Source organism: Agriterribacter sp. (assembly GCF_035497235.1).
GTDB lineage: Bacteria > Bacteroidota > Bacteroidia > Chitinophagales > Chitinophagaceae > Agriterribacter.
The window spans coordinates 1-83578 of record NZ_DATJEB010000004.1; the positions used below are offsets into that span (position 1 = coordinate 1).

Annotated in this window: 77 protein-coding genes, 1 tRNA gene and 1 pseudogene; 41 read left to right on the forward strand and 38 right to left on the reverse strand. The window is 42.9% G+C overall.

Annotation, left to right across the window (positions count from 1 at the left end; genetic code table 11):
* Together VL121_RS00430 and VL121_RS00435 are read left to right on the forward strand one after the other, a co-directional pair.
* Nucleotides 1-749 (forward strand): 2-phosphosulfolactate phosphatase (locus tag VL121_RS00430; protein ID WP_325401003.1); only part of this gene is annotated, 749 nt, incomplete at its 5' end.
* A gap of 108 nt (nt 750-857) precedes the next feature.
* Nucleotides 858-4625: a DEAD/DEAH box helicase gene (locus tag VL121_RS00435; protein ID WP_325401005.1), complete on the forward strand. Its 3768-nt coding sequence runs from the start codon at nt 858-860 to the stop codon at nt 4623-4625.
* Between the two features lie 117 nt (nt 4626-4742).
* On the opposite strand, the gene VL121_RS00440 is transcribed toward VL121_RS00435, so the two are convergent.
* Nucleotides 4743-4889, reverse strand: a complete 147-nt coding sequence (locus VL121_RS00440; protein WP_325401007.1) for a hypothetical protein — start codon at nt 4887-4889, stop codon at nt 4743-4745.
* Between the two features lie 140 nt (nt 4890-5029).
* Between VL121_RS00440 and VL121_RS00445 the strand changes: the two genes are divergently transcribed.
* Nucleotides 5030-6457, forward strand: coding sequence for a sensor histidine kinase (locus VL121_RS00445; protein ID WP_325401009.1), 1428 nt, complete (start codon nt 5030-5032; stop codon nt 6455-6457).
* A complete protein-coding gene (locus VL121_RS00450) occupies nt 6444-7136 on the forward strand; it encodes a response regulator transcription factor (protein WP_325401011.1) in 693 nt (230 codons plus the stop codon). The genes VL121_RS00445 and VL121_RS00450 overlap by 14 nt, the downstream gene beginning before the upstream one ends.
* A gap of 58 nt (nt 7137-7194) precedes the next feature.
* On the opposite strand, the gene VL121_RS00455 is transcribed toward VL121_RS00450, so the two are convergent.
* The 7 genes from VL121_RS00455 to VL121_RS00485 all read right to left on the reverse strand — a co-directional run bounded on the left by VL121_RS00455 (nt 7195) and on the right by VL121_RS00485 (nt 15527).
* Entirely contained in the window at nt 7195-7950 is a 756-nt protein-coding gene (locus VL121_RS00455) for a murein L,D-transpeptidase catalytic domain family protein (protein WP_325401013.1), read from the reverse strand.
* 296 nt (nt 7951-8246) lie between these two features.
* A complete protein-coding gene (locus VL121_RS00460; protein ID WP_325401015.1) occupies nt 8247-10502 on the reverse strand; it encodes an FUSC family protein in 2256 nt (751 codons plus the stop codon).
* Nucleotides 10503-10621: 119 nt separating this feature from the next.
* Nucleotides 10622-11473: a type IX secretion system protein PorG gene (gene porG, locus VL121_RS00465; protein WP_325401017.1), complete on the reverse strand. Its 852-nt coding sequence runs from the start codon at nt 11471-11473 to the stop codon at nt 10622-10624.
* 166 nt (nt 11474-11639) lie between these two features.
* Nucleotides 11640-12515 carry an NAD kinase gene (locus tag VL121_RS00470; RefSeq protein ID WP_325401019.1) on the reverse strand — a complete coding sequence of 292 codons (876 nt, stop codon included), beginning with the start codon at nt 12513-12515 and terminating at the stop codon, nt 11640-11642.
* A gap of 12 nt (nt 12516-12527) precedes the next feature.
* A complete protein-coding gene (locus VL121_RS00475; RefSeq protein ID WP_325401021.1) occupies nt 12528-13919 on the reverse strand; it encodes a POTRA domain-containing protein in 1392 nt (463 codons plus the stop codon).
* 134 nt (nt 13920-14053) lie between these two features.
* Nucleotides 14054-14713 (reverse strand): CBS domain-containing protein, encoded by a 660-nt coding sequence (locus tag VL121_RS00480; protein WP_325401023.1) that lies wholly within the window; start codon nt 14711-14713, stop codon nt 14054-14056.
* A 34-nt stretch (nt 14714-14747) separates the two neighbouring features.
* A complete protein-coding gene (locus tag VL121_RS00485) occupies nt 14748-15527 on the reverse strand; it encodes an alpha/beta fold hydrolase (RefSeq protein ID WP_325401025.1) in 780 nt (259 codons plus the stop codon).
* A 92-nt stretch (nt 15528-15619) separates the two neighbouring features.
* Between VL121_RS00485 and VL121_RS00490 the strand changes: the two genes are divergently transcribed.
* Nucleotides 15620-16702, forward strand: coding sequence for a potassium channel beta subunit family protein (locus VL121_RS00490; protein ID WP_325401027.1), 1083 nt, complete (start codon nt 15620-15622; stop codon nt 16700-16702).
* A gap of 240 nt (nt 16703-16942) precedes the next feature.
* Here VL121_RS00490 and VL121_RS00495 read toward each other — a convergent pair whose 3' ends face one another.
* A complete protein-coding gene (locus VL121_RS00495) occupies nt 16943-19378 on the reverse strand; it encodes a DEAD/DEAH box helicase (protein ID WP_325401029.1) in 2436 nt (811 codons plus the stop codon).
* 258 nt (nt 19379-19636) lie between these two features.
* On the opposite strand from VL121_RS00495, the gene VL121_RS00500 reads away from it, so the two are divergent.
* The 7 genes from VL121_RS00500 to VL121_RS00530 all read left to right on the forward strand — a co-directional run bounded on the left by VL121_RS00500 (nt 19637) and on the right by VL121_RS00530 (nt 24878).
* Nucleotides 19637-19768 carry a hypothetical protein gene (locus VL121_RS00500; RefSeq protein ID WP_325401031.1) on the forward strand — a complete coding sequence of 44 codons (132 nt, stop codon included), beginning with the start codon at nt 19637-19639 and terminating at the stop codon, nt 19766-19768.
* Nucleotides 19769-20025: 257 nt separating this feature from the next.
* Nucleotides 20026-20187, forward strand: a complete 162-nt coding sequence (locus VL121_RS00505) for a hypothetical protein (protein ID WP_325401033.1) — start codon at nt 20026-20028, stop codon at nt 20185-20187.
* 66 nt (nt 20188-20253) lie between these two features.
* A tRNA-Arg gene (locus VL121_RS00510) sits at nt 20254-20326 on the forward strand.
* A 126-nt stretch (nt 20327-20452) separates the two neighbouring features.
* On the forward strand, nt 20453-20995 hold the full coding sequence (locus tag VL121_RS00515; RefSeq protein WP_325401035.1) for a ribonuclease H-like YkuK family protein: 543 nt from the start codon (nt 20453-20455) through the stop codon (nt 20993-20995).
* A gap of 80 nt (nt 20996-21075) precedes the next feature.
* Nucleotides 21076-22227, forward strand: coding sequence for an AAA family ATPase (locus VL121_RS00520; RefSeq protein WP_325401037.1), 1152 nt, complete (start codon nt 21076-21078; stop codon nt 22225-22227).
* Nucleotides 22228-22552: 325 nt separating this feature from the next.
* Nucleotides 22553-24046: an RtcB family protein gene (locus tag VL121_RS00525; RefSeq protein WP_325401039.1), complete on the forward strand. Its 1494-nt coding sequence runs from the start codon at nt 22553-22555 to the stop codon at nt 24044-24046.
* A gap of 136 nt (nt 24047-24182) precedes the next feature.
* Nucleotides 24183-24878: a hypothetical protein gene (locus VL121_RS00530; RefSeq protein WP_325401041.1), complete on the forward strand. Its 696-nt coding sequence runs from the start codon at nt 24183-24185 to the stop codon at nt 24876-24878.
* Between the two features lie 256 nt (nt 24879-25134).
* Here VL121_RS00530 and VL121_RS00535 read toward each other — a convergent pair whose 3' ends face one another.
* Complete coding sequence (locus VL121_RS00535; RefSeq protein ID WP_325401043.1) at nt 25135-26031, reverse strand: aldo/keto reductase; 897 nt, start codon at nt 26029-26031, stop codon at nt 25135-25137.
* Nucleotides 26032-26142: 111 nt separating this feature from the next.
* Between VL121_RS00535 and VL121_RS00540 the strand changes: the two genes are divergently transcribed.
* From VL121_RS00540 to VL121_RS00550, 3 genes are all read left to right on the forward strand, one after another.
* Nucleotides 26143-27426: a UDP-N-acetylmuramoyl-tripeptide--D-alanyl-D-alanine ligase gene (locus VL121_RS00540; RefSeq protein ID WP_325401045.1), complete on the forward strand. Its 1284-nt coding sequence runs from the start codon at nt 26143-26145 to the stop codon at nt 27424-27426.
* A gap of 90 nt (nt 27427-27516) precedes the next feature.
* Nucleotides 27517-27984, forward strand: a complete 468-nt coding sequence (locus VL121_RS00545) for a DUF983 domain-containing protein (RefSeq protein WP_325401047.1) — start codon at nt 27517-27519, stop codon at nt 27982-27984.
* A gap of 102 nt (nt 27985-28086) precedes the next feature.
* Nucleotides 28087-29400, forward strand: a complete 1314-nt coding sequence (locus VL121_RS00550; protein ID WP_325401049.1) for a gluconate:H+ symporter — start codon at nt 28087-28089, stop codon at nt 29398-29400.
* Nucleotides 29401-29588: 188 nt separating this feature from the next.
* On the opposite strand, the gene VL121_RS00555 is transcribed toward VL121_RS00550, so the two are convergent.
* Complete coding sequence (locus VL121_RS00555; protein WP_325401051.1) at nt 29589-30365, reverse strand: enoyl-CoA hydratase/isomerase family protein; 777 nt, start codon at nt 30363-30365, stop codon at nt 29589-29591.
* A gap of 155 nt (nt 30366-30520) precedes the next feature.
* Between VL121_RS00555 and VL121_RS00560 the strand changes: the two genes are divergently transcribed.
* Nucleotides 30521-30970 (forward strand): hypothetical protein, encoded by a 450-nt coding sequence (locus VL121_RS00560; RefSeq protein ID WP_325401053.1) that lies wholly within the window; start codon nt 30521-30523, stop codon nt 30968-30970.
* A 155-nt stretch (nt 30971-31125) separates the two neighbouring features.
* Here the strand turns inward: VL121_RS00560 and VL121_RS00565 are convergent, their stop codons facing one another.
* Complete coding sequence (locus VL121_RS00565) at nt 31126-31716, reverse strand: adenylate kinase (protein WP_325401055.1); 591 nt, start codon at nt 31714-31716, stop codon at nt 31126-31128.
* 315 nt (nt 31717-32031) lie between these two features.
* On the opposite strand from VL121_RS00565, the gene VL121_RS00570 reads away from it, so the two are divergent.
* The 3 genes from VL121_RS00570 (at nt 32032) to VL121_RS00580 (ending at nt 35269) form a co-directional block, all read left to right on the forward strand.
* The gene (locus VL121_RS00570) at nt 32032-33342 is read left to right on the forward strand and encodes a pyridoxal phosphate-dependent aminotransferase (RefSeq protein WP_325401057.1); all 1311 of its coding nucleotides are present in this window, start codon (nt 32032-32034) and stop codon (nt 33340-33342) included.
* 39 nt (nt 33343-33381) lie between these two features.
* Nucleotides 33382-34089: a DUF4197 domain-containing protein gene (locus VL121_RS00575; protein WP_325401059.1), complete on the forward strand. Its 708-nt coding sequence runs from the start codon at nt 33382-33384 to the stop codon at nt 34087-34089.
* A 142-nt stretch (nt 34090-34231) separates the two neighbouring features.
* Nucleotides 34232-35269, forward strand: a complete 1038-nt coding sequence (locus VL121_RS00580; RefSeq protein ID WP_325401061.1) for a 2-oxoacid:ferredoxin oxidoreductase subunit beta — start codon at nt 34232-34234, stop codon at nt 35267-35269.
* Between the two features lie 556 nt (nt 35270-35825).
* Here VL121_RS00580 and VL121_RS00585 read toward each other — a convergent pair.
* Nucleotides 35826-36716, reverse strand: a complete 891-nt coding sequence (locus VL121_RS00585) for a cupin-like domain-containing protein (RefSeq protein ID WP_325401062.1) — start codon at nt 36714-36716, stop codon at nt 35826-35828.
* A gap of 123 nt (nt 36717-36839) precedes the next feature.
* Here VL121_RS00585 and VL121_RS00590 point away from each other — a divergent pair, with 123 nt between their 5' ends.
* The 4 genes from VL121_RS00590 (at nt 36840) to VL121_RS00605 (ending at nt 39869) form a co-directional block, all read left to right on the forward strand.
* Nucleotides 36840-37436, forward strand: coding sequence for an acyl carrier protein phosphodiesterase (locus VL121_RS00590; RefSeq protein WP_325401064.1), 597 nt, complete (start codon nt 36840-36842; stop codon nt 37434-37436).
* 61 nt (nt 37437-37497) lie between these two features.
* Nucleotides 37498-38067, forward strand: a complete 570-nt coding sequence (locus tag VL121_RS00595) for a DUF2911 domain-containing protein (RefSeq protein ID WP_325401066.1) — start codon at nt 37498-37500, stop codon at nt 38065-38067.
* A gap of 17 nt (nt 38068-38084) precedes the next feature.
* Entirely contained in the window at nt 38085-38744 is a 660-nt protein-coding gene (locus VL121_RS00600) for a DUF2911 domain-containing protein (protein WP_325401068.1), read from the forward strand.
* 75 nt (nt 38745-38819) lie between these two features.
* Nucleotides 38820-39869, forward strand: coding sequence for a 3-oxoacyl-ACP synthase III family protein (locus tag VL121_RS00605; protein WP_325401070.1), 1050 nt, complete (start codon nt 38820-38822; stop codon nt 39867-39869).
* Here VL121_RS00605 and mtgA read toward each other — a convergent pair.
* Together mtgA and VL121_RS00615 are read right to left on the reverse strand one after the other, a co-directional pair.
* Nucleotides 39855-40583: a monofunctional biosynthetic peptidoglycan transglycosylase gene (gene mtgA / locus VL121_RS00610; RefSeq protein ID WP_325401072.1), complete on the reverse strand. Its 729-nt coding sequence runs from the start codon at nt 40581-40583 to the stop codon at nt 39855-39857. The two genes, VL121_RS00605 and mtgA, sit on opposite strands and share 15 nt — an antisense overlap.
* Nucleotides 40584-40635: 52 nt before the next feature.
* Nucleotides 40636-41190: a hypothetical protein gene (locus VL121_RS00615; protein ID WP_325401073.1), complete on the reverse strand. Its 555-nt coding sequence runs from the start codon at nt 41188-41190 to the stop codon at nt 40636-40638.
* 220 nt (nt 41191-41410) lie between these two features.
* On the opposite strand from VL121_RS00615, the gene VL121_RS00620 reads away from it, so the two are divergent.
* Nucleotides 41411-41962, forward strand: coding sequence for a hypothetical protein (locus tag VL121_RS00620; RefSeq protein ID WP_325401075.1), 552 nt, complete (start codon nt 41411-41413; stop codon nt 41960-41962).
* 147 nt (nt 41963-42109) lie between these two features.
* The gene (locus tag VL121_RS00625) at nt 42110-43333 is read left to right on the forward strand and encodes a dipeptidase (protein WP_325401077.1); all 1224 of its coding nucleotides are present in this window, start codon (nt 42110-42112) and stop codon (nt 43331-43333) included.
* 11 nt (nt 43334-43344) lie between these two features.
* Here VL121_RS00625 and VL121_RS00630 read toward each other — a convergent pair whose 3' ends face one another.
* The 4 genes from VL121_RS00630 to VL121_RS00645 form a co-directional block, all read right to left on the reverse strand.
* Nucleotides 43345-43959 (reverse strand): L-threonylcarbamoyladenylate synthase, encoded by a 615-nt coding sequence (locus VL121_RS00630; RefSeq protein WP_325401079.1) that lies wholly within the window; start codon nt 43957-43959, stop codon nt 43345-43347.
* Between the two features lie 98 nt (nt 43960-44057).
* The gene (locus tag VL121_RS00635; protein WP_325401081.1) at nt 44058-45086 is read right to left on the reverse strand and encodes a radical SAM/SPASM domain-containing protein; all 1029 of its coding nucleotides are present in this window, start codon (nt 45084-45086) and stop codon (nt 44058-44060) included.
* 83 nt (nt 45087-45169) lie between these two features.
* A complete protein-coding gene (locus VL121_RS00640; protein ID WP_325401082.1) occupies nt 45170-47758 on the reverse strand; it encodes a bifunctional glycoside hydrolase family 9 protein/polysaccharide deacetylase in 2589 nt (862 codons plus the stop codon).
* Nucleotides 47748-49016: a serine hydrolase gene (locus VL121_RS00645; protein WP_325401084.1), complete on the reverse strand. Its 1269-nt coding sequence runs from the start codon at nt 49014-49016 to the stop codon at nt 47748-47750. The genes VL121_RS00640 and VL121_RS00645 overlap by 11 nt, the downstream gene beginning before the upstream one ends.
* A gap of 75 nt (nt 49017-49091) precedes the next feature.
* On the opposite strand from VL121_RS00645, the gene VL121_RS00650 reads away from it, so the two are divergent.
* The 4 genes from VL121_RS00650 to VL121_RS00665 all read left to right on the forward strand — a co-directional run bounded on the left by VL121_RS00650 (nt 49092) and on the right by VL121_RS00665 (nt 52653).
* Nucleotides 49092-50099 carry a fumarylacetoacetate hydrolase family protein gene (locus VL121_RS00650; protein WP_325401086.1) on the forward strand — a complete coding sequence of 336 codons (1008 nt, stop codon included), beginning with the start codon at nt 49092-49094 and terminating at the stop codon, nt 50097-50099.
* 59 nt (nt 50100-50158) lie between these two features.
* Nucleotides 50159-50953, forward strand: a complete 795-nt coding sequence (locus VL121_RS00655; RefSeq protein ID WP_325401087.1) for a hypothetical protein — start codon at nt 50159-50161, stop codon at nt 50951-50953.
* Between the two features lie 266 nt (nt 50954-51219).
* Nucleotides 51220-51816, forward strand: a complete 597-nt coding sequence (locus VL121_RS00660; RefSeq protein ID WP_325401089.1) for a TetR/AcrR family transcriptional regulator — start codon at nt 51220-51222, stop codon at nt 51814-51816.
* A gap of 258 nt (nt 51817-52074) precedes the next feature.
* Complete coding sequence (locus tag VL121_RS00665; RefSeq protein ID WP_325401091.1) at nt 52075-52653, forward strand: hypothetical protein; 579 nt, start codon at nt 52075-52077, stop codon at nt 52651-52653.
* Nucleotides 52654-52661: 8 nt separating this feature from the next.
* Here VL121_RS00665 and VL121_RS00670 read toward each other — a convergent pair whose 3' ends face one another.
* The 3 genes and pseudogenes from VL121_RS00670 to arfB form a co-directional block, all read right to left on the reverse strand.
* Nucleotides 52662-53705 carry a cytochrome-c peroxidase gene (locus tag VL121_RS00670; RefSeq protein ID WP_325401093.1) on the reverse strand — a complete coding sequence of 348 codons (1044 nt, stop codon included), beginning with the start codon at nt 53703-53705 and terminating at the stop codon, nt 52662-52664.
* Entirely contained in the window at nt 53702-54472 is a 771-nt protein-coding gene (locus VL121_RS00675) for an MbnP family protein (RefSeq protein ID WP_325401095.1), read from the reverse strand. Before VL121_RS00675 ends, VL121_RS00670 begins: the two co-directional genes overlap by 4 nt.
* Nucleotides 54473-54765: 293 nt before the next feature.
* Nucleotides 54766-55149 (reverse strand): annotated as a pseudogene (gene arfB / locus VL121_RS00680) (alternative ribosome rescue aminoacyl-tRNA hydrolase ArfB); the annotation flags it as partial.
* Between the two features lie 259 nt (nt 55150-55408).
* On the opposite strand from arfB, the gene dtd reads away from it, so the two are divergent.
* From dtd to VL121_RS00710, 6 genes are all read left to right on the forward strand, one after another.
* Nucleotides 55409-55861 carry a D-aminoacyl-tRNA deacylase gene (gene dtd / locus VL121_RS00685; protein ID WP_325401099.1) on the forward strand — a complete coding sequence of 151 codons (453 nt, stop codon included), beginning with the start codon at nt 55409-55411 and terminating at the stop codon, nt 55859-55861.
* Nucleotides 55862-55962: 101 nt separating this feature from the next.
* Nucleotides 55963-56967, forward strand: a complete 1005-nt coding sequence (locus VL121_RS00690; protein WP_325401101.1) for a MoxR family ATPase — start codon at nt 55963-55965, stop codon at nt 56965-56967.
* Between the two features lie 107 nt (nt 56968-57074).
* Nucleotides 57075-57998, forward strand: a complete 924-nt coding sequence (locus tag VL121_RS00695; protein ID WP_325401103.1) for a DUF58 domain-containing protein — start codon at nt 57075-57077, stop codon at nt 57996-57998.
* 61 nt (nt 57999-58059) lie between these two features.
* Nucleotides 58060-59010 carry a BatD family protein gene (locus tag VL121_RS00700; RefSeq protein WP_325401105.1) on the forward strand — a complete coding sequence of 317 codons (951 nt, stop codon included), beginning with the start codon at nt 58060-58062 and terminating at the stop codon, nt 59008-59010.
* 2 nt (nt 59011-59012) lie between these two features.
* Nucleotides 59013-60020 carry a vWA domain-containing protein gene (locus VL121_RS00705; protein ID WP_325401107.1) on the forward strand — a complete coding sequence of 336 codons (1008 nt, stop codon included), beginning with the start codon at nt 59013-59015 and terminating at the stop codon, nt 60018-60020.
* 134 nt (nt 60021-60154) lie between these two features.
* The gene (locus VL121_RS00710; RefSeq protein ID WP_325401109.1) at nt 60155-61921 is read left to right on the forward strand and encodes an ABC transporter ATP-binding protein; all 1767 of its coding nucleotides are present in this window, start codon (nt 60155-60157) and stop codon (nt 61919-61921) included.
* Nucleotides 61922-62098: 177 nt separating this feature from the next.
* On the opposite strand, the gene VL121_RS00715 is transcribed toward VL121_RS00710, so the two are convergent.
* The gene (locus tag VL121_RS00715) at nt 62099-62554 is read right to left on the reverse strand and encodes a hypothetical protein (RefSeq protein ID WP_325401111.1); all 456 of its coding nucleotides are present in this window, start codon (nt 62552-62554) and stop codon (nt 62099-62101) included.
* A 312-nt stretch (nt 62555-62866) separates the two neighbouring features.
* On the opposite strand from VL121_RS00715, the gene VL121_RS00720 reads away from it, so the two are divergent.
* Nucleotides 62867-63961 (forward strand): Gfo/Idh/MocA family protein, encoded by a 1095-nt coding sequence (locus VL121_RS00720; protein ID WP_325401113.1) that lies wholly within the window; start codon nt 62867-62869, stop codon nt 63959-63961.
* Between the two features lie 97 nt (nt 63962-64058).
* Here the strand turns inward: VL121_RS00720 and VL121_RS00725 are convergent, their stop codons facing one another.
* The 3 genes from VL121_RS00725 to rny all read right to left on the reverse strand — a co-directional run bounded on the left by VL121_RS00725 (nt 64059) and on the right by rny (nt 66529).
* Nucleotides 64059-64304 carry a Sec-independent protein translocase subunit TatA/TatB gene (locus tag VL121_RS00725; protein ID WP_325401115.1) on the reverse strand — a complete coding sequence of 82 codons (246 nt, stop codon included), beginning with the start codon at nt 64302-64304 and terminating at the stop codon, nt 64059-64061.
* A gap of 152 nt (nt 64305-64456) precedes the next feature.
* Nucleotides 64457-64813 carry a 50S ribosomal protein L19 gene (gene rplS / locus VL121_RS00730; protein ID WP_325401117.1) on the reverse strand — a complete coding sequence of 119 codons (357 nt, stop codon included), beginning with the start codon at nt 64811-64813 and terminating at the stop codon, nt 64457-64459.
* A gap of 150 nt (nt 64814-64963) precedes the next feature.
* The gene (rny, locus tag VL121_RS00735) at nt 64964-66529 is read right to left on the reverse strand and encodes a ribonuclease Y (protein WP_325401119.1); all 1566 of its coding nucleotides are present in this window, start codon (nt 66527-66529) and stop codon (nt 64964-64966) included.
* Between the two features lie 378 nt (nt 66530-66907).
* Between rny and VL121_RS00740 the strand changes: the two genes are divergently transcribed.
* The 5 genes from VL121_RS00740 to rplL all read left to right on the forward strand — a co-directional run bounded on the left by VL121_RS00740 (nt 66908) and on the right by rplL (nt 70449).
* Nucleotides 66908-68062, forward strand: coding sequence for a TlpA disulfide reductase family protein (locus tag VL121_RS00740; RefSeq protein WP_325401121.1), 1155 nt, complete (start codon nt 66908-66910; stop codon nt 68060-68062).
* Between the two features lie 127 nt (nt 68063-68189).
* Nucleotides 68190-68633 carry a 50S ribosomal protein L11 gene (rplK, locus tag VL121_RS00745; protein ID WP_325401123.1) on the forward strand — a complete coding sequence of 148 codons (444 nt, stop codon included), beginning with the start codon at nt 68190-68192 and terminating at the stop codon, nt 68631-68633.
* Nucleotides 68634-68661: 28 nt separating this feature from the next.
* Nucleotides 68662-69354: a 50S ribosomal protein L1 gene (gene rplA / locus VL121_RS00750; RefSeq protein WP_325401126.1), complete on the forward strand. Its 693-nt coding sequence runs from the start codon at nt 68662-68664 to the stop codon at nt 69352-69354.
* Nucleotides 69355-69382: 28 nt separating this feature from the next.
* A complete protein-coding gene (gene rplJ, locus VL121_RS00755; protein ID WP_325401128.1) occupies nt 69383-69910 on the forward strand; it encodes a 50S ribosomal protein L10 in 528 nt (175 codons plus the stop codon).
* Nucleotides 69911-70077: 167 nt separating this feature from the next.
* Nucleotides 70078-70449, forward strand: coding sequence for a 50S ribosomal protein L7/L12 (rplL, locus tag VL121_RS00760; RefSeq protein ID WP_325401130.1), 372 nt, complete (start codon nt 70078-70080; stop codon nt 70447-70449).
* A gap of 239 nt (nt 70450-70688) precedes the next feature.
* Here the strand turns inward: rplL and VL121_RS00765 are convergent, their stop codons facing one another.
* From VL121_RS00765 to VL121_RS00820, 12 genes are all read right to left on the reverse strand, one after another.
* Nucleotides 70689-71429, reverse strand: a complete 741-nt coding sequence (locus tag VL121_RS00765; RefSeq protein ID WP_325401132.1) for a tyrosine-protein phosphatase — start codon at nt 71427-71429, stop codon at nt 70689-70691.
* Between the two features lie 87 nt (nt 71430-71516).
* Complete coding sequence (fcl, locus tag VL121_RS00770; RefSeq protein WP_325401134.1) at nt 71517-72458, reverse strand: GDP-L-fucose synthase; 942 nt, start codon at nt 72456-72458, stop codon at nt 71517-71519.
* A gap of 456 nt (nt 72459-72914) precedes the next feature.
* Nucleotides 72915-74030: a GDP-mannose 4,6-dehydratase gene (gene gmd / locus VL121_RS00775; protein WP_325401136.1), complete on the reverse strand. Its 1116-nt coding sequence runs from the start codon at nt 74028-74030 to the stop codon at nt 72915-72917.
* Between the two features lie 439 nt (nt 74031-74469).
* The gene (locus tag VL121_RS00780; protein ID WP_325401138.1) at nt 74470-75219 is read right to left on the reverse strand and encodes a glycosyltransferase family 2 protein; all 750 of its coding nucleotides are present in this window, start codon (nt 75217-75219) and stop codon (nt 74470-74472) included.
* Between the two features lie 19 nt (nt 75220-75238).
* Nucleotides 75239-75796 carry a WcaF family extracellular polysaccharide biosynthesis acetyltransferase gene (locus tag VL121_RS00785; RefSeq protein WP_325401140.1) on the reverse strand — a complete coding sequence of 186 codons (558 nt, stop codon included), beginning with the start codon at nt 75794-75796 and terminating at the stop codon, nt 75239-75241.
* Between the two features lie 54 nt (nt 75797-75850).
* A complete protein-coding gene (locus VL121_RS00790) occupies nt 75851-76147 on the reverse strand; it encodes a GIY-YIG nuclease family protein (RefSeq protein ID WP_325401141.1) in 297 nt (98 codons plus the stop codon).
* Between the two features lie 363 nt (nt 76148-76510).
* A complete protein-coding gene (locus tag VL121_RS00795; protein WP_325401143.1) occupies nt 76511-77653 on the reverse strand; it encodes a glycosyltransferase family 4 protein in 1143 nt (380 codons plus the stop codon).
* Between the two features lie 3 nt (nt 77654-77656).
* Nucleotides 77657-79072: a hypothetical protein gene (locus VL121_RS00800; protein WP_325401145.1), complete on the reverse strand. Its 1416-nt coding sequence runs from the start codon at nt 79070-79072 to the stop codon at nt 77657-77659.
* Entirely contained in the window at nt 79069-80199 is a 1131-nt protein-coding gene (locus VL121_RS00805; protein ID WP_325401147.1) for a glycosyltransferase family 4 protein, read from the reverse strand. The genes VL121_RS00800 and VL121_RS00805 overlap by 4 nt, the downstream gene beginning before the upstream one ends.
* Nucleotides 80196-81182, reverse strand: a complete 987-nt coding sequence (locus tag VL121_RS00810) for a CgeB family protein (RefSeq protein ID WP_325401149.1) — start codon at nt 81180-81182, stop codon at nt 80196-80198. Before VL121_RS00810 ends, VL121_RS00805 begins: the two co-directional genes overlap by 4 nt.
* The gene (locus VL121_RS00815; RefSeq protein WP_325401151.1) at nt 81179-82294 is read right to left on the reverse strand and encodes a glycosyltransferase family protein; all 1116 of its coding nucleotides are present in this window, start codon (nt 82292-82294) and stop codon (nt 81179-81181) included. The genes VL121_RS00810 and VL121_RS00815 overlap by 4 nt, the downstream gene beginning before the upstream one ends.
* A 26-nt stretch (nt 82295-82320) precedes the next feature.
* On the reverse strand, nt 82321-83439 hold the full coding sequence (locus tag VL121_RS00820) for a glycosyltransferase family 4 protein (protein WP_325401153.1): 1119 nt from the start codon (nt 83437-83439) through the stop codon (nt 82321-82323).
* Nucleotides 83440-83578 lie beyond the last annotated feature (139 nt).

Consider the following 83578-nt stretch of genomic DNA (forward strand, 5'->3'; position numbering starts at 1 on the left):
ACAAACCTGCATTACATACGGCACTTTCGCCGTCTATGCTGCATCTTTACGATGCAGATAATACAATAGTAGTTATCATTGATGTTTTACGGGCCACTTCCACCATTGCAACGGCATTGTATAATGGCGCAAGCTATGTTATACCTGTAGACAGCATTGCCAGGTGTATTGAACTGGGCGTTATGCCGGATACCGTTACCGCGGGTGAACGTGAGGGCAGAATAGCGGAAGGGCTGCAACACGGCAACTCCCCGTTTGAGTATTCGCGCCGGTTTATTGAAAATAAGATACTGGTGCTTAGTACAACCAATGGCACCCGGCTGCTGTATGTAGCGCTTGCCAAAGGCGCAAAGCATATTATTACCGGTTCTTTCCCTAATTTATCTGCCGTAACAGCCCACCTTATCGCTCAAAAGCAAAATGTATTGCTGGCCTGCGCCGCATGGAAAGACAGGGTGAATATAGAAGATACGCTTTTTGCAGGGGCGGTTATTGACGGTGTGAAGGAACATTTTGAAATCAACTGCGATGCTTCTATGATGGCATATACACTGTATACAGAAGCAAAACAGGGTATTTACCAGTTTGTTAAAAATAAAAAAGCATCGCATTACCTCCGTTTAAGCGGTTACGGGCTGGAAAAAGATATCCAATACTGCCTTACACCTGATATAGCGAACATTTTGCCCGTATATAAAGATGGAAGACTTGTAGCAGAAGCGGGCAACGCTTCCGGTGCCGGGGTATAGCCTGCAGCTTCTTAACGTATTCTCCCTTTTTCTCTGCGCTTTTTTTTGTAATTTCGCCAATTAGCCTTTTTTGAACCACAGGCTCGAAATACTGAATTATTTGCAAGCATGGCCTTACCACATTTAATTAAATTTGTATATAATAACGGCACAGATGAAGTAATCCGGCGGGGTAAAAAAATACACGCCATCAGCTATGTTGAGCTAATGGAACACGATGACCTGCTGGGTTCGGTTACGTTTAGGGTAAAGGATGACAGCTATGCCACCTATTATAAAGTGTATGTACAAAAGTATAAAGACCCCAGGGGTTTATCGGTTCGGTGTACCTGCCCCTATAACCTGGGCGATATATGCCGGCACGAAACAGCCGCTTTACTCCAGTTACAGGACCTGTTAGATAAAAACGTGCTGGGTGAAAAAGATGTTTTATATCACCAGCGCCATACGGTAATCAAAATGAAAGATATTGAACTTAAAAGCATCAGGCTCTTAAGTTCACCTGATAGTTACGCGGAAGCCGAAAAAATACTGCATGCAAAAAAAGTGAATATTGTATCTGCAGAAAATGAAAGAGTAGAAGCCAGCTTGGTGTGTAACGGCGAAACCTTTCCGCTGGTGATACAAAAAAATGAAGAGAGAAATTTTGATACCTCCTGTAAATGTGATGAGCAGGGGCATCCGCTTTGTGTACATAAAGTAGCGCTTTTCCTGCAATTACTGAATGCCTATGGTCCCTATTATTTCGATTCTATCCGCAACTGGGATAAGCAAAAGAATAAGCTGCTGGAAATTTATGGTTATTCCCTTGAGGATGATCTGACCGGTAAATTTGAATTTACCTACAAAGACGGAAAGCCTTTTTTACGGGTGCTGGATACATCTATTAAAAGAGCAGAACCTGTATCCGGCAGTATGCTTAACTCCCGCCCTGTTGTTGCAGAAAAGGAAATTGTAGTAGCGGAGGAAGAAGCCCCGCTTGTTTATAATGGCAATACCAGCCGTATTGGCATTGTATTTAATGGAACCAATGGCGTGTATCCCAATTTTGGAGTAGATGCCGTTAGCGGCGAAATCAATGAAACCGGGACGGCCTTTGCCGGCAAAGTGGAAAAGCTGGACCTCTCCAAATTTGTATCTACAGACAACTATCCCGAGCACGATAAACAATTGTTGCAACAGATCCGCAAGCTGAACGAAACGGAAGTAAATAAATATGTAAGCCGTAATTCTCCTTTTTCAGGAATATGGGAAAACATTATACATCACGAAGATGATGACCTGCCTGAAGAAACCAAATCACTGATTGCGGAATACTGGTATCCTAAGCTGCTTAAATTGTTTAACGAGCAAAAAGATAATGCGCTCGTATATTTTTTACCGCAGGGAAAAAATTTTGTTACTTCCAGCCTGCTTCCCGTTCAGTTGTCCGATGAAACCGCTATTCCCGTTATTTATGTAAATACGGTAAAAACCAAGATAGAGATTGCCTGTTATGTGCAGGTAAACGGCGTGGAAGTGCCTTTACAGGAAAACGAATGGAACAGTTATATGCTCTTTAAATATGCCGATACCTTTTATAACTGGAGCAGGCAGGAAGATATACTGGAAATTGAAAGGTTCGCCAATAAGGAAAACCTGCTCATCAGCAAAGAAGATTGGCCCGATTACCTGAAAAAGAATATTATTCCGCTAACCAAAGAATACAAAGTACGGTTTGCCGAAAAACTGGTGCAGGAAGTAAAAGACGGTAATCCGGAAGTAAGGGTGCTGTTGCAGGAAAAAGGAGACTACCTGCTGTTTGTGCCGGTATTTTCCTATAAGGGTTTTGAAACACGGTTTAATGCAAAAGATATTATTACGCTGCCGGTAAATGATAAGGTGCTGGAAATTCACCGCAACCGGCAGGCAGAGTTGCAGTTCATTAAAAAATTAGAAAGCCTTCATTCCAACTTCATTCATCCCGAAGGAGCGGCAACACTGGCTTTAAAGGGAGCAGACGTGTTAAAGAACAACTGGTTCTTTTTGTTTGTTGACAGCATGAAAGAAATGAACGTACCCGTAGCAGGTTTTGATGTGCTGAAGAACTTCCGTTTTAATACTGCCCGTCCTTCTACAGAAATTCATATCAGCAACGGTATAGACTGGTTTGACGCCAAAGTGAAAGTAGTGTTTGGTGAGCAGCAGGTAAGTATAGATGAAATTAAAAGGGCGCTGATAAACAAGCAGCAGTTTGTTCAGCTCAACGATGGCACATTGGGTATATTACCCGAAAACTGGCTAAAAAAATATTCCTTACTCTTTAGGGTAGGCGAAGGAAAAAATAACGCGCTGCGCCTGTCTAAGTACCATCTGAGCGTTATAGATGAACTGTATGAAGAACGGGATGAGGCTGAAGTACTGATAGAGCTGGAAGAAAAATATAACCGGCTGAGAGGATTTAACCGTATTAAAGAAATTGATCCTCCGGCGAGGCTGGCGCATATTTTACGCCCTTACCAGGTAGCAGGCTATCATTGGCTGAATTATTTAAGTGAAGTAGGTTGGGGTGGTATTTTAGCAGACGACATGGGGTTGGGTAAAACAGTGCAGGCGCTGTCTTTCCTTCAGTTCTACCGCGATACCCGTCATTCCCTGAAAGCCATAGTGGTTTGCCCCACTACCCTAATGTTCAACTGGGAAAACGAAATAAAGAAATTTACACCCGACCTTACCTATCATATTCATCATGGAGCCGACCGGGGCCGGGATAAAGAAGGATTTAACGCCTATAACATTCTTATTACTACCTATGGCACCCTCCGCAGCGATATAAAGCTGCTCACTGAGATCCCTTTCGATTATGTTATTCTTGACGAGTCGCAGGCCATTAAAAACCCGCAAAGCAAGGTAACCAAAGCCGCGGGCCTCCTGGTATCAAAAAACCGGCTTTGCCTGAGCGGTACGCCTTTGCAGAACAATACTTTTGATATATACGCCCAGATGAACTTTTTAAACCCGGGCATGCTGGGCAGCGTTGAATATTTCCGTAATGAATTTGCTACGCCTATTGATAAATTCGGGGAGCAGGACAGGAAAGATCACTTAAAAAAACTGCTGTATCCTTTTATTCTGCGCCGTACAAAAGAACAGGTAGCAAAAGACCTGCCCGAAAAAACAGAAACCATACTGTTTTGTGAAATGCAGGCTGAGCAGCGTGAAATTTATGAAGCATTTCGCATGGATTACCGCAATAAAATATTGGGGGTAATTAATGAACAGGGCATACAAAAATCGCAACTCACCATTTTGCAGGGTTTAATGAAGCTAAGGCAGATCTGCGATTCGCCCGCTATTATGAACGAACCCGAAAAATACCCCAATCATTCCATTAAGTTAGAAGAGATAGCGAGAGAGATTACGGAAAATATAAGTAACCATAAGGCGCTTGTATTTTCGCAGTTCCTGGGTATGCTGGCCCTGATAAAGGAAAAACTAAAATCACTGGAAGTGCCCTTTGAATACTTTGACGGAAGCACTCCGGCGCACGAAAGGGAAAGAGCTATTAACCGTTTCCAGGAAGACGATACCTGCAGGGCATTCCTGATTTCGCTGAAAGCGGGTGGCGTGGGGTTAAATCTTACCGCGGCCGATTACGTATATATTGTTGATCCGTGGTGGAACCCTGCCGTAGAGCAGCAGGCTATTGACCGTACACACCGGATAGGCCAAACCAAAAACATTTTTGCTTACCGTATGATCTGTAAGGATACCATTGAAGATAAAATACTGCAATTACAGGAAAAAAAGCGTTCACTGGCGCGGGATCTGATCGCGGATGATAATACGTTTGTTAAGAGCCTTTCTAAGGAAGATGTGGAATATCTTTTTAGTTGATGAGCGGTCAACTTAAACAGTCAGTTATAAGTATCAGGGCAGGCCGGCGTTAATATCTAAAGGCAGATAGCTGATAACCCACTAACTATAAACTTCCAAACCATAAACTCCCTAACGCTATATGCTATCCAGCTCACTTCTTCCCCGCCTTCTTTTATGATAGTATTTAATGGGGTAAAAATCCGGGCGTTGCATAATTTTATTGAGCAGGCTGAACAGCAACCTGTTGATGTCAATAGACTTCTTTGATGTAACTGAGTTCATGATGGCTATTTTATGAAGATTGGATGAGTGAATGAATAAGTAACGAAGCGGGAAACATTTTATTATATTGTGGTGAAACATGTTAATTAAGGTTAACGCAATCGTTCTGTGCAACAGGTAAAATTTACTTTTGAACCCATATGAACCGGAAGTTCAGCATATCAGTTGGTTTAATGGTAGCAGCCATCATTTTGATAGCCGCCTTCCAGGTATACTGGATTGTTATAAAAATTAATGAAGAAAAAAGGATTCTTCGCTTTCGTACCAATGTTATCTTCCGTGAATCGGTTTTCGACCTTCAGTCTTCCAAACTAAAATTAGACAGTACCACCAGGTTGCGCTATGGCCTGCCGCCCGATATAGCACGGTTTACAGACATCGTTAGAAAGCGCCTGAGCGACTCCTCCTATGCTATGCCTCCCCAATCTACCCGTAACTCCATTATTACGGTGGAAAGGCCTGCCGGCCTGCTGCCCGATGATTCGCTATTGCGCAGAAGTTACAAAGCAGGCGGGCGTTTCTTTGAATTTTTAATCGGCATAGATTCTCTCCAGGATTCCCTGCGGGTTTCCGACATCAGGGAAGCCTATACCAATAACCTGCAGAAAGAAAATATTAATCTTCCTTTTTCAATCATAAGAACCGAGGAAGCGGATATAAAAAGAACGGATTCCCAGCGCCCGGAAAGGAATAAAGCAACCATCGGCTTTACACATCCCATTAGTTACCAGGTTCAGTTAGGCAATACCTTTAATTTCATTTTCGGAAAAGTGTTACCGCAAATTGTTTTTTCTATTTTTCTTATAGGGCTCACCATTACCGCTTTTTCTGTGCTGTACAGGAATCTAAGGGCACAGCGCCGGCTTACCGGTATTAAGAATGATTTTATCAGCAATATTACGCATGAGCTTAAAACGCCCATTTCCACGGTGAGTGTGGCCATTGAAGCCATCAAAAACTTTAATGTAATACAGCAACCCGAGCGCACCAAAGAATACCTTGATATAGCAGGAAACGAATTAAACAGGCTGTCTATGCTGGTTGATAAGGTGCTTAAACTTTCGATGTTTGAAAAGCAGCAAACAGAACTGAAATATGAACAGTTTGATATAAAGCAACTGGCAACGGAAGTAATCGCTTCCATGGGACTGCAATTTGAAAAAGCTAAAGCAAAGGTTGAACTGCACACTGCCGGACAAAATTTTATGATAACGGCAGATCATATGCATATTACCAGTGTGCTGTACAATCTTTTGGATAATGCCCTCAAATACAGCGGGGAGAAACCCGCTATGAAAGTAAACATTAGTTCTAAAAACAAAGGCTGGATGGAAATAAGCGTATCCGATAATGGCATTGGCATACCGGTAGCGTATAGAACCAAAATTTTTGAGAAATTTTTCCGGGTTCCCACCGATAACAGGCACAATATTAAAGGATATGGATTAGGTTTAAGCTATGTAGCCCATATTGTTCATCAGCACCACGGCACTATTACCCTGTACAGCGACCCGGGTAAAGGAAGTGAGTTCATTATTAAACTGCCGCTTATCCATGAAGAAAACTAAAATATTGTATGTGGAGGATGAAACATTCCTGGCAAAAATTGTAAAAGAGAGCCTGGAGAGCAGGGGCTACGAAGTGCTGCTGGAGATGGACGGCGGGGATGTGATACCCCGGTTTCAAAACCTTAAACCTGATATCTGCATACTGGATATTATGCTTCCCAATAAAGACGGATTTGCCATTGCGGAAGAAATCAGGCAGTTGAACGCCGCTATACCTATTATTTTTTTAACCGCGAAAACCCAAACCACCGACCTGGTAAAAGGATTTAATAAAGGAGCAAACGATTATATCCGCAAGCCTTTTAGCATGGAAGAGCTTATTGTACGCATTGAAAATGCTTTGCGTTACCAGCATGAAGCAGCACAAAGCGCCGAACAGAAAGACGATATCCGGCTCAGTAATTATACTTTTAACCCGCACAGGCAAACCTTATCCCACAATGCCGAAGAGAAAAAACTATCTTTCCGGGAAAGTGAATTACTGAGATTGCTGTATGAAAACCGCGAACACGTAATTGACAGAAGAGCCATACTGAATGTATTATGGGGAAGCGACTCTTTTTTTAATTCACGAACATTAGACGTATATATTACCAAGCTCAGGGGCTACCTTAAAAGTGATCCCGCGCTGGAAATCATTACGGTAAAGGGCATAGGCTACAGGTTTGTAATAGAATAAAAAATAGCCTGGTCTCCGTAGCAGACCAGGCCTCAACCTTAACCATTCTTATAGTTACCTAACCGTTTAAAACCGTAGAGAGATTTAAATATTTTTTATTGGGCGAATAAATAAACAAACAGGATCCTTCCTTGATAGCGTCAATAATGGCTTTGTGATTTTTCATGGGAATGGCAGGACAGCCGAAGCTTCTTCCCAGCATTCCTTTTTCCTGTAAAAAACTATCATCTGCATAACCTGCACCGTGTATTACGATGCTTCTTCGTAGCGCTTTATCATTAATATTTCTTTCCATGCCCTGCAGGCGCAGCGAATAGCCGTTTTCACCCCGGTAGGTATTTTGTGTTACATAAAAACCCAGGCTGCTTTTATGCGATGCCGCTATGTTAGAGAAATTATGTGCGTACTCCATCCCCGAATTTTTTCCATGCGCTACGCGTATATTAAACAGCAGCTCAGTATTTTTCAGATCAATAACATACATTCTTTTTTCACGCGATGACCGTGAAAAATCAACGATGGTAAGAATGCTATCCCTGTTAAGCTTACCCTTGTTTGCTAACTTACTGAATCCTTTCATTGCCAGTTCAAGCACATCTTTTTGAAGGCCCAGCTCATTTAAATGAATGCTGTCGTATAACCGGTTTACAAATACCTTGCGGACCCCGGCACTAAAATCGCCGGGCATATAATAGATAGCTGTTGGAAGAACGGGGGAAAAGCGGTTTGCTTTAATAATACCTGAAATTAATACAGGCGCAAGAAAAAGGAGTGCAAGCCCCAGCTTTTTAGGTAGTACGGAATGGAATTTCATTGGATTATAATTTCTAAGCCTCATATAAACGGCGTTAGCTTTTGGATATTGTTAATAATAAACTGACGAATGATGCCGCACCTGTGTTGTAGCAACGCACTTAACCTTTTTAAAATCAGTAATATTACATTGGTTTAAAGGATCACGAAGTTACCCATACCTGCTGTATTTTTCATTTTGTTTTGACATACATTAACAGATTTGAAACATCTTATTCATACAGGATAACTGATATTTTTTAAATTTAGTGATTTATTCCGGGGTTTGGCCCTGCAAAAGGCTAAAAAATAATAGGCTTACCGTTTATCTGTGTGTGCTTTCATTTTTCTGAGCACATTATTGATATCTATAGTTATGGTATAGATCAGTTCAAATTGATCTGTTATTGTTTTAAAGCCTGATAATGTTTTTCTTACATTACTGTTTCCTGCTCCTTCCGTTAATTCGGAAACTCTTTGTGTTAATAGCCCCTGTATTATATCGCGAATCCGCGAAAACCCTTTTCCGGTGGTATCTCCTACCCCGCTTCCATTGTTTTGCGACAGGGCAATACCCATCTCCATTTGTGCTGTTATACTGCCGGTTACAGGTTTAAAGGCATCCGAATGGTACCGAGGCGCCAGGGAGTGAGAATAGGTTCCCAGGGTAGCAATATGTGAACTCAGCATATGATTACTAACCACCAGGTGGTGGAGTAATTCCGGCTGGCTGATTTTATTCCTGGGCTCCGACAACAAGCGCTGAAAAGCGTCTGAAAGGTTGGCCAAAGCAACATACGTGTCTTTTCTTGCCATCTTATATACCACAATATCCGGCGCCACACCATAAAATGCCTGCGCTACCGCGCTAAAATACCGCAGGTTAGCTTCCATTAGTTTATGAATGTATTCCTGTACCTGCTCCTGCTCCCATTTTGGCAAAAAGAAAAACGCGGCGGTAAAGGAAATAGCCGATCCTATAGCGGTATCTATTACACGGTCTGTTGCCAGGCTTTTAAAATCGGCAGGATGCATGAAATGAAAAGAAAACAATACATATATGGTAATAGCCGCCACACTAACGGAATACTGTATCTGTAAAAAACTATACCCTATGATCATGGAAAGTACCATAAAGCCAAATAGTATGGTATTGTTTTGCACGAAATACAATAATATAAACCCCACCGCGGCGCCTGCTAATGTGCCCGATAACCGTTCAATATTTCGTTTTTTACTGATGCTGTACGCAGGTTTCAATATGGTAATAATAGTTAAAAGTATCCAGTAGCTGTGTCCAAAGGGAAGGAGCTGCCCAATAATATACCCTGTTAGCATACAAATGGCTATCCGTAGGGAATGGCGGAATATATTAGACTGCAGTGAAAAGTTTTCAGCAAGTAGTTTTACATCAAAATCCTGCCGGGAAACAAATTGCTTTACGTCTATCTCCTGTTTTACCGCATTGCCCTCCTCACTGCTGTAAGCCGTGTAGGTATGCAGGCGCTTAATGCGTTCACCAATGTCTTTGATGGAATTAAGGATGTGCCTCAGGCTAATAAAGCCCTCAAGCGTATCCGGGTTCAAATGGCTGTTTCGGTAGGTAATAAACTCCTGCTCTGTTTCATTAATGAACTCGTCTAACCTTCCTTCGTTTCGCGATGGGGAACCACTTTGTATCACCAGCCCTATTTTTTCCAGTTCGTTGGCTACTTCCAAAAGAAGTTGCCGGAACTGTTCCATGATACTGCCATCTTTAAAATAACGGTGGAGGGCCTTATAATTTTGCTGCGATGTCATTACCTGCTCAAACAGGTCAACCGAATCAATGAACATCATCATTAACGTTCGCCCCTTTGCTGTAGATTCCCGGGTGAATCCTCTAGCTTTGAATAATAATTCCCGCAATTGTTCCTGCTGGTGATGTATGCTTATTTGCAGGGGGAGCAGTTCTTTGTACACTTCATCATCATATGCATTGGCTTTATATAGTTTTGATTTTGTTTTAAGATAAGAAGCAGTGAGGAAAATACATTCCCCGAGGGCCTGCTGAATAAGCCGGTAAGGCCGCAACGAATACAATAAAAGGCTCAGGAGCATATACCAGATACCTCCCCCCAGGATAAAAAGCGCATCGCTGATCACCCGCTCCTGCACATGGTGCACGTCAATGTTAAGCACCACTACAATAATGGCAATAAGCCCTATGGAATTAGCGCGGTTTCCGTAGATACCAATAAATGTGAGAAAGAAACTTAAAGCTGTGAGCTCTATGGCCAGCAGCCAGGGATAATTACGTGTGTAGCCTATGATTATAGCTACGGTAAAATTCAGGATATTGCTCACCAGCATACCATTCCGGCGGTGGTGAATGGGCCCGGGAGAATCGGTAAGGCTAACCATTAAGGCACCCAAAGGCAGGGCAATACCAACAGACAACCAGTTAAACTGGTATAAAACCAGGGCGGGTAATATGGCGCCTACCGTAATGCGAAGGCCTTTTGTAAGATATTGCCCGGTTATAAATTTCTTAAACTCGTTAACATAATTAAAATCCGAAATAGTACGCAGCATGTGCAGGTAAAATTAATGGATAATAAAAGGAAGAATAACAGAATGAAGAAATAAGGCACACAGCAAAAGCCAATAAACGGAATAGTACAGGATTAATTGATGGGTATTTAGCGATCCGGTTATTTTGCGGTAGGACACTTATACGAAGTAAGCGTAAAAGCTAAACCCACTTCCGCTATAACATAGGCGTCTGTTTGGTTGCGGAATCCCCGCTGGCGGCCTTTTGTGCCTATTCTTACGCCATCCCCTGTTTCATAAGAGCGGTCCTGCAGTGCATACCAAGGCGTAGATGAACCATCAGGCAGCGAGCTGGCAAACGCATCTGGATAATAATAAGTGCTTACATCATCTATGTAATCGGTAGTGGTAAACCGGTAGGCCACCTCAAAAGAAAAGTTGATATTAGGATTAATATTGTATTTAATACCCATACCCAGCGGAAGACAGAAAGCCACGGCGCTGTAAGGCTTACGCCCGGGATACAGGGACGAACCCTGTCCTTCTGTACCCAGTGGCCGCAGAAAATATTTTTTGCCCCCCAGGTACGCGTAGGGATCATAGTTAAAAACGCCAACGCCTAATGTAACATAAGGCGTAAAACCAAATTCCGGTTCTCCCGGCACAAAACGCATAAAATTAAAATCGCCCTGCAGCGTTGCTTCCCACAGGTTACTGTTGAAGCTCAGGTTCCTTCTTTTTTGAAAATCGTTTTTACTGTAAACGTCTGAATAGCCTAATTGCGCGTAATGTGCGCCAAGGCGAAGCGCGATATATTCTCCAAATTGTTTACGAAAAAAAATGCCGAGTGCGGGCTTAGGACGGTTGATTGCAGCATTGGTATTAATGTCGCCGAAATAATGTGCCGCACCTACTGTTACACCAAATTCACCCTCCTGCACAACACCATCTACCTGTGCCATGGAAGATGAAAAAAAGGCCAGAAATAAAATTAATCCAAATACCTTCTTCATTAAAACATGCATTTGTTTTAAAAAAACCTCCGCTCAAAATAGGGGAATAACTTAAGTATATGCGTTACAGTAGCATTCTACCGCACCATTACCTGATGCAAAATACAAGATTAGTAGCGAATGTCAATGATATAATAACCGATTTTAATGAAATCTTAATATCAGATCAATTCCTTTTATCCAGCCCCCACGAAAGCTTGCCCCTGAGGGTTTGCAGAAAGCTATTTTCACTGAGTCGTACCAGGCTTACCGTAAAGGCTTCTTTTTTAACAGCCAGTTGGGTGTCTTTATTCACAATCTCCCTGCGGGAATCCAGCGCGCATATAAACTGGTCGGTTCTGCCCTCAATTTCAAAAGAAACAATGCTCTCATCCGGAATAACAATAGGCCGCACATTAAGGTTATGAGGCGCAACCGGCGTTATTATAAAACTTCCTGAATCGGGAAATAATATAGGTCCGTTACAACTTAAAGAATAGCCCGTTGACCCCGTGGGTGTGGATACTATTATACCATCCGCCCAATACGTGTTTAAAAACTCTCCATTGAGATAAGTATGAATCTTAATCATGGAGGAAGTATCTCTTTTGTGTATGGCAAATTCATTAAGCGCATAGGGCGTTTTTCCAAAAAGCGGGATACTGGCATCTAAATGAATAAGGCTTCTTTTATCTATTACATATGTGCGGTTAGCCAGGGCGTTAACGGTATAAGCAAGTTCATTTTTGCCAATAGTAGCTAAAAACCCCAGGCGGCCGAAATTAATACCCAGTACCGGTATATTACTGTCTCTGATAAAAGTTAACGTATCTAATAAGGTGCCATCGCCGCCCATACTTATTATGCACTCAAAATCATTGTCCAAATCGCCGGCATCAATAAAAGTAGGGTATTGATTGGGGAGAAAGAGATGCCTGACCTGTTCAAAAAAATGGTACTGAATATAACAGGATATTCTATGCTTTTCCAGTTCATCTAACAGTAATATCAGGTCTTCCTGCCTAACGGTTTCTCCACCACGGCTGTATATAGCGATTTTCATTGTTGTATTTTTCTAAAAGCCAAGACGAGCCTGTAAAAATAGGCCCTTTTCTCCTAATTGGTTAAAGCTGTATTCCAGGAACAGCGTAAGATCATAAATAGACAGCATATCTATTCCCGCGCCACCGGTATACAATAAACGATTATTTAAGGGATTGGCATTCATCACGGTTTTACTGTACACATAACCTAAATCGCCGTATGCTTTTACATAAAACCTGAAGGGAATACTGCCGTAAGAACGCGATTTTAAGCCCGTTCGTAATGTGGGGCGCCATACCTCTTTTCTAAACGTTATTTTAGATATGCCCCCGGCAACGCCATCTACCACATAATATTCAAGCCCCCGCATGAACATATCGCTATAGCCCATCATTTGCCGGTTAAAATAAGGCTGGTTAAAAGGCAGTTTAACGGTTGCCGTACCCTGCAGCGAAAAATAATATTTGGGAAACAGCTCCCAGTATTTCCCCGCCCTTGCGGAAAATTCCCAGAGGTTCATATCGCGGGTAATACCTCTTTTTAAAAAGGAAAAATCCCATTGAAATCCCGTTAAAGGAAAGGGAATATAATTAACATTAAAATACTGGTATTGATAATTTAGCTCGGGATATTTTACTTCTTTCGTATTATTTCCATAGTACCCGGGATTAAGATTAAATACGGAATCATTAATTTTATTGACGTTATAACTCAATTTTACGTTATGCCTCCTGATATAGCCGGTGCGGTAACTATACCCCAGGCCTATACGCAGTTTTTCAGTTACGAACCTGCTTTCGTTTTTATAAAATATTTGTTTATTATTTTCCGTAGCATAATTGATTTCCTTGTTCTGTGAGAACTGGAAGTCAATGCTCATACCGTTTTTTAAAGATTTATCAAAATATGGGGCTGTATAGTTCAGCAGCACCTGCTTCGAATACCCCGTAATAAGCCATATATTTAGTTTATCGTTTCTGCCGCTTACATTATTTCCAATAAGCTTGATGCCGTAATTTACCCGCGCCAAACTGGCGCCATATTCATTTATCCAAACATTAAAATTGCGGTCAACGGGTTTAAAGTAGGGAACAGGAAAATAATACCATCTTTCTTTTACATCTATAACAAGGTCTATGGAATCGTTAAACCAATTGGTAAAATCAACGGTAACATCAATAAAAAGCCCGGTATTAATTAAATTTTGTCTGGAGCGGGGAAGGTTTTTGAGAATATCGGAAATGGAATATTTTCCGTTTTCTTTCATGGGTATTTCCCGGGCTATGATATATGTTTTGGTAATTTTATTACCGGTAATGGCAACATTGCGTATAGTAAGAAAAGACGATTTAAGCACATTATCGTCTTCATGGGGTATTTCTTCGTTTTCCTGGGCCAACAAACATTGAAAAAAGCAAAGCATTATCCCGCATAATAACAGGTATTTATACCATACGCTTATCCGCACTATTAAGGTGTGTTTATTTTTAAATGACCAAAGAACTAAAATAGGATTATTACGCAAAGTTTTATTCACCGGCAACCACAAGCTGTATATTAAATGTTAAGATAATTCATCAGGTTAACAAAATTATTCTGCAACTCGTTTTGGTATAGCTCTTCGCCATAATGGTATTTTACATTGTATTCGTGCCGTTGCAGGGTAGCCAGGATGTCTGATATTTCCGTTTTATTAACGCGGATTGTAATAGTGAGGAGTTGCGTAGGTATATCTAAGTAAGTGTTAAGCTGGGTAATATACGCATCGTTAGATTCAACCAGCCTGTTTATTTCACCGGCCGAAAAGTCACTTTTTTCCATTTCCAGTACAATGATGCCACCCTGTTCCTCAATACCGGCAAAAACAGCCAGGTGCCTGAATAAATCTTCTTCGCCAATTACGCCCAGTAATTCATATTGCTCGGTAATAACCGGAACTACAGATAAATGGAGGTCTTTAGCTCTTTTTACCGCCAGCAGAAAAAAGTCGTTCTGGCGAACAAAGGGTGTAGTAAAACTCCCTTTCAGACTTTCTATAGTGCGGCTTTCATCAGTATCCAGCAAATCATCTTCGCTGATTAATCCCAGGTATTTATCTTCATCTGCAACAGGCAGATGGGATATATGAAAATCACTCATCTCCTGCAATGCCTTGCCTGCATTATCATCCAAATGCAAAAATGGAATATTACGCGATATAAGTTCTCCTGCAAACATAAGAAGTACATTTTCTTATACAGATAGATGCCAATTAACCGGTTACCGCTGCAGGCTCATTCAATTTTGTGAGAAACTGGTGCAAAATTTTGTTAAACTCATCGGGTACTTCCATCATAGGTGCGTGCCCGCATTTATCAATAAAATGCAATTCGCTGTTAGGGATAAGACGGTTAAACTCCCTGCCAACAAAAGGCGGAGTAATGGTATCATTGTTACCCCATACCAGCAAAGTAGGTTGTTTAATTTCATTCAGCTCTTCACCCAGGTTATTGCGGATAGCGCTTTTGGCTAATGCAATAATCTTTATCACTTTTAACCTGTTGGTAGTAATTTCAAATACTTCATCTACCAGTTCTTTTGTAGCTACTTTGGGATCGTAAAAAGTAAGTTCTGTTTTAGCTCTGATGTATTCATAATCGCCCCTTTTGGGATAAGTATCCCCCATTCCGCTTTCAAATAATCCTGAACTTCCGGTAAGGATCAGTGATTTGATATTTTCGGGATGTTTCAAAATATGAAGTAAAGCCACATGCCCTCCTAATGAGTTGCCCAAAAGATGAATGCCCGAATAGGATTTATACTCTATAAATTTATGCACGAATTTTTCTATCCCACCAACGGAAGTGTGCAGTAAATCAAGCTCCAGCAATGGAAGCATGGGCACCACTACTTTATATTGCCGGCGAAAATATTCAATAAGATCCCCAAAATTACTCAGGGCTCCAAAAAGGCCATGAAGTAAAATCAATATTTCACCATTACCTTCCTCTACATATTTGAATTTGCCATCTTGTTTAATTTCGTAACTCATCCTGTTCATACCTCAATTAATTGCTAAAATAATTTTTTTGCTCCATATACAGCACCCTTCCTTACAAAGAAAAGGAAAAAACTTTGAAATAAATGGATATTGCAGTCAACTGCAATATGCTTTCTACCTTAGAAAGGCTTAAATTTGGGCATCCTTTTATATTATTGATTATTAATTTTTTAGCTATGGATTATCGTAACATGGGACATACAGGATTGCAGCTAAGCGTAGTATCTTACGGCAGTTGGGTTACTTTTCATAAACAGGTTGATGACAGTTTGGCGGATGAACTGATGGGTATTGCTTACGACAATGGTATTAATTTTTTTGATAACGCGGAAGTATATGCGTTAGGCGAAAGCGAAAAACTGATGGGAAGAGTGCTGAAACGGAAAAACTGGGAACGCAGCTCCTACATCGTTTCCTCCAAAGCTTATTTTGGCTGGAGGGGAAAAAACAACAAGCCCAATCAAACCGGGCTGAGCCGCAAACACCTGGTTGAGGCTTGCAACGAGGCCCTGCAGCGCCTGCAGGTAGAGTACCTCGATTTATATTTCTGTCACCGCCCGGATACTACGGTGCCCATTGAAGAAGTAGTATGGACGATGAATCATTTAATACAGCAGGGCAAAATCCTGTATTGGGGTACCAGCCAGTGGAGCGGTGCGGAAATTATGGAAGCTCACCGTGCGGCGCAGCAGTATAAACTTATTGGCCCTGCCGTGGAGCAACCCCAGTATAATATGTTTGAGCGCTTTAAAATGGAGCAGGATTATTTGCCTGTTTTTCAAAATGCGGGTATGGGTACTACCATCTGGAGCCCGCTGGCAGCAGGGTTTTTAACGGGCAAATATAATGATGGCATCCCTGCAGGGTCGCGGCTGGCTATTGAAGGGTTTGGCTGGCTGAAGGAAAGATGGGTGCAGGATGATAAAATAGAAAAAGTAAAAAAACTGGGAGAGCTGGCAAAAAAGATGAATGTGCCACTGGCATCTCTTGCCATTGCATGGACTATCCATAACCCTAACGTTACCACTACCATATTGGGGGCAACAAAAAAGCAGCAACTGGAGGAAAATTTAAAAGCGCTTGATGTTGTTTCACTGCTCACCCCTGAGATCATTGAAAAAATTGAAAAGATACTGCAGAACAAACCGGAGTTAGATTTAGCATAAACCGTGCATGGCCAAAGTCACAGGGTCACAAAGCGTTTTTCTTTATGACCTTGTGGCAAAAATCAATAATTTATGAAATGGGAGCTGTAAGCATTTAATTACATTTTGATTAAAAGTTGTACACCTGATTGCAGAAATTTTATTAGATCATAGAGTTGTATTGATTTTTCCGTTTTTTGAGCAAGTCCTGGGTAATGGCATTAGCGAGCTGCAATTTGTACATGAAAGCCGTTTATCCTGTTAACGTTTCAGCCCTCCCAGCAATCCACTGATCAATTGTAGTGCCTTTTCTATTACCTGCTCATTACCCACCGGTATTTTTAAATAGGTTTGCCCTGAAACCTTATCTTTCTCCGTTAGTTTACTAACCAGTTGCTTTGTGCTTTCGGGGTTACTGAGCGATTTTGCCAGTTGTTCAAAAAAGGAAGCGCCAGTTTGGATGATCTGATCTTCGGCAGATATGGTTTTTATCTTTTCCTGTTCGGGCTCCTGCATACTGTCTGTTATTTCGCCGGCAAACAATTCCTGTTGCGCGGGTGCGGTAGTCATTTCTTTCTCCGCATTTCTTTCCGCGTTTTCTGAGGCAGATCGTTCCGTTGCACCGGGTATTCCGCCGGTAACCGATTCCACCGATTGCATAAACCGGTTGAATTTTTGTCCGCCCAGGAAAATATTATTATCGCCGCCATCTAATATGCCTGCGGCCACTCCTTTTTTAAATTTCAGCACTTCCAGCATCCTTTCTTCAATGGTTCCTTTGGCCACAAGATTAATAACGCTTACATTTCTTTTTTGTCCCAAACGATAAATACGCCCAATGCGTTGCTCCAGTATGGCCGGGTTCCAGGGAATATCCAGGTTAATTATACAGGAAGCGGCCTGCAGGTTAAGTCCTACGCCACCGGCATCGGTTGAAAGAAACACCCTGCAGGCAGGATCATTATTGAAATGTGTAAACAAAGCCTGCCTGTTTTTACCGGGTACGCCGCCATGAAGGTATTGATACCCGATTCCTTTGTCGGTAAGCATTTTCGACACCAGTCTTGTCATCCGTTCCCACTGGCTGAACACTACTACTTTTTCTTCCTTCATATCAATGATCTCATCTAATATATTTCCCAGTTCGTCTAACTTGGTTTGATAGTTGGTTTCCTGGTCAATGATGTAGCTGCTGTCGCAAACCATACGCATCATGTTCAGGTTATTCAGCAACCGCTGCCTGTCTTCTTCCTTCAGGAACTTCATTCTTTTCCACTTATGCACTAATTTAGCTACGATCTCCCTAAACTCGTCATGCATTTGCATTTGCTCGTTTGTTATGGGAATAAGCAGGTTTTTATCCATGCGGGAGGGCAGTTCTTTCAGCACTTCTTTTTTGGTGCGCCGCAGCATCACGTCTTTCAGCAGTCCGCCAATTTTATTAAGGTCTTTATATCCTGTAACTTTTCCGGTTTCATCTGTTATCTGGTGCTGCTGTAAAAAATGGTGGAGCGAACCCAGTAAATAGGGATTAACGATTTGCATCAGCGAATACAGCTCCTCAATATTATTTTCTACAGGCGTGCCGGTAAGCACTAATGCGTAAGGTGTTGTAATGCGTTTGATTTTAGCAGACGTTTTCGCCCGCCAGTTCTTTATCCGTTGGGCTTCATCCAATATCAGCATGTCGGCCTGCATTTCATTCAGGTAGCCATAATCGTTAGCCGCTACATTATAACTTACTATAAAATAATCATGCGCTTCGCTGGCGTACAATTTTATCCGCGCCATAAGATTCCCCTCTACCACGCATATTTTCTTATTGTCTGTGAATCTTTCAATTTCACTTTTCCATTGATATTTCAACGATGTGGGACAAACGATAATTGTTTTGGCAATCTTACAGTCGCGCCGCATTACTTCCACAGCCGATATGGCCTGCAGGGTTTTGCCCAGCCCCATATCATCGGCAAGTATGCAACGTCCGGCCGCTATACCAAATAATACACCGGTTTGCTGATAGGGGAACAGCTTCACTTTACTTATACCTTTGAGCAATTGTATACCTTCCTTTTGTACCAGTTGCCTGCGTTGCATAAACCCCCGTTCCTGTAAGATAAATTCCAGCGCGTCATCATAACAGCGGAAGCCGCTGTGCAACTTTGCCGCTTTTTCCAGGAATTGTTCAATATGCATTAAGGCTTCCGGTTTCAACACGCCTTTCTCATTAAAGTAGGTGCCGGCGAGCAGGGTAAATTTTTTCTTTTCCGCTGTACCTATCCGGAGCTTAACGCTTCTTTGACCGAGGTAGTTGAGGTATACCGAAGTATAAGCCGGAGCATACGCCTGCTGCAATGCCCGGCGAAGCACGGGCCTGGCGTTAATTTTTAACAGCACTGCTTCTATATGCTTGCAGGTGCCTAACTGGTTGGTTTTAAAATCGGGACAGGTACAGAAGTTCAAACCGTTGCCGGCACTGCGCAAAGCCACCTTGTACGTGTTTTTAGAATGAGCGCTGTGCACCGTATAATCTCCGTATGCCAGGCCTTCATCTAATTTTTTTATGGTAAATTTTTCTTCTTCCGCTATTTGTTTCCGCAAGGCCGCCTGCCATTCCACATTAGTCAGGCTTTCGGGTTTACGGGTATGGGAGATTCTTGCTTTTTTCGGCTTCTTTTTTGTAGTAGCTTTTAGCATATATATTACAAAGGAGTAATGATAAAATGTAAATATCGCAAATAGTACCATTATTCATAACAGTGGGAACATTGGTATTTTTTTGCTTTCCCAGTGGTGGGGTACGCAATAGGGTTATATCTTTTTGTTGCGGTAAGGGTAACAATATTTTCTTCCTTTTCCTTGTGTATATCCGAATAGTATGCTTCATCCTGTTCATCAGCATCTCCTTAATCCTTTATTCGTTTCTGTCAATGATCATGCAGCGTGTCATAAAATGTGACAAAAGATCCCACAGGCGGATTTTCCATACGCGCTTCGTATACCCGCAGCATTGTTAATGTAAAAGATTCTGCTTACAGCGTTGTTGCTCCTTGTTGCAGCAATGCATCGCCTGAGAATATTTTCTAAAAAATTATTCTCAAAAAACTTGCACTATCAAAAAAATAGCTCAATCTTTGCACCTCAAAATAAAATTATAAACAGCATCACATGCGTCAAACAGGGCAACAAATAAAAAAATCAAATTGGTTTAGTCATCCAGGCTATGATACCAGTTGCGGGGCATGCAGTGCTGATGAATAAGTTGAAATAACGGATTCGATCAAATATACGCCCCGCAAGAGATTGCGGGGTTTTTTGTTTCAGGTGAACAGGTTACAATAAAAATGCTGAAGGCTTTAGAACATAAGCGATTTACGATTCCGATGTGGAATACACAGCTATCATTAGCTGTGCGCTATTGGTATGTGCAGGCCAACAACAGCATTGTACCTGCAGGCAATGAAGAAGATAGCAAACATAAACGACCGTGGTATAACTATACATAGCCTGTATTAAACAGGCATAATGAAAAGGAACCCGGTCGCAGCAAACGACCGGGTTTTTTGTTAAACTGGCTTATAGTTCAACGGATAAGAATACTTCACTACGAATGACGAGATACAAGTTCGAATCTTGTTAAGCCGGCTAAAGGATGAATAGCTTGAGGCACCACAATTACGGGTTTGCTGTAACGGCTAACAACACAGATCTCAAATCTGTACATGAAGATTCTAATCCTTCAACCCGTGCTGATTGATAAAATGTAAAACAATGGAGCAGGAGCAACAACAATGGAGAAAATTTTCAGGTGAATGGATCAACATTCCTATTGCCGATGAAGTAAACAAAGTACTGATACGTGAAAAAGAACTGGGACATGAGTTGAAGGTTTGCATCGGTACCGATAGCCAGGTAAAGGGCCGGGAAACTGAATTTGCAACGGTTATTGTGTTCATCCGGAAAGGGAAAGGTGGATTCATGTATATACACAATGAAATCACCAGGCAAAAAATGAGCATTAAACAGCGGATGTTGCTGGAAGTGGCAAAAAGTATTGAGGTAGCGTATGCACTGTGCGGGATTTTTACTTTGTACCATATAGATATGGAAGTGCACGCCGACATCAATACCAATCCAAATTTTAAAAGCAATGATGCGTTGAAGGAAGCAATGGGTTATATCATGCGAATGGCCCGCCCGCCTGCCCGACTGAGTCATTCAGGCGGGGATGACCCGGCCGGACGGGGATTCGCCTTTAAAGTAAAGCCTGAGGCCTTTGCAAGCTCAAGCTGCGCGAATAAAGTGGTACAGTAACTGCTATGAAGAGTTTAATTTTTCCATTTCCGTTTCAAAAAATAAATAAATAAAGCATAACATAAAGAAATGAAAATGATATGAGCATATTAATAATACTAATAATCATCGCGGTGCTCTCTGCATTACTTAATGCACGGTTGCACATGCGATTACTGCAATTGACAGCGTCTTTTAGCAACAGAAGAAACGCATTAATTTTTGATCACCAGTATATTGAAACCAAAGCCTTCTACCTGTACCGTTTTAAACATATTCCCTGTATTACAAGTGCAGATGACATAGATGTTACCAGGGCGTTTGCATATATCAGCAACAACCTGCAAAGCAGCATTGTTGATATTTACCAGGACTGTTTTTTTAACCGGAAGGACAATATGCAGCAGTTCAGCAAAACCATTTTTGTATTGAATAACAAGGTAATGATAGAACTGGCAGCACAGTATGCTGAAATTTTGTATTCAAATGATCAGCATGCTTTTGCCGGCAGCTTGTTGAAAATACTTGCCGATTACAAACACCCTGAAAAGTTTCAGGAATTTGAGATCAATATTATAACGCTCAGCAATGGCAGCCTTGAATTGAAACCACTTCCGCTAAAACCAACTGTGCTGGATATTGACCTTTACTATAATGAAGATTTCAAAGCAGTAGATAAATTGATATGTGACAGACTGAACCAGCAAAGTGATAAGGGGATTGTGCTGTTGCATGGAATTCCGGGCACAGGTAAAACAACTTACCTGCGTCACCTGGTTGGAGGACTGACCAAGAAGGTTCTTTTTCTTTCTCCTTCTGTGGCCTGCAACCTGATGAACCCGGAGTTTATTGATCTGCTGATTGATAATCCGAATGCTATACTGGTAATAGAAGATGCCGAGAACATAATGATGGACAGAAAAGTGAACAGTGATTCTTCTGTAAGTAATCTGTTGAACCTAAGTGATGGTTTGTTAAGTGATTGTTTGAATGTTCAGATCATTTGTACATTCAACAGCCATCTGAGCACGATTGACAGTGCATTGATGAGAAAGGGGAGGTTGATCGCAAAATATGAGTTTGATAAATTAAGCGTGGAGAAAGCACAAAAGTTATCAACTCATTTTGGATTTGATACCCTGATCAGCAAGCCAATGACCATTGCAGAAATTGCCAATCAGCACGAAAAAGTAAATGAGACAGAACAAATAAGAGCAATTGGTTTCAGAAGGCAGAGCGAACTGGTGAACTGATGGGCGAAGCATGGGCAACTTAAAAGTTGTCAATGTTTTTCATACAAAGTATATATTAGTTTTGCTTTCTGAGTCTCCAAAATAAGCTTAACAGTAGTAATTATGGTTGCCAGCCTTGCAAAGGCTGGCAACCATTTCTAAAACTTGAAATATTAATAAGCAGCTTAAAAGAAAATATGAAATAGCACTTAGTATATCAAAACATGAACAACGAAATGGAATCCCGGAACGAAGCGTTGCAACATCAGCTCAACCGGAGTTATGGAGCTGGAATTCAAAAACCTTCGTGTTCCTACGTGTCTCCGTGGTTCAAAACAAAAAAACAATGAGCAAGTTAAAAATAACAGGAAAAGAATTAAGAGCTATCGGCTACCCGGAAGGACCGGTGATAAGCATAGCGATAAATGTGATGCAGAAAAATTACAGACACCATGGAAAAGAAGAGGTAATGGAAATATTGAAGCGTGTATTGGAAAGCCCGGCAGAATACAAAGGTGACGCCGTATTGGCATTGATAGCGGAGCAATTATTACAAACCCTTCGCAAGGCGAAGGGTGATAATACAGGCAGAGCAGGAATTTCATTAAATAATTCGGGGATACCGTTCAGTATATTTGGACAGGAGCATATTGAAGAAGGCGCCATGCACCAGATGTACACTGCGGCTAAGCTGCCCGTTGCAGTTGCGGGCGCTTTAATGCCTGATGCGCACAGCGGTTATGGCTTACCGATAGGTGGCGTGCTGGCTGCACACAATGCGGTAATACCGTACGGTGTTGGTGTGGATATTGGCTGCCGCATGTGTTTGAGTGTATTTGATATTGATCCGAAAGAGTTGCTGAAAAAGGAAAATTATTTTTCGAAGGAATTAAATGAAGCCACCCTGTTCGGTAGCGGAAAACAATTTGATCATGCCGCTGATCACGAAATAATGGATCGTCCTGAATTTGAAGCGCTACCCTTACTGAAAAACCTGCAGGGCAGGGCATGGAAACAATTGGGATCCTCCGGCTCCGGCAATCATTTTGTAGAGTTTGGCGTGGTGGATATCACGGAAAAAGATGAAGTGCTGGGCATTGACGCAGGAACCTATGTAGGCTTACTTTCGCACTCCGGCTCAAGAGCATTAGGCGCTAATATTGCGAATCACTATACCAAAATTGCCAAACAAAAAAGACGGCTCCCGGGCGAAGCCGCTAACCTGGCATGGCTCAGTTTAGATGAAGAAGCCGGTATGGAATACTGGATATCAATGAACCTTGCGGGTGATTACGCAAGTGCATGCCACCACATTATTCACCGTAAAATTGTAAAGCAATTAGGCCGTAAACCCATCAGGATGGTAGAGAACCATCACAACTTTGCATGGAAGGAGCAATGGGAAGGAAAAGAAGTGATTGTTCACCGCAAAGGCGCTACCCCGGCGGGTAAAAATGTATTGGGCATTATTCCCGGTTCCATGACGGCGGATGGATTTATAGTAAAAGGAAAAGGCGAATCAACGGCTGTTAACTCAGCATCTCACGGTGCAGGAAGGTTGATGAGCCGCTCCGGGGCAATGCAGTCTATCACCGAAAATGCGTTAAAACAGGAGCTAAAAAAATATGGTGTAAAGCTGATGGGTGGCGGATTAGATGAAGCGCCCTTTGCCTATAAGGATATTGAGGCCGTAATGCAATCACAAAAACAATTAGTGGATGTGATTGGAAAATTTACACCAAAGATAGTAAAAATGTCCGCCCGTACCGGTTCGGATGGGGATGGTGCGCCGCATAAGATGTGGGGAAACCAGGTAAGAGAAGATGCAATAGGGGAGTAAACCGCACAATGCTATCAATAGGAAAGGTGAAAGTTTTGGCTTTCCCCCTAAAAAAAACTTTGTGTTCCCCTGTGCCTCCCTGTCTCTGTCGTATACAAACAAAAATAAAAGTAAATTGCAGGCACAATCAGGTATAATGCGGGTACTTTTTATTTTAATAGCATGCTTATACTATAATAATTATTGCGCGGCGCAAGCACAAAAAAATTATATCGTCAAAGCTGGTGAAGCCCCTGATGAAGTGATACCAGGCGAAGTAAAATATATATTCCCTGCTTTTAAAGAAGGAACCGTTTTCTTAAGATCGGGCGCTTTCGTAAAGCAACAGTTCAATTATAATCACCTGCTGGATGAAATGCAGTTTTTAAATACCGCCGGAGATACCCTGGCCATTGCAGACCCCGGGCTGATTAAATACGTCAGCATTGACAGCCTTGTGTTTTATTACAATAAAGGATATTTGCGGCAGATTGTACAGATCCGTTCTTATAAGCTCGCCGTAAAACAGCAAATGATCCAGATTCCCGATAAAGTAAGTACGGCTTATGGCGGTTCTTCGGGATCTTCGGCCATAACCACTTATTCAAGCATATACTCCAGCGACAAAGTACATCGTCTGAAAGTAGACAGGGACGTGCTTTTCCAAACAATAACTAACTGGTATATCGGCGACCAGTACAACCACTTTGAAAAAGCAGATAAGAAGGGATTCTATACTATTTTTTCTTCCAAAAGAGACGCCATAAGAAAGTACATTGCAAAAAACAATACGGATTTTAATAAAGAAGCCGCACTGGAACAACTGCTGCGGTTTTGCACCGAACAGCAATAAGCCTGTGAGCGGCTTTCCCGTTATTTCAGGCATCGTCCAAAATACAGTATCATCGTTCCGTTCGTACGCTTATTTTTATGCCGGCCACATTACGCTCTTCACCGTTCCTTGTGTCACTCCCTTGTACAACGGATACGCTATGCGGCCGGTTATAAAAAATCAATATCATTATACAAGCTATCAGATGTGTTATAACGGCATACCCTATTCATTGCCTCCTGTGCCATTTTTTTCATTTTATTCAGCGGGCAGCCTGCTACCTGTGCTGTTCATAATAATTTACCGGAATGCATGCACGTAAATAAATCATTTCATTATCTGTAAGTAAGGGCGTATGTGTGGCGGCTATAATATCGTTCAGTTGCTCCATTGTTCTAACGCCAACAATGGCAGCGGTAACCGCCTGCTGCTGCAAAGCAAAACGGATGGCGGTTTGGGAATAATTGCGGTTCATACCCGAAATAGCATGCACGGCAGACTGCGCTTTGTACACTTCCTCTTCAGTATAGTTTATATATGTTTTTGCGGGTTTGTTTACCAGCAGCCCCCCTGCCAGGCTGCCCCGCGCCAGCACGGCAATATTATTTGCCTGCAATAACGGAAAACAGGTTTCTTCAGGACGGCGGTCCAGTACGCTGTATTGCATCATTACACTGGCTATATGCGATCGCTTTACATATTCGCGGATTACGTTGGGACGTATAGACGAAATACCATAATACCGTATCTTACCTTCGGCCTGTAAACTTTCAAAGGCTTCAATGGTTTCATCTACAGGATCGCCAATGGTGCCGCCATGCAACTGGTAAAGGTCAATATAATCGGTGTTTAACCGCTTCAAACTTTGTTCCACCGCACTAATAATATAATGCTTATAAGGATTCCATTCCCATCCGCTGCCATCGGGCCGCCACTGGTTACCCACCTTGGTTGCCAGGATCACCTTGTCTCTTTTGCCCTGCAGCGCTTTGCCAACAGTGGTTTCGTTCAACCCTTTCCGGTACATATCGGCCGTATCAAAATAATTCAGTCCGCCCTCAATAGCGCTGTGTATGAGCCGCGCGTTATCCGCATCATTATTGCCTAAAGACATACAGCCAAAGCCGATTTCGCTTACGGTTAATGACGATTTTCCCAGAAGATGATAGTTCATACCCCGCTCTTTTGTTTGTACAAAGTTCAGATTCCTGAACATAAGTCCAAACAGAATTCTGCAGGAAGTCTCCCTTCGTATTTTGGGATGATTATAATTACCTTTGTTCGTATGCAAATTGACGAACTCTATCAATTATTCCTGCAGTATCCTTCGGTACAAACAGATACCCGGAAGCTGCAAAGCGGAGATATTTTTTTCGCATTGAAAGGACCCAATTTTAACGGGAATCTTTTTGCAAAGCAGGCGCTGGAGTCAGGAGCGGCATATGTAGTAGCAGATGAAGCGCCCGGGTTTGAAGATAAAAGGATTATGCTTACAGATGATGCGCTGACTACGCTTCAGCAACTCGCCGGCTATCACCGCCGCCGGTTTAGCATACCCTTTATTGCTATTACCGGCAGCAATGGTAAAACCACTACCAAGGAACTGGTTCATGCGGTACTTTCCTCCACCTACAAAACCTATACCACCAGGGGTAACCTGAACAACCATATAGGCATACCGCTTACCATACTAAGCGTTAAGTCCGATGCAGAAATAGCCATTATTGAAATGGGCGCTAATCATTTAAAAGAAATTGAAGGCTACTGCAAATACACCGAGCCCACCCACGGCATTATTACCAATTGCGGTAAGGCCCACCTCGAAGGTTTTGGAAGTATGGAAGGCGTTAGAAAGGCCAAAGGTGAGCTGTACGATTACCTGAAGCGGCATGACGGTACCGCCTTCGTTATGCAGGACTATGATTATCTGAACACTATGAGCAAAGGCATTCCGCACATTTTTACTTATGGCACTTCCGGCGCCGCGGTAACAGGTAACATATATAAAACGGACCCCTTCCTTGAAGTGGCTTTAACGAACGGAAAAGAAAAAACTATTATTCGTTCGGGCCTGGTGGGAGATTATAACCTTCCCAACATACTGGCCGCAGTGGCAACAGGCAGGTATTTTAATATAAATGACAATATAATAAAAGCGGCTATTGAGGCATACCATCCTTCCAACAGCCGATCCCAGCTTATAGAAAAGGGAAGCAATACCATTATATTAGACGCTTATAATGCCAACCCCAGCAGTATGAAAGCCGCTGTAGAAAACTTTGCGGCAATGCCAAAAAGTAATAAGATCCTTGTGCTGGGCGCCATGATGGAACTGGGTAAAGAAAGCGTGAAAGAGCACGAAGCCCTTATTGAACTGCTGAATCGTTATTTATGGAAAGAAGTTATACTGGTAGGCGGCGATTTTGCCTTTACCACACATCCCTTCCGGTTTTTTAATACCGCCGGGGAAGCAAAAGAATGGCTGCAGCAACACCCGGCAGCCAATAGCGTATACTTAGTAAAAGGCTCCCGCAGTACGCAAATGGAAATTATTGTTGATATATTATAATCATAATATATTATCAAAGCTGTTATGCCATTGTAGCCATCTTAACCATTTTATTTGAACAGGAATGAGGACATTTGCAAAAAATTCAGAATGAGCGCAGAAGAAAAGAAACCCGGCTATTTATTTTCAACATTAGATAACCGTTGTCCGCGTTGCCGCAGGGGTGGAATTTTCAAAAGCAGTAATCCTTACCGGTTGCGCACTACCCTTACCATGCATCCCACATGCCCGGTATGCAGCCAGCCCACCGAAATAGAAGTAGGCTTTTACTATGGAACAGCTTATGTAAGCTATGGACTTACCGTAAGTTTCAGCATTTTTACCTTTATTGCCTGGTGGTTGCTTTTTGGCTTTTCTGTTCAGGAAGGCGATCTTCGTTTATTATGGTGGGGTATAGCCAATACGGTTTTACTGATTGTACTGCAGCCCCTGTTCATGCGCCTCTCGCGCAGCCTCTGGCTTTCGTGGTTTGTAAAATACGACCCCGACTGGAGGATCAATAGCATTGCACCGGAAAGTACGGAGCGTATTGTTCCCGAACAAATGAATAACTGGTAGCAGAATACTTTAATCTCCATTGCTTATATTAGCAGATTATAACGATTGTGCCGCGGCAGGTGATGAGGGAAATCAAATTCAGCATCCAATTAGCTTTTACATATGACACTGCTTATCATTGCCGGCTGCATTCTGCTGCTTGTATTGCTTATTACCTGGGGAAAAACGAATGCTTTCCTTGCTTTTTTGGTGGTATCCCTGATTGCCGGCTGGTTACTGGGCATTCCGCTGAATAAGTTGGCCGTAGCTGTTGAAAAGGGAATGGGCGATACCTTAGGCACCCTGGCCGGTGTAATTATGATGGGCGCCATGCTGGGAAAATTGGTGGCCGAAAGCGGCGCCGCGCAACAAATCGCTTCTTCCTTAATGAAGGTTTTTGGTACAAAGTATATCCAATGGGCGTTAATGATCACCGGTTTTGTAATAGGTATCCCGCTGTTTTATAATGTAGGGTTCGTATTAATGGTGCCCCTTATTTTTTCTGTTGCCTATCAATATAAACTGCCTGCTGTATATATCGGTTTGCCTATGCTGGCTTCCTTATCGGTTACGCACGGCTACCTGCCCCCGCACCCCGCCCCGGCAGCACTGGTAACACAGTTTAATGCCAACATGGGGCTTACCCTGCTGTATGGTTTGGCTGTGGCCATTCCTGCCATCATTATTGCAGGGCCCATTTATTCCAAAACATTAAAGAAAATCGTTTCTGTTCCGCTGCAAACATTTAAACCGGTTATTTTGCCGGAAGAAAAATTGCCGGGGTTGGCCAACAGTCTTTTATCTTCTTTACTGCCCGTTGTATTGCTCATTGTTACAACGGTTATCCCTTTTATTTTTCCTTCCGCCGCGTTTTTGCATGATGTATCCGCGTTTTTCGGCAATGCCATGATTGTGATGCTGATAGCGCTGGCAGTAGCCACATTTTCACTGGGCATATCTACGGGTATGCCTATGAAAAAAATCATGTTGGTATATGAAAGCGCTGTAAAGGATGTTGCCATGATATTGCTGATCATTGCGGGAGCAGGAGCGTTTAAAGAAGTACTTACCGTGAGTGGCGTAAGTAACGATATAGCCCGGGCGTTGCATCACTGGCCCCTGCATCCGCTGCTGTTGGCATGGATCATCGCTGCCATTATACGTATATGCATTGGCTCCGCTACCGTGGCCGGACTTACCACCGCAGGCATTGTTGCTCCTATGGTTTTGCAGGGTGGTGTAGATCCCAACCTCATGGTTTTATCTATCGGTGCGGGCAGTCTTATGTTTTCGCACGTAAACGATGGCGGATTCTGGCTGTTCAAAGAATATTTTAACCTGAGCGTAAAAGATACTATCCGCTCCTGGTCGCTCATGGAAACCATTGTTGCCATTGCAGGACTTGGCGGGGTAATGCTGCTGAGCATGATTGTGTAGAGATAGCCTTCAGGTATCCGGTGAATAACAGCTAATGACAGGATGAGTGCTCCTTCTCCTTGTATTGCTGATTGCCAGTTGCTGACAACCTTCTTCAGATTTTTTAATTTGTGGTTTATGGTTGCATTTGGCCTCAGATTTCAAAATTCAGACTTCGGCCTTCCGGCTATCAGGCGTTGGTAGCTATTCTATTCTTTTTTCTTCCGTTTTTCGAGCGCAGCTTTTGTATAAGAACTGATTACTAATACACCGCTGGTGGCTGCACGGCGCTGTAATAACTCCTCCCAGTTTTCAGTTCCTTCCCATAAAACTTTTTTTATTTCCGCTATGGCTTCCGGATGGGCATGGGCCAGTTCATTGGCTAAGCGTTGCACAGATTCATCCATATCTTCCGCATTGGGGTGCAGCTCGGCAAATAAACCTTTCCGGCGCGCCCAGTCTGCCGGCCGCCACGTGGCAGCATCAATAGCTAACTGGCTGAAAGCGCTTAGCCCCAGTTTTCTTTGTATGGCCGGACCTACCACAAAAGGTCCAAGCCCTATGGATAATTCACTCAGCTTTATATCAGCGCCTTCCAAAGCAATGGCATAATCGGCCGCGGCTGCAAGTCCCACTCCGCCGCCAACACACTTACCCTGTACCCGGGCTATAATTAGTTTAGGACATTTACGCATAGCATTAATAACATGGGCAAAGCCGCTAAAAAACTTTTTACCTTCTTCGGCTGTTGTAATGGCACGAAGCTCCGTGAATGAAGCGCCGGCGCAAAATGCCCCGCTTCCCGCCGATCGTAAAATAATTACTTTGGTTTCATTTTGTAGTCCCGCGCTATGTATTTCCTGGGCAAGCTCATTTAATATAGCAGCGGGCAGTGAATTGCCCTGCGGGTGAAAGAACTCAATAACCGTTATTCCACCGCTTTGTGCTTCCACCTTCACATATCCTTCCTGTATTTCATGTAGCATATACTGTTGATTAGATGATGTTTTATGAGCAGAAGAAATGGTAACACAAATTACTACAGATAAAATCCGCAGCAAAAAATCATGCACAGCAGTTTAAGTTAATTTTCAATTGCTTCCTGCTATCTTTACAGCAACCGCTTTAAAATTTCCACATAATGAAAACAGCGATCTTAATTATTGCAGCAACACTTGCCCTATCCTGTAATAACAATGCCTCCTCCGGCAGTACGGAGCAGCAAAATAACGCCTCCATTCCCAAAACGCTATCCGACACTTTATATAAGGCGGCTATGGAAGGACATGATGTGGGAATGGCAAAAATGGGAGAGATAGCCCGTTATCAGAAATTGATAAAGCAGAAAACAGATTCGCTGGCGGCTTTAAAAAGCAAAGCGGCCCTGCAGCCGGCGCTTGATTCCGCATTACAGGAGCTTACTTATGCGGAAGAACTGATGAACCGCTGGATGCAGGATTTCGATCCTGATAAGGCAGGTAGTACCGAAACTGAGAAAATTAGTTTTTACCGGGGTGAAAAAGAAAAGATAGATACCGTTAATGCACGGATATTTAAAAGCATTGAAAGGGCAAAACAGGTGGTGGAGTGAGCTGGTGGGTGGTCACTGGTAAGTAGTAAGTGTCTCGCCTTTCCTCTCCAACATCGCTCTTCTCCTTCGAATTTCGGATTTACAACTTCGGGCTTCAGCCATTGTCTTTTTTGAATACCCTGCAACTTCTACCCTGCACCCTGTAACTTGTAGCCTTACCCCTTACTACTTATCCCTCTTTTGTCCACTTCTTTACTAAGCGCGCTAAATATTTCGTCAATAGTGCCTTCGCCTTTTACCTGTTTTACTTTATCAAACTTTTTGTAATAGTCTGCAACTGCCGATGTTTTTTTATGATATTCCGCTATCCGGGCACGAATAACCGTTTCATTGGTATCATCGCTGCGGCCCGAAGTTTTACCCCGGTTAAGCAGGCGTGAAAGCAGTTCTTCTTCGCTTACTTCTAATGCCAGCATTAAATGTATACTTGTTTTTTTGAGCTTAAGCAGCTTATCTAAGGCCTCGGCCTGGGCTTCTGTACGTGGAAACCCGTCAAACAAAAAGCCGGCGGCTTCAGGGTTGGCATCTAACGCGGAACTGATCATACCAATTACCACTTCATCCGGCACCAGTTCACCTTTGTCCATAAAGTTCTTCGCTTCCAGTCCCAGGGGTGTTTGTCCGGCAATCTCGCTCCGCAGCAAATCGCCGGTAGAGAGGTGCTTTAACCCATATTTTGTTATTAATTTTTCAGATTGTGTGCCCTTTCCACTTCCGGGAGGACCAAATAAAATTAAATTAAACATGTACGTATTAACCTTTGGGTGAAGGACAAATATAAAGGAACAGCTTTAGAAATCTCTTAACAATTGCGGAAAATGCTGTATAAACCGACCATTTTTCTTAGCCATCGCTGTATTAGGGAATGCCGGAGGCCGGAAGTTTGAGTTGCAAGGCACAAGTTGCAAGGTGCATGTTGAAGGGAAAGCTCCCGGATAGTTATTGATCTTCAGTCTTAAAGACAAGATGCTGACCACTTATCACTTACTATTCATCACTACTAAACATACCCTCAAATTAATCTTTGGCTTCTCCCTTTACAGGAGGTAATTTTGCACTATATGGAAAACAAAGTACAACAGCAGGAAATGGCACCGGAGAACAGTACGCCTGCAGAACATTTTTCGCAGCTTGCAGAAACCTTAATTGGCTCGGAAATCGTTAAGCTGGGCGGTGAAATACGGGAGAAAATAAAGCAGGGAGAAAAAATATACAATTTTACGATTGGCGATTTTGATCCCAACATTTTCCCCATCCCAAAAGAACTGGAGAATGAAATTATAGCCGCCTACCGCAAACATTTTACCAATTACCCGGCGGCGGAAGGCAATTTTGACCTTCGCGAAGCTATAGCGGCCTTCCTGCAGCAAAAAGAAGGACTGGTATACAATACCTCCGAAATATTAGTAGCATCGGGGGGACGACCGCTGATTTACGCTTTTTTTAGAACGATCGCTGATAAAGGGGATAAGATCATTTACGCTGTTCCTTCCTGGAACAATAATCATTATACGCATTTTGTGGAAGGCGTTCATTGCGAAGTAGAAGCCAGCCCCGAAAATAATTTTATGCCAACGGCAGCAGATATAATGCCCCATATAAAGGATGCGGTAATATTAGCCCTTTGCTCGCCTCAAAATCCAACAGGCACCACTTTTACGAAGGAGGCGCTTGAGGCTATTTGTGATATGGTGCTGGAAGAAAACAGGCGCCGGGGCGAAGGCGAAAAGAAATTGTATGTTTTATACGACCAAATGTACTGGCAGCTTACTTATCGCGATATACGGCATTACGACCCGGTATCACTTCGTCCGCAAATGAAAGCCTATACGGTTTATATAGACGCCATTAGCAAATGCTTTGCCGCCACCGGCGTAAGAGTAGGATGGGCAATGGGGCCCGAAGCGATCATGACTAAAATGAAAGCCATCCTTTCGCATGTAGGCGCCTGGGCGCCTATGGCGGAGCAAAAAGCCGTTGCGCAGTTTCTGTTACAACACGATAATATAAATAATTACCTGAAGCATTTTAAAGCCGGAATATCGCTGCGGCTGCAACAAATATATGATGGCTTTATGCGCCTGAAAGCGGAAGGCTTGCCGGTAGATGCTATTGCGCCGCAAGCCGCTATTTACCTTACCATCCGGGTACACGCAAAGGGTATGAAAACTGCTGCGCAGCATCTGCTTGCACAGCAAAAAGATGTTACCGGCTACCTGCTCAATGAAGCAGGAATGGCAATAGTTCCCTTCTATGCATTTGGAGCGTCAAAAGATTCCAGCTGGTACCGGCTGAGTGTAGGCGCATGTAAAAAAGAAGAAATTGATGCCATGATTGATTCCCTGGCGCGGGCATTGCGTAAATTGAAATAACATTCCGGGAAGAGCGTTTATCTGATCTAAAATACCTGTATGAAAACTTTGCTAACAGTAGTTGTGTTTCTTTGTATGACGGGCTGTGAAACCGCACAGCAGGTTTTGAGCGGCATTAATACCGGCTCAGCCGGTTTAACTTCTGCCGAAATAGCGTCTGGTTTAAAAGAGGCCCTACGTATAGGGACCCAAAACGGCGCCGGTAAACTTGCTTCCGCGGATGGCTTTTTTACTAATGCGGCGGTTAAAATACTCATGCCGGAAGAAGCACAGAAAGTAGAAAGCACCTTAAGAAGCATCGGGCTGGGCAGCCTGGTAGATAAAGCCGTGCTTTCGATGAACAGGGCTGCAGAGGATGCGGCCAAATCTGCCACCCCCATTTTTGTTAACGCCATAAAGGAAATGACTATTACCGATGCGCTTGGGATACTCAAAGGCGGAGATTATGCAGCTACCAGCTATTTTAAAGATAAAACCACCCTTCCTTTAACCAACGCTTTTAGCCCGGTTATTGAAAAAGCATTAACCAAAGTAAACGCTACCAAATACTGGAATGATGTATTTACAGCATATAATAAATTTTCGGCCAAACCGGTAAATACCGACCTGGTTGCCTATGTAACAGAAAAATCGCTAACTGGAATTTTTTATGAGGTAGGGCAGGAAGAACTGAAGATCAGGAAGGATCCGGCCGCAAGAGTAACCGACCTGCTGAAAAAAGTTTTTGGCAGCAATGCCCGGCAATAAAATACAGGCAAATCCAATATGCCAAACTTACACCGCGCTTTCGTTTTTCATTTACGATTTTAGGAGAATGTTATCATAAGGGAAGCCGTTGGGGGGTGCATTGTGATTGTATAGTCTTAATTTTGCTGTTATTTCAACGATCATGAGTACAACAACCCTTTCTCCCAAACCCGCATTAACCGCAAAGGATTTTACAACCGACCAGGAAGTAAGATGGTGCCCCGGTTGTGGTGATTATTCTATATTAGCACAGGTACAAAAAGTAATGCCCGGCATAGGCGTTCCCAAAGAAAATATAGTCATTATTTCAGGCATAGGTTGTTCATCGCGTTTCCCCTATTATATGAATACCTATGGAATGCATTCCATTCATGGAAGAGCTACTGCTATTGCATCCGGCTTAAAGGCTTCAAGACCCGAACTGAGTGTGTGGATTGTTGCGGGCGATGGGGATGCCTTAAGTATTGGCGGCAATCATACCATACATTTACTACGGCGTAATTTCGATGTAAATATGCTGCTTTTTAATAACCAGATATACGGGTTAACCAAGGGACAATATTCCCCCACTTCCGAACAGCAAAAAATTACCAAATCTACCCCACTGGGCAGTATAGACCACCCTTTTAACCCGCTGGCGCTGGCCATGGGCGCAGATGCTACTTTTGTTGCCCGCAGTATGGATCGCGATCCAAAGCATTTGCAGGAGATGCTGGTGCGCAGCCACATGCATAAAGGCGCTTCCTTTTTAGAGATATACCAAAACTGCAACATTTTTAATGACGGCGCTTTTGAAATGTTTACAGATAAAGGTTCCAAACCCGAACAATCCATCTTTCTGGAACAGGGAAAGCCGCTGGTATTTGGTGCCGCCAGGAACAAAGGCATCCAATTAGATGGTTTTAAACCGGTTGCCGTTGAACTGGGCAATGGTTTAAATGAAGGTGATCTTTGGATACATGATGAAAAAGATTTTTATAAAGCGCAGATCCTGGTAAGAATGTTTGATGACCCTTCCGCAGAGGGACATTTGCCGCGCCCTTTTGGTGTTTTTTATGAAACGGAAAGAGCCTGTTATGAAGATGTAATGGCTATGCAGATTGAAGAGGCGATAGCCGCTAAGGGCCGGGGCGATTTAGATAAGTTGTTAAGAGGAAGAGAGGTTTGGGAGATAGCGTAGGGGATTTGGGATTGGTTCAGTTAGGTATCAGCTATCAGGTGTCAGGTGGGAACTACTAACGACAGGATGAACGCTCCTTCTTTCACTTCTTTCTTTTCACCGCTCACCTGGCTCTTCTCTTTCTAATTTCAGGCTTCCGGTTCCGGATTGTTTCACGCAAAGGGCACACAGGAGCAAAGAACGCGAAGGAGATGTTGAGTTTTATTTGCTTCTTTCGGTGCTCACCTCTCATTCCTGAAACTTACCAATAAAAATGCCGGCGATAGACATCACCGGCCTGTGCTTACCTCTGAAACCACAAAAAGAAAAAGTTGATATATAGGTTGCATTAATAAATACAAAATACTTTGATTTGTTACCTGCAATGGCTCAGTTGAGCAGGAGTAGGTTGTACCCCGTATTAAATAAGTTTTGAAATTGTCCGTAGAAAATACCGGATTTTAAAAAAAGGAGATTGGACAATAAAGAGTGGAAGATTGGATAATTAATACCTGTGTTAATTAGTGTAACCTCTTATACAAAAGTAAATGATTGCATTAATATTTCAAATAAAATTTCAATATGTTTTTGCTTCCTGCATTGCTTTTTGAGCGGCAGTCATAGCCTTTTCTTTTTTAAGATCATCCCACCATACCGGAACGGTTTTTTTTAAAAGGGTATCTATATTACGCATGCCAATTAAATTCCATGCACCTTTCATTTTACCGCCCATACCCTGCTGGAGCGCTCTAAGGCTCATGGCAAAGCCGCTTTCTATATATTCCATATGATGCCAGTAACCGGCCGGCATAAATAAAGTGTCGCCATGCTCTAACGTTACTTCATAGCCCTTGGCCAGTTTTAAGGCAGGAAACTTTTCATAATCTGGCGTATCCTTGTGCTTATAATAATGAGAAAAATCGGCCAGGCTTAAAACTTCGTAAGGTTTCCGGTATAGTTTATACTGCTCTTCATACGGAAAAAGCAAAACCTTTTTTTTGCCCACGAATTGTGTATGCATAATATGCGAAAGATCCATATCAAAATGCAGGTGTGTAACGGAAGTTGCTCCTCCAACAAAAAGCATGGGAAAGCGTTTTACAAATCCTTTCATTAAATCTTCCGGCCATTCAAAATCATGTATCAACTGCGGGGCATGATCAAAAATATTGAACAAAAAAATACGCCAGCCTGCCGGTCCTTTCCGGATCATGTCTATATAAGCGCCAAAAGTAGTGTAGTCATCGGCCTTGTTTACCGGGGTGTAGGCATCACTCTTGTTGTTATTATAAATGCCTACCCGTTTATCTCCTGCTACCTCTTTAAAATAGTCCCATGTCCATTTATGATATGCAGGCCAATGCCTGGCTATGCTTTTTATTACTACAGGTTTCCCCGGCTCATAGTATTGCTTTTTAAAAATGGCGGGTGTAATGGTGTCTGCAGTTTCAACAGGTTGTAACAGCATATATGAATATTTATTACATGCAAAAATAATTCTTCTCCGGTAATCAGTTGTTAAAGGCTTAATAATATAGGAGATATAAAATGAAGGATAAATGCCCGTATTATCTTACATTCATCAATACATATGAACTATCTCGCCCACGCATGTCTGTCGTTTCATCAGCCGGAAATACTGGCAGGAAACATGATCAGTGATTTTGTGAAAGGCAAAAAAAAAGAAAATTATCCCGATCTTATTCAAAAGGGAATCATGCTGCACCGGGCTATTGATGCCTTTACGGATACCCACGAGGCTACAAGGCAGGCAAAGCGTTTTTTTAGTCCGTACTACCGGTTGTATGCAGGCGCCTTTGTTGATGTGGTATACGATCACTTCCTGGCCAACGACAACAACGAGTTTAACAATTATCAGCTAATGGATTTTTCAGAGGAAACCTACACGCTGCTTAACCGGTTTGCTTTTCAGCTTCCTGCACCTTTTGCTGCCATGCTCCCCTATATGAAAAAGCAAAACTGGCTGTATAACTATCGCTACAGATGGGGTATTCAAAACAGCTTTGGAGGATTGGTGCGCCGTGCCGCTTATTTAACAGAAAGCGCACCGGCCTTTGAGGTTTTTGAAAATCATTATGATGAGCTCCGCGCATGTTACGCCGCTTTTTTCCCCGATGTAAAACAAATGGCCTGGCAGCATTTTCAATCCCTTTTTCCCGCCGGATAACCTTATGATAAAATTATTATTCGCTTTTTCATAAACAGGCAAACCTGTACATTTGTTCAATATGAAAAAAATAAAAAAAACACTGGCTGTTGCCATCGGACTAATGCTGATGTTATTTGCCGGTGCGCAGGAGAACTGGCCGCCTTTAGATAATTCACCTATGGACATGATCTACCTGCCTGTTGATTATCCTATTCTTAAAATCAGGAAATCGGCCCCCGAAACACCGGTGATTAAAATAATTTACAGCCGGCCGCAGAAAAAAAAGAGAACAGTATTTGGGGAGCTGGTTGACTATGGAAGCGTTTGGCGCTTAGGAGCAAATGAAGCTACCGAATTAGACCTTTTTAAAGATGTAAAAATAGCCAATACAAAAATCAGGAAAGGAAGATATACCCTGTATGCTATTCCCTATAAAGAAAAATGGACGATAATTATTAATAAAGAAAATGATGTATGGGGGGCATTTGCATATGATGAAAAAAAAGATATTCTGCGTACAGATGTAAAAACAGAAAAAAATGCAGAGCCGGTTGAATCGTTTACTATGATGTTCGAAAAAACAGGTACGGGCGCCAACCTTTTAATTACCTGGGAAGACGTAAAAGTATCATTACCCGTTACATTATAAAAGATCAGGCTTAGCATATGACTCATCCGCCATGCAACTTATACAGCATCGTTATAATATGGTTGTGTACAGCGCTTTGTGCCTGTCATACTAACCCGCAATCCGGGAACAGCCCAACGGCAGATACCACGATTTTTCCTGTTCCCCGGCAGGAAAGCGGCAATACCCTGTCGTTGTTAGACAAATCGCCGCTGGATATCCTGTACTACCCGCCAGAATATCCCAAGCTAAAAATGATAGGTAAAACAGCATCCCTGCCCGTGTTTAGAGTAATTTACAGCCGGCCGCAGAAAAACGGCAGAAAAATTTTCGGATCAGTAGTAAAATATGGCGAGCATTGGCGGCTTGGAGCAAATGAAGCTACTGAAATAGAATTTTTTGAACCCGTTACCATACAGCAAACAAAAGTTCCCCAGGGGCGGTATGCGTTGTATTGTATACCTCAGCCCACAGAGTGGACGCTCATTTTCAGCAGCGACCTGTACAGTTGGGGACTAGTAATAGATGCCGCTAAAGATATTTTTAAATTCACTGTGCCCACCATCCGGGTAATCAATGCTATAGAAGCTTTTACGATGGAAACCGAAAAAAGCGAAGACGGCGCATTGCTTTGGATAGGATGGGATGATACTAAAGTGGCATTGCCCATTCAGTTACTATCAAATAAAAATCAATAGGCTTCCCTCATTTCTTTCTATATTTCCAATGCAGTATCCGTTATTGCTTCATTTTTAACCGTTAAAACGCTTGCTATGTTGCGCACAAAAATTGCGGGAATAGGAATGTATGTTCCCGAACAGGTTGTTTCCAATAATGATCTTACAAAATATATGGACACCAACGATGCCTGGATTCAGGAACGTACGGGTATCAAAGAAAGAAGGTATGCCAAACGCACTGGTGAAACTACCACCACTATGGGCGTTGAGGCAGCTAAGATAGCAATGGAAAGAGCGGGTACTACGGCACAGGATATAGATTTTATTATTTTTGCCACGTTAAGTCCCGACTACTATTTTCCCGGCTGCGGCGTATTGGTGCAGCGCGCCTTGAAAATGAAAGAGATTGGCGCCTTAGACATTCGTAACCAATGCAGCGGGTTTATATATGCATTAAGCGTGGGCGACCAGTTTATTAAATCGGGCATGTATAAAAACATTCTGGTAATAGGCAGTGAAAAGCATTCATTTGGGCTGGATTTTAGCACCCGCGGACGCCATGTATCGGTTATTTTTGGCGATGGCGCCGGCGCTGTAATATTACAGCCTGCAACAAATGATAACCAGGGAATATTAAGCACACATTTGCACAGCGATGGCGAAAGTGCGGAACTGTTAGCCATGTATAATCCGGGCACGCATGCTAACCACTGGACCGAAAAGCAACTGGCAGATTTTGATGATGCGGAAATCGCAAACATGTTCATGAGCCATGCCATGATTGATCATTCGCAGAACTTTCCCTTTATGGATGGCCCCGCCGTATTTAAAAAGGCCGTTGTAAAAATGCCCGAAGTAGTGATGGAAGCGCTTACCGCCAACCAGCTTACCCCGGCAGATATAAATATGCTGATACCACACCAGGCCAATTTACGCATCAGCCAGTTTGTTCAGCAGCAGTTAGGATTAACCAACGACCAGGTATATAATAATATTCAGCGCTATGGCAATACTACCGCTGCATCTATACCGATAGCCTGGTGCGAAGCCTGGGAAAAAGGAAAAATAAAAGCGGGCGATCTTGTGTGCCTGGCCTCATTCGGAAGCGGCTTTACCTGGGGCAGCGCTTTACTTCGATGGTGAGTTGGTTGCCCTGGCCCTGGGGCCGGGTAATACATCTTTAATATCCGCATCGCCCTGCAGGTTATTCATTTGCAATAACACCCACGGATAACGCACTGCTACAAAACGGGAAAGCGGCTTTACCGTATACCTTACAGGATTGGGAAGCGATGAAGCGATCATTGCGGCTTCCGTGCGGGAAAGTTTCGCGGCAGATTTCTTAAAATAATGCTGTGCTGCGGCTTCAATACCAAACACACCTTTACCCATTTCCGCCACATTAAGATACACTTCCAGGATGCGTTCTTTGCCCCATATCCATTCAATCATAAAGGTAAAATATGTTTCCAGTCCTTTGCGCAACCAGTTGCGGCGCTGCCATAAAAAAACATTTTTTGCTGTTTGCTGGCTGATAGTTGATGCTCCCACGATCCTGTTCTTCTTTTTCTGGTTCTTTTCAATCGCTTTCTGAATGCTTTTCCAGTCGAATCCGTTATGATCGGTAAAAAGCTGATCCTCCGAAGCAATTACAGCCAGGCCCGCGTTGGGAGAAATTTTATCAGCGGCAACATAATCTCTCTTAAGCCCGTTGCCGCCCAGCAAACTGCCCAACTGCGTAAGTGTTACAGGAGGGTTGATCCATTTCAGCATAATGATATATACAAATTGTAAAATGAAAAGGATCAGGAATAGTTTTTTACAGAACCGCCATACGCGGACAAAGAAATTTTTCACAATATGCAAATAATAAAGCTGCAAAATAAAACAAATGCATCAGCCTTATCGGTTATTTCGTTGGTGAAGTCATTTTTACATATACCATGCTGTACTTTTTTCCTATCGGATAATAGTATTTTCGCAGCTTGTGCATGGTAAAGCCCAATGCGGCAACACCGCCGGAGATAAGCAGGGTTGAAGGATATACCGTTTCTTTTTGTATCAGTCCGTTAAACGTATGCAAAAAGGCATATCCGCCGCCGCCTATCATAAACAAGGTACCATTACGTACAAATTCAAACGCTTTTGGCGGGCGGGGTATGGCGGCAATTTCATTGTAATGAAATCGCAGATCATAGTGTCCAACCGTATCCTGTACGCTTGTTCCCCAGGGAGTAGGAAGCATCCGTACATCGAATTGCTTAATATATATGGTATCGTTATACACTCTTTCAATTATTCCATTTACACCCGATCCGTTGATGTGAACAAATGCAATAGGCATCCCTTTAAAATAGCTTTTGATAGTACGGTCTTTTTTTCTGAATGACAAAAAATCATTTTGCTGTGAGAACGAATAAAAGGAAAGAAAAAGACATGCCAGGAGCAGCAGAGGTTTGCACATGATATATGAGTTAAGGTACAAATAACTGTTAATGTAAGATAACGGTTATGATTTGTTTTGTTGAAGTGATGTTAAAATAGAAGTAAAAATGCGCCAAAAATGTTCAAGCAACTTTTTATTTCACCAATTTTTTAATAAGGCGTGGGTGCATACCGGGTTAAAGCATAAAAGTAGCGATATTCGTTTTTATTTGAAGGCTTACTTACATTTATAAAGCATTATGGAACACGAACAACTCACACTTGGCATTGGTACCCGGTTGCAGCATACGCAGTTTGGTCCCGGCGTTATTGCAGGCGTTAAATACGCTACCTATATCATCTCTTTTATTAATCATGGCATAAAAGAAATTGATAAAACCGATCCGCAGCTCGATGAAATCATCCCGGAAAATGTAACAGCAGAGGTAGAAACGGTTTCAGAAACGGAAAAATCGCTGCTTAAAATTTTACGGCTATGGGGAGATGTAACAGAAAAAGTGCCTTTGGGCGACAGGTGGACGGGGGGAACCCTGCTGCTGCAACCGGCAGATAGCTCATTGAAGCCGAAAGAGATACCGGTGGAAATTTTCTTTCACAAAATTGTAATGCTGCGCGACAGGCTGAGGGTGCTGGAGCAGCAAATCAATGCCCACAAAAAGCTCAGTGATGAGGACAAGGTAAACCTTCAGCAATACATTACCCGTATATACGGATCGCTAACTACATTTAATGTGCTTTTTAAAAATAAAGAGCAATGGTTTATTGGCGAAAAAGGAGGCAAAGAGGAGTGAACTGCGGGTTCTATGATACCATGTGCTAAAAGAAATACATTTTAAACACATAGGAACACAATAGAAATAATAAGGAAGAACTATGTGTACCTGTATGTCTATGATCTTATGTGTTAGAAAGTGTATGTTAAACATAATTTTTGCAACATGAGGCAACGCACGCTTCTGTTATTAGCTTTTTTGTTTTATAGTATAGTTGTTCATGCGCAAAACTATAGAACCATACATCAGAAAGCAATTGTGATTGATACGCATAATGATGTACTCTCATCGGCTACAATGCACGGATTGAATATAGAGAATGATCTTACCGGCAAAGCCCATTCGGATATTGCCCGGTTTAAAAGAGGAGGGGTAGATGTACAGGTATTTTCCATTTTTTGCGATGAAACCTTTGGCAGGGATACGGCATTCCAATTTGCCGGTTTGGAGATAGATTCCCTGTATGCTATCGTTAAACGAAACCCCGCTAAAATGATGATGGTTACTTCGCCTGCAGATTTACAGAAAGCAGTACGTCAAAAAAAACTGGGCTGCATGATCGGCGTGGAAGGCGGGCATATGATTGAAGACCGGCTGGATTATTTAGACAGCCTGTATAAGCGCGGTGCCCGTTACCTTACCCTCACCTGGAACAATTCTACCGCGTGGGCCAGTTCGGCAAAAGATGAAACATCCTATGAGGACCCAGATACAGGAGCCGTAGCAGCAGAACTCAAAAAAAAGGGACTCGCTGATTTTGGAAAACAGGTGGTAAAACGGATGAACGAAATGGGGATGATGATTGACCTGTCGCATGCAGGTGAACAAACCTTTTATGATGTAATGCAACTTACCACAAAACCGGTATTGCTGTCGCACAGCAGCGTATATGCCATTTGCCCGGTGTTTCGTAATCTTAAGGATGAACAGATAAAAGCCGTGACGAAGAATGGCGGTGTGATACAGGTAAATTTTTATCCCGGCTTTTTAGACAGCAATTACCAGAAAAAGCGTAAAGAAATATTTGAACGCCACCGTGCCGAAAGAGATTCGCTGAGGCAACTGAACTGGCAGCCTTATGCCATTGCAGAATGGCTGGGAAGAAAATATACCGGGGAAATGGAAACAATTCGCCCGCCATTATCGCTGCTCATAGATCACATTGATTATATTGTAAAGCTGGTGGGAGTGGATTATGTGGGATTAGGAGCCGATATGGATGGTATTGAATCCCTGCCACAGCATTTAAATGGTGTGCAGGATTATCCGAAAGTAACAAAAGCGCTGGTTGACAGGGGGTACAATGAAAAAGATATATTGAAAATTTTAGGGGGCAATTTTATCAGGGTCTTTAAAGCCAATAGTAAAACAACTTTGCAGCTCCAATAAATCCGGGCATGTCAAACCGCTTCGGGCCATTCTCCCAACCCCTGCCTTACCAGCAAGGGTGTACTGCCGGTGCAATCAATTACGGTGGATGGCATTACGCCGCCAATGCCGCCATCTACCACAATATCTACGAGCTTATTAAAATTGTCTTCAATGATTTCCGGATCGGTATACTCTTCTACCCTGTCGCCGGGCAGTGTTGTACTTAATATGGGATGTCCCAGCTCCTGCACGATCATTCTGGCAATCCTATTTTCAGGTACCCTTATACCTACCGTGTTTTTTTTGCTTTTTAGAATTTTGGGAACTTCTTTGCTTGATGGTAATATAAAAGTATAGGGTCCGGGCAAATACATTTTTAATATGCGGTATAAAGGGGTGTCAATGCTTTTGGTGTAAATGCTCAGGTCGCTGAGGTCGTAGCACACAAATGAAAAATTGGCTTTCTCAGGATCTATATGTTTGATACGTGCAATGCGTTCAATGGCTTTATGCTGAAAAATATCGCATCCCAAACCATAAATGGTATCGGTAGGATATATAATGATACCACCATCTTTCAAACATTCAACAATGGTTTTTATTTGACGGGGTTGCGGGTCAACAGGGTGAACGTGTAAAAGCATATATGAAGCGCAGTTTATTGTTATACTATATAATGTTATGCCGCAGCGTCCGAAAGGTGAAAGAATAGGAGGAGAAACTGTTTCTCATTTTTCAGCGGTCAGCCCCACACTTTTGTTCCCTCGCTGCAATTGGCACAAATATCAATATTTTTTCGGCTGGTCATCAGTTCGCTGCGAAACTGTTTGTAATTGTCGTTATGCCATATTTCTTTAAACGACTGCGTTTTTAAATTACCCAAACGGTGCATGGCATCTTTATCAAAGCAGCAGGGAACAACCAGTCCATCCCAGGTAATTACATTGGCATGCCACAGCTTCCAGCAGTGATTATTCAGCTTGTTCTTTACTGTATATGCACCTTCTTTTGTTTTTTTATAGCGGCTGAATTTATCAATAGCAGGAATCAGGTTGTTGGGATCGTTTTCATAGTCATATACCTGTGCGGTTTTATACCACACATCGTCAACGCCCACTTCTTTAGCTAATTGTTTCACATGCTGTATCTGGTGTTCGTTCGGTTTCACTACCAAAAACTGAAATATTACAAAGGGTGTTTTGCTTTTCAGTTTCCGCTTCCACTTCACTATATTTTTAGCGCCTTCTATCACTTTGTCTAATTTGCCGCCGCGGCGGTATTGCTGGTACACTTCCTGCGTAGTGCCGTCAATAGATATAATCAGCCGGTCTAAACCGCTTTCAATAGTTTTTCGGGCATTATCATCATTAAGGTAATGCGCATTGGTGGATGTGGCGGTATAAATTTTTTTGTTTGCCGCATACTGCACCATCTCCAGGAAGCCGGGGTTGAGGTAAGGCTCACCCTGGAAATAAAATACCAGGTACAAAAGGTCTTTATATATTTCATCAATCGTTTCACTGAAAAAATCTTTTTTAAGCATGCCCGTTGGCCGTGTAAAACTTCTTAACCCGCTTGGGCATTCGGGGCAACGCAGGTTGCAGGAAGTGGTAGGCTCAAAAGAAATGGAAATGGGATAACCCCATTGTACCGGCTTTTTTCTCCAGCGGCTGATATAATAGCTGCTTAATACCTTGCCTGCATTCCAGGCGCGCCGTATACTGAGCTTTGATAATAAATTGATGCTATCGTAAATATGAATGCCAGGCATGAACGTAAAGGTAAAGAATATGAGCTATCCGTTTTGTATATAGCAGTCTGGCCCTCCTTTGGAGAGTACCGGCCGCTATATGGCTATTTCAACAGTTCATCCACCCGCACCAGGCGGTATTGTTTTTGTTTTAAATATTGCAGCAGTTCACCCAGGCGGTTATACATTTTATCTGTTCGTTTGGCATCGGTACCAATATGCAGTAACAAAATAAAGCCATTCAGCCCGCGGCTTTGTTCATACGCTATTATAGATTGATATATGGTATTTGACGACCGGTAATTTTTCATATCAGGTGTAGTATAATCCGCATTGCTTAATGTACCGCTTGTAAAATTGATCAGTTGTATTCCGGACTGATGCGTCCACGCGCTAATACTGTCGTTATACCATTCATAGGGAGGAAGAAAAAATGGTGCATCTTTTTTTGTGATGCCGAAGTTATTCATGGTAGTATAGCTATGCTGCAGGTCGGCGCTAAATGCTTTTTTTGTTACTAATAAGCTATCCCTTTTATACCAGTCGCAATACAATAAGTGTTTATCGGAATGGCTTCCTAAGTAATGCCCGTCTTTTTTTAGCCTGCTGATGAGTGTTGTAAATGCGGGATTGCGGTAAAAATTACCGGTGAGAAAAAAAGAGGCTTTTACACTTTGCTGCTTTAAGGTATGGGCAATAACGTTGCCGCCATCTCCAGATTCATCCCCGGTAAATACAATAGCTATAGCTTTGGCGCTGCTGTCGCCGCGTACAATGCCGCCTTGATCGTAGCTTAATTTTTGGTGCTGATCATTACTGTTTACCGTTTTTTTAGAAGAAGCCTTTGCCGGAGATGGATCACCACTTTCCTTAGCCGCCAGCAGGTAGATCAGCGAAGCCGTTCCATCCATGGTGGGTTCATTGGTGCTGTAGTCGCCTGAATCATCATGGTATACGGCCAACTGGCTTTGAAACTGCGCGTATACATCGGGTTTAGTAAGTTGCAATCCGGTAAGATTTCCAAAAATACTTCCATACACCGGCCCGTCCACGATGCCGCCGTTCACCGGAAAATTACCCACTTTTAAAAAAGAGGCATGCGGGTCATCCGGCGTATCACCCCAGGCAGGCAGGCCATATACCATGCCGGTTCCCCAGGGATTACAGCCAAACAACCAGTCAAAATTGGCCTGCTCCAGTTCTTCAAAGCTTTTATCGCCCGTGGCTTGCCGGTACCAGTAACATTGTATGGCAAATGAAGTGGTAAGATTATTGCTGCACCATATAAAAGGAACGCCGCGTAAAAAAGCATTCTGCTTTGCTTTATTCCAAACCCGTTCAATGCCTTGCTTATAATAGGTCGCTACGGTATCTCTCCGTTTATCGCTGAGCTTTTTGATCAGTTCGTAATGCCCTACGTTGATGAAAGGATACCATTGGTAATGGCTCGCGGTATCGGCGCCCAGCCAGGGTGTTAGGGGTTCCTTTTGGGCCAGGCTGTACGCGTAGTCTATACCGTTAGTTCCGCTCAATTGCGGTGCAGCGGCATTGCCCAGCATAGCGCCGGCCAATTCCATGTCGTCCATCCAGTTGTCTTCGGCATAAATATAGGGCGATACTACCGAGACGGTTTGCGTATTGCCCGGCTTCTTTACTCCAAATGCAAAAGCGGTGTAGGATTTTTCCTTTAACGTTTGTGCGTAGCTGTTGTCCAGTTGATTAAAAATTAAAGATCCTAAAGAAAAAGCGCCGCTGAACTTGCCCGCCGTTGAAGAAGTACCTTTTGTGTCGTTCATAAATTTTCCTCTTATCTGTGGCTCTCCGCTTACGAAATATACGGGACGCTGGAAGCCGCGGCCGTATTGACTGTCCATTCCGGGCATACGCATGCCAATATGATCGCGGTCATCGGCCACCTGGTTAAACATCCAGTCGGCCTGCGGATGCATTTTCAGTAACCAGTCTAATCCCCAGCGTGCTTCGTCTAACACATCAGGAATATGGTTTTCTCCTTCCAGTCCGTTAGCCTGGTGAACATCGCCAAAAGCCCCGGGAAAATCGCGGTAAGCAGCCAGCAGGTGAAAGGTAGCATTGGCCGAGGTGGTTGCGTATTGCAGGTAATCGGTAGCATCGTGCCAGCCGCCGCTAACGTCAGTGAATGTACTGTCGGGCATAGGTCCGTACAGGGTATACCCGTCCTGCGTATGGCAACTGTCCTGGGTTATAGGATTGAATTTATTGCGTTGCTGGCGCATATAATACAAACAAAAATCTGCCGCTCCTTTGTACACATCCTTACCAATCTCAAATTCAGGCGATACCACTGTGCCTGCCTGCAAATAATAACGTCCCGGCTTTCTGAAAGCAGAGAAATTTAATCGAATCGTTTCACTAAACGGGCCATAAGCGCCAGAGAGTGTTGTGGCCCTGGCGCTAAATGCCACTTTTTTGGAAGCCGCGTTCACCAGTTGCCAGCTCTTAAAAGATGGGGTTTCTTTGCCGGCCCATACCGCTACTTTAATACCATCCGGCGTATAGCCCAACTGGTTGATGCGTATCCAGGCGGATTGTGTAAAAGCGTTTTGAGAGCCAATGGCTATGCAGCCAAGAATAATGATGCGGCTGATACGATTCATTCCTTTATGTTTTCGTTTGATAATAGGTAATGTTTTGATTTTTGCGTTATTTTTCATTACGCACGGTTTGAAGCTCTTTGATGTCAAAGTTTTTCAGATCCGGAACAAACATTCGCTTTCGCTCTAATTCGTGCTTGTAAATAATATTCCCTACTTCCTTAAAAAAAGGATAGCCCAGTTCTTCGTACTCGTAGGCATCATCGTTCAATATGCCATCGCGGTTTACATAAATGGTGCCGCTCAGCATACATTCCACCTTGTTTTTGAAATCAACGATGTAAGCGATATCCGTTAAAAAGCCATAGCTCCAGCCTGTTTTGTTAAATACTTTTATATTGGAAGGTATTGGGGTTTTACCTGATTTGAACATGAAGAACTTGGTATAGCTGTCAAAAAACTCGGTGGTATCATATTGAGGGCATTTGCTTTCCGCCGGCAGCTTCGACATATATTCGTATAAAAACCGGTAGTCGTTTTCAGTAAGATCAAATCTTTGATGCGCCGGTACTGATGCGGGAAAGAAAACGGATTGTAAAATCTGCTGCAGGTCTTCAAGTGGCGCATTGTTGTGTGTGGTAAAATCCATAGGTGCATGTATCAAACTGTCAGCGCGGTTATAGTGTGCCCGTCCCACTAAAATTCTTTTACTAAAGTCAAATTCCAGGTTGCTGTAGGCCGCAGGCTGAACGTACAGGGTTTCTCCCGCTGCGTTAATAAAGCGGATGGGGTTGGTATGGCGGTTCTCTTCTTCGGTAGCGGGAACAAAGCGGCGGGTAACACGGAAATCTGTATATCCCATTTGCCAGAGTCTTTCATTAATGGTTTTTTGTCCAATAAATTCATACAGGCGGTTATAAGCATCGTTATCGCTTACTAAAAATATTTTTTTGATGTAATGGGCTATAGAAGGTAATCCGTTTTCGGAACTGCTGTCTCCCAAAACGGTTGTTTGTCCGCTATACGCGCTATCCGTTAGCATGGGGGTGCATTTATTTACACCCGGTTTATTCATTTTATTTAACTTTTCCAGCGCCAGGAAAGCCACTGGCATTTTTACGGTGGAAGCCGGGTTGAAATACCGGGTTTTATCAACATGAAGATAGAAATGTTTGAAAGAAGGCGTGTTGTGTTTGTTCCGGTTGATTTGCGTATAAATCAACTGGTATTGGAAGCTGTCGGAATTGTTCAGGATATGGAGCAGGGCCCCGGAAGCGTTCCTGTGTAATAGTTCAGACAGCCATGCATCTGTTTTTTTCCGGGCATTCATATTGGGTGTGGTGAAAAATAATATGGGAAGCAGGAAAAGTATTTTCATGCCAAAAGGTACAAAAAATTGAGCTTAATACGGCTATTGTAAACATTCAGCTATATTGCAATATAAATCTAAAATGTGCAATTAGTTTCATACCTCCGCGATTCGCATGACCAGCTATCCCTCCTGATTAATGGACATCTGTATAATATGGACGAGCTGCATCCGGATTTGCCCGGGAGCATGGGCATGTTCCTGAATTACTGGGAAGACGCTTTTCCCCTGGCCAAAAGGGCCGAGGAAGGCGTAAAGGCAGGACGATTCCTGCAAAACAGGGGTATTCCTTATGATGCGGTAACATTATTATCGCCTGTTCCTTTTCCCACATCTTACAGGGATGCATATGCGTTCCGGCAGCATGTAGCTGCGGTTGGCCGGCGCCATAATACGCCATGGTTGCCGGAGTTTGATCAGTACCCTGTATTTTATTTCGGCAATCATCACAGCATTCAGGGTCCGGGAGAGATACCATGTATGCCCGATCATTTGGAGAATTTAGATTTTGAGCTGGAGGTAGCCATTGTAATATGCAAACACGGCCGTAATATTCCGGCAGCGCTTGCAGATGAATATATTGGGGGGCTGATGATCATGAATGATATTAGCGCAAGAAGATTGCAATCGGAAGAGATGTTACTGAACCTGGGACCCGTTAAAGGAAAAGATTTTGCAACGGCCCTGGGTCCGGTACTCATAACGCAGGATGAGCTGGAATCTTTTGAAATACCCGCCAAAGCCAATCATACCGGCAAATGCTGGAACCTGGTTATGAAATGCAGGGTAAACGGCGTGCAGGTAAGCGAAGGCAACTTAGGCGATATGGACTGGACGTTTGCCGAGCTTATTGAGCGGGCCTCATACGGCGCCAATTTATACCCCGGCGATATTATTGGAAGCGGAACGGTAGGTACAGGATGTTTTCTGGAGCTTAATGGTACGGCTGCATTGAATAACCCCGGGTATACCGAACAGTGGCTTCAGCCCGGCGATGCCGTACAATTAGAAGTAGACCGCCTTGGCATGCTCAACAACCTTATTGTAAAGGATGAGGAAAACTGGAGCATTTTAAAGCAGAAAAAAATATAGCCGGGCGGTATGCGCAATTGTAGCTTGTATTTTTACCTTTACCCTGTCAATTTATAAACATGATCAATAAAATACCGGTTATTGCTTCCTTGCTTTTGGCACTGTTCTTCAGCTCCTGTTTGGATACGGAAGAAAAGATTGTAATTAATAAAAACAGCAGCGGGGTGTATACCGTTACCTTAGACATGAGCAAAATGCTCGCGATCATGGATCAGATGGGGCAGGAAAATAAAGATGACTCCAAAATACCGGAAAAAAAAGATTCAACCGTTTATTTTAAACCTTTTGCAGATACTTCCACCGCGCTTACCGCTAAGGAAAAGGAATTGTTTAAAGAGGGGAGCCTGCGGATGCAGGTAGATGAAGCGGCAAAGAAATTAATAATCACACTTACTTTTCCTTTCAGGCATATTGATGATTTATTCCAACTGAAATCATCTTACTTAGCGGTAATAGATAAACTGGGTATACCGGATAAGCTAAAGCATGAAGGTGATGGCGAACCTGGTGAAGACATTCCTTCCGGCTTAACAAAAGACAAGAATATTTTAAACCCTTCACAGGAGGCATACGCTTTTTCCGCTTCTGCAGGAAAGCTATCCAATAGCCTGATCAATAAAGAATTGTTCAATAATAATATACAGAACGATTCATCTATGCAAATGCTGCAGCAAATGTCGATGATGATGGGCGATATGAATTACAGAATGGTTATTGTAACACCCGCCAAGATAAAAAAATACAAGGGCAATCAAACTATCTTGTCGGACGATAAAAAGACTGTTACTTTCTTAACCACGCTAAGCGATATGCTTAACCGGCCGGAAGCTGCCGAGTATAGTGTGGAATACTAATGGATGTACAGGATGTCCGGGGATAAATATTTGAAGGCGGAAAATCCGAAATGCGGGGAAAGAATACAGAAGCGGGCTATTAGCCCTGAGCAGTGAGCTTTGAGCCGGGAAGCATTAAATGACAAATGGCAGGAACCCAATAAATATAAATGGTTCGTGCCTCACCATGACAGGAAAATTCAGATTCGAAGCCGGATGCAACACCTGCACCACAAACAATAAATACAGCGGATGCAGCTATTAAACTTCTTCAAGATACATTTACCATGCCCGTTATAAAAACCCAGCGCAACAACACAAAGAAAGAAGTAATTATCGGTAAAGCCGCAAAACTTTTCAGGGAAAAAAGCTTTGCCGGAACCTCTATGAGAGACCTGGCGGAGGAGGTAGGCGTAGAAGCAGCCAGCCTCTATAATCATATTCAATCCAAGGCGGAGATACTGCAGGTTATTTGTTTCAGGGTTGCTAACATCTTTATGGAACACCTTGAAAAAATTGAAGTTAATAAGCAACCTGCTATTGATAAGATCAAAGCCATCCTGCGGTTTCATATTCAGCATATGGTTAACAACTACGAAGATGTGCATGTAGCCGACAGGGAATGGCGGCATCTGTCTGAACCTTATTTGTCTAATTATAAAGTACAACGAAAAAATTACCGCCAGCGGTTAGCTGCTATTATAGAAAGCGGGATACAAAAAAAAGAGATTAAAGCCATTGACGCCCCCACTGCAGTGCTGATTATGCTGCATGCCATAAGCGGTATAGAATCCTGGCATCGTTCCAAACAAAAGATCCCGGCTGAACAATTGGAAAAGAATATGGTCATTATACTGATTGAAGGATTGGAAGCAGGAGTATAGTAAGCTTACGTTGTTACCCTTTCGTGGGCTTATTGTAAAAGTGGGGCAGGGTTGTATTTTAACCTGCCGGTTGCACCCCAAAACAAATACAGAAATAATTGATTTTGATATTGGCTGATGTTGTAACTTCGGTAGTACATAAAGTATTACCTTATTCCTGCAGTATAACCTCTTTCTATGAATTTGCACACCTGCCTGTGTTAAAGCACGTTTTAATTATTATAACCGGTACCTATTCATCAGACAAAAATAAAAAAAATGGCTATCAGAGAATCTGTAAAGATGCTTCCCAACGAAATCTGGAAGGACCTTCCTGAGCATGAAACCAAAGGCGCCGTTTGGTACAAGTATGCCATCTCCAATCATGGCAGGTTAATCAAGTACAATAAGCGGATGTCGGATGGTTTTGTATTGCGGCTGAGCAGGCAGGCTAATTACCCGATATGGAGAAAAAAGCTAAACGGGGAATACTATACCGCTTTGGTTCACCGGCTGGTAGCTAAACATTTTTTACCCAAACCCAGGGCAAACCAAAATTTTATTATCCATCTTGATCACGATTATGAGAATAATAAATACAACAACCTGAAATGGGCTACGCAGGAGGAAGTATCGGAGCACAACAAAAAGAACCCAAGAGTAAAAGCCGCTTTAAAGCGGCGAAAAGAGAATCCCACCAAAAAAGGGCCAAAACTGGATATCAGGAAAGTAAAGGGAATTAAGAAACTACTGAAAGAAAAAAAGACGCTCCGGGAAATTGCGGAAAAATACAACGTATCGGATATGCAGATACACCGTATTAAAACCAAAGAGAACTGGGCGCATGTGAAACTATAACCGGCACTTTATTCTGTTTGTGCAAAGTTTTTATTATTAATAAATGCAGAGTCGGTAAGTGTTCTCAAAAATTCCAGCAGGTCCAGCTTTTCATAATCGCTGATCGTTATTTTATTTTTTACCAGCAGATCGGTGGTAGGTCCGCTCACTACGCCAAAGCGGTAATGATCTATTACGGCACCTATGGAATAAAAACGGCCATCGTGTCCGTAAGGAAAAGTGGCGTATACATTTCTGAGGCTGGGTACTTTAAACTTCAGTGAATCGGCAGGATTGCCGGTAATATGCATGCGGCCGATGTCTTTTAATATATCGTTTACCGGCAAGCCGGTGTTCCTGAACGAATTATCGGTGAATAGTGGCTCCGCGTGACACGCAGCGCATTTTGCCTGGAAAACCTGGTAGCCGGCCTCCTCGGTTTCCGTAAAAGAAGCCGTTCCCCTTTTTACTTTATCGTATTTTGAATCGGCCGAAACCAGCATAGCAACAAACTGGGTTAAAGCTTTAAGCATTTTTTGCGGGCTGATCTCTTCATCGCCAAAAACCGTTTTGAACATTTGCCGGTAAGCGGCGTCATCCTGTAGTTTGGCAATTACATGATCCATGGTTTCCGCCATTTCATTTTCCGCAATAAGAGGCGCCAGCGGCTGCACTTCAATATGATTAATGCCTCCGTCCCAATGCAGTTCTTTCATCCATGCCACATTAAATAAGCCCGGCGCGTTGCGGGTAGTAAACTGGTTATTGAAACCATGACTGAGCGGATGATCAAAAGTGGCGAATGCGGCAAACTGCTGGTGACAGGAAGCACAGGGGAAATTACCATCCTGCGAAAGGCGCCCATCGTAAAATAACTTTTTTCCCAATTCAAAACCCTGCCGGCTAGGCGTATTGTTTTCAAACTTATATACCGGGTCGGGGAACTCCGGTGGTACTATAAACTGCAACGGTACTAACGGAGCCGCAGCAGTACCCTGCTTTTTGCAGGCTTCCAAAAATAATAAGCAACCAAGCAGCAAACCCACAAGCGATATGACGGTACGCTGCATCATTCTTCCGTTATTGATGCCACGCTGAACATGGCGGCATAATTGTCTGCATATAACCGGGCCAATGAACCGGGGCTATGCACAAACGCATTATCAGCTATGGACAAAGCATGCGTGGCATGGAACCATTTGTCAATATCGGCGTTAATAACAACAGTAGTTGTGCGGTTATTCCTTAGCGCTATCTGCCGGCCTTCGGGTACGGCAAGCACAATGGAACGTATGGCTTTATTTTCTCCGCTGAAGCCACCAATATGGTAGGTGAAGCTTCCGTTGGGAACGGTAGAAAAAGAAGAGGCCCCTTCGAGTTTGGCCATAATATAGCCACTGTTCCAGGTCCAGAACATGCCTTTGGCCGGATCCAGGTCGCCGGATTGGGCGCCACTTACATTAGCAATACTATCTACCCCTAACTGAAAAGAAAGACTGTTGAAGATGCTTTGATTAGCGGAAAGGGTGAAGGAAAGGGTATTGCCAATGGCTGCATCTGCCAGCCGGTATTTAGCTTCACCGGCTACCGGCACATCAGCATTATTATTTTGCAGCGACAAAGCGCTTACATAAAACCGGAAGGCGGTTACCGTATAGTCTTCGCCGAAAGCATTGGTATAGGGTTGATTGAAGATTAAAGGTTGACCCTGTACAACAGGGCGCAATACGATGTGGACAGTATAGGATTTTCCTGTACTACTTTCGTTTTTTAATTCTTTCTGGCAACTGCACAGCAGGAATAAAAAGGCGCATAAAATATAACCGGAACCTGTTTTCATAATGGTATCTTAAAGATAGTGCTAAAAAAGGGAGAAAGAGAATGACCATCCAAAAGTCCTGCCTGAAAATAGAGCATGTGTTATATTGATTTCTCCTTTTGCCGAAATGACAAAGAGCAGTAATGTGGTTGAACTGTTACGGTAATGCACAGCAAAGAAACCGCTGCCTGTCACCTTGCCACAATCATGTATACAGCATTCGCATCTTGAAAAAACGATATTTTTCAGAATACTGTAATTTGGCTTTTTTGTAGTTATACTACGTAGCTAATTTGAAATGCACCCGCATTATCTCACTCCTCCGGCTTCACCTTTCGCCTTCCTTCCTTTATCTGTCCTTTTATTTTCTTTTCATCCATCCGTTTTTGTTTAGCGGCTTTGGTAGGTTTGCTGGCTATTCTTTTCCGGGGCTTTATTAAGGATTGATTAATGAGATCGTTCATCTTTTTTACCACCAATTGTTTATTGCCCAACTGGGTACGCGCCGCCTGTGATTTCACCAGCAGTGACCCTTCAGCGTTGATCTTATTGCGGAGCTTTTGTTTTACTAATTGTTTTTGCTCCTCATCCAATAAGGCCGACCGGTCAATATCAAAATAGCCTTCCACCATGGTCTCCACCTTGTTAACGTTTTGACCGCCTTTACCGCCGCTCCTGGCAGTTTTAAATACAATCTCCTTCTGGATGTTTACTTTGCTCATACTACTGTTATGTTAATTATATTACGCCATATCCCATCGTTAGAAGTGAAAGGTAAAGCGTGAGCATTTTACGTCTAACGTATGTCATCTTACGATTAACATAGCACTACGTTATGTATATCTTTCCGGTTGCTTATCATTGTTTACACACCTGAATGGGATTGTGCTGGGAAATTAGTTTTTTTCTACCAATTTATTTTCACATTAACTTGCAGCGCAGTAAAAACGGGTATCCATGCGTGCAGTAATACAACGTGTTTCGGAAGCTTCCGTTACGGCAGAGGGTAAAATAAGCGGCAGTATTAAAAACGGCTTGATGGTACTGGTGGGCATAACGGATGTTGATGGCCCTGAAGACATAGCATGGTTAAGCGCCAAAATTGCACATATGCGTATTTTTAATGATGAACAGGGTGTAATGAATGTAAGTATAAAGGAAACAGGTGGCGATATTTTATTAGTGAGCCAGTTTACCTTACACGCTTCCACCAAAAAGGGTAACCGGCCTTCATACAGCCGGGCCGGCAAAGGCGACATGGCTATACCCCTGTATGAAAGAATGATCGCTCAATTAGAAAATGACCTGGGAAAAAAAATTCAAACCGGTATTTTTGGCGCCGATATGAAAGTGGCATTGATTAATGACGGACCGGTAACGATTATAATAGATTCTAAAAACAAGGAATGAGCTTTCCTGTAATTTTTGGCAAAGGCTTTGCAAGTTCAGGCGTATCATTGCGTTAGTAATCAGGCAGTGTACACCTTTTATCGTATAAATCCGCAATATAAATGATATTACAAACCGCAGAAGATATTCAACGGTTAAATGAAAGGATACAGGAGGCTGGCTCTTTTGTTGACCGTTTGGAAAGCGAGATCGCCACAATAATTGTTGGTCAGCAATACATGATTAACCGCCTGCTCATTGGTTTACTCAGCAACGGGCATGTGCTGCTGGAAGGCGTACCCGGACTGGCTAAAACGCTTTCTATTAAATCACTGGCGCAATCTGTTAACGCCAAATTCAGCCGCATACAGTTTACACCCGACCTGCTGCCGGCAGACGTGATTGGAACCATGATCTATCACCAGCAAAAGCATGAATTTGTAGTACGCAAGGGTCCCATCTTCGCCAACTTTATTCTGGCCGATGAAATTAACCGCGCCCCGGCTAAAGTGCAGAGCGCCCTGTTAGAAGCCATGCAGGAAAGGCAGGTAACCATTGGCGAAACCACCTATAAATTAGATGAGCCTTTTTTGGTGCTGGCCACACAAAATCCTATTGACCAGGAAGGTACTTACCCGTTGCCCGAAGCCCAGGTTGACCGCTTTATGCTGAAAGTGCTGATAGATTATCCCAGCCGGGAGGAAGAACTGCTTATTGTTCGCCAAAATTTAAACCGGGTTAAAATACCCGATATAAAACAGGTAGTGAGTACGGCGGAAGTGCTGCAGGCCAGAGCGCTGGTACGGGAAGTGTATATGGATGAGAAGATAGAGAACTATATACTGGATATTGTTTTTGCAACCCGTAATCCATCGCAATACCGGTTAGATAAACTTAAGCCGCTTATTGCCTATGGCGGATCGCCCCGGGCTTCCATTAACCTGGCACTGGCGGCTAAGGCGCATGCGTTTTTGAGCAAGCGGGGTTATGTTATACCTGAAGATGTAAGAAGTATTGCTAAAGATGTAATACGTCATCGTATAGGATTAACCTATGAGGCGGAAGCTGAAAATATTAATGCGGAGATTGTGGTGGAAGAAATATTGAGCGCGGTGAATGTGCCGTGAGGAATGTGGAAGCGTGGAGATGTGGAAATGTGACGAATTTGAAAATGAAAACTCACAGATACTACGCAGGTGAATTCCACAAACCACAAACTATAAACTACAAATGTTTGAAAGCAAAAAAACGCGTTAGCGCTAAAAGCACTGATAATACTTTAAGCGTAGCCGACATATTAAAAAAGGTGAAAGAGCTGGAGATCAGGAGCAAAAAGCTCACGGCCAATCTCTTTACCGGTGAATACCACACGGCGTTCAAAGGCCGGGGCATGGTGTTTAAAGAAGTAAGGGAATACGTTGCAGGAGATGATGTGCGGTTTATTGACTGGAATGTATCTGCACGTATGGGCGCTCCGTTCAGCAAGTTGTTTGAAGAGGAAAGAGAGCTTACCATGATGCTGCTGGTAGACATCAGCGCCAGCTCCCTGTTTGGAACCGTGCAGCAGCGTAAAAAAGACCTCATCACCGAGGTATGCGCTGTACTGGCTTTTTCCGCCGTAAATAATAATGATAAGGTAGGCGTTATTTTTTTTAGCGATAAAGTTGAATTTTACATTCCGCCTAAAAAGGGTAAGGAGCATGTGCTGTATGTGGTGAGGGAATTATTAACGGTACAGCCTAAAAGCAAAGGCACTAACCTGAATGAAGCGGTACGGTTTTTTAATACTGCCGTTAAGCAAAAAAGCATTGCCTTTATTTTAAGCGATTTCATGGTAGAACAGTACGATGATCCCCTGAGGGTTGCCGGCAACCGGCACGATGTAATTGGCATTAAAGTGTACGATAAAATGGATATGGATTTGCCAGAAATAGGGATGACGCAGGTGCAGGACGCGGAAACGGGCCGCACACAATGGATTGATACCAACGATAAAATGGTACAGTATAACTATCACGAACAATTTATGCGGAATGAAGAAGCCTGCAGGCTTTCTTTTTTAAAATCGGGTGCCGACCTGCTTTACCTGCGAACAGATGAAAATTACGTAAAAGTATTACAGCAGTTTTTTTCAAAGAGAAAAAAAACGGCAAAATAAAATTACTGCCCGGTAGCCTGCAATGAAGAAATGTACATATATAAAAAGGAATATTCGTTTAATGGCCCCCGTTAGGTGCATTTTTGACTCCGGATTGCCAAAGCAGTTATCGGTATGCTTGCTTGCGCTGCTGGCCCATTGCCTTTTTTTTACTGCTGTTGTTTGCGCCCAGCCTTCTTCTGCAACCATAAAAGCTTCCCTGAACCGCGATCATGTACTGATCGGCGAGCCCATTGAATTGCATATTGAGGTAAAGACGGGTGCTGACCGCCCCGTAACAAAATGGTTTAACCTGCCGGATAGCTTCAATCATCTTGAAGTACTGAGCAGGTCGCCGATAGATTCTGTTAGGGGAGCTTCCCTAACAACCTATCGCCAGGCTTTTACCATTACAGGTTTTGATTCCGGTATTTGGGTGATACCCGCTGTAAAGGTTATCATCAATAAAAAAACAATACAGGCAGATTCACTTCCGGTAACCATTGTGCCCGTACAATTAAAAGACAGTACTTATCACGATATCAGGGAAATTATAGATGTGCCGGATGAAAAAGCGCCGTGGTGGTATTGGGTGGCCGGCGTATTATCATTAATAGCGCTGGGCGTTTTAGTATGGTTATGGTTAAAATCAAGGCCTGGTAAACCGGTCGCAGGCACAACTGTAAACGCGTTTTCGCCATTACAGGAAGCAATGAACGGGCTCCGGCAGTTAGCGGCTGAACAGCTAACAGATAAGGGAGAATGGAAAAAATATTACAGCGTATTAACGGGCATATTTAAACGGTATATGGAAAGGAAATTTCAAACACACGCGATGCAGAAAACAACCGGTGAACTGCTGCTGCAATTAAAGAGCAGGCTGGATAAAGAGCAGGTAAGTGAAACTGCGGAAGCATTGCGTATAGCCGATGCCGTTAAGTTCGCCAAATATAGGCCGGATGGTGAACAGGCTGCCGGTTCGCTGTATACCATTGAAAAAACGATACAGGCGCTGGATCATTTAAAATCATAAAATTGCTCAAAGCCTATTTTGAACATATTGAGTTTGCGAACCCCGGGGTATTGTTCCTGTTGCTGGTTATTCCGGTATTGGCGGGATGGTATATCAGTTATGCCAGCAGGTTGCGCGGCACCATGACAGTTTCTTCGCTTAAAAGCTTCCGCAACACCCATTCCCTTAAAAACAAACTGCGGTATTTTCCTTTTGTACTGCGGCTGCTGGCTCTAACCTGTGTTATAGTGGCACTCGCAAGGCCGCAAACCCATAATGATGAAAAGAATGTGGAGGGCGAAGGAATTGATATTGTACTGTGCTTAGATGTGAGCGGCAGCATGCTGGCCCAGGATTTTCACCCTAACCGGCTAGAAGCAGCTAAAAAAGTAGCAGGAGATTTTGTGCGTAACCGGCCGGCAGACAGGATTGGGCTGGTAGTATTTGCCGGGGAGAGCTTTACGCAATGCCCGGTTACCGGCGACCACGCCGTATTGGAATCGCAGATATACCAGGTAGATGGCAGTTTTTTGGTAGATGGAACGGCAATAGGCTCGGGGTTGGCCACCAGCGTTGACCGTTTACGCAGCAGCGAAGCTAAAAGTAAAGTGGTGATATTGCTCACCGATGGCGAAAACAATGGCGGGTTGATTGACCCCAAAACGGCCAAGGAAATTGCCAAGTCCCTGGGAATAAAAGTATATACCATTGGCATGGGTTCGGAAGGTTATGCCAGCACCCCGGTGCAGGGCCCCGGCGGACAAATCATTATGCAACAGGAAAAAGTGAATATAGATGAAGGCCTGCTGAAAGAAATTGCGGCGGAAACAGGCGGTAAATATTTTCGCGCTAAGGCTAACCAGGGACTGGAGGCCATCTACCAGGAAATAGATCGGCTTGAAAAAACGAAAATTAGTATTACTACTACCCGGTTATATACAGAACGGTTTCACTCACTGGCATTACTGGCAATAGGTTTTATTTTTGCAGAATTACTCTTGCGGCTAACATTATTCAGGCAGTTCCCGTAGCGCTTCATTTTTTACCGGACATCCGCCACTCCAATGCTTCCCGCCGGAGGTGGAAAATAACGTATTAATCCGAAGCCCGGGATTTTGGATAGCCATCATAGCCGGCTAAATTTTCGTAGGTTTGCTGTCGAATTATGGCAGTACGATCAGCGTCCAGAAAAATATTTGACTTTGGCCTGCTTAAGCGGGTGTTTACATATGCAGCCCCTTATAAAAAACAATTCCTGCTTTCCATAACCCTGGCTATTGTACTGGCGGTAATGTCGCCGGTGCGTCCCTGGCTTATACAGGTAACCGTAGATAAGTATATAAGAGGCGGGCTGGCCAACACGGTAATTGTTATAACCATTATACAAATCGGACTGCTTCTGGCGGAAACCGCTTTACGTTTTTCTTTTTCTTTTCTTACTTCATGGCTCGGGCAAACCGTTGTAAAAGATCTTCGCGTTACGGTATATAAAAAAGTCATTCATCTTAATCTTTCACAATTTGATAAAACGCCTATAGGAACGCTCACCACGCGTACCATCAACGATATAGAAGCGGTTAACGATATTTTTTCAGAGGGACTGATCTCTATTATTGCCGATCTGCTTTCCATTGTTGCCATCCTGGGGGTTATGTTTTTTACAGACTGGAAACTTACCCTGGTATGCATGGCCATACTGCCTGTTTTATTAATTGTAACCTGGTGGTTTAAAGAAAGCGTAAACGTATCTTTTCAAAAAGTAAGAAACGCTGTTGCGCAGCTTAACGCTTTTGCACAGGAGCATATTACCGGCATGGCTGTGCTGCAGGCCTTTGCAGCAGAAGACAGGGAGGCTGCCAAGTTTAAAAAGATCAACAGGGAACATCGCAATGCCAATATCAGGGCCATTTTTGCTTACTCTGTTTTCTTTCCTTTTGTGGAAATTATAATGGCAGTGTCTATGGGTTTAATGATCTGGTGGAGCGCCCGCGATGCCATACAGGGCGATGCTACACTGGGTATAATGATTGCCTTTATGCTTTACCTGAACTTACTGTTTCGTCCGCTACGGATGATAGCCGATAAATTTAACGTATTACAAATGGGCATGGTGGCCAGTGAACGGATATTTAAAGTGCTGGACAATCCTGATTATATTACACAGGAAGGAAATTATGCGCCTGCGGTTATTAAAGGAAAAGTAGAATTTAAAGCAGTATGGTTTGCTTATAATAAAAATAATTATGTTTTAAAGGATATCTCGTTTGCCATCCGGCCAGGCGAAACCCTTGCCATTGTTGGGCATACGGGCAGCGGTAAAACATCTGTTATTAGTTTAATGAACAAGCTATACCATATTCAAAAAGGCGCCATATTGATTGATGATGTTAATATAAACGAATATAAACTGGATGTGCTGCGCAGCAAAACAGGCGTGGTATTGCAGGATGTTTTTTTATTTTCCGGCTCCATACACGACAATGTAACGCTCCGTAATGATGCCATCAGCCGGGATGCGGTAATACAGGCGGCAAAGCTAATAGGGATGCATGATTTTATTATGCAGTTACCGGGCGGCTACGATTACAATGTAATGGAGAGGGGCAGTACTTTATCCCTGGGGCAGCGCCAGCTCCTGTCTTTTATCCGTGCGCTGTTATATAACCCCTCTATCCTTATCCTGGATGAAGCAACTTCTTCGGTAGATACGGAAAGCGAGCACCTGATACAACACGCCATTGATACCTTAATTGAAGGGCGCACTTCTATTGTTATTGCCCACCGGCTCTCTACCATACGAAAAGCGGATAAAATAATTGTATTAGACAAAGGAGAGATCAAAGAAGCGGGTACACACGCTGAATTAATGGAGCTGGAAGGTTTCTATGCCAAATTGCATGAAATGCAGTTCGCTAAAAACGCGGGCAGTTGATTTTCCATGTTTCTGCTTTGTGTTTAAAACCACTCCCGGGGATAATTGATTTTACTACCTAAAGTTTTTAGGTGGCGGCCCGTTTCAAAAAAAAAGAAGCACCTGATTTTACAGATGCTTCGGGTAATTGAAACTAAAGGGTACGGATCAGGGAAATATTTTGCTTATGTTTTTAAATTATTTGGGAACGTGTACAGCGGCAATGGCATTTAATGATGTTCCGTTCATATCCGAAAGGTCTTTGTATGCTATGCTGTGCTGTATGGCTTCGTTGGCGTAGCTCACTTCTTCTAATACGCCGGCAATAAACCAAAAACCTATTTTTACGTGCTTGCCGCTAAGGATATCGCGTCCGCTTAAAGTAAAGCTTACTTTATGGGCTAAGGACTCAAGACTTATGTTATTAATATACACACTGCTTTTTTTATTACCGGTGGTTACAAAAGAAACGATATTTTTTTCAATGATTATCTTAGATGTTCCGTTGATCTCCCGGTCAATAAAATATACTTTACTGGCAGAATCATATTTCACCTGCTGCTGCTGGTTCGACATGAAATGATAAGTGCCGTTTTGCGCCTTTACTGTGCCAGCGGATGCCATCAGTACAAAAAGGGCGAATATTGTTTTCATAAAAATCTTATTTCAACTATAAACGTAAAAAGAGCTTCCAACTGGCGGAACAGGAGCCTGTTTTCGGTAATAATCCGCTTTTAAAGGATGAATTGCGTTCATCGTTATTTTATATCCGTTCACCGCAATACGGAAGTGGGGTGAGATGAATGATCACTAAAACGCAACATTCCGCGGCAGCTTTACCGGTTATATAGCCGAAAAGCCTTATTTTTAAGATGAATGGGGAAGCGTGATAGCACATAGAGCCGGTAGCCATGCCATTTGTGGTTAATACTCCGCACATTATACACAGGTTAATATTTATACAGTATGAGTACAAGGAGGATATTTATAAAAAACAGCTTAGGCAGCCTGGCTGCGTTAACTATTGGTAGTGAAGCATTTTCATTGGTAAATGGTTTCTCCAAAAAAGAAAAGCTGGGCGTGGCACTGGTTGGATTGGGCTATTACAGTACCGATTTACTGGCTCCTGCTTTGCAGCTTACCCAATACTGCAGCTTAAAAGGTATTGTAACCGGCTCGCCCGATAAGGCCAAACACTGGCAGCAGCAATATCATATCCCCGAAAAAAACACCTACAACTATCAAAATTTTGATGATATCGCCAACAATGCGGATATAGACGTTATTTACATCGTACTACCGCCCTCTATGCATGCCGAATATGTTATAAAAGCAGCTAATGCGGGCAAGCATGTATGGTGCGAAAAGCCTATGGCTGTTAGTGTTGCGGAATGCCGGGCGATGATTGACGCCTGTAAAAAAAATAAGGTAAAGCTCAGCATTGGCTATCGTATGCAGCATGAACCCAATACACAACGTATTATTCAGTTTCGCAAAGACAAAACCTATGGCGTTGTAAAATGGGTATCTGCCAAAGCAGGATATTTTGACTCACGCACCAACCACTGGAAACAGAAAAAAGAAATGGGCGGCGGATCTATGTATGATATGGGCGTATATCCCTTAAACGCGGCGCGGTATGTAACAGGTGAGGAACCCATAGCTGTAACTGCCAAACAAAGCACTACCCGCCCGGATATTTATAAGGGATTAGATGAAACGATGCAATTCAGGCTGGAGTTCCCGGGTGGAGCCGTAGCCGAATGCGAAACGAGCTTTGGAAAAAATATGAACAGCCTGCATGTTACCTGTGCCAAAGGCTGGTATAAGCTGGAGCCTTTCCAGGCGTACGGCGGAATAAAAGGTACTACCAGTGATGGAAAAGCGCTGAATGCCACCATTCCCAACCAGCAGGCCAAACAAATGGATGAAGATGCGCTGGCTATATTGCAAAATACACCGGTGCTGGTACCGGGTGAAGAAGGATTGAAAGATATAAAAGTGGTTGAAGCGGTTTACCGGTCTGTGCAACAAAACGGGCGGGTACTGATCGGCAGGTAAGCAGCACAGTGAGCAGCTATGCATGGCACAAAAAAACGCCGGCATAATAAAAGAGTTATTTCTATTACTGCCGGCGGGAATATTATGGAATGAAGAATTAAGCCTCCTGTTTGGCGCTGGTATTGTTTGTAGCGGCATTCTCCTTTTCAGACATACCTTCTTCTATTTCCTTTTTAACGTTGCTTTTGGCATCATTAAATTCACGGATACCACGTCCAAGCCCGCGCATAAACTCAGGTATCTTACGTCCTCCAAAAAGAATCAGCACTGCAAGAATGATCAGTATCCATTCAGTACCACCCGGCATTGATATCAATAAAGAATTGTAGTTCAGTAAAAGCATCGTATTAATATTTAAAGTTGAGCAAACAAAGTTACAATTTTAATTGGTTGTTCAGTCAAAATATAAAATTGTCTGAGAGGTTAACCCGGCTTTAACAGCGAACGGAAACCTCATGGTTTCCGTTCGCTGTTATATCTTTTTTACAGATCAGATTATATACCTGCTCTTTTTTCCTTGATCCTGGCACTTTTGCCGCTGCGGCTGCGCAGAAAGTACAGTTTGGCGCGGCGCACTTTACCTACTTTATTAAGGATAACAGCATCAATATTAGGCGAAAACAGGGGAAAGGTTCTTTCTACGCCTACCCCATCAGAAATTTTGCGTACCGTAAACGTGGCGGTATGCCCCGTTCCCTGGCGTTTAATAACATCGCCTTTAAAACCCTGGATACGGGTTTTATTACCTTCAACTACTTTATAATTAACAGTAACATTATCGCCTGCTTTGAATTTAGGGAATGCTTTGGAAGTGGTCAATTGTTCGTGAACAAATTGTACTGCTGTGCTCATGACTACAAATTTTTAAGGGACGCAAAGGTAACAATGCAATGCTGAAATACCAAAACAAATTATGATAGTGTGTTACAGGTTGCAAGTTACAGGTTCCAGGGAAATATAACCGTTGCCTTGTGCCTTGCAACCTGTACCCTGCAACATCTTCTACCTCGCTACATTCACCGCTCTTTTTTCCCTGATAACGGTTACTTTAATTTGACCGGGATAAGTCATTTCTGTTTGTATCTTCTGGGCTATTTCAAAACTCAGTTTTTCGCTGTCGGCATCAGTCATTTTATCGGCTTCCGCAATTACCCTTAATTCGCGGCCGGCCTGTATGGCATAGGCTTTTTCTACACCGGGATAGGTTAAAGCCAGGGTTTCCAGTTCACGGATACGCGTAAGGTATTGCTGCATAATTTCCCTGCGTGCTCCGGGGCGTGCGCCGCTGATCGCATCGCAGGCCTGAACTACAGGGGAAATCACGTACTGCATTTCCATTTCATCGTGGTGGGCGCCAATAGCATTCACTACTGCCGGGTTTTCACCATATTTTTCGGCCAGTTTAGCACCTAATAACGCGTGGCTCAGTTCTGTTTCCTCATCGGGTACCTTGCCAATATCGTGCAATAACCCCGCGCGCTTGGCTAATTTGGGGTTCAGCCCCAGCTCAGCCGCCATAACGCCGCACAAATTGGCTACTTCACGGCTATGCATCAGCAGGTTCTGACCATAGGAAGAGCGGAAACGCATTTTTCCAACTATACGCACTAATTCTTTATGGAGGCCGTGAATACCTAATTCAATAACGGTTCTTTCACCTATCTCCAGTACCTGCTCTTCTAACTGCTTCCGGGTTTTTTCCACCACTTCTTCAATACGGGCGGGATGTATACGTCCGTCTGTAACTAATCTTTGTAATGCCAGGCGGGCTATTTCCCTTCTTAACGGGTCAAAGGAAGAAAGTACGATGGCTTCGGGAGTATCATCCACAATCAGGTCAACACCCGTAGCAGCCTCAATAGCGCGGATATTTCTTCCTTCGCGGCCAATGATCTGCCCCTTAATTTCATCGCTTTCGAGGTTAAATACCGTTACCGTATTTTCAATGGTTTGTTCGGCAGCCGTACGCTGTATACTTTGAATAACCAGTTTACGGGCTTCCTTATTGGCCCTCAGCTTGGCGTCTTCAATAATTTCCTGCTGTATAACAAGCGCGCGGGTTTGCGCCTCCTGTTTAAGGGTTTCCAGCAACTGTGCTTTAGCTTCTTCTGCTGTTAATGCAGATATTTTTTCTAAGCGCCGGATATGCTCTTCCTGGTGTTTCTCTAATTCATTGCGTTTTTGACCCACCACTTCTATCTGGCGGTTAAGGTTTTCCTTGATCACCTCGTTTTCCTTCACCTGTTTATCAATATTGTCAATTTTTTGATTCAGGGTTTGCTCTTTTTGCCGGATACGGGTTTCCGCGTCATTTATCTTTTTGTTTTTGTCGAGCACTTCCTTGTCGTGTTCGGATTTTAGCTGAACAAATTTTTCTTTGGCTTCAAGCAATTTTTCTTTTTTCAGGTTTTCAGCAGATGTTTTTGCATCGGCAATGATTTTCCCGGATTGGCTCTCAGCAGCTTCAATAAGCTTTTTGGTGTTCGCGGCAAAAATAAATTTACCCGCCACCACGCCTACGACCAGGCACACAATAGCAATTATAATGTACAAGACATTCGGTTCCATGATTTTTTAGTTTAAACTGTTCTTTTATACTTTTCCTTCCTATGTTCACATAAATCATAGTAAGTTGTAATGGGCGAAGATACAAAACAACATTATTTTATGATGCCCGAATTTATTCCAATCGTATATTTCCTGCTGTAATAAGGCAGATAGTAAGCGGGAGGGAGCTAAATTTCTGTAATTTGCATGAAGGAATGTGTTGGTTTGATAAAGAAAGCAGGTCATGATGAGAAGAGAGGGTTAGAAGTGAAAGAAGGAGTACCCAGCCTATAATTAGTAGTTATTCATCTGACGGCTTAAAGCTTGCTTTCGTGAACCCGTGAACAATCCAAAATGAAATCCTGATACCTCATAAACTATAAATTTCTTTCTTGTTCCATGAAATCACGTATACTTACCCTGTTTATCCTGGCGCCTTTTTTTATTTCGGCTCAAACAAATACGAACAGCAATTTTACCATTTCGGGCAAGCTTAAAAAGATGAAGGATACTGCCGCATGGGTATACCTCTATTACGTAACGGATAATAACAGGGTTACCGATAGCGCACAGGTACAAAAAGGTAGGTACCGGCTTACAGGCAATATCAGCGAACCGGTGTTATCACGCTTAAGGGTAAAATATAAACAGGCGCCGGCCAATGAAGAAGCGCCCGTTAATATGGAAAAGGACCTGGCAACGCTTTTTTTATCGCCCGGCAGGCTTAAGATAACCAGTGTAGATTCATTTTCCAATATCCGGGTAAAAGGGTCTGCTGCACATACCGATTATAAAGCATTTGAGTTGCTGAGCCGGCCGTTTAACGACAGTATGCAGGTGCTGTCTGTTGCCTATAATCAATACCGCGAAGAAGGCAATAGCGCTCAAATGAAGCAGATTGAAAGCCAGGCTGCCATTCTTGAAAAGCAGATTAAAGAAAACGTTTTCCAGTCATTTATCATTGCTCACCCGGCATCGCCGGTGGCATTGCTCCTATTGCAGCAATATGCCGGTAATGATATTAATTTTGGAGAAATTGAACCCCTGTTTACCGGGCTTTCCGCTACGGTAAAAGCATATCCTTCCGCATTGCAGTTTAAAGAAAGGCTGGATATTGCCAAAAGAACGAGTATGGGGCAAATAGCAGCCGATTTTACGCAGAACGATACCCTGGGCAACCCGGTAAGCCTTTCCTCCCTGAGAGGAAAATACCTGCTGGTAGATTTTTGGGCAAGCTGGTGCGGGCCCTGCAGGGTAGAAAACCCCAATGTGGTAAACGCCTTTAACAGGTATAAGGACAAAGGTTTTTTTGTTTTGGGTGTATCGCTCGACAGGCCCGGGGCTAAAGCCGCCTGGTTAAAAGCCATTCATGATGATAACCTTACCTGGACGCATGTAAGCGACCTGCAGTTCTGGAACAATGCCGCGGCAAAGCTGTATGGCATTCAGGCCATACCGCAAAACTTCCTGCTCGACCCCGCAGGTAAGATCATCGGCAAAAACTTAAGAGGCCAGGATTTGCATAATAAGCTGGAAGAAGTGCTGGGGAAATAAAATTTCAAATTTGAGATTTCAAATTTGAGATTTCAAATTTCAAATGCTACCTTTGCCGCCCCAAAAAGTTCTTTTTGTATGGGAGTGACGCCGAAAGCGTCACGTTAACACCAAAAATGTAAAAAAAATGGCAAAAGAAATTACCGGCTATGTAAAGCTGCAGGTAAAAGGCGGACAGGCTAATCCTGCGCCACCTGTAGGTCCAGCGTTGGGTTCCAAAGGTATTAATATCATGGAATTCTGTAAGCAGTTTAATGCCCGCACGCAGGATAAAATAGGTAAAGTACTTCCCGTATTGATTACGGTATACTCCGACAAGTCTTTCGAGTTTATTATTAAAACTCCCCCCGCATCCGTTCAGTTATTGGAAGCTGCCAAAGTGCAAAAGGGTTCTAAAGAACCTAACCGCAACAAAGTAGGTAAAGTAAACTGGGACCAGGTTGAATTGATCGCCAAAGATAAAATGGCCGACCTGAATTGCTTTACTACGGAAAGCGCAATGCGCCTGGTTGCCGGCACGGCACGCAGCATGGGTATTACTGTTGATGGTAAAGCCCCATGGGAAAATTAAATCTTCACTTTCCAAAAACTGAAAGAAAATGGCAATCAGTAAAAAAAGAAAAGCTTCGGAAGCTAAAATAGATAAAACCAAAGCGTATTCACTAAAGGAAGCTTCCGTACTTGTTAAGGAAGTGAATACCACAAAATTCGACAGCTCTGTTGATATCCACCTCCGTTTGGGCGTTGACCCTAAAAAAGCGGATCAGGCTATCCGGGGTACGGTTACCTTACCGCACGGAACAGGTAAAACAAAAAGGGTACTGGTACTTTGCACACCCGATAAAGAAGAAGCCGCAAGAGGCGCAGGCGCAGATTATGTGGGATTGGATGAGTTTGTAACTAAAATTGAAGGCGGATGGGTTGATGTGGATGTAATTGTGGCCACCCCCGCTGTAATGCCTAAAATTGGTAAGCTGGGTAAAATATTAGGTCCCCGTAACCTCATGCCTAACCCCAAAACAGGAACCGTTACCAATGATGTGGCTGCCGCTGTAAATGAAGTAAAAGGTGGCAAAATAGCATTTAAGGTTGATAAAGCCGGTATTATTCATGCATCCGTAGGGCGCGTAAGTTTTGCTCCCGAAAAGATTGTGGAAAACAGCCAGGAATTCATCAATGCCATTATTAAGGCAAAGCCGTCTACTGCTAAAGGTACTTACCTGAAAAGCGTGTATATGGCCAGCACCATGAGCCCCGGCATTGTTATTGACACCAAATCATTTGTGAACTAATGCTTTTACAGCACAAAAATCTTTTTGTATGACCAAACAGGAAAAAAACGAAGTGATTGAATTGCTGAAAAGCAAGTTCTCTCAATACAATAACTTTTATATTACCGATACCGAATCACTGTCTGTTACACAGGTGGTTAAACTGCGCCGTGCCTGCTTCGATAAGCAGGTGGAAATGAAAGTGGCAAAGAACACCCTCATTAAAAAGGCGCTCGAGTCTTTAGACAATGAAAGATTTGCAGGCGTATACGATTCATTAAATAATGTAACCGCGCTGCTGTTTTCAGAAAATGCCAAAGAACCGGCATTGATCATAAGTTCATTTCGTAAAGCAAACAACGGTAAAAAGCCCGAGCTTAAAGCGGCCTTTATTGATGGCGATGTATTTTCGGGCGATGACCAGTTGCAAACGTTAACGGCGCTCAAGAGCAAAAATGATCTTATCGGTGAAATCATCGGGCTGTTACAATCACCTGCCAAAAATGTTATGAGCGCATTAAACGCCGGTAACAAATTAGCAGGCTTGATCAAAGCGTTGGAAGAAAGAGCGAATTAAAATGTGAGAGGTGTGAAAGTGTGGAAATATGAAAATTCATTTACCACATTACGCACATTTACACATTTACACATTACTTATCCCCGGCCTGGGGGATAATATACAACAAGTTTTTTTAATAACTCCGCCGGAGCACAGGCAATGAAGGCGGAAAAAATTTGATAACAATGGCAGATTTAAAAGCGTTTGCTGATCAGTTGGTAAACTTATCAGTAAAAGAAGTAAACGAATTAGCAAAAATCCTGAAAGATGAGTATGGTATTGAGCCCGCTGCTGCTGCAGTGGCCATAGCCGCTCCTGCTGCCGGCGCACCCGTTGCCGAAGAAAAAACAGCATTCAACGTAATATTGAAAGCTGCAGGTGCTAATAAATTAGGCGTGGTAAAGATTGTTAAAGACCTTACCGGCTTAGGACTGAAAGAAGCGAAAGACCTGGTTGACGGCGCTCCCAAACCTATTAAGGAAGGTGTTGCCAAAGCTGAAGCTGAAGAAGTTGCAGCCAAGCTGAAAGAAGCAGGCGCTGAAGTAGAAATTGCTTAATTACTTTACAGCACAAATAAATGAAGTCATCCCGGTAACGGGGTGACTTTTTTTGTGATCATTGGCTATCGGCTATCAGCATTCGGCTATCAGTGTAATTTTTGTTAATAGCAGGATGAATCCTCCTTCTTCTTACACCGTAACTTATGGTTGCTGATGCCTTCTTTGGAATTTTTAATTTGTGGTTTACTATTTGGTTTCCCTGTCCCATGCAACTTGCACCCTGTAACTTGTACCTATCACAACTGGTTGTTAAGGAGGGGAAGCGCCGCGGCAATTTCATTTACTTTTTGATATACTTCCGGGCTTTGTAAATGCAACAGATGCTTATGATGATGAAGGTCGGTGCCTAAAAGTTCGATATATCTGAGCTTGAAAAGACGCGCTGCTATTTGGGCTACGGCCTTGCCGTAATAGCCGCTGAAGGAAAGAATGTTTACCTGGAACAAACAACCGGCATTTCTCAGTTCCTCATATATTTCGGGCTTTTGATGAAAATAAGCGTATCGTTCGGGATGCGCCAGGATAGGTTTATAACCCTTCATCTGGAGGTTGAACAATTTCTCTTTATAGTCGAACGGCGCGCTGGCAAATGAAAATTCCACCAGCACCAGGTTATCCTTTATGGTGAGCAGCGGTTCATCTTTCTGCAGCAAACTATCAAAATGATCATCTAAAAAATATTCCGCTGCGGCCTGCAAATCTATTTTGATATTTCTTTTCTCCAGTTCCGCTTTCAGCTTCCCGTATCCACGCGTTATGATCTCCCTGTTATTGGGATAAAGGTCAAGCATAAGGTGAGGTGTAGTGATCAGCTTTTCATACCCTGCATCGCGCAACCCTTCTATAAGTTGTACAGAGGTATCCATATCGGGCGATCCGTCATCTATGCCGGGTATAAGGTGCGAATGCATATCGCATTTCAGTACACCAAGGTTACCGCTGAAACCGGGTTGCTTTTTTTTGAAGAGTGAAAACATGGGGGATTTCTGATTTGAGATTTCTGATTTGAGATATCTGACCTAATTACTGTGCAGGTAAATTCAAACATTCCGGTTTTATTCTTCTCATTCCAGCTTTCGCATTTTCACATTTTCAAATTCCCTATACACTTCCGCTATGCCTTCCCTCAAGTGGATATTGGCTTTCCAGCCCAGTGCATGCAGGCGGCTTACATCCATTAATTTCCTGGGTGTGCCATCGGGTTTCGAAAAGTCATGTTCAATGGTGCCGCTATAGCCCACTATCTCTTTCAGGAGCAATGCCAGGTCTTTTATAGTAATATCTTCCCCAATGCCCACATTAATCAGCCCCGGCTCATTATAGCGCTGCATTAAAAAATAACAGGCATCGGCCAGGTCGCTTACATGCAAAAATTCACGGCGTGGCGTACCCGAACCCCAGATGGTTACGCTGTTATGCCCGTTTATTTTCGCCTCGTGAAACTTCCGCATAAGCGCGGGCAATACATGTGAATTGTTGAGATCGTAGTTATCGTTTGGTCCGTACAAATTGGTAGGCATTACCGAAATAAAATTACAGCCATACTGGTCGCGGTACGCATCGCACAATTTAATACCCGCTATTTTGGCGATAGCGTAAGGCTCATTGGTATGCTCCAGCAAACCGGTAAGGAGGTATGCTTCTTTTAATGGCTGTGGTGCCAGCTTGGGATAAATGCAGGATGAGCCGAGGAACAGGAGCTTGGCAACCTTATTTTCGTACGCCGCATGGATTACATTATTCTGGATCATGAGGTTGTCATACAAAAAATCGGCACGAAAACTATTATTGGCCATAATGCCTCCCACACGGGCAGCAGCCAAAAAAACATACGCGGGTTTTTCCTGTGCAAAAAAATCTTTTACTCCCTGCTGGTTGCGCAAATCCAGTTCAGCAGAGCTGCGGGTAATAATATTGGTAAAACCCTTCTCCTCCAGCTTTCGTACAATAGCCGAGCCTACCATGCCCCGGTGACCCGCTACATATATTTTGTCTTGTGTGTTCAAGGATTTGAAATTTGAGATTTAAAATTTGAGAACCTCTGAATGTCGTTCGTCCACCCGGATGGCTCCAGTCGGACGGGCACCCGAAATCAATATACAACCCTATTTCGGGGAGGAGCCTTGGTGAAGCTTTTGTGCTACTGTCGCCTCAATTTCATTGCGCTGCTGCTTTCTCATTTTTCAGTACTCTGCCCCATAGCTATTCTATTAAAGTGTTGAGACTGCATTTCGGATTTGCGGCTATTAGCCATCAGATCAGGTGAGCTACTACTAACGGCAGGCTAAATCTTCCTTCCTTCTCTTTTTGCCTTTCAGTTAATTACAGTATTGCTTACTTTTATTCAATAGTTGAAATGGAAGAACCACTGCCAGGTCAGTTGCCACTAAGCACCATCTCTCTCCACAGCGTGGAGAGAGAAAGAGCCCGCCCGACTGAACATCGTTGGGGCGGGAGTGAGGCTATTCATATTGATTTTTTACCGCAAACCCGCTGTCTTTTAGCAGCTTTTCTTTTTTAAAGAGTTCCACATCGGCGGCTACCATTTCCTTTATTAATGCCGGCAGGTCGTAGGTTGGCTTCCAGCCTAATTTGGTACGCGACTTTGTGGCGTCTCCTATCAGCAAATCCACTTCCGTAGGACGGTAATACGCAGGATCAACGGCTACCACTTCCCTGCCCGCCTCCAACTGGAATTGGGGATTGCTGCAGGATTGTACAATCCCAACTTCTTTCTCATCATTACCATTAAAAACAATTTCCACACCTGCTTCGGCAAATGCCATGCGCACAAATTCCCTTACGGGTGTAGTAATGCCTGTTGCTATTACATAGTCTTCGGGCTTATCCTGCTGTAGTATCAGCCACATGGCCTGCACATAATCTTTCGCGTGTCCCCAGTCGCGGCGGGCGTTGAGGTTACCCAGGTAAATCTTATCCTGCATACCCAGGATGATCTTTGCCACTCCGCGGGTTATCTTTCGCGTAACAAAGGTTTCACCCCGCAACGGCGATTCATGATTGAATAATATACCATTGGTAGCAAACATATTATAGGCTTCGCGGTAGTTGACCGTAATCCAGTAGGCGTATAGTTTGGCAACAGCATAGGGAGAGCGGGGATAGAAAGGTGTGGTTTCCGATTGCGGTACCGCCTGCACCAATCCGTATAATTCGGAAGTAGATGCCTGGTAAATTTTTGTTTTGTGCGCCAGCCCCAAAAATCTAACGGCTTCTAATAAGCGCAATGCGCCGAGCCCATCGGCATTGGCAGTATATTCCGGCGTTTCAAAACTCACATGCACGTGGCTCATGGCCGCCAGGTTATATATTTCATCCGGTTGCGTTTCCTGTACAATGCGGATGAGGTTGGTAGAGTCGGTGAGATCGCCGTAATGCAGTTTCATGCGCACATTTTGTTCATGCGGATCCTGGTACAGGTGATCAATCCTTTCGGTATTGAACAGTGAACTGCGGCGCTTGATGCCGTGTACGAAATATCCTTTGGATAATAACAATTCGGCCAAATAGGCGCCGTCCTGGCCGGTGATGCCGGTAATTAACGCGGTTTTACTCATGATGGAATAGTAAAAAGTTTATGGTTTGTAAGTTTGTGGTTTATGGTTGACACCGGGCCAGACCCTTCCTGCGTCAAGGTGACAAGCAAAGGGTTGTTGATTTGGCTTTATTTTAAATGCTCAATACCGTTACTACTGTTTGTCATGCTGAGGTACGAAGCATCTGTATCCGCCTCACCCCGTCCCCTCTCCTCGTGGCGAGGGGGATCGGGCCGTTGTGCATTAAAGTAATTTATGTAGTGACATATTTTGCTATAGCAGATAATTCAACATTTCGGGTATTCTTTTTTTTATTGGATTCCCTTCGGATTTCCGGCTTCGGACTTCTACTAATTGTAATTTGTCTTTAGTACTTTCCCTGTACCCTGCAACTATCTCCCCCATTTTCAAACCTGCCAGCCGGCAGGCTGGTTTTCAAATCAGCACATTTTCGCATTTCTCACGATCTTTTAAAAAACTGTCCCAGCTTTCTCAGTGGTTTCATATACAAAGTAAAGAAATAAGGATCCAGTCCGTTTATTTTCCAGGCCAGCCTGTCCTGGCTGTTGGCCTTTAACCTGTTTTGTAAAGATGCCGTGCTTACTCCGCCCATCCGCATTTTAATAATCACCTGTTTAATATAGGCGGCGGGTATGTTATGTTTGAGCAATATGCGCAGCATCAGCTCATAATCAGCCGCGGAGCCAAGATCTAAGTTAAACACACCTGCTTTATGATATACTTCCCTGCGTACGAAAAAAGTAGGGTGGGGCGGCATCCAGCCGTAGTAGAAGCTTTGTTTACTGTATTCGCCGGCCTGCCAGGTACGCACCACTTTGTTTATGTTATCGCGCTGCACAAACTGCAGGTCGGCATAGGTGGCCTGCACCGCAGGGTCCGTAAAGGCTTTGGCCACTGCCGATAGTACAGCAGGATGCGCGTACACATCATCCGAATTGAGGATGCCGATCACATCACCGGTGGCAGCAGCAATGCCTTTGTTCATGGCATCGTAAATACCCTTGTCTTTTCCGGAAATGATCTTTGCTATATGCGGGAAATCTTCAGCTATTTTTAAAGTAGCATCTTTTGAGCCACCGTCTATAATAATATGTTCAATATCCGTATAATCCTGTTGCTGTACGCATTGCAGGGTATCCCCAACAGTTTCAGCGCTGTTGTAAGTGGCGGTGATGAGGGAGATTTTCATGCAACTCAGGTTCGTGTTTCTATACAATCACTCTTTGTTTAAGCATAATTGCCGGGTTGCCCGAATAAATACTATAGGCTTCCAGGTTTTTGTTAGCTACTGATGCCACGCTGAGCATGGCATGCGAAAAAGCGGTAACGCCGGGACAAACCACGGCTTTTGCCCCTATCCAAACCCCGTCTTCCAGTATGATTTCTTTTACCATTAAATCAAAACTTGTTTTTGTATAATTGTGGTTTCCGGTAAGCAGCATGGCACCCTGTGAAATACAAACATGATCGCCCAGTGTGACCATACCCAGGTTATCTATCCAAACGCCCTCACCAATCCAGCAATGATCGCCAACGATCAGCTTCCAGGGGTACTTGATATTTACACCCGGCTTTATCACTACGTTCCTGCCCAACTTTGCACCAAAGCATCTCAGTAGCTGGCATTTCAAACCCGACAGCGGGTTGAGCGGATTGATAAAAAAAAGTGTATTGGTAAAATACCAGAGTAGCTGTTTTATCGTGCCGACTCCAATGGTGGGTTTGTACCAGTTGTTGTTATATGTGCTAAGGTCTGTACGGGACATTCGTTTTTTAGCAATGTGCTGTAAAGATAAGCGTTAAGGATAAGGACTTTGATATCACCACTCCTTTATCTCCTCCCATAAATCATTCCACTCCGGGTTCATGCTTTCGATCATTCTAATCTTGGCTGCCCTGCTTCCTCCCTTGATCCGTTTTTCTTCTGTAATGGACTCCATTATGGTTGAAAAGAAGTGATAGTACACTAATTTATCTGTGTTATACCTGGCTGAAAAACTATTGGGATATTTTTTATTTCTGTGCTGCTGCGTTCTTGCTACCAGGTTGCTTGTTACGCCTGTATACAGCACGGTATGGTGCGTGTTGGTTATGATATAAACGAAGCCGCCTTTCATAAACAGTTATTACCTGGCGAAGCAGCCCGCCATTACGAGACCGTAACAGAACAATGATGATCGGTTACTGTGTCATTACGAGACCCGCTACGAAATAAAATACCGGACAAAATGCTATGGGGTCGAAGTAATCTGCTGAACCTCAGGAGATGCCTGTCTCAAACGGAGGGCGGCTGCCCTCAACTGCGGATACGGATTGCTTTTTTAATTGGCTTACTACTCCGCTTCGCTTCTATGGGCTTGCTTCTCTGCCGTGGCGGATCGCAAAAACAGTATCTTCCGCTTCGCTTCTATGAGCTTGCTTCGGCGTGTGCAGGTAGTACAAAGTTCAGAAATCGGTTTACGCCCCGCAAAGACGTTTCTTTAACTGAATAATTCCTTATACCTTTCTTTCAAATTGGAATTTTCCGTAAAGTTCCTGGCATATTGCCATGCCCCGGCGCTCCACTGCTGAAAGGCTTCATCATTCATACCAGCTACTTCCTGCAGCACCTGTATAAAATCCTTTTCGTTGCTTAAGGGTAAATCCCATCCGGCATGCTGCTCCGGTAAATTGCGCCAGGGTGTTTGATCGCTGATGAGCACCGGCCTGCCGGCTGAAAGGGCCTCAAAAACAGCATGTCCGAAATTTTCGCCTAAGGTGGGCAATACAAAAAGATGGTGCGCATTGATCAATTGTTCAACCTGGTGGTGCGGAACATCCTGCTGCAACTCAACTGTTATAGCTTCAGGCAAACTTTCTATTATTTCCCTGCATTCTAGCCAATATCCTTCATCTTCAATAGTGGCTACAATAGTTAACATTACGCTACCAGTAACAGATTGCAGGCAACGTAATAAAAAAGCCGGGTTTTTTATAGGATGTACCCTGCCTACAAAAATTATTTTAACTGCCCCGCTTTCTTTGTGTATGGGCTGCAAAACTTTTTGTTGCGGCGAGAAATTGCTGATCTGTTTTATAGTAATGTGGTTGCCAAACAGGTTTTTAATATCGGCTTCTTCCGTGGCATCGGTGGCATGAAAAACAATCCCGCCGGGTATTCTGAGCAGCTTCAACAGTTGAAAAAATAATTTCTTTTTACCCGGTTTATACTGTACAGCGGTTGACTTGAGCATCCCTCTTGGCGACAGCACTACCTGTGCTTTAATCATACCCAAACGTTTCATCAGCAGGGGGTAAACAGTAAAATACCTCGAATACATATTGTTCAGGTAAATATAATCCGGCTTAATATCCCGTATATGCACCAGGATGCTTTCCCAGTTCAGCGCGCCGGGAGATGCATAAAAGAGCTGAACGCCATCTTTTTCTATCCAGCGGTTGGTTTCAATTTTTGGATAAGCGTGCTTATCACCCAGGTCCCTGTCGCCGGTAAAAATATACATCTCATAATCCTCCTTCATGTGCGCCGCGAAGTTCACGCAGGAACGGATGGGTCCGCCGGCTTTAAAGCCGGGTTCGTACCAGTCGGTGAAGATAAAAATTGATCGGGTTGAAGTATGCAATCCTTAAACCGGTTTTCCGAATATTCTTTTAGAAATATAGTAATATACTATTACTACCAAAGCAACCTTCACTGTCCAGTTGGTAATAATGTAAAATTCATTTCCTGCACGCATCACATAAAAAAAGATCAATGGCATCCAAAATAAAACTGTTGTTATTGTCCTGGAAAGTGTAAAACAATAACCCATAGCCAGGTTCAAAAAAAGGCCAAACCCAAAACAAAACAGGATGCCCCCTGTATATCCAAAATTTCCAAAGCCGTCACCCAATATTCCTACATTCATAGCTACTGAAGTAACTAAAGGAATGCCGGTTAAAAATCGGAACTTTTTATTATCGCCTACCGTAGCTTTTTCGGCATAAATAAAACGGGGCATAAGCACACCAAGGAGTTCAGCACTAAAATAGGAATCGGTTTTATTGGTAGTGTTTACAATATCCTTCCTTAAAACATAGGAAACAATAAATCCCTGGTTAAGCCGCTTAATGAAATTCGCCTGCATGATCCACAAACTATTTTTATCAATAGACTTAACGCTTGCGGAAAAAATATCCGTAAACAAATCAACACCTGTAGCTTTTTTAGTTACCCTGTTCTTACTCCATTCTATTTTTCTATAGTCCATCTTTACGGATTGAAGAATCATAAGAAAGAGCATAGATGAAGACACTATAATTAAAGTGCTGGTTGTTTTGATCCTATACTTTATGGCGGCGAAGGCATATATAAAGAAAAACCAGATTAAAAGATCAATGAATACGCTTCCTTTCACAGTAGAAATGGTTGCAGGGATGACCACGGCCAAAATCAGCACCCTGGAAAATCTATTATTGGAATTCATCAGGTAAAAAATACCTACAAAACGCAGCAAGGCTAACACGACTATTAAAAATTCAAGTCCGGGTATGACCAACGCATTTTGCATCAAAAGAAAGATATATCCTATGATAATAAGACTAATACCAATTTTATTATTTCTTTTCTGGTCTGCTTCGTTGAAACTCATCGTCCCCTGCATCGTTTTGGACCTTCCTAATCTAAGCCTCATGCCAATTAAAAAAGCAAGTACAGCAGGTACCGCAAAGGAAAAATAAGTTTCCTGGCTCACTACCATAAATGACATTTTTTTAGGCAGAAGCAGGGTATAATCAAGGTAAGGCGCCAATAACAATTGTACTACCATTAAAAGCGCTGTTATTTCTTTAATGGGTACTATCCTGCCTAGGGCAAGAATCAATTCGCCAAAACAATAAAAAGTGAGAAGTAAACTTATTGTAACTACTCCCGGGTAGTTAGTAAAGGAAACGAGTAATAATCCTATAATCAAAGTCCATAATAGCAAGTACTTCTTTGATTTAAAGTAAGCGTTCTGTAAGCTAAACGGGTGAATATTATATTTAGGCGCGGCAATGTTCATGATAAAACAGAATAAAAATCCTCATGCTTATTTTTAAAATTAAGGTATGAAAAATGTGTTTGGGCAATATCAGCTGCAGACCAGCTTTTTTCTTCAAGAAGTGCCGGCGAACACAGTAACGCTTCAAATGCCCTAATATGCTCTTCTGAATCGAAAGGATCTATAACACTTCCGTTTAAGTTGTCTATCACTGCTTCCCTTGAGCCGTCCTGGTTGCCAACAATTACCGGAATACCGCAGGCCATTGCTTCTAATGGCGTTAAGGGAATGCCTTCACCCCTGCCTTTTCCTCTGTCGCTGACCAGGGAAAAAACTGAAGCACAACGGTATAAATCAGGCAGATCTTTGTCATCTACCATCCCGGTAAATATAACTTTATCAGAAAGATCGTAGTGCTTTACCATTTCTTCATACGCTTCCCTACTATCTCCCTTACCCGCAATTACCAGGCGGGCTTTATCATGTTTTTTTGAAAGCAGTTTAAATACTTTTATCAACCTGTCGTATCCTTTGTGTGCAGCAGCTTTACTCAACCGCCCGAGGCTCATGACAACAAAATGATCAGTCCGGGTTGGAATACCATATTTTACCCTTACTTTCTCATTCACCATGCCCGGGAAGAACCGCTCCAGGTCAACGCAATCCCAGATCACCGCGGTGGATCCTTTTTTTCTATAGTTCTCCTGTTCAATATAATCCGCCGTATAATGACAATCGGATATCACAAAATTAACTTTACGCAGTCCATAAGCGGCGTCTGCCGACAAACCACTCCAAACTTCCAGCCCGTATACATTCAGAACGGTTTTAATACCAAATAATTTTGCCAGTACATGCGCGAAGCCACTAAAATTCACATGTGCGATATGGATAACATTCGGCCGCCATTTTATGATCTGCCATAGTGTTTGCCCGATAAAGCGGATTTGCTGCAGGATGACATTGCTTCCGGCGTACCAGTTCACTTTAAAAGGCTCTTCAAAAGAGTCTTGCTCTGGTCCGAACAATGACAGTACACGTATATTCTTTTCCCCGAATAATTCACGGAGGGCCGTTACCTGGTAACGGCTGTACCGGCTAATGCCGCCCTTATCGAAGCATCCCGGCGTGAGGAACAAAATCTTCATTTCAGCTCTTGCAGTTTTTTTAAAATAAATTCCAGCCTGTGCCGATAGGTGTGTTCATTGATGGCTCTTTTTAAACCCGCCTCCCTTATTTTTTTCATCTCAGCCGGGTACTTAATCGCCCTTTCTATCAGTTCAAGGAGCTCATCATAACTTTTATATACTAATATTTCTTTGCCGGGTTCAAAGCATTGCTCAATGGCGGGCCTATATTCCATGATTTGTAAAGCCCCTGTGCCCGCTACTTCAAAGGCCCGGCAGTTTACTGAATCAAATTCGCTCATGGCAGTGGAATTGAGTACCCCCATCCCGGCGCCAAATACCCTGCTCTTTTCTTCTCGTACCACATATTTGCCGGTATGTATGGCTTTAATTTCGGCGTCCGACCAGGCAGGCAACCGGCCGCCATATAATTCAAGAGCAACCTTGTCTTTTAACAATCTTCTTGTCAGGAAATGCCGGTAATCGTAAAAAGTACCGGCAATGATGAGGTTATTGTTTTGTTGCTCAGCCAGGGGTTTATGCCAGGCAGGGTTCATTGCCTCAAATAGCTGGAACGCAGGAAGTCCGAGCGTTTTCAATTTGTGGGCGGCATAGCCGTCTTTAATAAATATCAAATCCCAACCTTCATCCAGAATCCCCTTCCCTTTCATATTAGCAGCCGTATCTCCCCACCACACGATTGTTTTAATATGATAATCTTTCAAAATAGTGAGCGTGTCACCAGCCAGGGGTTGGGTTAGTGTAAGCACCACATCGGGTTTAAGCGCTTTGAAATTAGCAAGTAGCCATTTTTCCTGTGGGGTAATTTCCGTACCGGTAAGTGTATTTAAGGTCTTTCTTAATACTCTTAGGTAAGGAGAGGTTAATGTCTTATTATCAACCGGGGGGAGTGTTATTACCTCATGCCCCGTTGCTCTCAGGGTAAAAGAAACATTATCTACGAATGAATCAGGAACACAATAATTAGGGATTAAGAATTTCATATAAAATGCTCAGTTAGTTGTCTATAAACCCTTTCCATATAATAATCAGAAGGCTCATAGGCAAGGTTATCCCTATCAATTAATTTTTTCCAATCTAAGCTTGCGAGATTTTCAAAATCTACAAAGCTTATCTTTGGATAACTCCCCGATCTCATATAAGGAGCAGATCCTAACATAACGCTACTAACCCAAACATCTAATCCTCCCGATAAGTATTCAAATAGCTTATTGGATGCGCAATAAACTACATTTTTGGAATAGGCTTTATATAATACTACTCCAATATCATAATCGGACAACGTACCTGGAATTTCAGCGTAAGCAATACTTCCTTTTATTTGTATAAAGGGACAATTTAATTGTTCTAAATAAGTGGCAACATCTGGCTGCGTACTGAATGAATAAATATCTAGCATAAACAAGCCATTCATTTCCTTAATCCAGTTAAAGAATTCCCTGGCATACATATGTTTTGTAGAAATTGATCCGAGTTGAATAATTCGATAGGGAGCTTTTTGCATTTTTTCTTTTGCAGCACTTAAAGGAACTATCCAGGGCTCAGGAGGAAAATTAGGAAGTACTTTTAATAATTGAGGATTAACAAACTTGTAGTCCCTTGAAAAAAGGTCACGCCTGTATTCGTTGGTTTGAGAAATCCAGTAAGCCTTCCTGTATAAAAATCTCGTTTCAAAAAAATGCCATACCCGGTCCAATAGCATTCCCTGTTTATACTGTGCCAAAGAAGTATATTCGTGGTAATGAATATACAACCTGGTTTTTTTGGAATAAAATAGAAAATACAGAAAAGCAGGAAAAGAAGAAGATGTTTCAAAATAAAAAATTGTCGATGGCTTTAATCTGAATAACTGTAAGGTTACATACAGATTAAAATAAACCGCTTTGACCATCCTGATTATTCTCTTATCATTCTTTTGAAATTTAAAAATCTTGTAAATCTTTTTTAAAGAAATATTTGCAATTAATTCAGTATTTGTTGAATTTGTAAAAAGGGAGATCTCAGATTGGTCAATTTCCTTTAATAAATAATTACAGATATTTACTATTGGTGGATAATATTCCGGTGGTTGAAAATGAATTAAAGCAATTTTCATCTTATATATCATCTATTCGAATCTCATTAGAAAACACGTAATGCTTCGTTGATTTTTTCCCCTGTTTTTTGCCATGTGTAATGATTGCAAAAATGCGTATAGGTTTGTGACCTCAGTTTCTTATACAATAACTCATCACTACACATCTTTTCCATAGCCTTTGCCAGTAAATCTGCGGTGGGCGGAGATTCTATCAACAGTCCTGATACGTTATCTTCAATCATTTCAGGTATTCCAAAATTGCGAACTGCTATGGAGGGACAACCAAAATATCCTGCTTCTATAATCACCAATGGGGTTATATCCTTATTGGTAGGCAGCACCAGTGCATGTGCTTCCGAAAATATTTTTTGCAAAGCAAGAAATTGTTCATTATTTGATTTGTCAAAATAACCCAGGTAACGGATCGCCGGATTTGCCAACACCATTTCAGGGGGCTTTCCCCCAACAAAGTACAATTTGAAATCAGGGTATTTTTTGCTGATTTTCGTAAATGCCTCTGCCACCAACATACCTCCCTTTCCTATAAAATCAAGCCCCACAAACAGGAAATACTTTTTAAACTCCGCAGGCAAGCCAGGTGGTATAGGAATATTGCCCCCTAAACCTGCCACACTAAAATTATTTCCTGTTAAACCATAAACCTTTTTGGTTTGTTCAAGTGCCCAGGAGGAACTAAAAAAAATAGAAGACGCATTTTTAAAGAAGGCCGCCTCTTTTTCAATGATATACTGGAGATGCTTTTCAGAAAAAGTTGCTTTTTTGTGATAGACCTCTATATAAGTAGAAAAGCTGGCGTCAAGATAGATGGCATAAGGCCTCGCCTGTTCTATCATTATCCATGGAGTAATACCATGATAGAAATCAAATTTCGCAGACTTGTCCACTTTTAGTTCTACCTCTTTCTTAATTTTAGTAAGTCGCGATGCAGAAAAAAAAGAAAAATCTCCTTTTAAATGCAACATGCGTTTCGCCCTTGAAATCATTTTTGCGAATGAAGAAACCGGTGGGTTTATATTCTGGATAAGATTTATGGAATAATTGCCGGAATGCTTAAGTTGATCATATACATGGTGGTTCATTGCACTCCAGCCACCGCTATGTTTATTTACATCAAGGTTAGTTATGTAATTAATTCTTTTCACCCTGCTCTGTTTTGATTACTCCATCCATGCTTGTATATACTGTATTTGCCATAAGATGGTTTCTTTTAATAATAAGTCCAACACCCAGCCAGGCACCTTCAGGTATGGTAGAACCCGGTAAAATAAGGCAATTCAATCC

What these genes read in the sequence shown, in the direction of transcription:
- VL121_RS00435 (WP_325401005.1), top strand. Translation starts at nt 858, where the DNA reads ATGGCCTTACCACATTTAATTAAATTTGTATATAATAACGGCACAGAT.
- VL121_RS00440 (WP_325401007.1), bottom strand. Translation starts at nt 4,889, where the DNA reads ATGAACTCAGTTACATCAAAGAAGTCTATTGACATCAACAGGTTGCTG.
- VL121_RS00445 (WP_325401009.1), top strand. Translation starts at nt 5,030, where the DNA reads ATGAACCGGAAGTTCAGCATATCAGTTGGTTTAATGGTAGCAGCCATC.
- VL121_RS00450 (WP_325401011.1), top strand. Translation starts at nt 6,444, where the DNA reads ATGAAGAAAACTAAAATATTGTATGTGGAGGATGAAACATTCCTGGCA.
- VL121_RS00455 (WP_325401013.1), bottom strand. Translation starts at nt 7,950, where the DNA reads ATGAAATTCCATTCCGTACTACCTAAAAAGCTGGGGCTTGCACTCCTT.
- VL121_RS00460 (WP_325401015.1), bottom strand. Translation starts at nt 10,502, where the DNA reads ATGCTGCGTACTATTTCGGATTTTAATTATGTTAACGAGTTTAAGAAA.
- porG (WP_325401017.1), bottom strand. Translation starts at nt 11,473, where the DNA reads ATGAAGAAGGTATTTGGATTAATTTTATTTCTGGCCTTTTTTTCATCT.
- VL121_RS00470 (WP_325401019.1), bottom strand. Translation starts at nt 12,515, where the DNA reads ATGAAAATCGCTATATACAGCCGTGGTGGAGAAACCGTTAGGCAGGAA.
- VL121_RS00475 (WP_325401021.1), bottom strand. Translation starts at nt 13,919, where the DNA reads ATGCTTTGCTTTTTTCAATGTTTGTTGGCCCAGGAAAACGAAGAAATA.
- VL121_RS00480 (WP_325401023.1), bottom strand. Translation starts at nt 14,713, where the DNA reads ATGTTTGCAGGAGAACTTATATCGCGTAATATTCCATTTTTGCATTTG.
- VL121_RS00485 (WP_325401025.1), bottom strand. Translation starts at nt 15,527, where the DNA reads ATGAGTTACGAAATTAAACAAGATGGCAAATTCAAATATGTAGAGGAA.
- VL121_RS00490 (WP_325401027.1), top strand. Translation starts at nt 15,620, where the DNA reads ATGGATATTGCAGTCAACTGCAATATGCTTTCTACCTTAGAAAGGCTT.
- VL121_RS00495 (WP_325401029.1), bottom strand. Translation starts at nt 19,378, where the DNA reads ATGCTAAAAGCTACTACAAAAAAGAAGCCGAAAAAAGCAAGAATCTCC.
- VL121_RS00505 (WP_325401033.1), top strand. Translation starts at nt 20,026, where the DNA reads ATGCTGAAGGCTTTAGAACATAAGCGATTTACGATTCCGATGTGGAAT.
- VL121_RS00515 (WP_325401035.1), top strand. Translation starts at nt 20,453, where the DNA reads ATGGAGCAGGAGCAACAACAATGGAGAAAATTTTCAGGTGAATGGATC.
- VL121_RS00520 (WP_325401037.1), top strand. Translation starts at nt 21,076, where the DNA reads ATGAGCATATTAATAATACTAATAATCATCGCGGTGCTCTCTGCATTA.
- VL121_RS00525 (WP_325401039.1), top strand. Translation starts at nt 22,553, where the DNA reads ATGAGCAAGTTAAAAATAACAGGAAAAGAATTAAGAGCTATCGGCTAC.
- VL121_RS00530 (WP_325401041.1), top strand. Translation starts at nt 24,183, where the DNA reads ATGCGGGTACTTTTTATTTTAATAGCATGCTTATACTATAATAATTAT.
- VL121_RS00535 (WP_325401043.1), bottom strand. Translation starts at nt 26,031, where the DNA reads ATGAACTATCATCTTCTGGGAAAATCGTCATTAACCGTAAGCGAAATC.
- VL121_RS00540 (WP_325401045.1), top strand. Translation starts at nt 26,143, where the DNA reads ATGCAAATTGACGAACTCTATCAATTATTCCTGCAGTATCCTTCGGTA.
- VL121_RS00545 (WP_325401047.1), top strand. Translation starts at nt 27,517, where the DNA reads ATGAGCGCAGAAGAAAAGAAACCCGGCTATTTATTTTCAACATTAGAT.
- VL121_RS00550 (WP_325401049.1), top strand. Translation starts at nt 28,087, where the DNA reads ATGACACTGCTTATCATTGCCGGCTGCATTCTGCTGCTTGTATTGCTT.
- VL121_RS00555 (WP_325401051.1), bottom strand. Translation starts at nt 30,365, where the DNA reads ATGCTACATGAAATACAGGAAGGATATGTGAAGGTGGAAGCACAAAGC.
- VL121_RS00560 (WP_325401053.1), top strand. Translation starts at nt 30,521, where the DNA reads ATGAAAACAGCGATCTTAATTATTGCAGCAACACTTGCCCTATCCTGT.
- VL121_RS00565 (WP_325401055.1), bottom strand. Translation starts at nt 31,716, where the DNA reads ATGTTTAATTTAATTTTATTTGGTCCTCCCGGAAGTGGAAAGGGCACA.
- VL121_RS00570 (WP_325401057.1), top strand. Translation starts at nt 32,032, where the DNA reads ATGGAAAACAAAGTACAACAGCAGGAAATGGCACCGGAGAACAGTACG.
- VL121_RS00575 (WP_325401059.1), top strand. Translation starts at nt 33,382, where the DNA reads ATGAAAACTTTGCTAACAGTAGTTGTGTTTCTTTGTATGACGGGCTGT.
- VL121_RS00580 (WP_325401061.1), top strand. Translation starts at nt 34,232, where the DNA reads ATGAGTACAACAACCCTTTCTCCCAAACCCGCATTAACCGCAAAGGAT.
- VL121_RS00585 (WP_325401062.1), bottom strand. Translation starts at nt 36,716, where the DNA reads ATGCTGTTACAACCTGTTGAAACTGCAGACACCATTACACCCGCCATT.
- VL121_RS00590 (WP_325401064.1), top strand. Translation starts at nt 36,840, where the DNA reads ATGAACTATCTCGCCCACGCATGTCTGTCGTTTCATCAGCCGGAAATA.
- VL121_RS00595 (WP_325401066.1), top strand. Translation starts at nt 37,498, where the DNA reads ATGAAAAAAATAAAAAAAACACTGGCTGTTGCCATCGGACTAATGCTG.
- VL121_RS00600 (WP_325401068.1), top strand. Translation starts at nt 38,085, where the DNA reads ATGACTCATCCGCCATGCAACTTATACAGCATCGTTATAATATGGTTG.
- VL121_RS00605 (WP_325401070.1), top strand. Translation starts at nt 38,820, where the DNA reads ATGTTGCGCACAAAAATTGCGGGAATAGGAATGTATGTTCCCGAACAG.
- VL121_RS00615 (WP_325401073.1), bottom strand. Translation starts at nt 41,190, where the DNA reads ATGTGCAAACCTCTGCTGCTCCTGGCATGTCTTTTTCTTTCCTTTTAT.
- VL121_RS00620 (WP_325401075.1), top strand. Translation starts at nt 41,411, where the DNA reads ATGGAACACGAACAACTCACACTTGGCATTGGTACCCGGTTGCAGCAT.
- VL121_RS00625 (WP_325401077.1), top strand. Translation starts at nt 42,110, where the DNA reads ATGAGGCAACGCACGCTTCTGTTATTAGCTTTTTTGTTTTATAGTATA.
- VL121_RS00630 (WP_325401079.1), bottom strand. Translation starts at nt 43,959, where the DNA reads ATGCTTTTACACGTTCACCCTGTTGACCCGCAACCCCGTCAAATAAAA.
- VL121_RS00635 (WP_325401081.1), bottom strand. Translation starts at nt 45,086, where the DNA reads ATGCCTGGCATTCATATTTACGATAGCATCAATTTATTATCAAAGCTC.
- VL121_RS00640 (WP_325401082.1), bottom strand. Translation starts at nt 47,758, where the DNA reads ATGAAAAATAACGCAAAAATCAAAACATTACCTATTATCAAACGAAAA.
- VL121_RS00645 (WP_325401084.1), bottom strand. Translation starts at nt 49,016, where the DNA reads ATGAAAATACTTTTCCTGCTTCCCATATTATTTTTCACCACACCCAAT.
- VL121_RS00655 (WP_325401087.1), top strand. Translation starts at nt 50,159, where the DNA reads ATGATCAATAAAATACCGGTTATTGCTTCCTTGCTTTTGGCACTGTTC.
- VL121_RS00660 (WP_325401089.1), top strand. Translation starts at nt 51,220, where the DNA reads ATGCCCGTTATAAAAACCCAGCGCAACAACACAAAGAAAGAAGTAATT.
- VL121_RS00665 (WP_325401091.1), top strand. Translation starts at nt 52,075, where the DNA reads ATGGCTATCAGAGAATCTGTAAAGATGCTTCCCAACGAAATCTGGAAG.
- VL121_RS00670 (WP_325401093.1), bottom strand. Translation starts at nt 53,705, where the DNA reads ATGATGCAGCGTACCGTCATATCGCTTGTGGGTTTGCTGCTTGGTTGC.
- VL121_RS00675 (WP_325401095.1), bottom strand. Translation starts at nt 54,472, where the DNA reads ATGAAAACAGGTTCCGGTTATATTTTATGCGCCTTTTTATTCCTGCTG.
- dtd (WP_325401099.1), top strand. Translation starts at nt 55,409, where the DNA reads ATGCGTGCAGTAATACAACGTGTTTCGGAAGCTTCCGTTACGGCAGAG.
- VL121_RS00690 (WP_325401101.1), top strand. Translation starts at nt 55,963, where the DNA reads ATGATATTACAAACCGCAGAAGATATTCAACGGTTAAATGAAAGGATA.
- VL121_RS00700 (WP_325401105.1), top strand. Translation starts at nt 58,060, where the DNA reads ATGGCCCCCGTTAGGTGCATTTTTGACTCCGGATTGCCAAAGCAGTTA.
- VL121_RS00710 (WP_325401109.1), top strand. Translation starts at nt 60,155, where the DNA reads ATGGCAGTACGATCAGCGTCCAGAAAAATATTTGACTTTGGCCTGCTT.
- VL121_RS00715 (WP_325401111.1), bottom strand. Translation starts at nt 62,554, where the DNA reads ATGAAAACAATATTCGCCCTTTTTGTACTGATGGCATCCGCTGGCACA.
- VL121_RS00720 (WP_325401113.1), top strand. Translation starts at nt 62,867, where the DNA reads ATGAGTACAAGGAGGATATTTATAAAAAACAGCTTAGGCAGCCTGGCT.
- VL121_RS00725 (WP_325401115.1), bottom strand. Translation starts at nt 64,304, where the DNA reads ATGCTTTTACTGAACTACAATTCTTTATTGATATCAATGCCGGGTGGT.
- rplS (WP_325401117.1), bottom strand. Translation starts at nt 64,813, where the DNA reads ATGAGCACAGCAGTACAATTTGTTCACGAACAATTGACCACTTCCAAA.
- rny (WP_325401119.1), bottom strand. Translation starts at nt 66,529, where the DNA reads ATGGAACCGAATGTCTTGTACATTATAATTGCTATTGTGTGCCTGGTC.
- VL121_RS00740 (WP_325401121.1), top strand. Translation starts at nt 66,908, where the DNA reads ATGAAATCACGTATACTTACCCTGTTTATCCTGGCGCCTTTTTTTATT.
- rplK (WP_325401123.1), top strand. Translation starts at nt 68,190, where the DNA reads ATGGCAAAAGAAATTACCGGCTATGTAAAGCTGCAGGTAAAAGGCGGA.
- rplA (WP_325401126.1), top strand. Translation starts at nt 68,662, where the DNA reads ATGGCAATCAGTAAAAAAAGAAAAGCTTCGGAAGCTAAAATAGATAAA.
- rplJ (WP_325401128.1), top strand. Translation starts at nt 69,383, where the DNA reads ATGACCAAACAGGAAAAAAACGAAGTGATTGAATTGCTGAAAAGCAAG.
- rplL (WP_325401130.1), top strand. Translation starts at nt 70,078, where the DNA reads ATGGCAGATTTAAAAGCGTTTGCTGATCAGTTGGTAAACTTATCAGTA.
- VL121_RS00765 (WP_325401132.1), bottom strand. Translation starts at nt 71,429, where the DNA reads ATGTTTTCACTCTTCAAAAAAAAGCAACCCGGTTTCAGCGGTAACCTT.
- gmd (WP_325401136.1), bottom strand. Translation starts at nt 74,030, where the DNA reads ATGAGTAAAACCGCGTTAATTACCGGCATCACCGGCCAGGACGGCGCC.
- VL121_RS00780 (WP_325401138.1), bottom strand. Translation starts at nt 75,219, where the DNA reads ATGAAAATCTCCCTCATCACCGCCACTTACAACAGCGCTGAAACTGTT.
- VL121_RS00785 (WP_325401140.1), bottom strand. Translation starts at nt 75,796, where the DNA reads ATGTCCCGTACAGACCTTAGCACATATAACAACAACTGGTACAAACCC.
- VL121_RS00790 (WP_325401141.1), bottom strand. Translation starts at nt 76,147, where the DNA reads ATGAAAGGCGGCTTCGTTTATATCATAACCAACACGCACCATACCGTG.
- VL121_RS00800 (WP_325401145.1), bottom strand. Translation starts at nt 79,072, where the DNA reads ATGAACATTGCCGCGCCTAAATATAATATTCACCCGTTTAGCTTACAG.
- VL121_RS00805 (WP_325401147.1), bottom strand. Translation starts at nt 80,199, where the DNA reads ATGAAGATTTTGTTCCTCACGCCGGGATGCTTCGATAAGGGCGGCATT.
- VL121_RS00810 (WP_325401149.1), bottom strand. Translation starts at nt 81,182, where the DNA reads ATGAAATTCTTAATCCCTAATTATTGTGTTCCTGATTCATTCGTAGAT.
- VL121_RS00815 (WP_325401151.1), bottom strand. Translation starts at nt 82,294, where the DNA reads ATGAAAATTGCTTTAATTCATTTTCAACCACCGGAATATTATCCACCA.